Below are 114,939 nucleotides of genomic sequence, written 5' to 3'. Positions count from 1 at the left end.
CGTCGTTACAATGGAACACGGCCCACGGCTGCGGAGGGCAAAACCGCAGGCCGAGGCGTGATCCCCGAATGTGAGGCAGCAATGGCCGCCAGGCCGTTGCTCGTCGTGATCGACCGCTGCGAAAGGGCGTAAGTGGCAGCCGCAAGAACCGCAACCCGAGGCGGGACGAAGACAGCGACCGCAGCCGGCGAGCCGGCCGAAGAGGCAGCCACCGGGACGGCGAAGCCTGCGGCCCGCAAGACCACCACCGCCAAGAAGGCCCCGGCCAAAAAGGCCCCGGCGAAGAAGGCCGTGACCAAGGGCGCGAAGACCGAAGACGGCGACCCGGACGGTCCTGGCGAGATCGACGAAGCCGAACTCGACACGCCGGATCTGTCGGACCTGGAAGAGGTCGAGGTCGACGTCGTCGACGAGACCGTCAACGACGAACCGGACGCCGACACGGCGGACGACGATGACGACGACGACGAGGAGACCCCGGCGCAGCGCCGCCGTGGCGCCGCCGCCGACAAGGCCGCCGCCGCCAAGAGCTCCGACAACCCGGACTTCGTCTGGGACGAGGAGGAGTCGGAAGCCCTGCGCCAGGCGCGCAAGGACGCCGAGCTCACCGCGTCGGCCGACTCCGTGCGTGCCTACCTCAAGCAGATCGGCAAGGTCGCGCTGCTGAACGCGGAGGAGGAGGTGGAGCTGGCCAAGCGGATCGAGGCCGGGCTCTACGCCGCCGAGCGCGTGCGCACCGCCGAAGAGGAGGGCGAGAAGCTCGTCACCCAGATGCGCCGCGACCTCAAGTGGATCGTGCGCGACGGTGAGCGGGCGAAGAACCACCTGCTCGAGGCGAACCTCCGGCTCGTGGTCTCGCTGGCCAAGCGCTACACCGGCCGCGGCATGGCGTTCCTGGACCTGATCCAGGAGGGCAACCTCGGCCTGATCCGCGCGGTGGAGAAGTTCGACTACACCAAGGGCTACAAGTTCTCGACGTACGCCACGTGGTGGATCCGCCAGGCGATCACCCGCGCGATGGCCGACCAGGCCCGCACCATCCGCATCCCGGTGCACATGGTGGAGGTCATCAACAAGCTCGGCCGCATACAGCGCGAACTCCTGCAGGACCTCGGCCGCGAGCCGACGCCCGAGGAGCTCGCCAAGGAAATGGACATCTCCCCGGAGAAGGTCCTGGAGATCCAGCAGTACGCGCGTGAGCCGATCTCGCTCGACCAGACGATCGGCGACGAGGGCGACTCGCAGCTCGGTGACTTCATCGAGGACTCCGAAGCGGTCGTCGCGGTGGACGCGGTCTCGTTCACGCTGCTGCAGGACCAGCTCCAGTCGGTGCTGCAGACGCTGTCCGAGCGCGAGGCGGGCGTGGTCCGCCTGCGCTTCGGCCTCACGGACGGCCAGCCGCGCACGCTCGACGAGATCGGCCAGGTGTACGGGGTGACCCGCGAACGCATCCGGCAGATCGAGTCGAAGACGATGTCGAAGCTGCGCCACCCGTCGCGGTCCCAGGTGCTGCGCGACTACCTGGACTGAGTCGTACTCACGGAAGAACCCCGTCACTCCGGTGGCGGGGTTCTTCCGTTTTCAGGCCTGGTTCAGCCGGACTGCGCCACCTCGAGAGCTTGTCGCCGGAGTCCGACACCATCTCACCCCGGACCTCGACATGCCGCCAACCGTGTGCGACGCAGATCTGCAACCTCCAGGCCGAAATGTCGTGGCCACCGGTTCCGTCCTCGCGGTCCCGGACGATCTCCGGAGCCGTCAACACGGGACGGAAGCTGGACTCCCACCGCGACAGGTGCCGCCTGTCCACTGGATGGTCGTCGGTCCGATGCCCGCCGACGCACCAGTCCGGACAACGAGCCGCGGCAGCGTCTCTCAGCCACTTGGCTTTCTTCTCTCGCTTGTCTTTGGTCAGGTCGCACCTCGTTCACAGCCTTGGTCGAGCCCCGAGATCCATCGCGGCTCGCCCGGCGCTTGCGCGAACCGTCCACGGAACGTGGACCGTGACTCGCTCGCGCAGCTGCTCGTTCAGCAGCCACAGCTCCCCCGTCGCCGGCCAGTACGACAGGTTCTGGCTGTTCACCGGTGCCTGCCCCGCCAGCCTCGACGTCGACACCCCGCCGACGCCGCCGTGCAGGCACGAGGGGTGATCTCCTGCCACCCCCGCGTACTCCGGGCACACTCCCGTCAGCACGAAGTAGCCGCCTCGCGACACCGCGCCCTGCATGCCCCACACCGGCGACGAAAATCCCTCCGACGCGTGCACCAGACCATCGGCCGAAGGCACCAGCCGGCCGGTCGCCCGATCGAACGGCCACCGCAGGATGCGGCCGCCCGACTCGGGTGCGTGTTCCGCCGTCACGAACGTGGAATCCGTGTGGTCGAAGGAAAGCGTCGACAGGCACGGGCGCGCACCTGTCGCCGTCGTGCAGGCACCGCCGCCCGGGTACCAGTACGCGCCGACCTGTGGCATCGCGTAGTCGTAGTACGCCGCGTGGTACTTGCCGTCCGGGCCGCGGCCGACTGTGCCCGCGCTCGCGTCGACCTTCCAGAAGTGCGTCGTGTCGAAGACGCGGATCAGGCCGCCGGTGGTCGCCACGTAGAGGAGGTTCCCCGACCACGTAATGCCGTGGCCGTGGCCGGTCACGACCGCGAAGTCGGTGTCGGACGTCGGTTCCACCAGCAGGACGTGCCGGTAGCCGAGGCCGGTCGCGTCCACGAAGGACAGCCGGACCATCGTGTCGCCCGGGGTGTGCCACGACGTCGCCACGACGCGCTTGCCGCCGACCGTGCCGGTCGCCGGGTCGGCGTCGCCGGAGCCGGTGAGACCCTGCGGGATCCAGTCGTTGGTCTTGTCGTCGTTCGCGTCCTCCCAGCAGAACCCGGCGGGCTTCAGCGCCGCCGCGAGGTACGTGCCGTGGCAGAGCGGGCGGGCCTTGCGGTTGGTGTCCGCCAGCAACGCCGTGAGCCCGCGCGGCGGCAGCTGCCGGTCCAGCGCGGTGACGCGCGAGCCGTACGTGGCGAACGTGTCGCCGGCGGTCAGCCGGAAGCCGTCGACCGACGCCAGGCGAGGGAAGTTCGCGGCGGCCTGCGCCGGCGGCGCCAAGGCGAGCAGCAGCAGCGTCACGAAGCCGATCAGGAAGCGCATGCCGGCAGCGTGACCGAGGCGCGTACACGGGTCGTACAACTCAGGGCACGGCCAGCCCGCGCTCCCGCAGCGACTGCTCGACGCGCAGCCGTTCGATCTCGCGATCCATGCCCTCGGGCAGCTCGGCCAGCCGATGCGGGACGCCGACCTGGCGGCACGCCTGGGTCAGCAGCTCGTCGTACGCCTGGCGCGTGCCGAACCGCCGGGCGGCGGGCGTGCCGGACGGGTAGTCGACGAGCAGCCGGTGCACGCGCCGCAGGTCGGCGGCGACGCGCTCGATCGGGGGGCCGGCCGGCGCGGGCGCGACCCGCCGCGAGCGGATCCGGTGGATCAAGCGGGGAACGCGCAGCGCGCACCAGAAAAGCACCGTGGGGGCGATGCAGACCACGGCGAAGAGGATCAGGTTGACGACGACGCCGGAGTCGTCCATGCCCCCGATGGTAACGCCGGGACGGCACTTTCCCTATGAAAGTGCCGTCCCGACGGCGTTACGCGAGTTCGGGAGCCTGCTCTTCGAGCAGCCACAGGACGCCCGCCGGCGGGAGCTGGAGCACCGCCGAGGCCGGCTGCCCGTGCCACGGCTCGTCGGTCGCCTCCACGACCCCGAGGTTCCCGACCCCGGAGCCGCCGTACGCTTCCGCGTCGGTGTTGACGACCTCGCGCCAGCGCCCGGCGGCCGGGAGGCCGACCCGGTAGTCGTGGTGCGGGACGCCCGCGAAGTTCGCCACGCACGCCAGCCGCGAGCCGTCGGTGCCGATGCGCAGGAAGCTCAGCACGTTGCCGCTCGAGTCGTTCGCGTCGATCCAGCGGAAGCCGTCGGGGGAGGTGTCCTGGCTGAACAGCGCCGGGGTCGAGCGGTACACCGAGTTCAGCGACCGCAGCAGGTCCTGGACGCCGCGGTGCAGCGGCTCCTCCAGCAGGTGCCAGTCCAGCGACCGCTGCTCCGACCACTCCGAAGGCTGCCCGAACTCGCCACCCATGAACAGCAGCTGCTTGCCCGGGTGCGCCCACATGAACGCCAGCAGCGAGCGCAGCCCGGCCGCCTTGTTCCAGGCGTCGCCCGGCATCCGGCCCCACAGGGATCCCTTGCCGTGCACCACTTCGTCGTGCGACAGCGGGAGCACGAAGTTCTCGCTCCACGCGTACACGAGCGAGAACGTCATCTCGTTGTGGTGGTACGCCCGGTGGATCGGCTCGTGCGACAGGTACCGGAGCGTGTCGTGCATCCAGCCCATGTTCCACTTGAAGCCGAACCCCAGACCGCCCAGGTGCGTCGGGCGCGTGACGCCCGGCCACGCCGTCGACTCCTCGGCCACCATCACGATGCCCGGGTGTCGCTTGTAGACGGTCGCGTTCAGCTCCTGCAGGAACTTCACCGCGTCCAGGTTTTCCCGGCCGCCGTACTGGTTCGGCAGCCACTCCCCTTCGTTGCGGGAGTAGTCGAGGTAGAGCATCGACGCCACCGCGTCCACGCGCAGGCCGTCGAGGTGGAACTCCTCGATCCAGTACAGCGCGTTGGCGACGAGGAAGTTGCGGACCTCGTTGCGGCCGAAGTCGAACACGAGCGTGCCCCAGTCGGGCTGCTCGCCGCGGCGCGGGTCCGCGTGCTCGTACAGCGCGGTGCCGTCGAACTTCGCCAGCGCCCAGCTGTCCTTCGGGAAGTGCGCGGGCACCCAGTCCACCAGGACGCCGATCCCGCGCTGGTGCAGGCGGTCGACGAAGTAGCGGAAGTCGTCGGGCGAGCCGAAGCGGGACGTCGGCGCGTAGTACGACGTCACCTGGTAGCCCCACGAGCCGCCGAACGGGTGCTCCGACACCGGCAGCAGCTCCACGTGCGTGAAGCCGGTCTCGACGAGGTAGTCGCCGAGCTGGTCGGCCAGCTCCCGGTAGTCCAGGCCGGGCCGCCACGAGCCGAGGTGGACCTCGTAGACGCTCATCGGCGCCGCGGCCCACTCGGTCGCCTCGCGCTGGGCGACCCACTCGTCGTCGTCCCACAGGTGCCCCGACGCGGTGACGACCGAAGCCGTCGCGGGCGGCTGCTCGGTGGCGAACGCCATCGGGTCGGCCTTCTCCTGCCAGTTGCCGTCGGCGCCGAGGATCCGGAACTTGTAGCAGGTGCCCACGCCGACGCCGGGTACGAACAGCTCCCAGATGCCGGACGAGCCGAGCGAGCGCATCGGGTGCCCGCGCCCGTCCCAGCCGTTGAAGTCGCCGATCACGCGGATGCCGCGCGCGTTCGGCGCCCACACCGCGAACGAAGTGCCCTCGACGACGCCGTTCGGCGTCTCGTACGACCGGACGTGCGCGCCGAGCGCCTCCCACAGCCGTTCGTGCCGGCCTTCGCCGATCAGGTGGAGATCCAGCTCCCCCACCGTCGGCAGCCAGCGGTACGGGTCGTCGGCGGTCGTGGTGTGCCCGTCGTACTCGACTTCCAGCCGGTAGTCGCCGGGGTGCTCCGGGACGGCGACGGCGAAGAGCGCGTCGATCACCGGCTCCATCGGGTACCGGTGCCCGCCCGCGTGCAGCGTGACGGCCTTGGCGCCGGGCAGCAACGATCGCGCGACGAACCCTTTGCCCGCCGGGTGCACGCCGAGGACGGCGTGCGGGTCGTGGTGGGAACCGGCCAGCAGCCGGTCGATGTCGGCAGCCGGCGGGGCCGCGGCCGGGAGGCCTTCCGGAACGGCGTTCACGGTGTCATCCCCTCTCCGCTCGTGATCCGGGCGATCGAAGCGAGCGGCACGCCGAGCCAGTCGGGCCGGTTCGCGTGCTCGTAACCCACTTCGTAGACCGCCTTGTCCAATTCGAAGGCGCGCAGCAGCTCGCCCTGTTCACGCGGGTCCGGCGCGACCGCGGCGTAGCCCTCGCAGAACGCCGCCCGGTTGCGCTGCGACCACTCCAAGGCCCGCTCGACCAGCGCCGGCTCGTCGGGCTGCCCGACCAGCAGCTGCTGGGCCGCGTAGTCGAACGACCTCAGCATGCCCGCCACGTCGCGCAACGGCGAGCGCAGCGCGTGGCGTTCCTCCACCGGCGCCGCGGGCTCGCCCTCGAAGTCGATCAGCAGCCAGCCGCCGACGGTCCGCAGCACCTGGCCCAGGTGCAGGTCGCCGTGGATGTACTGCATGGTCACCGAGCCCGGGGGCAGCGCCTCCAGCTTTTCGAACGCCGCCCGCAGCGCCGGGGCGTGCGCGGCCAGCTCCGGGACCCGCCCGGCGATCGTGTCCAGCCGGGCGGCCATCGCCTTCGTCGTGCGTTCCAGCTCGCCGGCGTCGACGCTCTCCGTGCCGAGCGCTTCGGCCAGGTCGGCGTGCACCTCGGCGACCGCGCGCCCGAGCCGCTCGGCCTCGCCGGCGAAGTCACCGCCGACCTCCTCGGCGTGCAGCTCCGGCGCGGCCATCAGGTCGCGGACGCTGGTGGTGGCCATCGCCCAGCCGTCGACGGCGTCGGCGACGAAGTGCTGGAGCATGCCGACCGTGGTCGGCTCGCCGCCGAGGTCACCGGTGATCGAGCCGAGCACCGGCGCGATGTGCCTGCTGCCCACGCCCTGCAGCGCGCGGTGCAGCAGCAGGTCCTTGTTCTTGCCCGGGGTCAGCTTGCGGAACAGCTTGAGGATGTACTGCCCGCCGTAGACCAGGGAGGTGTTGCTCTGCTCCGAGGAGATCGGCCGCGCCCGCAGGCCGGTCTCCAGCTCCGCGTCCGGCTCGTGCTCGAAGACCAGCGACCCCACGGTGTCCTCGCGGGCCATCAGGTCCAGCAGCACGCCGGTGACGTCGAGGTCACCGGACGCCTCGTAGGCGTTCAGGTCGCCGACGGCCCCGATCCAGCTGCCCGACGAGATCTCCGGCGGGTGCGTCCGCCGGCCCACCAGCAGCTGGTAGGGCTCGCGCCGATCGTCCTGTTCGACCTCGACGACCACGTGCAGCAGCTGCGGGTCGCCTTCGACCAGCTCGGTCACGCCGAGCACCCGGACGCCGGTCACCGGCCGGTCCTTGCCGGCGAACCAGCGCTGCTCGGGCAGCCAGCGCTTCAGGTCGCCGGTCAGTTCGTCGACCAGCTCACGCGGGTCGGACAAGGGACTCACCTCGTTTCGCCTTCGTCTCCCGGGACCGTCAGCTGGAACCAGTAGAAGCCGTGCCCCGGCAGGGTCAGCAGGTACGACAGGTCCCCGATGCTGGGGAACCGCACGCCGCCGGTGAGCTCCACCGGCGTGCACCCGCGGTGCGCGGACAGGTCCAGCTCCACCGGCTGCGGGAACCGGGAGAGGTTGTTCACGCAGAGCACGACGTCTTCGCCGCCGTCCGGGCGCCGCCACTGGCGCTTGTAGGCCAGCACGCTCGGGTTGGACCCGCCGAGGTCGATGAACTCGCCTTCGGCGAACGCGTGGTGCTCCTTGCGCACCTCGATCATCCGCCGGGTCCAGTTGAGCAGCGAGGACGCGTTGTTCGACTGCGCCTCGACGTTCAGGCCCTGGTAGCCGTACACCGGGTCCATGATCACCGGCAGGTAGATGCGGCCCGGGTCGCAGGAGGAGAACCCGGCGTTGCGGTCCGGGGTCCACTGCATGGGGGTGCGCACCGCGTCGCGGTCGCCGAGCCAGATGTTGTCTCCCATGCCGATCTCGTCACCGTAGTACAGAACGGGCGAGCCCGGCAGGGACAGCAGCATCGCGGTGAAGAGCTCCTGCTGGTTGCGGTCGTTGTCCAGCAGCGGGGCCAGGCGACGGCGGATGCCGATGTTGGCCTTCATTCGCGGGTCCTTGGCGTACTCCGCGTACATGTAGTCGCGCTCTTCGTCGGTGACCATCTCGAGGGTCAACTCGTCGTGGTTGCGCAGGAAGATGCCCCACTGGGACCCGCTGGGGATGGTCGGGGTCTGGGTGAGGATCTCCGAGATCGGGAACCGCGACTCGCGCCGCACCGCCATGAAGATCCGCGGCATCAGCGGGAAGTGGAACGCCATGTGGCACTCGTCGCCGCCGACCGCCGGGTCGCCGAAGTACTCGACGACGTCCGAGGGCCACTGGTTGGCCTCCGCGAGGAGGATGCGCCCGGGGTACTCGTCGTCGACGACCTTGCGGCAGCGCTTGAGGAACTCGTGCGTGCGCGGCAGGTTCTCGCAGTTGGTGCCCTCCTGCTCGAACAGGTACGGCACGGCGTCGAGGCGGAACCCGTCGATGCCCAGGTCGAGCCAGAACCGCAGGGTGTCGATCATGGCGTTCTGGACGTCGGGGTTCTCGAAGTTGAGGTCCGGCTGGTGGGAGAAGAACCGGTGCCAGTAGAACTGGCCGCGCACCGGGTCGTAGGTCCAGTTCGACGTCTCGGTGTCGACGAAGATGATCCGCGCGTCGGCGTAGCGGGAGTCGTCGTCGCTCCACACGTAGTAGTCGCCGTACGGGCCGTCGGGTTCGTTGCGCGACTGCTGGAACCACGGGTGCGCGTCCGACGTGTGGTTGAGCACCAGGTCGGTGATCACCCGGATGCCGCGCCGGTGCGCCTCGTTCAGCAGGAAGACGAAGTCCTCGACGCTGCCGAACTCCGGCAGCACCGCCCGGAAGTCGCTGATGTCGTAGCCGCCGTCGCGCAACGGCGACGCGTAGAACGGCGGCAGCCACAGGCAGTCGATGCCGAGCCACGCCAGGTAGTCCAGGCGGCCGGCCAGGCCGCGCAGGTCGCCGGTGCCGTCGCCGTTGGAGTCGGCGAACGCGCGCACCAGCACTTCGTAGAAAACCGCGCCCTTGAACCACTCCGGGTTGCTCGGCGCCTGCTGCGCCGAGCGGAAGTCCCCGGCCTGGGGTTCGACCAGCATCCCGTCGGCGGTCATCGCCTCACCGGTGTGCGGCACACCGTCCAGCCCCAGTGCCGCGTCGGGGCGGGCCTCTTCCGCCATGGGTTCCACCTCAGTCCCTCGATCCGTTCCTTCCCTGCTAACCGGCCAGCCGCCGCCGGACCGAGACCACGTGGGCCACGGCCCGCCACGGTTCGAGCCGGACGAAGTTCGCCGGTCCCCAGTCCCAGGTGTCACCGGTGACCTCGTCGTGCGCGATCAGCCGCTCGTGCGCCTCGAACCCGAGCGCCCCGGTGTCGAGCCAGAGCGTGCCCTCCTGGGGCCCGTACGGGTCGAGCGTCACGACCGTGACGACGGTGTCGCCGGTGGCCGGGTCCTGTTTGGAGTAGGCCAGCAGCGCGTCGTTGTCGACGTGGTGGAAGTGCAGGGTGCGCATCTGCTGCAGCGCCGGGTGCGCGCGGCGGACGGCGTTCAGCTTCGCGATCCACGGCTCCAGCGAGCGCCCTTCGGCGAGCGCGCGCTCGAAGTCGCGCGGGCGCAGCTGGTACTTCTCGGAGTCGAGGTACTCCTCGCTCCCGTCGCGGACCGGGACGTGCTCGAACAGCTCGTAGCCGGAGTAGACGCCCCACGTCGGCGAGATCGTCGCGGCGAGCGCGGCCCGCAGCGCGAACATGCCGGGACCGCCGCGCTGCAGCGATTCGTGGAGGATGTCCGGGGTGTTGACGAACAGGTTCGGCCGGCCTTCGGTCCAGTGGTCGCGCAGGTCGACGGCGAAGTCGATCAGTTCCTGCTTGCCGGTCCGCCAGGTGAAGTACGTGTAGCTCTGGGTGAAGCCGAGCCGGGCCAGGCCCCACAGCCGCGCCGGGCGGGTGAACGCCTCGGCCAGGAACAGCACGTCCGGGTGGGCGTCCTTCACCGACTGGATCAGCCAGGCCCAGAAGTCCGGCGGCTTGGTGTGCGGGTTGTCGACCCGGAAGATCTTGACCCCGTGGTCGATCCAGACCGTGATCACCCGGAGCATCTCTTCGTAGACGGCCTTGGGGTCGTTGTCGAAGTTGATCGGGTAGATGTCCTGGTACTTCTTCGGCGGGTTCTCCGCGTAGGCGATCGAGCCGTCCGGGCGGGTGGTGAAGAACTCCGGGTTCTTCAGGACCCACGGGTGGTCGGGCGCGGCCTGCAGCGCGAAGTCGAGCGCGACCTCCATGCCCAGCTCCTCGGAGCGGGCGACGAAGGCGTCGAAGTCCTCGAAGGTGCCGAGGTCCGGGTGGATCGAGTCGTGCCCGCCCTCGTCGGCGCCGATGGCCCACGGCGAGCCGACGTCTTCGGGCTTGGCGTCGAGGGTGTTGTTGGGGCCCTTGCGGTTCACCCGGCCGATCGGGTGGATCGGCGGCAGGTAGACGACGTCGAAGCCCATCTTCGCGACGCGGTCGAGCGCGGCCGCGGCGGTGGTGAAGGTGCCGTGCACCGCCTTGCCCTCGGCGTCGACCCCGCCGGTGGAGCGTGGGAAGAGCTCGTACCAGGAGCCGTACGCGGCGCGGCGCCGGTCGACCCAGACCTTGAACGGCTTGCCCTTGGTGATCAGTTCGCGCACCGGGAACTCGCGCATGAGCTGGCGGATTTCGGGCGACAGCGCGGGCCCGACGCGCTCGGCGAGGGAGCGCTCTTCGTCGCGCAGCGCGGTCACCGCGCCGGTCAGCAGCCCCTTCTCCGCGCGGCGGTCGGGACGGCGGGAGACGCGCTCCAGCAGCCGGGCGCCGTTTTCGATGTCGTTGGCGAGGTCCTCGGGCCCCTGCCCGGCGGCGACCTTCACCTCGACGGCGTGCTCCCACGTCGCCCAGGGATCGCTCCAGGCGTCGATCCGGAAGGTCCACGCACCGGTGACGTCGGGGACGATCACGGCGGCGAACTCGTCGGGGTGGTCGGGTCCCCGCGGCACCATCCGCGTCTGGCGCGTCAGGCGGTCGCCGGGACCGCGCCACGCGACGGTGGCGGCGACGGCGTCGTGGCCTTCCCGCCAGACGGTCGCGGTGACCGGGATGTGTTCCCCCACAACGGCTTTGGCCGGATACCGGCCGCAGCTCACGCTGGGGGAGACGTCGTCGATGCCGAGCCGGCCGGTCATGGGCAACGCCCCTCGGTGTGTCGGTTGGAAGCGCAGGCGTCGTCAGTCTGCCTGACTCGATCAAGCACGATCGAGTCAGGGCTCCTTTCTTCTTTACCCACCTGGGCGCGACCGAAACGCTTTCGCCGCAACGAATTTCCGGCAGGTGTCCGTCAGGTTAAGCGCGCGCCGGACCCGGCCGGCGGCCCGCGCCGCCGGAGACCCGTACCCGAATGGACGACACCCCGCCCCGGTACCGGTCAGTAGGGCTCCGGCTGCGGGTCGGCCGCCAGCCGCGGGGCCCGCAGCAACAGCAGCGACCGCGACTGCAGGGGCACCCGGCTCTTGGCCTCCAGCACGCCCGGGTTGGCCGGGCTGCCGTCCGCGGTGCTCGTGTCGAGCGTCGGCTTGAACGTCTCGCCGTACTCGCGCCCCGGCAGCACCACCTCCGCCGGCGCGTCGCCCGCGTGCAGCCACAGCAGCCACGAGTGGTCGGGCACCAGCGCGCCGTCGCGGTTGCGGGCCTGGCTGTTCGAGCCGTCGATCCACATGCCGAGCGTGTGGCGCTCCTCGAACCAGTCGGTCTCGCCGAGCTCCTCGCCGTCCGGGCGGAACCAGACCAGGTCGGGCTTGCCGGTCGGGGTGGTCCGGCCTTCGAAGAACTCCGGCTGCCGCAGCGCCGGGCTGTTCGCGCGCAGCCGCACCACCCGGCGGGCGAACGCGAGCATGGCCTCGGCCTCGGGGTCCGCCGGCGTCCAGTCCAGCCAGGACGTTTCGCCGTCGAGGCAGTACGCGTTGTTGTTGCCGTGCTGGGTCCGCCAGAACTCGTCGCCCATGGTGAGCATCGGCGTACCGGTGGACAGCAGCAGCGTGGCGAACATGTTCCGGGCCTGCCGGGTGCGCAGCGCGCGGATCGCCGGGTCGGCGGTCTCCCCCTCGGCGCCGTGGTTCCACGAGCGGTTGTCGTTGGTGCCGTCGCGGTTGTCCTCGCCGTTGGCCTCGTTGTGCTTTTCGTTGTAGGACACCAGGTCCCGCAGCGTGAAGCCGTCGTGCGCGGTGACGAAGTTGATCGACTGCCACGGCCGGCGCAGGTTGTGGTCGTAGAGGTCCGACGAACCGGACAGCCGGTAGGCGAGGTCGCGCACGCCGGTCGCGCCGCGCCAGAAGTCGCGGACGGTGTCGCGGTAGCGGCCGTTCCACTCCGCCCACTGGGCGCCGAAGCCGCCGACGCGGTAGCCCTCGCCGGTGGCGTCCCATGGCTCGGCGATCAGCTTGCAGCGGGACAGCACCGGGTCGGTGGTGATCGCCGTGAGCAGCGTCGACGCCGGGTCGAACGCGCCGCCGCGGGGCCGCCCGAGCGTGCTGGCGAGGTCGAACCGGAAGCCGTCGACGCCCATCTCCTGCGTCCAGTACCGCAGCGAGTCGGTCACCAGCCGCACGACGGTCGGTGAGCCCGCCTCCAGGGTGTTGCCGCAGCCGGTGATGTCGGCCATGTGCCCGCGGTCGGTGTGCAGGTAGTAGACCGGCGCGTTCAGCCCGCGGAAGCTCAGCGTCGGCCCGTCCGGGCCGCCCTCGCAGGTGTGGTTGAACACGACGTCGAGGATCACTTCGATGCCCGCCGCGTGCAGGGCGGCCACCATCAGCCGGAACTCCTCGACCTCGTGGCCGGGCTCGCTGGCGTAGGCGGCGTGCGGCGCGAAGAAGCCGAGCGGCGAGTAGCCCCAGTAGTTGTGCCGCCCGGCGCGGACCAGCGACGGCTCGTCGAGGAACGAGTGCACCGGCAGCAGCTCCACCGACGTGACGCCGAGCCGGGTCAGGTACTCGATCGCGACCGGGTGGGCCAGGCCGAGGTAGGTGCCGCGCAGCGCCTCCGGGATGAACGGGTGCTGCTGGGTGAACCCCTTGACGTGCAGCTCGTAGACGACCGCCTCTTCGAACGGCACCTCCGGCTTGGTCCCGGTGTCCGGCCCGCCCGGTGAGGACACGACCGACAGCGGCACGCCGCCCAGGGAGTCCACAGTGGACATCGGGCCGCGCTCGGGGTCGCCGGTGAAGCCCTGGGCCGCGGCCAGGTCGGTCAGCCCGCCGGTGATCTGCCGGGCGTACGGGTCGACCAGCAGCTTGTGCGGGTTGCACCGCAGGCCGCGGGCGGGGTCGTACGGGCCGTGGATCCGGTAGCCGTAGCGCTGCCCCGGCGTCACCCCGGGCACCAGGCCGTGCCAGACGCCGAAGGTGCGTTCGGTGAGCGCGATCCGGCGTTCCGATCCGTCGGCGTCGATCAGGCACAGCTCGACGGCGTCCGCGACGGCGGACGTGATCGCGAACCGCACACCGCCGGCCTCGGGGTGGGCACCGAGCGGGAAGGGGCGGCCGGCGAGGACGTGGTCGGCGGAAGGTCGTGTGGCCATTCCTGAATCGTCCCAGATACCGGCCGCTTCGCGCGCGATGTGCGGTCCGGTTATCGGGTTTCGACCAGAACGAAACCGTCCGGTGGCAGCTGGGCGGCCCCGCCGCCGGCTTCGGCCCCGCCCCAGGCGAGCAGGGCCGACGTGGCCCCGAGCGGGAGCGTGACCTGGCCGGGACCGAAGTTGACCGCCAGCCGCAGCGTGCCGCGGTGCAGCACCAGCCAGGACCCGTCCGGGGCGCTGTCGATGCGCACGTCCGCGACGCCGGGGTCGGCCAGCGCGGGGTGCTCGCGGCGCAGCTTGATCAGCGAGCGGTACAGCTCCAGCACCTCGCGGTGCCCGGGACGCTCCACTTCGGCCCAGTCGAGCCGCGACCGGTCCACGGTGGCCGCGTCCATCGGGTCGGGCACGTCGGACTCGCCCCAGCCGTGCCGCGAGAACTCGCGACGGCGGCCCGTGCGGACGGCTTCGGCCAGCTCGGGGTCCGGGAAGGAGGCGAAGAACTGCCACGGCGTGCTCGCCGCCCACTCCTCCCCCATGAACACCATCGGCGTGAACGGCGAGCAGAACAGGAGCGCCGCGCCGCAGCCGAGCCGGCCCGGCGAGACCGTCGCCGAGAGCCGGTCACCGGTCGCGCGGTTGCCGATCTGGTCGTGGTTCTGCAGGTAGCCGAAGAAGCGGTGGCCGGGCACGGTCCGCGTGTCGACCGGTCGGCCGTGGGTCCGCTCCCGGAAGGACGACCAGGTGCCCGCGTGGAAGAACACCTCGCGCAGCACCCGCTCGAGCGCGTCCGGCGCGGCGAAGTCGGTGTAGTACCCGCTCGTCTCGCCGGTCAGCTTGACGTGCAGGGCGTGGTGGAAGTCGTCCGACCACTGGGCGTGCAGGCCGTACCCGCCGCGTTCGCGGGGCGTGACGAGCTTCGGGTCGTTGAGGTCGGACTCGGCGATCAGGGTCAGCGGCCGGTTCAGCGCCGCCGACAGCGCGTCGACCTCGGTGGCGAGCTGTTCGAGCAGGTGGACGGCCCGCCGGTCGAGCAGCGCGTGGACGGCGTCCAGGCGCAGCGCGTCGATGTGGAAGTCCCGGAACCAGCTCAGCGCGTTGTCGAGCACGTACCGCCGGACTTCGTCGGAGCCTGCGCCGTCGAGGTTGAGGCCGGGCCCCCACTCGTTCTGGCCGGCGAAGTACGGGCCGAACCGGTCGAGGTAGGCGCCGGACGGCCCGAGGTGGTTGTAGACGACGTCGAGCACGACCGCCAGGCCGCGCGCGTGGGCGGCGTCGACGAACCGCTTGAGCCCGTCCGGGCCGCCGTAGGGCTCGTGGACCGCGCCCCACAGGACGCCGTCGTAGCCCCAGCCCGCGGTGCCGTCGAAGGAGTTCACCGGCAGCAGCTCGACGTGCGTGATCCCGAGGTCGACGAGGTGGTCGAGCCGGTCGATCGCGGCGTCGAAGGTGCCGCCTTCGGTGAACGTGCCGAGGTGCAGTTCGTAGACGACGGCGCCCGGGAGCTGACGGCCGTGCCAGGCGTCGTCGGTCCAGTCGAACTCGCCGTGGTCGTAGACGCGCGACTCGTGGTGGACGCCGTGGGGCTGCCACCGCGACCGCGGATCCGGCAGCGGCTTCTCGTCGTCGTCGAGCAGGAAGGCGTAGTTGATCCCGTCGGCGTCGGCGTGCCACCAGCCGCCCTCGCCCGCGGTCATCTCGTGCACCTCGGCGTCGACGGACACCCGGGCCCGCTCGGCGGACGGGGCCCAGACACTGAACCTCATGCGTCTCCTCGCACCAGCAACGCGACGGGGTAGCGGTCGAACAGGGTGGCCACGTCCGGCGTGGCGTCGCGGCCGGTGAGGACGTCGGTCCAGACGCCGTCCGGCAGCGGGAGCACGGTGTCGCGCCAGCCACCGGCGGCTTCGAGGCCGACCGGCAGCCGGGTGACCGCGACGGCCAGGTCCGCGCTGCGGGTGTAGGCCAGGCAGTGCTCCGCCGCGACGCCCTCGGCGCGCAGCGGCCGGTAGCCGCGGAACAACGCGGGGTGCTCCTGGCGCAGCTTCAGCGCCTTGTGCACGACCAGCAGCTTCGCCGCGCCGGACGCGTCGATCTCCGGCAGCTCGCCGTCGGCGATCCGCGCGAGGAGCTCACGGCGGACCGCGTAGTCGACCGGACGGCGGTTGTCCGGGTCGACCAGCGAGAAGTCCCACAGCTCGGTGCCCTGGTAGACGTCCGGGACGCCGGGCGCGGTCAGCTGGACGAGCTTCTGGCCGAGCGAGTTGCTCCAGCCCGGCCGTTCGATCCGCGCGACGAACGCGGCCACGTCGGGGTCGTCGACGACGGCGTCGGGCCAGGCGGCGACGGCTTCTTCGAAGGCCTCGTCGTGGTCGGTCCAGCTGGTCCGGAGCTTGGCTTCCTTGGCCGCCTTGTCGAGGTAGTCCCGCAGCCGGGCGGGCTCGATCGGCCAGGTCGCGACGAGCGTCTGCCAGGCGAGCAGGTTGAGCGACGGCTCGTCGATCCCGTGGCTCGCGGTCCACCGCCGGACCGCGTCGGCGAACTCGCCCGGCACTTCGGCGAGCACCGCCATCCGGGCGCGGGTGTCCTCGGACCGCTTGGTGTCGTGCGTGGTCAGCGTCGTCATCGCGGCCGGGTACCCGGCTTCGCGCTCGGCGGCGAGCCGGTGGAACTCCTCGACGTCGAGCCCGAAGCGGTCCGGGTTGCCGCCGACCTCGTTGAGCGCGGCGAAGCGGGTGTAGCGGTAGAACGTCGTGTCCTCGGTGCCCTTGGCCACGACCATGCCGGACGTCTGCTGGATCCGGGTGGCCAGCTCGCCGTCCGGCTCGGCGCGGACCTGCGCGTCGAGGGCTTCGAGCGCGCCGGCGAGGTCGGGCCGGGCCTGGCGCGCCCCGGCGATCGCGGCCGCCCAGTGCGCCGCGCCTTCGGGCAGGTAGGAGCGGTAGACCGGGAAGGCGATCATGGTCTCGGCGACCGCCTGCCGGGCCTGCTCGGCGTCGACGTCGCGCAGCAGCGCCGCGATCCGCCGGACCTCGGCGACCAGGATGCGGTCGGTGACCAGGCGCCGGGCCTCGGCTTCGACGCGGTGGTAGCCGGTCTTCACGCCCAGTTCGTTCGCCAGCTCGGTGTAGGCGGGCTCGGCGGCCGGGCCGACGAAGACGCCGGCGATCTCGCGCAGGGCGTCGTAGCCGGTGGTGCCGTCGACCGGCCAGGTCTGCGGCAGCGGCTCGCCCGGGTGCAGGATCTTCTCCGCGACGATCCACGCGCCCGGGGCGTTCTCCCGCAGCCGCCGGAAGTAGCCGCCGGGGTCGGCGAGGCCGTCCGGGTGGTCGACGCGCAGGCCGGTGACGTCGCCGTCGGCGACCCAGCGCAGCACCTCGCCGTGCGTCTCGGCGAACACCGTCGGGTCCTCGACGCGGACCGCGGCCAGGTTCGTGATGTCGAAGAACCGGCGGTAGTTCAGCTCCGCGTTGCCACGGCGCCAGCCGATCAGGCGGTAGTGCTGGCGCTCGTGGACCTCTTGCGGCGTCCCGCTTTCCGTGCCGGGCGCGATCGGGAAGCGGTGGTCGTAGTAGGCGAGCTCGCCGTCCTCGACCGACAGCTCGGCGACGGCTCCATCCTCGCCCAGCACCGGCAGCAGGATCGGGCCGCGGTCCCAGTCGACGTCGAAGAAGGCGGCGTACCGCGAGTCGCGGCCGTGCCGCAGCACGTCCCACCAGAACCGGTTCGCCTTCGGGACCTCGACCGACATGTGGTTGGGCACGATGTCGACGACCAGGCCGAGCCCGGCTTCCTTCAGCTTCGCGCTCAGCTCGCGGCGGGCGTCCTCGCCGCCCAGCTCGGGCCGCGCGCGCGTCGGGTCGACGACGTCGTAGCCGTGCGTCGACCCGGGCGTCGCGTCCAGCACCGGCGACGCGTAGAGCGCGCCGATGCCGAGGTCGCGCAGGTAGCCGGCGAGGCCGGCCGCGTCCGCGAAGGTGAACTCCGGGCGCAGCTGCACCCGGTAGGTCGACTCCGGCACCGTCATTCGGGATCCGTCTCCGTCCGCTGCAGCACGATCAGGGACCGGGCCGGGAGGGTGAGCTGGCCGCCGCCTTCGATCGGCTCCGCGCCGGCGGGTTCCACCTCGCCGGTCGCGGTGTCGACGACGACGGTCCAGTGCTCGCCGTACCCGTTGCCCGGCAGCTTGGCGTCGATGTCTTCGTAGTGCGCGTTGAAGGCCAGCAGGAACGAGTCGTCTTCGACCTTCATGCCGCGCTGGTCGAGGTCCGGGATCGCCTTGCCGTTGAGGAAGACGACGACCGCCTTGCCGAAGCCGTCGTCCCAGTTCTGCTCGGTCATCTCCTCGCCGGCCGGGGTGAACCAGGCGATGTCGCCGAGCTTGTCGCCCTTGCCGACCGGGCCGCCCTGGAAGAACCGGCGGCGGCGGAACACCGGGTGCCGGTGCCGGAGCGCGCTCAGCCCGCCGGTGAACCTGACCAGGTCGGCGTTGTCCTTGGCCAGCTCCCAGTCCATCCAGGACAGTGCGGAGTCCTGGCAGTAGACGTTGTTGTTGCCCTGCTGGGTGCGGCCGAACTCGTCGCCGTGCAGGATCATCGGGACGCCCTGCGACAGCAGCATCGTGGCCAGCATGTTCCGCTGCTGCCGCTCGCGCAGCCCGAGCACCTCGGGGTCGTCGGTCTCGCCCTCGACGCCGCAGTTCCACGAGCGGTTGTCGTCGGCGCCGTCGCGGCCGTCCTCGCCGTTGGCCTCGTTGTGCTTCTCGTTGTAGGACACCAGGTCCCGCAGCGTGAAGCCGTCGTGCGCGGTGACGAAGTTGATCGACGCGAACGGGCGGCGGCCGTCGTCCTGGTAGAGGTCCGACGAGCCGGTGATGCGCGAGGCGAACTCCCCCAGCGTCGAGGGCTCGCCGCGCCAGAAGTCGCGGACGGTGTCGCGGAACTGCCCGTTCCACTCCGTCCACAACGGCGGGAAGTTGCCGACCTGGTAGCCACCGGGCCCGACGTCCCACGGCTCGGCGATCAGCTTCACCTGGCTGACGATCGGGTCCTGCTGCACCAGGTCGAAGAACGTGGACAGCCGGTCGACGTCGTAGAACTCGCGGGCCAGCGCCGAAGCGAGGTCGAACCGGAAGCCGTCGACGTGCATCTCGGTCACCCAGTAGCGCAGCGAATCCATGATCAGCTGCAGGGTGTGCGGGTTGCGGACGTTGAGGGAGTTCCCGGTGCCGGTGTAGTCCATGTAGTACTCGGGCTCCCCCTCCACCAGCCGGTAGTAGGCCTCGTTGTCGATGCCCCGCATCGACAGCGTCGGCCCGAGGTGGTTTCCCTCGGCCGTGTGGTTGTAAACCACGTCCAGGATGACTTCGATGCCGGCCTCGTGGAAGGCCTTCACCATGCCCTTGAACTCCTGGACCTGCCCGCCCTCGCCGGGCATCGCCGCGTACGAGCCGTGCGGCGCGAAGAACCCGATCGTGTTGTAGCCCCAGTAGTTCGTGAGGCCCTTCTCCTCCAGCCCGTGGTCGGAGACGAACTGGTGCACCGGCAGCAGTTCCACGGCGGTGACACCGAGCTTCTGCAGGTGCTCCACGACCGCGGGGTGCGCGAGACCCGCGTACGTGCCCCGCAGCGCCTCGGGCACGAACGGGTGATTCACGGTCATGCCCTTGACATGGGCTTCGTAGATGACGGTCTCGTTGTACGGCCGCTTCGGCTGGCGGTCGTTGCCCCAGTCGAAGAACGGGTTCGCGACCAGCGAGTACGGCACCCGCCCGGCGGAGTCGGCGTCGTTGCGCTCGTCCGGGTTGTCGAACTGGTAGCCGAACAGCGATTCGTCCCACTTCACGCCGTGCGAGACGGCCTTCGCGTAGGGGTCGATGAGCAGCTTGTTCGGGTTGCAGCGCAGGCCGCGCTTCGGGTCGTACGGGCCGTGCACCCGGAACCCGTACCGCTGCCCGGGCCCGACGTTGAGCAGGTAGCCGTGGTGGACGAAGCCGTCCACCTCTTCGAGCGCGTGCCGCGTCTCGTTGCCGTCGGCGTCGAACAGGCACAGTTCGACCCGCTCGGCCACCTCGGAGAACAGGGCGAAGTTCGTCCCGACTCCGTCGTAGGTGGCGCCGAGCGGGTAGGGCGTTCCTGGCCAGGGCCGCACTGGGGTCTCCTCGAGCTTGGTCGTGCTTGTGCCGTCCGTGGTGACGGACGTGAGTCGTGCGCCGCGCGGTACCCGTTACCCGGGCAAGGGGCGTGCCGCGGCCAGCGGCGCGACCGCGGCGCGGACCCCCTTCGCGGTGAAGAAGCCGTCGACGCTGACGGGAAGGCGAATCCGCCAGTTAGGGTACTGGTCGACGGTTCCGGGCAGATTCGGCTGCCGCACTTGGCCCGCGACGTCGGCCGGCGACGTCAGCACGAGCCGTGACGCGGCCTTCGCGAGCAGCGTGTGCAAGGCGACGACCGGGTCGTCCGCCGGAATCCCTTCGCGCGCAACAAGATCCATCAGCGCTTCGCGCTCGGCCGCGGCCGCTTCTTCCTCGGCGTCGGCACCGCGGTCCAGCAGCCCCAGCTCGGCGCGCACCCGGACGTGCTCGCTCTTCAGCCAGCCCGAGACGGTGGGCAGGTCGTGCGTGGAGATGCTGGCCATCGCGTCCGGGTCCCAGCTCTCCGGCCGCGTGAACGGCTTGCCCGGCGCGTCCCAGTCGCGTTCGAACCACAGGACGGCGGAGCTGAGCATGCCCCGCTCGTGCATGGTTTCGGTGACGACGTCCTCGACGGTCCCCAGGTCCTCCCCCACGACGACGGCGCCCGCACGGTGCGCCTCGAGCGCGAGCACGCCGACCATCGCCTCGGCGTCGTAGTGCACGTACGTGCCGCGGTGCGCGGGCTCGCCCGGCGGGATCCACCAGAGCCGCCAGAGCCCGGCGATGTGGTCGACGCGGATGCCGTCGGCGTACCGCAGGACGCCCCGGATGACGTCCCGGAACGGCGCGTACCCGGCCTCGGCCAGCTTGTCCGGCCGCCACGGCGGCAGGTTCCAGTCCTGCCCCTGCTGGTTGAACGCGTCCGGCGGCGCGCCCACCCGCACGTCGGCGGCGAAGACGTCCCGCACCGCCCAGGTGTCCGCTCCGCCGGGGTGCACCCCGACCGGCAGGTCGTGCACGATCCCGACGGTCATCCCGGCGTCCCGCGCGGCCTTTCGCGCGGCTTCCAGCTGGACCCGGCACAGGTGCTGCAGCCAGCCGTGGAAGGCCACACGGTCTTTCAGCTCTTCGCGAGCCTTTTCGACCTCGGCCCCGGCGGGGTCCCGGAGTCCTTCGGGCCAGTCCCGCCAGTCGGCGCCGTGCTGTTCGGCGAGCGCGCAGAAGAGCGCGAACTCCCGCAGGTCAGGGTCTTCGGGCACCTCCTCGGCCCGGTGCGGCCAGAGCAGTTCGAGCGCGGCCCGCTTCGCCGTCCAGACGGCGTCGTAGTCGATCAGGTCGCCTTCCCGGTCCGGCGCCAGCGACTCGACGGCCTCCCGCGTCGCCACGTCGGCCTTCGCGAACGTCTCGGTGGCGGTGACGCGCAGGTAGACGGGATTGGCGAACCGCCGGCTCGCGGGCGAGTAGGGCGACCGCTCGACGGGGTGCGCGGGACTGATCGCCTGCACGGGGTTGACGAGCAGCACCCCGGCATCCAGCTCGGCGGCCGACCGCGCGGCGAAGGTGGCGAGGTCGGCGTAGTCCCCGATGCCCCACGACCCGGGCGAGTGCAGGGAGTACAGCTGCAGCATCCAGCCCCACGCGGGCTTGACGACCGGCAGCTTCGCGGGCACGACGGCGAGCACGACGTCCTGTTCGGCGGTCACCACCCGGTGCCAGCCGAGCGGCAGATCACCGGGCAGTTCCCCGGGGGCCGGGCGCCGCGTCCCGTCCTCGAGAACGACCTCGGCGTCCCCGGGCAACGGCCGGGTGGCGCCCTCCTTGACGACGATCGTCGGCGGCAGCGCACCGGTCTCGGCCACGGCTTCGTCGCTGGTGGGATCGACCCCGAACTGCCGGAGAACGGCGGCGACGACCTCGTCGTCCACGTCGACCCAGACCTGATCGGCGTTCTCGTACCGGGTGGCAACGCCATACCGGTCGGCAAGCTCCTGCAGGACACGGCGGGCGGCAATCTCATCGGGCACGGCCCCAGCATTCCGGTACCGGGCCGTCCCCGCCATCCACACGGACGGACGTCACCCCGGCGGCCGGTCGGCGACCGGGGCCGAACCCGGTGTGCGCGCCCCGGCGCCGTGACGCGGCGGGCCGCGCCCCAGGTGTTCCGGCACCCTCGGCCGCGCCGTCCTCTGTGTCCACCGCACTCTCTCCTCTCACTCGGTTCCCGGCCGCGCTCACCTCCCTTCTCACCCGCTCCCCCTCTTCGCCCGGATCGCGAACAGCACCACCGCCCCGCCGAGGACCATCACCACGCTCGCCGCCACGTGCAGCGAGGGCGGTAGCACGTGCAGCTGGACGAACCAGCTCGGCGAGCCCGCCCCGAGCAGCCGGTTCAGCAAGCCACCCGCGCCCTGGACCACCAGCAGGATCCCGAGCAGCTCGATCACGACCGCACCTCCTCGCGCTTCCCGAAAAGCTCCTCCCAGACCGGGCCGGTGACCAGCCAGATCACCGTCACCGTGCCGAGCCGCGGGAACCACCCCCACAGCGGCGCGACCTGCTCCGGCGTGCCGATCGCCCAGATCGCCGCCAGCAGCGCCACCGCCGCGAGCCCGCAGGCCAGCAGGCACTTGAAGAACTCGCGCCACTCGTGCCGCGCCTTCTCCCGCCCTCGCCGTTCCGGTGGTGGTGGCGGCCCGCCGGCGAACCGGTGCGCGAACCGCTCGTCGGCCCAGCGGACCAGGCTCGGCCCGAACACGACGCTGAACCCCAGGTACACCGCCGCGAGGCCGTGGGTGAAGTTCGCCTTCGCCCCGCCCGCCAGGTCGGCGGCCGTCGCCACCAGCACTACGACGTCGATCAGCGGCACCGTCGCCAGCAGCACCGCCGACGCCCGGCGCGCCCGCAGCACGTACCGCACGGCCAGCCCGGCCGCGATGACCACCCAGAACCCGATCTCGCCCGCCGCGATCACGACCGCCATCGGGTTCTCCGAGAAGAACTCCCCAATTCCGTTCACCCCTCCACGCTCTCCCAGGCCGCGGCTCCGACGCGTCGTCGGAAGGGAGGACCGGGCGTCATCACTTCGTAGGACGCGGACCCGGCACCGGGTGTGCTGGGATGATCACATGCAGTTCCCTCGCCTTCGCTCGCTGCCGGTGTGGCAGCAGGACGCCCTGATCGCCCTCGCCACGGGGGCGATCGGCTTCGGCGTCTACGCGGCCGGCATCCACCGGGTGCTGGCGGGGTACGACCACGCCCCGCTGTGGGTGCGGCTGCTGGAGCTCACCGCGCTGTGCGGGCTGGAGCTGCTGCGGCGGTGGGTGCCGGGCGCGCTGCTGCTGGCGACGGCGGTGCTCGCAGCGGACATCTGGCTGGGCCCGTCGCTGCCGGTGCTGATCGTCTACACCGACTTCCTGTACGCGGCGACGCTGTACGGCTCCCGGCGCACCAGCCGGGTGATGATCGGCGTCGCCGCGGTGTCGGTGGTGGGCGTGCTCGCCGCGGTGCTGCTGCTGGCGCAGGAATGGCGCACGGCGGTGCTGGCCGCGGTGAGCGTGCTGCCGTTCGTCGTGACACCGGTGTGGTGGGCGGCGAACGTCCGGCAGCAGCGCGACATCGCCGACACCGAGCGGGCCAACGCGGTGCAGCTGGCGAAGATCGCGGAGCTGGATCGGCGGGCGGCGGTCGCGGCCGAGCGCGGGCGGATGGCGCGCGACCTGCACGACGTGATCGCCGGCCACCTTTCGGCCATCGCGATCCAATCGGAAGCGGCGCTGTCGCTACCGGACCCGAGGCTGGCGAGGACGGTGCTGGAGTCCGTACGGGAAAACAGCGTGAGCGCCCTGGAGGAAATGCGCACGATGATCGGGTTGCTCAAAACCGAGAGCGGGCGCGCGGCGACGACCGTGCCTTCCCGGCTGGCGGAACTGGCCGGGCTGGTCGAGTCGGCGCGGGCAAGCGGCCTGGACGTCAACCTCGGATCCACTGTGGACACCCAGGTACCCCTGCCGGCGGCGGTCGACCTGACCGCGTACCGGATCACGCAGGAGGCACTGACCAACGCGGTCAAGCACGCCCCGGGCGGGAAGGTCGACGTCGACGTCTGCTACCTCGACGGCGTCCTCGCGGTCGAGGTCCGCAACGACGTCCACCACCCGAAGGACGGCAGCGGCACCGGAACGGGCCTGCTGAACATGCGCGAACGGGCCGACGCCGTGGGCGGCAAGCTCACCGCCGGCCCGGAGGGCGAGGGCTGGCTGGTCCGCGCGGAATTGCCGGTGAGCGATCCCCGATGACCGTCACCGTCCTCATCGCCGACGACCACGACGCGGTCCGGTTCGGCCTCAGCACCATCCTCAACCACGCCGAGGGCATCGAAGTCGTCGGTGAAGCCGCCGACGGCGCGTCCGCCGTGCGGCAGGCCCGCGCCCTCCGCCCGGACGTCACGCTGATGGACGTCCAGATGCCGGGCACCGACGGGATCACCGCCACCCGGCAGCTGGTCGCCGAAGGGCTCACGCAGGTCCTCGTGCTCACCACGTTCGACCTCGAGGAGTACGTGGACGGCGCGCTGCGGGCGGGCGCCGCCGGATTCCTGCTCAAGTCGGTGGCGGCGCCGCGACTGATCGAGGCCGTGAAGCTCGTCGCGGCCGGGGAAGGCGTGCTCGCCCCGCAGATCACGAGGCGGCTGATCAGCGCCTTCGCCGCGGCCACCCGCGGCCCGGCCCCGGCACCCCAGGGCCTGTGCACCCTCACCGAGCGCGAACGCGAGGTGCTCGCCTGCCTCGGCGAGGGGCTGTCCAACTACCAGATCGGCACCCGGCTGTACATCGGCGAGACCACCGTCAAGACGCACGTCTCGCGCGTGCTGGGCAAGCTCGGCCTGCGCTCCCGGGTCCACGCGGCGATCCTCGCGCAGGAAAACGGGCTGGTCGTTGCCGATCTGCGAAAACCCCCGTGACCTTCTAACTTCTCCTCATGGGTGTGCGGAGAACGCTGAACGTGGACGAGGTCCTGGCCCGCCAGGACTCCGGTGAGCTCAAGCGGCGGCTGCGCGGACGCGACCTGGTCGGGTTCGGCGTCGGGATCATCATCGGCACCGGCATCTTCACCCTCGCGGGCGTCGAGGCGAAGACGCACGCCGGGCCGGCGGTGACGCTGTCGTTCGTGCTCGGCGCGGTCGTCGCCGGGCTCGCGGCGCTGTGCTACGCCGAGCTCGCTTCCAGCGTCCCGACGGCGGGAAGCGCTTACACCTACGCCTTCGCCACCCTCGGGGAGGTGTTCGCCTGGATCATCGGCTGGGACCTCCTGCTGGAGTTCGCGCTCGGCGCCGCCGTGGTGTCTCGGGGCTGGTCGGGGTACCTCGCGAACCTGCTCGGGCTGTCGCCGGAGTGGTTCGGCGAAGACGCGAAGGTCAACGTCGGCGCGGTGCTCATCATCGCCGTGCTGACCGTCGTCGCCGTGCTGGGGATCAAGGAGTCGGCCTGGCTGACCAACCTGCTGGTGTGCGTGAAGGTCGCCGTCTGCGTGCTGGTGCTCGCGGTCGGCCTGTTCTTCGTCAAGGGCGCCAACCTGACGCCGTTCATCCCGCCGGCCCAGGCTCCCGAGGCCGGGACGACGGTGCTCGAACAACCCATCGTCCAGGCCGCGCTGGGGCTCGAACAGTCGGTGTACGGCATCGCCGGCATGGTCACCGCCGCGGCGGTCGTGTTCTTCGCCTACACCGGTTTCGAAGCCCTCGCGAACCTCGGCGAGGAGACGCTGAACCCGCGCAAGGACCTCCGGGTCGGCATCCTGGGCGCGCTCGGCGTGTGCGCGCTGCTCTACATCGGCGTGTCGATCGTGCTGACCGGCATGATCCCGTTCACCGACATCGACACGGGCGCGCCGCTGGCGGACGCGTTCGACCGGGTCGGCCAGCACTGGGTGGGCGCGCTGATCTCGCTCGGCGCGGTGACCGGCCTGACGTCGGTGATGATGGTCGAGCTGGTGACGATCGGGCGGATCGGGTTCGCGATGGGCCGTGATGGCCTGCTGCCGAAGGCGCTCGGCCGGACGCACCCGCGCTGGGGCACCCCGCACCGGATGACGATCGGCGGCGCGGCGCTGATCGCCGTGCTGGCCGCGTTCATCCCGATCTCCGAGCTGGCCGACATGGTGAGCATCGGCGCGCTGTCGGCGATGATCATCGTGGCGGTGGCCGTCCCCGTGCTGCGGCGCCGCCGTCCCGACCTGGACCGGCCGTTCTCCGTGCCGTTCTCGCCGGTGATCCCGATCGTGGCCGCGCTGGCGTGCCTGTACCTGATGCTCAACCTCAACGTGCTGACGTGGATCCGGTTCGCCGCGTGGCTGGTGATCGGCCTGGTGATCTACTTCGCCTACGGCCGGCGGCACTCCCGCTTCGCCCCCGAGGCCGCGGCTAGTCCCAAGGAGACGGACTGAGCCCGGCGACGCCCGCCGCCTCGCGCACCACGCCGGCCTGCTCGGTGTCGACGACCACGAGGACGCCGAGCCCGGTCAGCGCCGCCGTCACCCATTCGACCGGCTGGTCGTGGATCCCGTTGTCCCCCAGCGACGCGTAAGTGTCCACAACGGACACCAGGGTGCCTTCGGCGCCGATCCGGATCCCGGCCAGGAGCACGAAGTGGCCGCCGGGCGGGCGCCAGCGGGACGTCCAGAGGGGCGGGACGCCGGTGTCGAGGTAGTCGAGCAGCGCGCGTTCCGGGGTGTCGTGGGCGCCGAGCTCGGCGCCGTCGATCCGGGCGATCACCGCGACGCGCGGGACGTCCCACAGCCCGACCAGCAGGTCGAAGAGCGCCTCGGTGGTCCACGCCCCCGTCACCGGCACGGCCGTGAGAGCGCCGCGCGACAGCGAGCCGACGGCCGAGGCCAGCCCGGAGACCCTCGTGCCGGCGGCGGCCGGGTCGTCGACGCCCGGCAGCGGCAACCGGAACCCGGCCCGGCCCGCCTCGCCCGGCGGGCGCACGACCGGTCCGCGGACGGTGCCCGCGGCCGCGGCGACGGCGTCTTGGTCGAGCACGTCGAGACCGGCCGCCCGCAGCGCCGCGAGGCTGCAGAACGCCGCGGCCAGGCCGTCCTTCTGGGGCAGCTCCGCCTGGGCCACCGCGGCCAGGCGGGCCCCGCCCGGCAGCCAGCGCACCCCGGACAGGTCGAGCTGCCCGCCGTCGATCCCCGAAGACATCGGTCCCCTCAGTGGCTTCCCGGATTCCGTGGGGTCATCATCCCAGCCTTCAATAACGCCACAGGTGTGCGGCGACGATCTCGTCGGCCGAGCGTTCGGCCGCCCACGCCGCGTCGGACGCCCGGACGGCGCGGAAGGCGCCCAGCAGGTCGTCGCCGAGCACGTCGGCGATCCGCGGCGTGGCGAGCAGCGCGGCGTCCTGTTCGGCGGTGTCGGCCGGCAGGCGGCGCACGCCGCGCGTCTCCCGCTCCCCCGCCGTCCAGCCGCCCGGGTCTTCGGCGATCGGCTCGGGCAGCGCCGGGGCGTCTTCGATGCCCGCCATCCCGGCGGCCAGCACCACCGCCAGCGCGAGGTACGGGTTGGCGGAGGCGTCGGACGTCTTGAGCTCGACGTTCGCGTGGCCGGCGCCGAGCAGCGGCGAGCCGGGGACGTACCGCAGCGGCGCTTCGCGGTTTTCGACGCCCCAGAACGCGTACGCGCCCGCGAAGTAGCCGGGCCGCAGCCGCAGGGTGGACGGAACGCTCGGCGCGGTGATCGCCGTCAGCGCCGGCAGGTCGCGCAGCAGCCCGGCGAGGTAGCCGGCCCCGTCGCCGGCGAGGTCGTCGAGGAGGTTCCGCCCCTTCCGCCGGACGGAGGTGTGCAGGTGCCAGCCGTTCCCGGCCGCACCGAGCCCGACGAGCGGCGCGAAGCTGACGACGAGCCCGTGCGCGTGCGCGGCGGCGTGAATGGTCTGCCGCGCGAGCAGCTGATCATCGGCGGCGGCCACCGGATCCGTGGCGGCGAGCGACAGCTCGACCTGCGCGACGCCGTACTCGGCGTGCAGCTGCCCGATCCGCAGCCCGTTGGCGGCGAAGTCGTGCAGCAGGGCGGCGACGAAGCCGTCGAGCCGCACGAGGGCGTGCGGGCTGTAGGCGGGCCCGGGGTGCCCGGGCGTCGTGACGACGTCGGCGCTGCCCGCGGGAGCGACGGCGAATTCGAGCTCGTACCCGGCCCGGAACTCGAGCCCCCGCCGAGCCCCCTCGGCAACCTGCGCTTCGAGCACGGCCCGCTGGCAGTAGGGCCAAGGCTCCCCGTCCCGGCCGAGCTGCCGCACGGGCGCCCAGGCGAGCGCGGGCTGCCCGGCGAGCCGCCGCAGCCGCTCGACGACGGGCACGAGCCGGATGTCCCCGGACGGCGTGGCGAGCCCGGCGTGCCCGTAGGTGATGGCGTCATGACTGTCGAAGACGGCGAAGAGCGAGGTGGCCCCGACACCACGGGTGGCAGCGTCGGCGAGCCCGGCGATGGGAACGATCCGCGAGCGCGGAATGCCGTTGTTGTCCGCCCAGGCGAGGTGAACACCCCCCACCCCGGCAGCAGCGAAGTCCTTCGCCGCCGCGGACGCCGCCTTGGTCATGGCCACCCGCTCCTTCCGGCCCCGAGTTCCGGCCCAGAGCAGACCCCACCCATCCCGGGGGACGAGCCCCGCTCCAGCGTATCGGGCGGCCCCGACGAAACGGCCCGGAAAGGGGTCTGCCGAGACCGATTGTCCACATCACGGCCGGGCTGTGGACAACTCGGCGGGCACGGTCGAATGTGTGCCTCTGACAGCGGCGCCGAGGCTGGGTGGGCCGGCTGCGGTCCGGCTGGCCTGCCGTGGGTCTCAGCCCAGCGGCTCGTCACGGCCGGTCCGCCGCAACCTCTGTCCGGCGGCTCGCCACGAGCAGCCCGCCGTTACCTCGATCCGAAAGCTCGCCGCGGCCGCCCGACACAACTTTGGCCCGGCGGCTCCCCATGAGCGACCCGCCGCGAACCGAGCCGGACGGCTCGCGAAGAGCGCCCCGCCGCGGACCCGAGTCGAACAGCTCGTCACGGGCGACCGCCACAAACCTGAACCGAACGGCTCGTCATGGCCGGCGCACCGCAGACTCAGCCCGACGGATGTGCCTTCCCTCCGGCCGAGGCAGCGCCCGACTGAGGTGGACCGGCCGGCGCCAAGCCACCACGACGGCGAGCCCGGCCGCTGAAGGGCTCAGCCCGGTGGCTCCACACTCGACCCGCCAGTGGCTTCACGCCGAACCCGATGGCCCCACACTCACCCCGGTGGCTCCACCGCCCGCCCAGTCCCCTCCCGGCCCCGCAGCGCCACCCCAGCCACCACCGCCAACGTCCCCGCCGCCTCCGGCACCGAAGGTACCTGCCCCAGCAGCAGGAACCCCATCACCCCCGCCGTCACCGGCAGCAACGCCAGCAGCACCGCGAACCGAGCCTGGCCCAAGCGTCGCAAAACCACCTGGTCCAGCGCGTAGGGCACCACCGTCGACAGCACCCCGACCCCCACCCCGAGCAGCACCATCCGCGGCGAAGACCACACCTCTCCCGTCCCCCACGCCAACGGCGACAGCACCACCGTCGCCACCGCGAAGCCGATCGCCAGGCTGTCGATCCCGTCGCCGTCCACCGCCACCCGCTTGCCCAGCAGGATGTAGCCCGCCCAAGCCGCCGCCGCGGCCAGGGCGAAGGCCACCCCTGCGAACGAGCCCGCGATCCGGACGTCCGCGATCGCCACCACGCCGCACACCACCAGCACCAGCACCAGCACGTCCCGGACCGTCCGCGAGCCGAGGGCGGCCACCAGGACCGGGCCCGCGAACTCCAGGGCCACCGCCGTGCCCAGGGGGAGCCTCGCGATCGCCTCGTAGAAGAGCACGTTCATGCCCGCCGTCACCAAGCCGAACACGATCGCCAGCGCCAGCCTGCGGCCTCGCCAGGCGGCCCGGGACGGGCGGCGCCAGGCCAGGAGGACCACCGCCGCTCCCAGGCAGCGGAGCCAGGCCACTCCCGCCGGGGTCGCGTGGCCGAAAAGGTCGACCGCGACCGCCGCTCCGGCGTACATCGAAATTCCGCTGAGAACGAACAAGAGCGGAGCGGGGACCGCGGAATGCCGTCGGGGGGTTGTCACCGTACTCACGACCCCATGGTGCCTGACCACGGAAAACGTAACTCTCCGGGTAATCGTCTCCTGCATTGCGGGATGCGGTTACGGCATCCGGGGTAAATCGGCGTGACTCAGGTCCCACCGGCGCGGGAACACTTGCGAGCCGCGAAACGTCTGGAAGAGTGGAAGCACGAACACCGCGGAGCCGGAGGCGATCGCCGCCGCCGGGTCAGTCCCGAAGTGGGCGTAGCTGGATCGATGGCACCGGGCAACCGGTGCCGGGACGGAGGGAGACCCCCATGACAACGCCGACGCTCACCCGCCCCGAACTGACCGCCGCCGACCGCTGTGACCGGTGCGGGGCCGCAGCTCAGGTACGCGCCGTCCTCAAGGGCGGCGAGCTTCTCTTCTGCGGGCACCACGCCCGCGAGCACGAGGCCAAGCTCAAGGAACTGTCCGCCGACATCCAGCGGTAACAACGTCAGAACACGCGAAGGCGGCCAGTGCGCACAGGCACTGGCCGCCTTCGCATTTTTGAAACCTGCCCCGTCTGCAACTTGCAAAGTGCGTGCCCTATGTCACGGTCCGGCCGCGGAATGCCGTGATTGTGGTCACGTAATCGGACAAGAAATCAGACAGAATCCAGCACGACTTCGAACGCCACTTCCGCGGCCCCCAGCAGCTTCACGTCGGCGCCCAGCGCCGAGCTGACGATCCGGGTGCCGCCGACCGCCCGGCTCACCAGGCTGCGCCGCCGCACCTCGGCACCGACGTGCCGCAGCACCGCCTCCGGCAGCACCGTCAGCAGGTCGCCGAGGATCACCAGCTGCGGCCCGAGCAGGTTGACGACGTTGATCAGCCCCAGCGTCAGCCACTCGGCGAACTCCGCGAGCCGCGTCAGCGCCGCCTCCGAGTCCCGGCCGAGCTCGCGCAGCTCGAACAGGATCGCACCACGCGGGGTGTCCTCCGGCAGCCCGAGGGCCCGGCACAGCGCCGCTTCGCCGACCTCGGTCTCCCAGCAGCCACTGCTGCCGCAGTAGCAGTCCCGGCCGTCCGGGCGGATCACCATGTGCCCGATTTCGCCGACGTAGCCCGAGCCGCCGCGCAGCGCCGAGCCCTCCGCGATGACGCCGCCGCCGACGCCGACGTCCGCCGAGATGTAGACCACGTCGGACGCCCCGCGGGCCGCGCCGCGCAGGTGCTCGGCGACCGCGCCGAACTCGGCGTCGTTGCCGACCAGGATCGGGATCTGCAGGACGCTGCCGAGCCGCTCGCCGAGCGCGACGTCGGTCCAGCGCAGGTTCGGGGCCTCGTGCACGTACCCGTCGGCGCGCCGGATGACGCCGGGCACCGACACCCCGACCGCCACCGGCGTCACGTCGAGGTCGCCGGCCAGCAGGGACGCCGACTCGATGACGTGCGTGATGACCTCGTCGGGCTGACCCATCCGGCCGCGCAGGTTCCAGCTGTTGCGGCCCAGGATCTGCCCGCCCAGCCCGACCAGCGCGAGCGCGACGTGCTCGACCTGCAGGTCGACCGCGAGCACGACCGCCGCGTGCGGCTGGGGCAGGACCAGGAGCGAGGGGCGGCCCGCCCCTCGTCCCGGCCTCGGCACCTTCTCCTCGACGACACCGGCTTCGGCGAGCCCGTCGACGAGGGTCTTGATCGTGCTCCGGTTGAGCCCCAGCTCGGAAGCCAGGGTCGCCCGGGTGCTCGGCCCGCCGACGTGCAGCAGGCGGAGCAGAGTAGTGCGGTTGTGCCGGCGCACCTCGTCCGGTCGAGCAACGGGTGAGCTGGACACGGGCTTTATCATTCCATGCTGGTTCAGCGCGCCGACGCAGCCGCGCGGCGCCGGGACAGCGCGTCGACCGTGGCGGCGAGCAGCAGGACCAGACCGGTGACGATGTTGACCACCGCGGCCGGCTGCTTGAGCAGGCCCAGGCCGTTGATGACCACGGCGATCACCAGGCCACCGACGACGGCGTCGGCCACCCGGCCCTTGCCGCCGAACAGCGACGTACCACCGATGACGGCCGCGCCGACCGAGTACAGCAGCGTGTTGAGGCCACCGGACTGCGGGCTGACCGAGCCGACCTTCGACGCGGCGACGATGCCGCCGATGGCCGCGACCGCCGAGCCGATGACGAACACGCTCGCGCGGATCTTCGGCACGTCGATACCGGCGCGGCGGGCGGCTTCCTTGTTGCCGCCGACCGCGTACACGTACCGGCCGTACTTGGTCCGGTTGAGCACGTAGGTCCCGGCCACCAGGAGCACCAGCATGATCGGGATGACGTACGGGATGCCCTGGATCGTGACGACCGCCTTGTTCGGCGAGCGGTTGACCGTCAGCAGCCAGGTTCCCAGCGCCGACAGCACGACGAGCGCGCCGACCTTGACCAGCACCAGCGTCGTCGGCTGGACGACCAGGCCGCGCTGGAGCCGCCGGAAGTGGCTGAGCAGCGTGATCACCGCGAACCCGCCGGCGGCCACGAGGAAGAAGATCCAGCTGCCGACGACGTTCAGGTTGCCGTTGGCGATCTTGTACAGGACGTCGGAGTTGGTGATGCCGATCGTGCCGCCTTCACCGATGAACTGCAGCAGGACGCCCTGCCACACGATGAACAGCGCCAGCGTCACGACGAAGGACGGCATGCCGATCTTCGACACCAGGAAGCCGGTGATGCAGCCGATCGCGGTGCCGACGCAGATGGCCAGCAGGATCTCCAGCCAGGCGTTGGCCGGGACGCCGATCGCGACGATCAGCAGGCCGACCAGCGACAGCGCGGCGCCGCCCCAGATCCGCTGGTAGGCCGAGAGCAGCATGGCCGCGGCGAGGACCGCGATGAACGTGACGAACACGCCGGAGCCCAAGGTGCCCAGCAGGTTCCCGGCGTGCACGTAGTGCAGGGCCATCACCGACGCGGCGGTGCCGGAGGCCACACCGGCGGCGAGGTCGATCTCGCCGAGCAGCAGCACGAAGACGATGCCCATCGCGATGATGATCACGCCCGCGCCCTGCGGGAACACGTTGGCGATGTTGGCCAGCGTGAAGAAGTTGTCCGACAGCGCGCTGAACAGGATCACCAGCACGAGCAGGCCGAACAACGACGGCAGGGAGCCGAGCTCACCGGCCCGGAGGCGGGCGAAGTAGTCACGCAGCGCTTCGCCGGTTGACATCGATGTCGTGTCGATGCCGAAGTCGGTGATCGCCGCGGTCGGGTTCTGGGTCTGCGCGAGCGCTTCCGCGGCCGGGGTGTCGACCTCGTGCTTCGCAGGGGATTCAGTCATTTCCGGTTCTTTCTTCCCGCTCACAGGACCACGGCTTCGGGCCGGGCCAGGCCGAGGTCACCGGAGCGACCCGCGGTGATCAGTTCCACGATCTGGCCGTGGCTGACGTCCTTCGTGTGCACCTCGGCGACGAGCCGGCCGAGGTAGAGGACGGAGATGCGGTCGGCGACCTCGAACACGTCGGCCATGTTGTGGCTGATCAGCACGACCCCGAGCCCCTGCTCGGCCAGGCGGCGGACGAGGTCCAGCACCTGCCGGGTCTGGGCGACGCCGAGGGCGGCGGTCGGCTCGTCCAGGACGACGACCTTGCTGTTCCACAGGACCGACTTGGCGATGGCCACCGTCTGGCGCTGGCCACCGGAGAGCGAGGAGACCGGCGTCCGGACCGACTTCACGGTCCGCACCGAAAGGGAGGCCAGCGTCTCGCGCGCGGCCTTCTCCATGCTGGCTTCGTCCAGCTTCCAGCTGCTCCCGCGCTCACGGCCGAGGAACATGTTCTGCACGATGTCGAGGTTGTCGGCGAGCGCGAGGTCCTGGTAGACGACCTCGATGCCGAGGTCGGCGGCGTCCTTCGGCCCCCGGATGTGGGCGTCCTGCCCGTTGAACCGCACGGCCCCCGAGTCGTACGGGTGGATGCCGGCGATGCACTTGACGAGGGTCGACTTGCCGGCGCCGTTGTCGCCGACCAGGGCGGTCACTTCGCCCGCACGCACGTCGAAGTCCACGTCGTGGAGGACGTGGACGGGGCCGAAGCTCTTGTTCAGGCCCTTGATCTCGAGGATGGGCTCACTCATGGCTGGCTTTACTCCTGGGTGGGGACCGGGCCGGGACGCGCCGTCGGGGTGCGCGTCCCGGCCCGGCTGTTCATGGGTAGAGCGGGCGGCTCAGGAGATGCCGAGCGAGGTGCACTTGGCGGCGAGGTCGCCACCGCAGATCTCGGCGGCCTTCACGTAGCCCTGGGTGACGACGGTCTTGACGTCCTTCTCCAGGATCGTCGTCGGGGTGAGCAGCACGGACTTGATGTCGCGGTTGTTCTTCGGGTCGTGCAGCTTCGCCGTCGCGATCGCGTCCGCACCGGCCGTGTCACCCTTGGCGAGGGCGGCGGCCAGCTTGGCGGTGGCCTCGGCCTCTTCCTTGATCGGCTTGAAGACCGTCATGTACTGGTCGCCGCGCATGACCGCCATCAGGCCGTCGGCGGTCGCGTCCTGGCCGGTGACCGGGACCTTCCCGTTGAGGCCGTTCTTCTTCAGGATGGTGATGACCGCGCCGGCCAGGCCGTCGTTCGCCGCGACGACGCCGTCGACCTTGCCGCCGTTGGCGGTGAAGATCTGCTCGAACGTCGTGCCGCCGAGCTGGTTGTCCCAGTCGTTGATCGGCTGCTTCTGGATCCGCTTGAGCGTGCCGGCCGTGTTCAGCGGGTCGAGGACGGAGTCCTGGCCCTTGGTGAACAGCGTGGCGTTGTTGTCGGTCGGGGCGCCCTCGATCTGGACGAAACCCGCACCCGGCTTGGCCTTCAGCGCGTCGGCCATGGCCTGGCCCTGCAGCTGGCCGACCTTCTCGTTGTCGAACGAGACGTAGTAGTCGGCGGAGCCGCCGAGGCTCGGGCGGTCGTAGTCGATGACCGGGATGCCCGCGGTCTTCGCCTTGGCCTCGACCGCGGCACCGACGGCCGGGTCACCGGGGGCGATGACCAGGACCTTGACGCCGGAGCTGATGAAGCCGTCGGCCAGGGTGGCGAACTTCTGGTTGTCGCCCTGGGCGTTCTGGACGTCGACCTCGAAGCCCTGCGCCGTCAGCGCGGCCGTCAGCATCGGCTTGTCGAAAGCCTCCCAGCGCGCCGAGGTGGCGGTCTCCGGGAGGATGACGCCGACCTTGCCGCTGGCGCCGCCGGCGGCGGCCGGCGCGGACGAGGAAGCGGAGTTGCTCCCCGTGCCCCCGCTGTCTGAACTGTTGGCACCGCAAGCGGTGAGCACCAGGCCGGTGCTCACCGTGGCGGCGAGGAGGGTAAGGGTTCTGCTGCGCATCCTCGTTCCTTCCGGATCCAAGCATTGGTGACGAGCGGCCGTCGACGGTTGCTGTCTCGGGCCTGCGGGGCGGTGATCCGGAGGGTCCCGGCGCACCGTCGCGCATATGTTGTGGGCGACAACATATGCCGCTGAGCGGCTGCGGGGAAGATAGCTGGATCGATTAAATGACACCAATTGGACACGGTTCGGCAACACGAGCTGAACCTCGCCCGGAAAGAGCAGATCCGCTGACGATGTGATCGCCGGCACTCACCCTCTGTTACATCCAGGTTTCTTGACGCCGTGAAGGTACTCCTTCGGAGTGCACTGTGGGCAACCCGTGGCGAACCCACGCGACCGGGCGGTGATTGGTCGCCGACTTGCGGACTTCCGCGTGGATCGTGCCCGGGGAACCGCCTGCCGGGGGACGCACGGGCAGGTGATGGGTAACCGGGGACGCACTGAGCGTCACAAACCGACTGGTACTGACCAGGAACGGACGGTGACCGCCGAGTTCAACCGCTCGGGCGACATCGGGGCCGCCCGGCGGCGCGGGTGAGGATCTCGTGGCGGGCCCGGCCCGGGCGCGGGAAAACCGCGGCCGGGGTCACCAGGACCGCAGGGTGACGATCCGCTCCTCGAGCTGTTCGACGGTCGCCATCGCGGTCACCGGGCCGCCGCAGACCCGGCGCAGCTCGTTGTGGATCGCGCCGTGCGGCTTCTTGGTCCGGTGGTGGTACATGCCCACCAGCGCGTTCAGCTCCTTGCGCAACGCGCCGAGCCGCTCGCTCACCGACTGCGGACGGGCCGCCGGCGGCGGGGCCTCTTCCTTGCCCGGCTTGCGGCGCTTCTCGTCGGCGATCTGCGCTTCCTGCCGCTTGCGCAGCAGGGCGCGGACCTGGTCGGGTTCCAGGAGCCCGGGCAGGCCCAGGTACTCCTGCTCCTCGTCCGAGCCGGAGAACACCGCCGTGCCGAACGAGTTGCCGTCGTAGATGACCTGGTCGAGCTCGGCGGAGGCGCCCAGCGAGGTGAACGCCTTCTCCTCCTCGCCCGGCTCGTCCTCGGTGCGGTTGGCCTGGGCGAGGAGCTCGTCCTCCCAGCCTTCCTTCTCCCGGTGCGGCTTGCCCAGCACGTGGTCGCGCTGCGCCTCCAGCTCGCTGGCCAGCTCCAGCAGCACCGGGACGGACGGCAGGAAGACGCTCGCCGTCTCGCCCTTCTTCCGGGCGCGCACGTACCGGCCGATCGCCTGGGCGAAGAACAGCGGGGTCGACGCGCTCGTGGCGTACACGCCCACGGCCAGGCGCGGGACGTCGACGCCTTCGGAGACCATCCGGACCGCGATGATCCAGCGCTCGTTGGTCTCCGAGAACTCCTTGATCCGGCCCGACGCCTTGGGGTCGTCCGAGAGCACCAGCGTCGGCGCCTCGCCGGAGATGCGTTCGAGGATCTTCGCGTACGCCCGCGCCGTCTCCTGGTCGGTGGCGATCACCAGGCCGCCCGCGTCCGGCACGCCCTGGCGGACCTGCGACAGCCGCGTGTCGGCGGCCTGCAGCACCGCCGGGATCCACTCGCCGGACGGGTCGAGCGCCGTGCGCCACGCCCGCGCGTTCTGCTCCGCCGTCAGCGGCTCGCCTAGGCGGGCGGTGAACTCCTCCCCCGCGCTCGTGCGCCAGGAGGCCTCGCCCGAGTAGGCCAGGAAGACGACCGGCCGGACCACGCCGTCGGCGAGCGCGTCCGCGTAGCCGTACGAGTGGTCGGCCTTGCTGCGCTGGAACCCGCCGGAGTCCGGCTCGTAGGAGACGAACGGGATGGCCGAGTCGTCGGACCGGAACGGCGTGCCGGTCAGCGAGAGGCGCCGGACGGCCGGGGTGAAGGCCTCGCGGATCGCGTCGCCCCAGGACTTCGCGTCGCCGCCGTGGTGGATCTCGTCGAGGATCACCAGGGTCTTGCGGTTCTCCGTGCGCACCCGGTGCAGCGTCGGGTGCGCCGCGACCTGCGCGTACGTCAGCGCGACGCCGTTGTAGTCCGACGAAGTGACGCCGGTGGTGTTGCGGAAGTTCGAGTCGATGGCGATGCCGGCCGCCGCGGCCGAGGCCGCCCACTGGTGCTTGAGGTGCTCGGTCGGGGTCACGATGGTGACCGCCTCGATCGTGCGGTCGCTCAGCAGCTCCGCGGCGATCCGCAGGCCGAACACGGTCTTGCCGGCGCCGGGCGTCGCCACCGCGAGGAAGTCCTTCGGCTTCCGCGTCAGGTACTTCGTGAGCGCCCGCCGCTGCCACGCCCGCAGCGGGCGCGCGGTCGAGTCCTTCTCCGCGGGAGGCGCCCCGAGCTGCGTCTCCGTCATGCCGGTCCCCCCTCGCTCAAGTGCTGTGACGTGCGAAAACCCTCACTGTGGTACCGGCTGCTGCCGCGTTGGGCGGCCGGCGACTTGCGGTGAGGGCACTGGAGCGAGTCTACCGGCCGGGTCCGACAGTTCCGGGCACCGGCACGGGTGATGTCCCCCGACACGCCCGGCCGCAGGGGGTGTGACGAGCCAAATCAGCACCGATGGACCATGCTGGACACGTCATGGGTGAGGTGCAGCCGTCCGCAGCGACGAAGGTGGCCCGCAAGGGGCCGTGGCGCCTCCTCACGCGCACGCTCGGGAAGGCCTGGGAGGGCAACATCTTCTCCGAGGCCGCCGAAGCGGCCTTCTGGCAGACGCTGTCGCTCCCGCCGCTGCTGCTCGGCCTGCTCGGCAGCCTGGGCTTCGTCGGCGAGTGGTTCGGCCAGGACGTCGTCGCGCAGGTCCACGACCGGATCATCGGCTTCTGCAAGACGATCTTCAGCGCCAACGCCGTCCACGACATCATCGAACCGACCGTGAACAGCATCCTCACCGTCGGCAAGGGCGAGATCGTCTCGGTGGGCTTCCTGATCTCGCTGTGGGCGGGGTCGTCGGCGATGTCGTCGTTCGTGGACGCGATCACCGTCGCGCACGACCAGTACGGCGTCCGCAACGACGTCTGGCAGCGGATCTTCGCGCTCCTGCTGTACCTGTGCGGCCTGGTGATCCTGGTGGTCGGGCTGCCGCTGCTGGCGATCGGCCCCGACCTGCTGCCGGAGTTCTTCCCCGGCGACTGGCGCCCGACCGTGACGTCGTGGGTGAGCGCGCTGTACTTCCCGACCCTCGGGGTGGTGATCACCCTGGCGCTGACCACGCTGTACAAGCTGGCGCTGCCGCGGAAGCTGCCGTGGCACCGCGGGCTGCCCGGCGCGGTGCTCGCCATGGTGGTGTTCCTGCTCTCCTCGGTCGGCCTGCGCGTCTACCTGAACTGGATCACCAAGACCGGCTACACCTACGGCGCGCTGGCCGCGCCGATCGCGTTCCTGCTGCTGATGTTCTTCATCGGGCTGGCCGTGGTCGGCGGGGCCTACTTCAACAGCGCGATCCAGGAGCTGTGGCCGGCGAAGGCGACCCGGCGGCAGCGGCGCAAGTGGCGGCGGCTGGAGATGGAACGCGCGTCCGAGCGGCTGCGCTCGGAAGACGGCCGCAAGCTGTGGGAGCGCACGACCACGCCGATGAAGCGCCCGCGCGCCGAAGACGTCTCCGGCAACGGCGACGCTCCGTCCGAAGAGGACACCTCGTCACCGAGCGCGCCGGAACCGGCACCCAGCGCTCCTCAGGGTCGGGTGTCCTCCCAAGGGACGACCCGGAATCCACCCTCAGACTGAGTCGCTCCTCAGGTCGGGCGTGGGACGCTCTCCGGGTCACTGACGCCGGCGTCGGTCGCCGCGTCGTTCCCGAGGGGGTTCCCAGAGTCATGTCCGTGCTGGCCAGATTGAGCCTGCGCAACCGAAGCCTGATCGGCCTGCTCGCGCTCGTCGTCGTCGGGTTCGGGGCGTTCGCGCTGCCGCAGATCAAGCAGCAGCTGTTCCCGTCCCTGCAGTTCCCGCAGGCCCAGATCATCACCGCGTACGCGGGCGCTTCGCCGGACGCGGTCGACCGGCAGGTCACCGAGCCGCTGGAAGGCGCGCTCCAGGGGCTGAAGGGGCTCGAGGAGGTCAACTCCACGTCCTCCGACGGCGTTTCGCGCGTGGTCGCCCAGTTCGAGTTCGGCACGGACGTCGACGGCGCCGTCCAGCAGATCCAGCAGGTGGTGAACCAGGTCCGGACGCGGCTGCCGCAGAACTCCGAACCCGCCGTGTCCGCCGGCAGCACCGACGACCTGCCAGTGGTGCTGGTCGCCGCGGGCACCGCCGGTGACCCGCAGGCGCTCGCGCCCGCGCTGACCGACCAGGTCGCCCCGGAGCTGCGGAAGATCGAGGGCGTCCGCACGGTGACCGTCACGGGCGTGCAGCAGCCGCGCGTCACGATCACCCTCGACTACGCGAAGCTGGCCGCCGCGGGCGTCGACCCGGCGTCGATCGCCACCTCGTTGCAGACGGCGGGGGCCGCGGTCCCGGCGGGCACGCTGACCGAAGGCGGCAAGACGCTGAGCGTCCAGGTCGGTGGCGGGCAGACCACTGTGGACTCGCTCCGCAACCTCTACCTCACGCCGAGTGCGGCCGCTTCGCCGTCGCGGCCGGGCACCCCGGCGCGCGGGCCGGTGAAGCTGGGTGACGTCGCCGACGTCCAGGCCGGCTTCGCGCCGCCGACGTCGATCACGCGCACCAACGGCAAGCCGAGCCTCGGCCTCTCGATCACCATGGTGGACAACGGGAACGCCGTCGCGATCTCCGACGCCGTGCGCGACAAGCTGCCGGAGCTGGCGAAGAAGACCGGCGCCGAGATGAACGTCGTGTTCGACCAGGGCACCCCGGTGAAGGACGCGATCAGCGGCCTGACCACCGAAGGCCTGCTGGGCCTGGCGTTCGCCGTCGTCGTCATCCTGCTGTTCCTGCTGTCGGTGCGCTCGACGCTGGTGACCGCGGTGTCGATCCCGCTGTCGGTGGTGGTCGCGCTGCTGGCGCTGTGGACCGGCGACCTGTCGCTCAACCTGCTCACCCTCGGCGCGCTGACCATCGCGATCGGCCGGGTGGTCGACGACTCGATCGTCGTGCTGGAGAACATCAAGCGACATCTGGCTTACGGCGAGGAAAAGCAGCGCGCGGTGCTCGACGGCGTCCGCGAGGTGGCCGGCGCGGTGACGTCGTCCACGCTGACGACCGTCGCGGTGTTCCTGCCGATCGCGTTCGTCGGCGGGTTCGTCGGCGAGCTGTTCTCGCCGTTCGCGATCACGGTGACGGTGGCGCTGCTGGCGTCGCTGCTCGTGTCGCTGACCGTGGTTCCGGTGCTGGCGTACTGGTTCCTGAAGCAGCCCGCGATCCCGGCGGACGCCATCGAGGCCGAGCGGGCGCGCGAAGCCGCCGTCGAGAAGGAGCGCCGCGGCCTGCTGCAGCGCGCCTACCTGCCGGTGATCCGGTTCGCCACCCAGCGGCGGCTGACCGTCGTGCTGCTGGCGCTGCTGATCTTCGCCGGCACGGTCGGGCTCGCGACGCGCCTGAACACGAACTTCCTCGACCAGTCCGGCGGCACCACGCTGAACATGACGCAGAAGCTGCCCGCGGGCACCAGCGTCGAGGCCAAGGAGAAGGCCGCCACCTCGGTCGAGCAGGCGCTGGCGGCGGAGTCCGCGGTGCGGACCTACCAGGTCAGCGTCGGCGGGGGCGGGGCGTTCGGCTTCGGCGGCGGGACGAACACGAGCATCTCGGTCACGGTCGCGAAGGACACCGACCTCGACGCGCTCTCGGACCGGCTGCGCGCGAAGCTGGCGTCCCGGCCGGAGCTGGGCGAGATCAAGATCGGCGCGGACGCGTCCGGCTTCAACTCCGACCAGGTGTCGGTGACGGTGACCGCGCCGTCGGAGGCCGCGCTCAAGCCGGCGTCCGACCAGGTCGTGCAGGCGCTGGGCGGGGTGTCCGGGCTGACCGAGGTGACCAGCGACCTGGCCGTCGGTTCGCCGCGGGTGCAGGTCGAGGTGGACGACGCCGCGGCCGCCGCGCGCGGGCTGTCGGCGAGCACCATCGGCCAGGTCGCCAACCAGGCGATCGCCGGCCGCACGGTGACGCAGCTGCCGGTCGGCGGGCAGCGCACGGACGTCGTGCTGCGCGCCGGCACCGCGCCGGTCACGGTCGACCAGGTGAAGGGCCTGCCGATCCCGGGTCCCACCGGCGTCGTCCGGCTCGACGAGGTCGCGAAGGTGTCCACTGTGGACGGCCCGGCGGCGGTGCACCGCACCGGCGGCGACCTTTCGACCACGGTGACGGCGAAGAACACCGGCGACAACCTGAGCAAGACCACGGCGGACATCAAGTCCAAGCTGGACGGGCTGACGTTCACCGGCGGCGCGTCGTACTCGCTCGGCGGGGTCAGCCAGGACCAGCAGGAGGCTTTCTCGAACCTGTTCCTGGCGCTGCTGGCGGCGATCGCGATCGTGTTCCTGATCATGGTGGCGACGTTCCGCAGCCTGATCCAGCCGCTGATCCTGCTGGTGTCGATCCCGTTCGCGGCGACCGGCGCGATCGGCCTGCTGCTGGCGACCGGCACCGCGCTCGGCCTCCCGGCGCTGATCGGCATGCTGATGCTGGTGGGCATCGTGGTGACCAACGCGATCGTCCTGATCGACCTGATCAACCAGTACCGGGCCGAGGGGATGAGCGTCGCGGACGCGGTCACCGAGGGCGGCCGGCGGCGGTTGCGGCCGATCCTGATGACGGCGGCGGCGACGATCTTCGCGCTGGTCCCGATGGCGCTGGGCATCACCGGCCAGGGCGGCTTCATCGGCCAGCCACTGGCGATCGTGGTGATCGGCGGCCTGGTCAGCTCTACGTTGCTGACCCTGGTGCTGGTTCCGACGCTGTACACGATGGTCGAGACCCGCAAGGAACGCCGCCACGCCCGCCGCGAGGCTCGCCGTCACCCGGCGAAGGCCCCGGAGTCGGAGTCCCTGGACCCGGCCCCGACAGCCTGACGGTCCCGACCGCAGGACGAAGGCCCGCACTTTCACGTGAAAGTGCGGGCCTTCGTCGTCGTCACTCGCCGGCGCACGCACCGCGGAGCATCCGGCGCCGCCATCCGACGACGCCGGCCTGAACCCACCCCGCGACGCGCTCGGGGCGTTCGGCGCGGCCCGACGGCGCGACCGGCGAGGGCCGCGTCGAGCACGCGCCCGGCGCGGAGCAGAACCGCGGAGCAGAACTCGGACAGCCGACCGGCACCGATCACGCGCCAAGCCGTCAGCGTGAAGTGCCGACGCCCGGACCTCCGCGCACGTCGCACGCCGGTCCGAACCCGCCCCGCCGTGCGGTCGCGGCATTCGGCTCGGCCGCGACCGATGAGGGCCGCGCGGGGTCAGGACTCGGACAGCCGCCCGGCACCGATCAGGTGCCGGGCGGCCACCGTCGTCACTGCTTGAAGCGGTACGTCATCGAATCGAACAGGATGCAGATGCTCGGCGACATCACGATCACCCGCAACGTGTTGTCCCGCTCGTCGAAGTCGATCCCCTCGACCTCGAAGTTGCCGCCGCAACCGCTCCGCAGCGGCAGCTGACCCAGCGACGTCACGTGCCCGACGACGTCCGAACCGGACAGTGCGCCGGCCAGATCGACCTGCAGCAGCGGCTTCGTCGTCCCGAAGAGGCTGCCGTCCGGGTCGTCGGATGCGCAGAGCAGGCGGGTGGCCGTCTGGAAGTCGCAGCCCTGGACGTCGCGGACCGGGTGGTCGAGGCGGATCGCCGAGGCGTACGGGAGGTTTTGTGCCGGGTTCGTGAACACCGTGCCCGGCATCGGGTGGACCAGGAGGCGGTCCATCGTCCCCCACTCCCCCGCCACCAGCCAGCGCGCGTCCGGGGACACCGCGGCGAACGAGTTGTTGTTCGCTTCCCACGACTCGAGGTTGTGCTTGTAGTTCGCCCACGAGCCGTCCGGGGCCTGGACGCGGAAGAGCTTCGCGCCGCGGTCGTCACGCTGGTAGGGCTCCACGTACCAGCCCTGGGCCGAGCCCGGGTCGCCGACGTGGCTCCAGCCCTGCGAGTTCAGGTCCGCCGGGATGGTGCCGATCCCGGTGTAGCGGATGGTGGTGCCCGACGGCCGCACGATCGTCGCGAGGCCCTGGCTCTCGTCGAGGGCTCTGGCCTGGTCGCGGCCGACCTCCGACCAGCCGGTGACGGCCTGGGCCAGCGCAGGCGAAACCACGGCCAGCAGGGCGGCGAGGGTGAGCACGATCCCGGTTCTGCGCATGTGCGACTCCGGTGGGTGAGGGGACCTGGCACGGGAGGATCTACCAGGACACCGGCACCCGGCACACCCGCCGAATGAAGGTTTTTCACGTTTGTTCGCCGATTCGTGCGCTTCCGGACAGCGATCCGACAGCGATCCGACAGCGATCCGGACAGCGAAAATCCCCGGCGGGTCGGCCCCGCCGGGGGATTCAGGCCGGGGTCACTCCCCCGGGCGCAGCCCGTCGAAGATCTCCTTGCACGCCGGGCAGACCGGCGAGCCGGGCTTCGGCGACTTCGTGACCGGGAAGACCTCGCCGCACAGCGCCACCACGAAGTTGCCCATGACCGCGCTCTCGGCGATCTTGTTCTTCTTCACGTAGTGGAACATCTTGGGCGTGTCGTCGTCGGTGGTGTCCGTGCCCTCGGGCGTGGTTTCCGGCTTCGTCAGCGTCTCGGTGCTCACCCGGCCATTGTGCCCGAGTCCCCGCGCGGGAGGTCCCCGGCCTGGCAGGATCCACGGCATGTTCCAGAAGGTGCTCGCGACGTTCGGCTCCGGCGGGGCGCGGATCGACGCCCGGCTGCTCGAGGCGGCCGCTGCCCCCGGCCGTCCGCTGCACGGCGAGGTCCTGCTGCTCGGCGGCGAAGTCGACCAGGAGATCAAGGGCCTCTCGGTGACGCTGCTGGCGCGCGTCCAGGTGCCCGGCGAGGACAAGACCGAAGACCTCCCGTTCGGCACGCAGCAGCTGGCCGGGCGCGAAACCATCCGCGCCGGCCAGCAGGTCCGGGTGCCGTTCGAGGTGCCGCTGCCCTGGGAGACGCCGGTGACCAGCGTCTACGCCAAGCCGCTGACCGGGATGGCGGTCGGCGTCCGGGCCGAGCTCGACCTGGCCGCCGCGGTGAGCGACCCCTTCGACGCCGACGCCGTCGCGATCGAGCCGCTCCCGGCCCAGAAGCGGGTGCTCGACGCGCTCAGCCGGACCGGCTTCACCTTCCGCGAAGCGATCCTCGAACAGGGCCGCGTCGACGGCGCCCAGCAGCAGCTGCCGTTCTTCCAGGAGATCCGCTTCGCGCCCTCGCCGCGCTTCGCGAGCATCTTCTCGCAGGTCGCGGTCACCTTCCTGACCTCGGCCGAGCGCACCGACGTCGTCCTGGAGGTCACCAAGCGGGTCCGCGTGAGCAAGAGCGGCGGCTTCGGCGGGCGCGGGCAGGACTTCCTCGGGAAGTTCACCATGAAGCCGGACGTGAACTGGGAGAAGCAGCTCGAGGACTGGTTCGACCAGCTGGCCCGTCCCCGCGGGATCTTCGACTGATGGAGTGGCCCGACGCCGTCGAGGCGCTGGGCGGCGAGGCCGGGTCCTGGCCGCGGCTCGAAGCGCGCTACGCCGAGCCCCACCGCCGCTACCACACGCTCGAGCACGCGGCGGCCGTCGTCCGCGATTCCGCCTGGCTCGCCGGCGACCTCGGCGAGACCGAACGCGCGGTGCTCGCCGTCGCCGCCTGGGTGCACGACGTCGTGTACGACGCGAAGCCCGGCGAAGACGAACGGGCCAGCGCGGCCTGGGCCCGAGAAGCCCTCGAGGGAGCCGCCGAAGCCCACGTCGAGCGGGTCGAAGGCCTGATCCTCGCCACGATCACGCACGACGCGCCGCCGTCCGACCACCTCGCGACCGCCCTGCTCGACGCCGACCTCGGCATCCTCGGCGCGGCGCCCGACCGGTACGCCGTCTACGAAGAACGTGCGCGAGGAGTACGCGAAGTACCCCGACGACGTCTGGCGCGAAGGCCGCATCGCCGTCCTCGAAGGCATGCTGAGCCGCGAGCTGTACCGCAGCGGAACCGCGCGGGCACGCTGGGCGAGCACCGCGGAAAAGAACCTCGCGGCCGAGCTGACCCACTGGCGCGGCGAGCGGACCGATCACCGATGATGGTCTCTCGTGACCACCCCACTCCACCTGCACGAAGAGATCGCCTCGGCGCTGCGTGACGGGCACCCCGTCGTCGCGCTGGAGAGCACCATCCTGTCCCACGGCCTCCCCGCCGGCCGCAACCTCGACGTCGCCCGCCGCCTCGAGCGCGTGGTCCGCGACGGCGGGGCCGTCCCGGCCACGATCGCGGTGCTCGACGGCCGGGTCGTCGTCGGCCTCTCCCCCGCCGAGCTGGAGCGGGTCTGCGCGCCGGACGCCGGGCTGGACAAGCTGTCGCTGCGCGACCTCGGCCCCGCCGTCGGGCTCGGCCGCTCGGGCGCGACGACCGTGGCGAGCACGTCGGCGCTGGCCGCCGCCGCGGGGATCGGGATGTTCGCCACCGGCGGGCTCGGCGGCGTGCACGTCGGCGCCGCGCAGTCGTGGGACGTCTCGGCGGACCTCGGCGTGCTGGCGAAGGTGCCGACCGTGGTCGTCTGCTCCGGCGTGAAGTCGGTGCTCGACATCCCGGCGACCCTCGAGGTGCTGGAGACGAACTCGGTGCCGGTGCTGGGGTACCGCACCGACGACTTCCCGGCGTTCTACCTGCGCTCGTCCGGGCACGCGGTCGGCTGGCGGGTCGACGACCCGAAGCAGGCCGCCGCCGTGGTCGCCGCGCACCGCGCGTACGCGGGTTCCGGCGTGCTGCTGGCGAACCCCATCCCCGAAGCGTCCGAAATGGACAAGGCGCTGCACGACCGGCTGCTCGCCGAGGGCCTCGCGCTGGTCGCGGAGCGCGGCGTGCACGGCGCCGACGTCACGCCGGTGCTGCTGGAGCACTTCCACACCGCCAGCGGCGGCGTGAGCATCGACGCGAACGAAGCGCTGGTGCTCAACAACGCGAAGCTGGCCACCGAGGTCGCGGTGGCGCTCGCATGAGTGAGCCTGCGAACGAATCATTCAATACAGCGCTCGCCGTTCAGGCCGCACCGAGCGTCAGCGAGGGCGGCGCATGAGCGGCATCGTGGTGGTCGGCGACGCGGCCCTGGACGTGATCGCCCGGCACGACAAGCCGTTGCCGCACGGCGGCGACGCGCGCGCGAAGATCCGGTTCACCGGCGGCGGCTCGGGCGCGAACACCGCGCTGTGGCTACGTTCCCTCGGCGCGGAGACGACGCTGGTCGCGCGGATCGGGAACGACCCGGGCGGCCGGCTGATCCGCGCGGAGCTGGAAGCGGCGGGCGTGCGGTGCGCGTTCGCCGTCGACGACGACGCGCCGACGTGCTGCGTCGTGGTGATGGTCGACGCCGCCGGGCAGCGCAGCATGCTGGCCGACCGCGGCGCGAACCAGCGCTTCGCCCCCGAGGACGTCACGCCCGAGGCCCTGGCCGGCGCGAGCCACCTGCACCTGTCCGGGTACGTGCTGCTCGACCCGCCGTCCCGGGCGGCCGGGCTGGCGGCGCTGGCCGCCGCTCGCGAAGCCGGGTTGACCACCTCGGTCGATCCCCAGGCGGCCGCGCACATCACCGACCCGGCGGCCTTCCTCGACGACGTCCGCGGCGTCGACCTGCTGATGCCGAACACCGAGGAGCTGGTCGCGCTGACCGGCTCGGCGGACCCGGCGGCGGCGAAGGAGCTGCTGGACGCGGTCGGCGCGGTGGTCGTGACGGCCGGGCTGGACGGCGCCAGCTGGGTCGACGGGGGCGGCGTGACGAGCGTGCCCGCGGTCGAGGCCGAGTGCCTCGACTCGACCGGCGCGGGTGACGCGTTCGACGCCGGCGTGCTCACCGGCTGGCTGGCCGGTGAGTCCACTGTGGACGTGCTGCGGCACGGGACGCGGCTGGGCGCGCTGGCCGTCGGCAAGGTGGGCCCCCAGCCGGCCTAAGCCGGAACTTTCCTGGGGAAAGTGCGGCCCCGACCCGCCGGACACGCATCTTTCCCTGGGAAAGTGCCGCTTCAGCCCGGCCGGAAGCGCATCTTTCCCTACGAAAGTGACGCTCTCAGCCGTCGATGACGCGGTGGCTCGTGCCTTCGATCGCCTTCGGCTCCCGCTCGTAGCGGTTGACGTCCTCGGCCTTGCGGGGCGGGCGGTCGTTGGCGATGAGCACCGCGATCCACGGCAGCGGCACCGAGATCGCGAGGAACCCCAGTGCCAGCCACCACACGTGGTAGGTGAGCCCGGCCGCGATCAGGCACGGGATCCGGCACGCCATCATGATCACGTACTTGCGCTTGCGCGACGCGAGCTGTTCTTCGTACGACCTGGCCGCCCCGGTGATCAGCACCGGGTCCGAGCCGCTGGCGGGCGTGGTCACTGCACCACCTCCACGATCCATCGTCCCACCTGCGGCGCTCATGCGACACCTGGGTGGGACAACCGGCTCAACGCGGCGGCGACGAGCGTCTCGATCCCGGTGCGCAGGGTCGGGTGCAGCACCGGGGCGAACCGCGGCGAGTGGTTGGACGGGACGTCGCGCTCGAAGCGGCCCTCGGTCATCGCGGTGATCACCGTCTCCGGGTCGAACCCGCCGACCAGCCAGAACACCGAGGGTGCGCCGGCCGCGCGGCCGAACTCGCTGAAGTCCTCGCTGCCGGTGACCAGCGGGGCCGGCAGCACCACGTCGGCACCGAAGCGGGCGCGGAAGACCTCGGTGAGGGCGTCGTTGGCGGCCTCGTCGTTCTCGGTGATCGGGTAGGCGCCGGACCGCTCGACGGTGGGCGGCTTCGGCGCCCCCGCCGTGGCCGCCTCGCCGTTGACGATCCGCTCGACCGCGGCCAGCACCCGCTCGCGGACGGCCTGGTCGAAGGACCGGACGTTGACCTCCAGGACGGCGTCGTCGGCGATCACGTTGCTCGCGGTGCCCACGTGCAGCGAGCCGACGGTGACCACGGCGGAGTCGGTGGCGGCGATCTCGCGCGAGACGATCGTCTGCAGCTTGAGCACCACCGACGCGGCCAGCACGGCCGGGTCGACGGTCGTTTCCGGGCGCGAGCCGTGCCCGCCGCGGCCGTGCAGGGTGATGCGCAGCGTGTCGGTCGCGGCCATGATCACGCCGGGCCGGGTGAGCACCCAGCCCGCCGGGCCGGGCACCAGGTGCTGGCCGAACACGACGTCGGGCTTGCCCGCGATGTCGAACAGGCCGTCGGCCACCATCGCCGACGCGCCGCCCGCGCTCTCCTCGCCGGGCTGGAACACCACCAGCAGCGTGCCCGACCACGTGTCCCGCCCCTTGGCCAGCAGCGCGGCGGCCCCGGAGAGCCAGGTCGCGTGCATGTCGTGGCCGCACGCGTGCATGACCGGGACGTCCTTGCCGTGCTCGTCGGTGCCGCGGGCGGTGCTGGCGTAGGACAGCCCGGTCTTCTCCTCGACCGGCAGCGCGTCGATGTCGGCCCGCAGCTGCACGGTGGGCCCCTCGCCGTTGCGCAGCACGCCCAAAACCCCGGTCCCGGCGATGCCGGTGTGCACCTCGTAGCCGTCGCGCTCCAGCCGCCGGGCGAGCTCGGCCGCCGTCCGGGTCTCGGCGAAGGAGAGCTCGGGGTGGCGGTGCAGGTCGATGTACAGCGCTTCGAGCTCGGGAAGCGCCGCGTCGAGCGGGGCGAGGACGTGTTCAAGGGTCACGGGAGCCATCGTGGCAGCATTACCCACCGTGAGCACGCGAAGCGTACTGCCCGACCTGAACGACGACGTCTGCGCGCGGCTGCGCGAAGCCTTCCGCCGCACCGGCTACGACGCCGACGGCGTGGTGGCCGCCCTCGGCGGGGCCGCGCACGCCGCGCTGGGCCGCGGGGAGCCGGTGCCCGCCGAGCGCGCCAGCCGCGACGCCGGCGAACTCGGCACGCTGATCCGGCTGTTCCTGCTCGGCGGCACCGAGCCGGAGACCGCGGTCAAGGCCGCGTTCGCACCGCTGGCCCCCGAAGACGCCGTCGCCGCGGGGCTGCTGACCGCGGTCGCCGACGGGTACCGCGCCGGGCTCGACGTCCGCCCGCACGGCGATGAAGAGGGCTCCTGGTGGGTGGTCTCCGACCTCGACGCCGACGTCCTCGGCAGCACCGTGCCCGAGGACCACGTGCTCGGCGTCGGCCACGCGTCGCTGTCGCTGATCCGCGCGACCAGCCGCAACCCCGTCGGCACCCTGCTCGACCTCGGCACCGGCAACGGCGTGCAGGCGCTGCACGCGGCCCGGCACGCCCGGCGCGTCACCGCGACGGACGTCTCCGAGCGGGCGCTGGCGCTCGCCGCGGCGACGTTCCGGCTGAACGAGCTGGACGTCGAGCTGCTGCGCGGCGAGTGGTTCGCGCCGGTCGCGCGGCGGAAGTTCGACCAGGTCGTCTGCAATCCGCCGTTCGTGGTCGGCCCGGCGCGGGTGGACTACACCTACCGCGACTCGGGGCTGGCCGGCGACGACGCGAGCGCGCTGGTCGTGCGGCAGCTGCCGGGCTTCCTGAACGACGGCGGCGTCGGCCACCTGCTGGCTTCGTGGCTGCACACCGGCAAAGAGGACTGGGCCGACCGGGTGAGCCGCTGGCTGCCCGCCGAGACCGACGCGTGGTTCGTGCAGCGCGACGTCGCCGACCCGGCGCTCTACGTCGGCACCTGGCTGCGGGACGCGGGCCTCGACCCGCGCTCGCCGGAGGGCCGGGCGAAGGCGGCGGCCTGGCTCGACTGGTTCGCGGCGAACGACGTCCGCGGCATCGGGTTCGGCTTCGTCACTCTGCGGCGGGCGGCCGGGGTGAGCTCCCCCACGGTGGTCTGCGAGGACCTGCGGCAGGCCTACGACGACCCGCTGGGGCCGGAGGCCGCGGGCTGGCTGGACCGGGTGGAATGGCTGCGCGAATCGGGTGATTCATTACTTGATGTCCGTTTTGTGGTGCCCGACACGGTTTTGCTGGAAAGCGTCGAGAAACCCGGCGACGAAGGCTGGGCGACGTCGATCCGGCGCCTCCACCGCACCGACGGACCGGGCTGGCAGCACGAAGTCGACGAACTGGCGACGCGGCTCTTGGCGGGGTGCCGCGGCATGCTGCCGCTGGAGGACCTGATCGAGCTCCTCGCGGCCGCGCAAGGGCTCGAAGCTTCGGAGCTCGCGGCGGCCGCGTTGCCCGTCGTCCGCGAGCTCGTCCGGCACGGGATGCTCGTCCCGGCGGGGAAGTGAGGGCCGTCGCGGCCCGCGTGACCCGGGCCGACGTCACCGTCGAGGGCGAGGTCGTCGGCGCGATCGACGAGCCGGGTTTGCTGGTGCTGCTGGGAATCCACGTCGACGACGACGCGGCGAAGGCCGTGACCATGGCGCGGAAATTGCACGAGCTGCGCGTACTCCGTGACGAGGAATCATGCGCCACCGCGAATGCGCCGCTGCTCGTGGTGAGCCAGTTCACGCTCTACGGCGACACGAAGAAAGGGCGGCGGCCGTCGTGGACGCGGGCCGCCCGCCCGGAGGTCGCCGAACCGTTGGTGGACGCCGTCGTGGCCGAGCTGCGCGGCCGCGGCGCCACGGTAGCCACCGGGCGGTTCGGGGCGATGATGGCGGTCTCGAGCGTCAATGACGGGCCGTACACGGTTCTCGTAGAGGTCTAGACCACGTCGGGATGGTTCAGATCCTGACGTGATTCACATGGGATTCTCAGGTTTCCCGGTCACGGAACGTTCTCAGCAAAAGCTCAGCAATGGTCGAGCAACCGGAGCGCGCCGGCAGCCGTCTCCTTTTCAGCGAGCCGGGAACGTTTTGGATACCCGGAGCGTTGTGCCAGATGTCCAGCCAAGCCGGCCGGACCGGCGTACCGGGATCCACAGGCCCCGGTCCGCGGGGCCGAACCGGCGGGACCACCGCAGCAGCACGTTCAGCCCGTGACCGGGGAGGCAGAATGTCAGTCCAGACTCTCGAACGCGAGTCGCGCGGGATTCGCGAGCGTATCCCGGCTCAGGTGTCCGAGGAGCCGGTGAGCGTGGGGGCGCTCGCCGACGGCGACCTCGACGCCCCGAGCCCCGCCGCCGACCTCGTCCGCGTCTACCTGAACGGCATCGGCAAGACAGCCCTGCTCAGCGCAGCCGACGAAGTCGAGCTGGCCAAGCGCATCGAAGCCGGCGTCTTCGCCCAGCACATGCTGGACACCGGGGAGAACCTCACCCCGAAGCGCCGCAAGGAGCTTTCCGCCCTGGTGCGCGACGGTCACGTGGCGAAGAACCACCTCCTGGAGGCCAACCTCCGCCTGGTGGTCTCGCTCGCCAAGCGCTACACCGGCCGGGGGATGCCGCTGCTCGACCTGATCCAGGAGGGGAACCTGGGTCTGATCCGCGCGGTGGAGAAGTTCGACTACTCCAAGGGGTTCAAGTTCTCGACCTACGCCACCTGGTGGATCCGCCAGGCCATCACCAGGGGGATGGCCGACCAGGGACGCACGATCCGGCTCCCGGTCCACCTGGTGGAACAGGTGAACAAGCTGGCCCGCATCAAGCGCGACCTGCACCAGCAGCTCGGGCGCGACGCGACCCACGAGGAGCTGGCCGCCGAGTCGGGCATCCCGGCGCACAAGATCTCGGACCTGCTCGACCACTCGCGTGACCCGGTAAGCCTGGACATGCCGGTCGGCACCGAGGAAGACGCTCCGCTGGGCGACTTCATCGAGGACTCCGAGGCGACCGACGCCGAGAGCGCCGTCATCTCCAGCCTCCTGCAGGACGACCTGCGCCGGGTGCTCTCGACGCTGGACGACCGCGAGCAGCAGGTCATCCGCCTCCGCTACGGCCTCGACGACGGCCAGCCCCGCACGCTCGACCAGATCGGCAAGCACTTCGGGCTCTCTCGCGAGCGCGTCCGCCAGATCGAGCGCGAGGTCATGTCGAAGCTCCGCCAGGGCGAGCGCGCGGACCGGCTCCGCGCCTACGCCAGCTGACCCGACCGTCTCCAGGGCGGGCGCACTCCGTGCGCCCGCCCTCTTTTTTTTGGCGTGGGCCCAAGCCGACGACCAGGCATTCCGCGCGGCGCGAAAATTTTCCACGAAAACCGCGTTTTGCCTCCGACGAGCCTGGGTAGCAACCTTCCGCCGGCACCCGTTCGGCCGCGTTGACTTATGACTTCGGTCACGCCACATTCGTGGAGCGGCTTCGAGCACTGGCATCGGCCTCGCGACCGGGTGTGCACGCATCCGGGAGCTTCCCCCGGGAGGTCGGGTCCGTCGGGGTGGACCCGGCCTCCCGACCAGCTCCCGCAAACACACGCCGACGAAGCTCTCGCGAACGCACCGGGGCGGCACACGCGCACCCCCTCCAGCCAGACCTCCCCGCAACCCCGATCCGAAGCCAGAACATGGCCGGCAGCGCCGGGTCAAGGCACACTTTCCCGCCTTGACGCGGCACTGCCGGCCGTAGTCACAATCGGGCTTCGGGGTTGTGGGGGGACACCGAGCCCAGGGTTGCGGCAACCAAGCCCGGGGTTGGGAGAACACCGAGCCCCCAGCCGAACGCAAACCGCGTGGGGTGGCCCACAGTGACCGCAGGCCTTTTCGGCGTGCCCTCCCCCGCCGCATAAGCTGACCGGATCCCGGAGCTGGCAAAGGAGCCTGGCAGTGCCGTCCACCACGTTTCAGCACACCGAAGTCCTCCCGCTGGGCAAGGACACCACCACCGAATACCGGCTGGTCACCGACCAGGGCGTCGAGACCGTCGAAGCCGCCGGGCGGACCTTCCTCAAGATCGAGCCGGAAGCGCTCACCACCCTCGCGCGCACCGCCATCACCGACATCCAGCACCTGTTGCGCACGTCACACCTGAAGCAGCTGCGCGCCATCGTCGATGACCCCGAAGCCTCCGGGAACGACCGGTTCGTCGCCATGGACCTGCTGCGCAACGCCGCCATCTCGGCCGGTGGGGTGCTGCCCATGTGCCAGGACACCGGGACCGCCATCGTCGTCGGCAAGCGCGGTGAGGGCGTCCTGACCGGCGGGGACGACGAGCGCGCGCTCTCGCAGGGCATCTTCGACGCCTACCAGCAGCTCAACCTGCGCTACTCGCAGATGGCGCCGGTCACCTTCTGGGACGAGCGCAACACGGGCACCAACCTCCCCGCCCAGATCGAGCTCTACCACAAGGAGGGCGACGCCTCCTACGAGTTCCTCTTCATGGCCAAGGGCGGCGGCAGCGCCAACAAGACGTTCCTGTACCAGGAAACCAAGGCCGTCCTGAACCCGAAGCGGCTCGCCCGGTTCCTCGACGAGAAGCTGCGCAGCCTCGGCACCGCGGCCTGCCCGCCGTACCACCTCGCGATCGTCGTGGGCGGGATGTCGGCCGAGTTCAACCTCAAGGTCGCGAAGCTCGCCTCCGCGCGCTACCTCGACAACCTGCCGACCGAGGGCTCGGAGCTGGGGCACGCCTTCCGCGACCCGAGCCTGGAGCAGCAGGTCCTGGAGATGACCCGGCAGTTCGGCATCGGCGCGCAGTTCGGCGGCAAGTACTTCTGCCACGACGTCCGCGTCGTCCGGCTCCCCCGCCACGGCGCGTCCTGCCCCGTCGGCATCGCCGTCTCCTGCTCCGCCGACCGGCAGGCCAAGGCCAAGATCACCGCCGACGGCGTGTTCATCGAACAGCTCGAGCGCGACCCGGCGCAGTTCCTCCCCGAGGTCACCGAAGAGGACCTCTCCGACGACGTCGTGAGCGTCGACCTCAACCGGCCGATGGCCGAGATCCGCGCGCAGCTCTCGCAGCTGCCGGTCAAGACGCGGCTTTCGCTCACCGGGCCGCTGGTCGTCGCGCGCGACATCGCGCACGCCAAGATCGCCGAGCGCCTCGACGCCGGTGAGGGGATGCCGGACTACCTGAAGAACCACCCGGTCTACTACGCCGGCCCGGCGAAGACGCCCGAGGGCTACGCGTCCGGCTCGTTCGGGCCGACCACGGCCGGGCGGATGGACTCCTACGTCGAGCAGTTCCAGGCCGCCGGCGGCTCGCTCGTCATGCTGGCCAAGGGAAACCGCTCGAAGCAGGTGACGGCCGCGTGCCAGGCGCACGGCGGCTTCTACCTCGGCTCGATCGGCGGCCCGGCGGCGCGGCTCGCGCAGGACTGCATCAAGAAGGTCGACGTCCTCGAGTACGCCGAGCTCGGCATGGAAGCCGTGTGGAAGATCGAGGTCGAGGACTTCCCGGCGTTCATCGTCATCGACGACAAGGGCAACGACTTCTTCGCCAGCACCGGCGACCCGGTGCTGCAGATCAGCTTCCGTTAGCACGCAGGGGAAGGGGACACCGGCCCGCCGCCGGTGCCCCCTTTCTTCCCTGCTCCCTCAGCCGACGCGCTCGATCCGCGCGCGCCGGATGAGGAACTTTCCGGGCTCCCGAACCTGTTCGAAGGCCGCGTTGTTGAGCAGCGTGCAGCTGCCCGACACCGACGTGACTTCCACCGTGGTGGACTTCGAGTTGTCCAGGTTCGTCACCTTCAGCCGGGTCCCCGCCGGGAACTGGTTGCTCGACGCGGCCGGTGAGCCGCCTTCGCCCGAGAGCGTCACGGTCGACCCCGCGCACACGACGTCGCCGACGGCGCCGGTGTCCACTCCGGACTGGACCGGCGGCTGGTTCTGTTGCTGCGGCTCGCCTTGCTGCGCCGGGGCCTGCTGGGCCGGTGCTTGGGCAGCCGGGGCCTGCGCGCTTTGGCCGTTGCCCGCCACGACGTTCGCCGTGCACTCCGCGACCTGACGCCGCTGCTGGATCAGGTCGACCACCGCCTGCCGGTTGGCGATGCGCGCCGTCGACTGCGCGTCCGGGTTCGCCTGCTGGCCCGCGATGAAGTTCAGGTTGTTCTGCAGTGCGGTGTCGAGTCCTGCGCAGTTCTCCTTGGGAGCTTCGGCCGCGTTGCTCGCCGGGCTGCTCAGCGCGATCGCGGTCGCGGTGATGCCGGAAACGCCCAGCAACGCGGCCAGCCCGATGGTCGCCTGCTTGCGGTGCCGACCACTACTCAACCGGGGCATGCGCCCCTCCTCTCTGATCACCACCTCACTCTGGGACACGGCCCGACAACGAAGGCGGTTCACCGGATCCGCGAAATTTTCGACGGCTTCGACGGCGGAGTTCAGCCGACCGGTACGCCGTGGTCCGAACCATTGACGCGCGCGGCCGTGGCCAGCGCCCAGCGTCCGGTGGTGAGCAGGCCCAGCGCGAACACCAGCGCCCCGCAGACCGCGACGATCACCCAGGCCACCCGGTCCGCCGCGGGCGTCGCCGCCGCGACGACCGCGCCGATCACCGCCACGCCCAGGGAAGCCCCGACCTGGCGGCTCGTCGACGCCACCGCCGCCGCGAGACCCGCGCGCTCCCGCGGCATCCCCGACACCGCGGCGTTGGTGATCGGCGCGTTGAGCATGCCGAACCCGGCGCCGAAGCACACGTAACCCAGCACCAGCACCGGAATCGGCGTCGCCGGGCCGATCCCGGCGAGCACGAAACCGGACACGGCGATGCCGGCGCCGGCGACCAGCAGCGGCAGCCGCGGCCCGCGGGCGGCGACCACCCGGCCCGAGAGCGGCGCGCACACCGCCGTCACCGCGGCCATCGGCAACGTCAGCAAACCCGCGTGCAGCGCGGAAAACCCGCGGGTGTCCTGCAGGTACAGCGAGTTGAGGAAGAGGAACCCGGACAGCGCCGCGAAGCCGGTGACGGCGGTGAGCGTCGCGCCGGAGAACGGGACGCTGCGGAAGAACCTCAGTTCCAGCAACGGATCCGTGCGCCGCCGCTCGTACGGGAGCAGGACGGCCAGCGCGATCGCGGCCACGGCGAAGCACCCGATGATCTCCGGCGACGTCCAGCCCGCGCCGCGGCCTTCGATGATCGCGTAGGTGAGCGTGGCCAGCAGCACGATGACCAGCAGCTGCCCGACCGGGTCGAGCCGGCGCGGGTGCGGCGAACGGGATTCGGGCACGAAGAACGCCGTCAGCACGATCGCGGCGACGCCGACCGGGACGTTGATCCAGAAGATCGAGCGCCAGCCCGCCCAGCCGACGAGCGCGCCGCTGACCACCGGCCCGACCGCCATGCTCAGCCCGACCACCCCGGCCCACACGCCGATCGCGCGGGCGCGCTCGCGGGGTTCGGTGAAGACGTTGGTGACGATGGACAGCGCGACCGGGTTCAGCATCGACCCGCCGATGGCCTGCAGCGCGCGGAACGCGATCAGCGTCCCGACGTTGGGGGCGACGCCGCACAGCAGCGACCCGAGGCTGAACAGCGCGAGCCCGGTCTGGAACGTCCGGCGCCGCCCGATCCGGTCGGCGGTCGAGCCGGACAGCATGAGCAGGCTCGCCAGCACGAGCGTGTAGGCGTCGATCGTCCACTGCAGACTCGAGACGGACGCGCCCAGGTCTTCGCGGATCGCCGGCAGGGCGAGGTTCACGATCGTGTTGTCGAGCCCGACGATGAACAAGCTCAGGCAGCAGACGGCCAGGACGACCCGGGGCCGGACGGGCTGGGGCACCGCACCCTCGCAAGTAGTTGCACGGACAATATTAAGCACTGTACAACTAATTGGGTGCGGTCCTCGTCAGGCCGGGAACAGCTCCGTGAGCCGGGCGAGGGTCTTCTCGATGCCCTCGGCGTTCTTGCGCGGGAACGGGCTGAGCGTGATGGCCAGCGGGAACTTCGCCGTCGACCAGTCGAAGGTCTCGGTGACCTCGGTGCGGCCGCCGTCGAGGGGTTCGAGGCGCCAGCGCCAGCGGTGGCCGTTGAAGTGCCGCCACGCGATCAGGCGGCCCTCTTCGAACTCGACCACGGTGTTGAGGATCTTGTAGGACGGGCCCAGCTTCATGTCCATGCCGAACGTGGCGCCGAGCGAGAGCCGGTCCGGACCGCCCGGCTGGGCGGCCCGGACCGTGCCGGATCCGTCGATGAGCGGGTGCTGGGCCGGATCGGCCAGGAGCCCGAAGATCTTCTCCGGGGTCGTGGCGACGATCGCGGTGCGTGAGACCTGGCGGCTTCCCATCACCCGAGCCTAGGCCAGGGTGATCACTTCGGCGGCGTGGTCTTCAGCACCACGGTGCGCTGGTCCAGCGGCGCGGCCAGCGCGACCGAGATCACCGGGTACCGGATGTCCATCGTGCACATCTGGCCGGTCTGGGCCTTGGTCTCGCTGAGGTTGACGACGACGTGGTCGCCCCCCTGCTCGGTCGCCTCGCCGAGGGCGTGCCCGCACCCGCCCTCCTGGGCGCGGATGTTGAGCACGGTGCCCCCGTTGGCCGTCCACACCTCGTGCGGGAAGCCACTGGGCAAGGCGGTCGCATCGACCTTGGCCGGCGGCACCGGCGTACTGCCTTCGGGCACGGTGAGCCGCGGCTTGCCCGGCGGATTGGCCGACGGCGTCCCGGGCAGCACCGACTCACTGGGCGACGTCGAAACGCTCCCGGTCGGCGCGGCGGAATCACCCCCGGCAGCGGGCTGGCTGGTGGGCATGTCCTGGCCGGCGCAGGCCGTCGCCATCAGCAGGAACGCGCCTGTCCCGACCACCTTCGCTAAGTACCTCATGCCCCCGAAGACGGAATGGGTGAGGTGCGGGGTTGCACGGAAGATCGATCCGCTTGGGTTCCGCGGCGAGCGTCCCGATGTGGCGTTCGGTGCATCCAGCGCACCCGATGTGGCGTTCGGTGCGCTGGACGCAACCAACGCCACATCGGGACGCTTGGGCGGAGCCGGGCGCGGGCCGGGGCGGCGGGGTCGGAGCGGCGGGCACTGCACGGCCGGGCCTCAGGCTGGGGCGAAGGTGGGATCGGCTTTGGCGGGACCAGGCGGCGCCAACCTGGCGAGCCCGGCGCAGCCGGGTCGGGGCCTCGGGCGGGGCGGGATCCGGGACCGCCCCGCCGGGTGGGCTCGCCCGGCGAGGCGGAGCGGGATCGGGTCGGACCTGGCAGGACGGGCGAGTCCGGCCTGCCAGAGGCGGGTCCGGGGCGAGCTGGGCCGGTCGGGCTTGGGGCGGGGCGAGGCGCGATCGGTCGGGCGTGGCCGGCCGGGTGAGCTCGACGCGACCAGCGAGCGGGTCGGGGGCGGGCCGAGCTGGAGTCTGGAGGCGGCCGAGCTGCGGGTCCGGGGGCGGCCGAGCTGGGGTGGGGGCGGGCTTGGCGCGGGGCGGGGCGGGGCAGGGCGGGCTTGGCGCGGGGCGGGGCGGGGGCGGGCCGAGCTGGGGTCGAGGCGGCCTTGGCGCGGGTGAGGTGGGGCGGGCTTGGCGCGGGCGAGGCGAGCCAGGGCGGGGCGGGGCGGGGCGGGCGGAGCTTTCACGTGAAAGTGCGCCGTCGGAGCTCCCGCGCGTGGTCTGGGAGGGCAGGCCCCGGGCCTCCTGGGGGGGCGCCCTCCCAGCGTTCGGGGCGGGGAGAGGCGGCACTTTCACGTGAAAGTGCGCCCGTCGGAGCTTCCGGGCGTGGTCTGGGAGGGCAGGCCCCGGGCTTCCCGAGGGGCGCCCTCCCAGCGTCCTGCGCGGGGTCAGCCCTGGTGGAGCACCACCGTCCGGGTGCCGAGCGGCTCGGTCAGTGCCAGCGGGACCGTGATCTCGCGGATGTAGTCCGGGCACATCTGGCCCTTCTTCGCCGCGCTGACCGCGATCAGCACCACCACCTGCTGCGCGGTCTGGTCACCGACGCGCGCCGAGATGTGGCGGCAGCCGCCCTCCTCTGCCTGCAGGATCAGCGTCTTGCCGTCGAGGCTGCGGGTCAGGCTGCGGGGGTAGCCTTCCGGCAGGGAACGGGCGTCGACCTGGGACTCCGCTATCACGTCGTCGCCCGGGGCGATGCCCTGTGTCGGGCGGCCGACTGTCTGGGACGGAGGCGGCGGAGCCGGCACAGAAGACGACGAAGGCGAAGACGACGTCGCGCCGGAGTCCGAACGGGCTCCGCACGCGGTCAGCGTCAGGAGCAGCAGGACCGTACCCAGCAGTGTGCGCATACCTGCCAGACGGACCGGACCCCGAAACGGTTGCATCCACCGGTGCGCCGATCGCCGCCTTCACAGCCGGCCGGCCGCCACGAAGACGCAGAGCGCGAGGATCAGGGTGTTGACGCCGACGTTCCGCCATTCCGCCGGCCGGTGCCCCGCGATCGCCAGGCGACCGTGCATCGCCATGGCGCCCACCATGACCACGGCCAGCCCGACGGCCGCCCAGCCGGTCAGCGCCGGCGCGATGCCCAGCAGCACCGGCAGGATCAGGCCCGCCACCGCGAACAGCTCGCAGATCGCGGTGAACCGGACCACGGGCAGCGGGTAGGCGGCCGCGCCGGTCTGGCCGGTTTCCAGCATCCGCTCCCGTGACATGGTCGACTTGAGCGCGCCCGAGACGGCGAAGATCGCGGCCAGCAGTACCTGGCCGGTCCACAGTGCGACGGTCATCGTGTCCTCCCCGTGGGTGTCACCGAAGGGACGGGGCGGCCGGGCGGAACGTGACAGTCAGTCCGTGCGGCCCAGGCGGGTCGAGAAGCTCAGCCGGTCACCGCGGTACAGCGAGCGCACGCGCTCGAACGGCACCCCGTCCGGCCCCCACGAAACGCGGTGCAGCAGCAGCATCGGCAGGGCCGGGTTGGTCCCGATCAGCAGCGCTTCCCGCGGGGTCGCCAGCACGGTCTCGACCCGCTCCTCGGCGCCGTCGAACACGACCCCGAGCCGCTCGCTCAGGCACGCGTACAGCGACTGCTCCGGGTCGAAGACGTCCAGCAGGTCCGGGAACCGCTCGACGAGGAGATATGTCGACTCCAGCCCGACGCGTTCCTCGTCGGCCAGCAGCACCCGCTCGAGGTGGAACACTTCGGCGTCCGACGTCACCTGCAGGTCGGCGGCGAGCGCGCTGCCGGCCAGGCGCCTCTCCAGCGTGATGACGTTGCGGCCCGGCCGGATGCCCTGGCGCCGCAGCCCTTCGGTGTAGCTGACCAGGGCCAGCGGCTGGACGAGCTTCGGGCCGGCGACGTACGTGCCGCTCCCCTGGCGGCGGCTGAGCTTGCCTTCGAGGACCAGTTCGCTCACCGCCTGGCGCACGGTCGCCCGGGACACCTCGAACCGTTCGCACAATTCCCGTTCGGTGGGCAGCACCGCGCCTTCGCCGAGTTCCGCGATCACCGCCAGCAGTTCGACTTTCACCGCGTAGTAGCGCGGGACGCGGCCGTGCGCGGGAATCCCGTCGAGCACGGGACCGTCGGCGGACAGGCGGGAATGGCGCGAAGGGGCGGGCACGGAATCGACCCTATTCGGTTCCCCGCGCCCGGTGGTTCGCTGTGGCACGCAACACGGCCGTTACCCGGAGGATCACCCGGATGCGTTCGGCGCGATTTCCGCCGGTCCGGCGTTCACGGACGGGAAACAGCCGGTGAATTCCGGGGGCGCCGCGCCCGGAACCGGACGCCGGGTACGCCGCCGGTGAGAAATCACCCAACCGCCCGAAAGATCCGAAGAAAGTCGGTTGTCCCGGTCTGTGACCACCTGGTGTAGTCATGGGGCCGCTCTCGAGCTCGGCTTCCACAGTGGACACTGGAAGGACTGATCCCCTTGGCTCCCAAGCGCTGGTTCACCCTGCTCAGAAACGTCACCACCGCGGTGGCCGCGGTCGCCGCGGCGGCTTCGTTCGCCACCCCGGCGATCGCCGCCCAGCCGCCGTCCACCGACGTCGTCGGCGGGACACGGGCCGCACAGGGCGAGTTCCCGTTCATGGTCCGGCTTTCCATGGGCTGCGGCGGGGCGCTGTACACCAACCAGATCGTGCTGACCGCCGCCCACTGCGTCAGCCGGACGGGGTCGAACACCTCGATCACGGCGACCGTCGGCGTCGTCGACCTGCAGAGCACGAGCGCCAAGAAGATCAAGTCGACCTACGTCTACCAGTCGCCCACCTACGGCACCTCGACCGGTGGCGACTGGGCGCTGATCAAGCTCGCGAGCCCGGTCACCGGCCTCTCGACGCTGCCGATCGCGACGACGTCGACCTACAACACCGGCACGTTCACCGTGGCCGGCTGGGGCGCGGCGACCGAGGGCGGCTCGCAGCAGCGGTACCTGCTGAAGGCGACCGTCCCGTTCGTTTCCGACTCCACCTGCCAGGCCCAGGGCGGCAGCTACCCCGACCTGATCCCGAGCGCGGAGATCTGCGCCGGCAACCTGACCGCGGGCGGGGTCGACACCTGCCAGGGCGACTCGGGCGGCCCGATGTTCCGCCGGGACAACAACAACGCCTGGATCCAGGTCGGCATCGTGTCCTGGGGTGACGGCTGCGCCCGGCCGCACGCCCCCGGCGTCTACACCGAGGTGAGCACGTTCGCGTCGAAGATCGCCGCGGCCGCCGCTTCGCTGTAACCGCTTCCGCGCGACGAGGGGGCCCGCCGCGGCGGGCCCCCTTCAGCGCGTCTTGTCCAACCGGGACAGTGCTTCTTCGTAGCCGTTCACCAGGTCGGCGACGACGTCGGCGACCGGGCGGACCGCGTTCATCCGGCCCACGATCTGCCCGACCGGCATCGAAACCACGCTCGGGTCGTTCGCCGCGTGGATCCGGTTGTGGGCGTGGGAAACCAGCAGGTTCTGCAGCGGCATCGGCAACGGCTCGGGCGCGTCCGCCGCGGCCCACGCCTCGGTCCAGCGGGTCTTGAGCAGCCGCGCGGGCTTGCCGGTGTAGATCCGCGTCCGCACGGTGTCCGCCGAGGACGCCGCGACGAGCGCCTGCTGCATCGCCACCGACTCGCCCATCGTCTGCAGGTACTCCTCGGTGGCGAGCCACATCGAGCCCATCCAGACGCCGGACGCGCCGAGCGCGAGCGCCGCGGCCACCTGCCGCCCGGAACCGATTCCGCCGGCGGCGAGCACCGGCACGTCGACGGCGTCGACGATTTCCGGCACCAGCACCATGGACGCGATTTCCCCGGTGTGCCCGCCGGCTTCGTAGCCCTGGGCCACCACGAAGTCGACGCCGTTTTCGACGTGCCGCACCGCGTGCTCGGCCTTGCCGGCCAGCGCCGCCACCGGCACCCCGCGGTCGTGGCACTGGGCGATGACGTCGGCGGGCGGCGAGCCGAGCGCGTTGGCGATCAGCTTGATCGGGTGGTTGAGCGCGACCTCGACGTGCGAGCGGGCGACCGAGTGCAGCCAGCCGAGCACGCCCGCGCGTTCGTCGGTGTCGTCCGGCAGCGGCGGCACCGACAGGTCGCGCAGCACCTTGTCGACGAACGCGCGGTGGCCGTCCGGGATGTGCTTCGAGAGGTCGACCTGGGTGCCCTCGGCGGGGATCTTCGCCGGCATCACGATGTCGACGCCGTAGGGCTTGCCGCCGGTGTTCTCGTCCATCCAGGTCAGCACCCGGTCGAGCTCGGCCGCGTCGTTGAACCGGACGCAGCCGAGCACGCCGAGCCCGCCGGCGCGGCTGAGCGCCGCGGCGACGTGCTCCGAGGGCGTGAACCCGATGATCGGCAGGTCGATGCCGAGCCGGTCGCACAGGGGTGTCCGCACTTCTGGTGTCCTCCTCAGACGGGCTGGGCCGTCGCCGGTTCGTGCTCGGCGGCGTAGCGCTGGGCCCACGGGTAGTCCGGCTTGCCGCTGGGCGAGCGGCCGATCTCGGCGGCCAGCCAGACCGTGCGCGGCACCTTGTACCCGGCGATCTCGCCCCGCACGTGCTCCTCGAGCGCGGGCAGGTCCGGCTCGGCGCCTTCGCGGAGCTGGACGACGGCGGCGACGCGCTGGCCGAGCCGTTCGTCCGGGATGCCGATGACCAGGGCGTCGAAGACGTCGGGGTGCGACTTGAGCGCCCCTTCGACCTCCTCCGGGTAGACCTTCTCGCCGCCGGTGTTGACGCACTGGGAGCCGCGGCCGAGCAGCGTGACCGTGCCGTCCTCCTCGTAGCGGGCGTAGTCGCCCGGCACGACGTACCGGACGCCCCCGACCTCGACGAAGATCTTCTTGCTCTTTTCGGGATCCCCGTAGTAGCCGAGCGGGACGTGCCCGCGGCGGGCGATCAGGCCGACCGCGCCGGGCGCCGGCTCGACGAGCTCGCCGTCGTCGTCGACCAGGATCGCGTCCTTGCCGAAGCTGACGCGGGGGCCGGCGCTGTGGTCGGAGCCCTTGCCGACCATGCCGATCCCGGTGAAGCCGCTTTCCGACGAGCCGATGGCGTCGGTGATCACGGCGTTCGGGACCAGTTCGACGAATTCCTGCTTCACCGACTGCGAGAACAGCGCGGCGTGGCTCGACACGGCGACGAGCGACGAAGCGTCGTAATCACCCTCGCGGTAGGCCTCGATCAGCGGCCGCGCCATCGCGTCGCCGACGATCGTGAGGACCTGGACCTTGTTGTCCTGCACGGCTTTCCAGACCTCGTGCGCGTCGAAACGCGGCACGAAGACCACCGGGCTGCCGGTGAACAGCGCGCCGAACGCGGCCCACTGCGCGGCGCCGTGGATCAGCGGCGCGGCGGGCAGCCGGGTCAGGCTCCCGGCCTTGCCCTGCTCGGCGAGCGTCCACTCGTCCGGGACGTATTCGCCGGTGACGAAGTTGATGCCGCCGCCGAGCGCGCGCCAGACGTCCTCCTGCCGCCAGAGCACGCCCTTCGGGTAGCCGGTGGTGCCGCCGGTGTAGAGGATGTAGAGGTCGTCGTTGCTGCGTTCGCCGAAGTCGCGTTCGGGGCTCTGCGCCTCGAGCGCGGTTTCGTAGTCGACGCCGCCGTAGCTCCCGTAATCGCCGCCACTGCCGTCGTCGATCACGACAACGTGTTTCAGTTTCGGCGTTTCGGGCAGGACGGCGGCGACCTTGTCGGCGTAGCTGCGTTCGTGCACGAGTGCGACGAGCTCGGCGTCGGTGAAGAGGTAGACGAGCTCGCCGTGCACGTAGCGGTAGTTGACGTTGACGGCGATCGCGCGCAGCTTGTACGCCGCGATCATCGCCTCCAAGGCCTCGATCGAGTTGCGGGAATAGACCCCGATGTGGGACCCGCGTCCCACGCCGTGCGCGGCGAGGTGGTGGGCGAGCCGGTTGGCCCGCGCCTCCAATTCGGCGAAGGTGACCCGCCGGTCGCCGCACACGACCGCGACGCGCTCCGGCACGGCGTCGACGGCGTGCTCCAGAAGATCCGCGATGTTGAGTGCCACGCCCTCAAAGTAGAACATGTTATCGTTCTGGGCAATGGCACTGCTCCTTCAGGAGGTCTTCCGTGGGTGAACCGCACGCGCTGGTTTCGCAGGAGGGGCAGACCCTCGTCGTCACGATGAACCGGCCCGAGGCGCGCAACGCGATCACCGGCGAGATGATGGCGATCATGGTCGAGGCCTGGGACCGGGTCGATTCGGACGACTCGATCCGCAGCTGCGTCCTGACCGGCGCGGGCGGCGCGTTCTGCGCGGGCGCGGACCTGAAGTCGATGTCCCGCAACTCCCCTTCGGAGTCGTTCGCCTCGGGCAAGTTCAACCCCGCGCACATCCCGGGCCTCCTGAAGGGCCGCCGCCTGACGAAGCCGCTGATCGCGGCGGTCGAAGGCCCGGCGATCGCGGGCGGGACGGAGATCCTCCAGGGAACGGACATCCGGGTGGCGGGCGAGTCCGCCCGGTTCGGGGTGTCGGAGGCCCGGTGGGGCCTGTTCCCGATGGGCGGGTCGGCGGTGCGGCTGCCGCGCCAGATCCCGTACACGGTGGCCGCGGACATCCTGCTGACCGGCCGCCACCTGACCGCCGCCGAGGCGTTGGCGATCGGCCTGATCGGGCACGTGGTGCCGGACGGGACCGCACTCGCGAAGGCCCTGGAGCTGGCTTCTTCGGTGAACGCGAACGGACCGGTCGCCGTGCGGGCGATCCTGCGGACGATCCGGGACGTCGAAGGCCTGCACGAGGAGGAGGCCTTCAAGCTCGACTCGCAGTACGGGATCGAGGTCTTCGCGTCGGAGGACGCGAAGGAAGGACCACGGGCGTTCAGCGAGAAGCGCAAGCCCGAGTTCCGCGGCCGCTGACGGAGACCAAGTTTCGCGAAATCCAGCGGGCAATCGCAGAGCGACGCGACCGAGCGATGCCCACGCGAAGCATCCAGCCGGCCGAATGGATGAGGTAAGGTCCGGTCGTGGGATAGGGGTGAGCACCCAAGATGGACGCCCCCCCTGCCTAGCGACCCAAGAGCCTCGAAACTTCGTGGATCGTGGCAGCCAGCACCATAAGGAGCTGGATCACCATCATGAGGATGTGACGCCGGTCGGGTTCTTTCTTCCGACCGGAGTCACCCTCCGTCGACTCGCGCCTCGACAGGCCATCGACACCATCACTCATTTGCTTGTCACCCAATCGCACTCCTTCCACTAACGGCTGCCGAATGAAAGCCGGTCAAGCGTATCGCCCTCAGGACCGACCGAAATATCCGGGGGGGGGGAAGCAGACGAACACCACCAGCGAGACGCCGCCTCCGGCCGACAACCAGGGGTTCCGTCCCCGGAACGGAACTTCTGAACCTTTTCTTCAGCAGGTAAAGATATGCATGAAGTTAAATCGCCACAAGTGTGGCGGATTAAATCCAGCAGGTGGACCGCAGGTTTTGACACGCGACCGACCCTTGGGCAATATTTCAGGTTGATAATCGGATACAATTAGACTCACCGCGAACAAAATCATCCACGAAATGCCGAGCGCAAGCACGCCGGCCTCCAGCCCCACGGGCACTCCCGCACGCCTTGCTCCCACACACCCGGCCGCGCCGGTCGCCCCATCCTCACGACCACCACTTAGAACGCGTTTCACGCAGCTCGCATGCTAACTGTGATGTATATCTTGCCGCCAGAACAAGAACGTGTTTCACTCAAGGGCGTGACCGAGACACCACTGGCGGCACCCCTCAACGTCGGCTTCGACTACACGCGCTCGACCGGGCCCGTACTGGGCCGGTTCGTCAACGGCCTTCGCGAGCACCGGATCGAAGGCATCCGCGGGAGCGACGGGCGCGTGCACGTGCCGCCGGTCGAATACGATCCCGTGACCGCCGAACAGCTCGGCGAGTTCGTCCCGGTGAGCGAAGAGGGCACCGTCGTCTCGTGGTCGTGGTGCGCCGAACCCCTGGACGGGCAGCCGTTGCGCCGGCCGTTCGCCTGGGCGCTGGTCAAACTGGACGGCGCCGACACCGCCATGCTGCACGCCGTGGACGCCGGCTCGCCGTCGAAGATCCACAGTGGACAGCGGGTGCGCGTGCGGTGGGCCGAGGAGGCCGTCGGGCACATCCGGGACATCGCCTACTTCCTGCCCGTGGACGCCGCGGACACCACGCCGACCGAGCCCGCTCCCCCGGTCGCCGCCCGGGAAGAGGGTGCGCCGGTCAGCGTCGTCATCACGCCCGTGCACCTGAAGTACATGCACTCCGCATCACCCGAGGAAAGCCGTTACCTGCGCGGGCTCGCCGAGGGCAAGCTGATCGGGCAGCGCTGCCCCGCGTGCGAAAAGGTCTACATCCCGCCGCGCGGGGCCTGCCCGACCGACGGCGTGCCGACCACCGAAGAGGTCGAACTCCCCGACACCGGCATCGTGACGACGTTCTGCATCGTCAACGTCCCGTTCCTCGGCCAGCGGCTCAAGCCGCCGTACGTGGCCGCGTACATCCTGCTCGACGGCGCCGACATCGCGTTCCTGCACCTCGTGCTGGGGTGCGACGCCCAGGACGTCAAGATGGGCATGCGCGTGCGGGCAGCGTGGAAACCCCGCGAAGAGTGGTGGACGTCGCTGGAGAACATCAGCCACTTCGAGCCGACCGGCGAGCCGGACGCGGCCTACGAAACCTTCGCCCACCACCTGTGAGGTCCTGATGCCAGACGTCGCCATCGCGGGCTTCGCCAAGGCCCCCAACGTCCGGGAGACCGAGGGGACCACCAACGGCGTCGAAATGCTCGTCCCGATCTTCGCCGAGGTCTTCGAAAAGACCGGCCTGTCCAAAGAGGACATCGGCTTCTGGTGTTCCGGCTCGTCGGACTACCTGGCCGGGCGCGCGTTCTCGTTCATCGCCGCGGTCGACGCGATCGGCGCGTTCCCGCCGATCCACGAGTCCCACGTCGAAATGGACGCCGCCTGGGCGCTCTACGAGGCCTGGCTGAAGATCAGGATGGGCGAAGTCGAGACCGCGCTCGTCTACGGCTTCGGCAAGTCCAGCGCCGGGCAGTTGCGCCGGGTGCTCGCCCTGCAGCTCGACCCCTACGTCGTCACTCCGTTGTGGCCGGACTCGGTTTCGATCGCCGGGATCCAGGCGCGGCTGGGCCTGGAGGCCGGGCTGTGGTCCGAAAAGGACCTGGCCGAAGTCGCCGCCCGAGGCACCGCGAAGGACGTCAGCGAACTGCTCGACACGCCGTACGTCGCGGATCCCTTGCGCAAGCACGACATCGCGCCGGTCACCGACGGCGCCGCCGTGATCGTCCTGTCCACTGTGGAACGGGCACGGGACATCGTCGAGCGGCCCGCGGTGCTCGCCGGGATCGAGCACCGCGTCGACTCCCCCGTGCTCGGCGCCCGCGACCTGACGCGCTCGCCGTCCACCGAAGCGGCGTCGAAGGCCCTCGACCTGGACGGCGTCGACCTCGCCGAGCTGCACGCGCCGTTCACGCACCAGGAGCTGATCCTGCGGACCGCGCTCGGGCTCGGCGACGGCGTCGACGTCAACCCTTCCGGGGGCGCGCTGGCCGCGAACCCGATGTTCTCCGCCGGGCTCGCCCGGATCGGCGAGGCCGCGGCCCGGATCCACCGCGGCGAATCCCGCAAGGCCGTGGCGCACGCGACGAGCGGCCCCGCCCTGCAACAGAACCTGGTGACCGTGCTGGAGGCCCGATGACCAAGCAGCTCACCGCCGTGCTCGGCACCGGCCAGACGCACCACCGCGCCAAGCGCGCGGACGTCTCGATGCCGGGCCTGCTGCGCGAGGCGATCGACCGCGCGATGACCGACGCCCAGGTGGGGTGGGCCGACATCGACGCCGTCGTGCTCGGCAAGGCCCCGGACCTGTTCGAGGGCGTGATGATGCCCGAGCTGTTCCTCGCCGACGCGCTGGGCGCGACCGGGAAACCGTTGCTGCGCGTGCACACCGCCGGTTCGGTCGGCGGGTCGACGGCGCTGGTCGCGGCCTCGCTCGTCCAGTCCGGCGTGCACCGCCGCGTGCTCACCGTGGCGTACGAGAAGCAGTCCGAGTCGAACGCGATGTGGGGCCTGTCGATCCTGCCGCCGTTCCAGATGCCGGTCGGCGCGGGCGCGGGCGGCTACTTCGCGCCGCACGTGCGCTCCTACATCCGGCGCTCCGGCGCGCCCGACCACGTCGGGGCGATCGTCGCGGCGAAGGACCGCCGCAACGGGGCGCTGAACCCGTTCGCGCACCTGCGGCAGCCCGACATCACGGTCGAGTCGGTGCGGGCGTCGCAGATGCTGTGGGACCCGATCCGCTACGACGAAACGTGCCCGTCGTCCGACGGCGCCTGCGCGATGGTGCTCGGCGACGAGGCCGCCGGGGACGCCGTCGAGGGCGGGGCGGCCTGGATCCACGCGACGGCGATGCGCACCGAGCCGACCACGTTCGCCGGCCGCGACCAGGTGAACCCCCAGGCCGGGCGGGACGCGGCGGCCGCGCTGTGGGCCGAGGCCGGCATCACCGACCCGATGTCCGAAGTGGACGTCGCCGAGATCTACGTGCCGTTCTCGTGGTTCGAGCCGATGTGGCTGGAGAACCTGGGGTTCGCGCCCGAGGGCGAGGGCTGGAAGGTGACCGAGAAGGGCGAGACGGCGCTGGGCGGCCGGCTGCCGGTCAACCCGTCCGGCGGGGTGCTCTCGTCCAACCCGATCGGCGCGTCGGGCATGCTCCGGTTCTCCGAAGCGGCCAAGCAGGTCATGAGCCGCGCCGGCGACTACCAGGTGGACGGCGCGCGCCGCGCACTCGGCCACGCCTACGGCGGCGGCTCCCAGTACTTCTCGATGTGGCTGGTCGGCTCCGAGAAGCCCGGTTCCTGAACCGCACTTTCACGTGAAAGTGCGGCTTTGCAATGCAAAGTGGAGCTTTCCCTACGAAAGTGCGGCTTTGCGGTGCAAAGCGGAGCTTTCCCTAGGAAAGTGCGGGGTCAGCGGCGGGAGCGGCGCCAGCGCAGGGCCAGGAGGGTGCCGACCACGCCGGTGAGCACGCCGACCGTGGCCGGCACCGCGATCGGCGGGTCGACCACGACCACCGGGTTCAGCTCCACCGGCGCGGGCGGCTGGACCGGCGTCGGCGGCGCGTCGGAGCCGGTCGCGGTCCACGCCGTGACGTAGACGAGCAGCCGCGCCACCAGCGAGATGAAGAAGATGAGGCCGATCACCGAGCCGAACGCGATGCCGGTCGGCGAGTCGCCGATCAGCCGGAGGTAGAACCCGCCGGCCAGCTTGAGCGCCTCGAACCCGAGGGCCAGCGCGATCGCGCCGCGGACCGCGCTGCGCACGCCGACCTTCTGCCGCGGCAGCCGGGTCAGCACCCACAGGAACACCAGCCAGTCGGCGGCCAGCGACAGCGGCACCGAGGACGCCGAGACGAGCTGGTGCCCCCAGCTCGTGTCGTCGAAGCCGGCCAGCCGCAGCAGGTAGCCGCCGAGCGCGGTGCCGGAGATGGTGAGCGTGAACGACACCAGCAGCGCCGCGCTCAAGCCCACCAGCGCGAGCAGGTCGACGGCGATGAGCCGCAGGAGCGGCTGGTCGGAGCGGTTCTGCCCCCACAACGCGGTCAGCGAGTCCCGCAGCGCGTTCATCCAGTTCCAGCCCGAGTAGGCGCCGATCACCAGACCGAAGGCCCCGACGCTCGTCCGCTGTTCGACGAACCCGGTGAGCAGGTCGGTGGCCTTGTCGCCGAGCCCGCCGGGCAGCGTCGAGACGATCGCGTGGACCAGCGTGTCGAGCAGGTGCGGCTGGCTGGCCAGCACGAACCCGGCGACCGACGAGGCGACCATCAGCAGCGGCACCAGCGACAGCAGGCTGAAGTAGGTGATCGAGGCGACGTAGTGGTACCCGCCGCACTCGATGTAGCGGTTGGTCGCGCGGGCGATGTGGTCCAGCCACCGGTACCGGGCACGTGCCCGGGCCCAGGGGCTCGGCGCCTTGGGGGAACTCTTCACCAGGACTGTCTACCCAGCCGGAGCCCTCCTTGCGCAGGCAACACGCGGGTTCGGCCCGGGAAGTGGCTCAGCCGAGCGCCACCAGCTCCGCCCAGTGGTCCTCGGGCAGCGCCGCGTCCGTCGTCGCGAACACCGTGCTGCCCAGGAAGTCGAGCTCGCAGCCGAGGGTGGCGAGGAACGACGTGTCCGCGGCGTCGCGGCCGGTGGAGATGCGGAGCATGGTCTGGCGCGGCGCCAGGTGGGTGGCGTCGAAGACGTACCAGCGCCCGGCGATGCCGGCCTCGAAGACCGCGTGGAAGTCCATCGGCGACAGGCCGGGCGCGTAGACGCCGACGTAGCGCGCGGGGATGTCGAGGACCCGGCACAGCGCGATGCAGACGTGCGCGAAGTCGCGGCAGACGCCGGCGCCGGCCAGCAGGGTGTCGATCGCGTCGTCGGTCACCCGGCCCGAGCCGACCACATAGGACAGTCTCTCGTGGACGTACCGGACGATCGCGTCGACCTGTTTCTTCGTGCTGTTCAAGGCGAACAGCTCGGGTGGCACCAGCCCGGCGATCCGGTCGGACGGGCAGTACCGGCTCGGCCGGGTGAACACGGCGGCGTCGGCGAGCGTGACCGGCTCGGGTTCGGGCTCGCCCAAGACGCGCTCGGCGTGGTAGGCGACGCGGTGCTCCCCGACGGGCAGCTCGAAGACTTCGGCACGGGTCCCGTGCTCGAACTCGACGGACTCGCTCTCCCCGTGCCAGGACACGGTCAGCTCGTCGGTGTCGGCGCGCGCCGCGGCGACCGAGATCGCCGCCGGCCCGGGTTCGGTGACGCGGAAGGAGAACTCGACGTCGACCGTCGCTCGAGGGGCCATCGCCCCATGATGTCACCCTCGGGCACGATTGCCGGATGAGCGACGTCGTGGTTTTCCACTCGGTGCTGGGGCTGCGGCCCGTCGAACTCGGCTTCGCCGACCGGCTGCGGGCGGCCGGGCACGCCGTCACGACCCCGGACCTCTACGACGGCCGCACCGCGCCCGACATCGAAGCCGGATTCGCGCTGAAGGACGCCGTCGGCTGGGAGACCATCACCCGGCGAGCCCGAGACGCGGTGTACGGCCTGCCCCCGGCGACGGTGCTGGTGGGCGTGTCGATGGGCGCGGGCGTCGTCGAGACGGTGCTGCCGCACCGGCCGGCCACCGCCGGGGTCCTGCTGCTGCACGCGCTGGGGAACCTGCCTGCCGCGGCCCGCCCCGGCCTGCCGGTCGAGGTGCACGTGGCCGATCCCGACCCGATCGCACCCCCGGCCCAGGTCGCGGCCTGGCGTGCGGCCACGGCCCGGGTGGGCGCCGACGCCCGGGTGCACACGTACCCGGGCATCGGCCACTTCTACACCGACCCGGACGGCCCCGACCACGACGAAGCCGCGGCGGAGCGCACCTGGGCGCGGGTCCTGGAATTCCTCAGGCGTACCGAACCGGGTAGTGCTTGATCCCGTTGAGCCAGCTGGAGCGCAGCCGCACCGGCGGTGCCGCCTCCGTGATGCCCGGCATGACGTCGGCGATCGCGTTGAAGATCAGGTCGATCTCCAGGCGGGCCAGGTTCGCGCCGATGCAGTAGTGCGAGCCCGTGCCGCCGAAGCCGACGTGCGGGTTGTCCTCGCGGAGGATGTCGAACTTCTCCGGGTCGCCGAAGACCTCGTGGTCGAAGTTGGCCGAGCTGTAGAACATGCCGACGCGGTCGCCCTTGCGGATCTGCGCGCCGCCGAGCTCGGTGTCGCGGGTGGCGGTGCGCTGGAAGGCGACCACCGGGGTGGCCCAGCGGACGATCTCGTCCGGCGCCGTCTTCGGCCGCTGCTCCTTGAACAGCTCCCACTGGTCCGGGTGGTCCAGGAGCGCCTTCATGCCGTGGGTGATGGCGTTGCGCGTCGTCTCGTTGCCGGCCACGGCGAGCAGGATGACGAAGAAGCCGAACTCGTCCGAGCCGAGCGCTTCGCCGTCGACGTCGGCCTGGATCAGCTTCGTGACGATGTCGTCCATCGGGCACTTGCGGCGGTCCTCGGCCATGTTCCACGCGTAGCCGATGAGCTGCGCGGACGCCTCCAGCGGGGCGACCTCGTACTCCGGATCGTCGTAGGCGACCATCTGGTTGGACCAGTCGAAGATCTTGAGCCGGTCCTCCTGCGGGATGCCGATCAGCTCGGCGATCGCCTGCAGCGGCAGCTCGCACGCGACGTCGGTGACGAAGTCGCCGGTCCCCTTCTTGCGGGCCTCGTGGGCGATCCGTTCCGCGCGGTCGCGCAGGGTGTCCTCGAGCTTCGAGATCGACCGCGGGGTGAAGCCCTTCGACACGATCCGCCGCAGCTTGGTGTGCTGCGGGGCGTCCATGTTGAGCAGCACCAGACGGTTCGCGTCGAGGTTGTCCTCGGTCATGTTCTCGTCGAAGCGGATGATGGCGGTCTTTTCCCGCGACGAGTACAGCGTGCTGTCGCGGGAGACCTCCTTGACGTCCGCGTGGCGCGAGACGACCCAGTAGCCGTCGTCGCGGAAACCCGCGGTGTTGTGCTTCTGGGGGTTCCACCACACCGGTGCCGTCCGCCGCAGCTCGGCGAACTCGTCCACCGGGAGTCGTTGCGCCAGGAGATCGGGATCGGTGAAGTCGAACCCTGCCGGGATGAGCGGAGCGGCCACGTTGCCTCCCACGGTTCGGCTTGGAACACGTTCTAGGTTGGATTGAAGCATACGGTGTTAACCAACGGAAGACCGTTAGTGAAACCCGTTAACTTGACCGATGAGGGCAGGTGAGCATGCGCTCACCCGCGAAAGATCAACATAGGGCCGCGCCTGGGGTGGGTTGCACTAAACAATAACTTGTTCTAGTTTTTGGATCAGTGAACAGTGTTTCCCGACGAAAGGGACGACATGGGCGTGCCGGTCATCGCCGAAGCCGTGCGGACCCCCATCGGCAAGCGGGGCGGGCTGCTGGCCGGCCTGCACGCGGCCGAGCTGCTCGGCGCCGCGCAGCTCGCGCTGACCGAGCGCGCCGGGATCGACCCGGCGCTGGTCGAGCAGCTGATCGGCGGCTGCGTCACGCAGGCGGGCGAGCAATCGAACAACGTCACGCGCACGGCGTGGCTGCACGCGGGCCTGCCCGAGACGGCGGGCGCGACGACGATCGACGCCCAGTGCGGCTCGGCGCAGCAGGCCACCCACCTGGTCGCCGGCCTGATCGCGGCGGGCGCCATCGAGGTCGGCGTCGCGTGCGGGGTCGAGGCGATGAGCCGCGTCCCGCTGGGCACCAACCGCGCCGGCGCGTCCCCGCGGCCGTCGTCGTGGACGATCGACCTGCCGAACCAGTACGGCGCGGCCGAGCGCATCGCCGTCCGGCGCGGGCTGACGCGCGAAGACGTCGACGCGTTCGGCACGGCGTCACAGGCCAAGGCGGCGGCCGCGTGGGCGGCCGGGCACTTCGACCGCGAAGTCGTACCGGTGAAGGCACCGGTCCTGTCCCCCGAGGGGTCCCCCACCGGCGAAACCCGGCTGGTCGCCCGCGACCAGGGTCTGCGCGAGACGACGGTCGAGGGCCTGGCACGGCTGAAGCCGGTGGTCGAGGACGGCATCCACACGGCGGGCACGTCCTCCCAGATCTCCGACGGCGCGGCGGCACTGCTCCTGGTGGATTCCGACCGGGCTTCGGCGCTGGGCCTGCGTCCCCGGGCGCGGATCTTGGCGCAGGCGCTGGTCGGCGCCGAGCCGTACTACCACCTGGATGGCCCCATCCGCGCGACCGAACGGGTGTTGTCCCGCACCGGGATGACGGTGGGTGACGTGGACCTGTTCGAGGTGAACGAGGCGTTCGCGTCGGTCGCACTGTCCTGGCAGCAGGTCGTGGGCCCCGATCCGGCGCGGGTCAACGTGAACGGCGGCGCGATCGCCCTCGGCCACCCGGTGGGCAGCACGGGCGCGCGATTGCTGACGACGGCGTTGCACGAGCTGGAGCGCCGCGACGCGTCGACGGCACTGGTGACGATGTGCGCCGGCGGCGCTCTGGCGACCGCGACCGTCATCGAACGGCTCTAGCGCGGCAGGTGGGCGTCCACCTCGATCTCGATCTTCATGCGCGGGTCCGCCAGGCCGCACTCCAGCATCGTGGCGGCCGGGCGGACTTCCGCGAACGCCTTGCGCAGCACCGGCCAGCAGGGCTCGAAGTCCGCGCGGGAAGGCAGCAGGTAGCGGACCCGGACGACGTCGGACAGTGTGCAGCCCGCCTCCGTCAGTGCCGCTTCGATGTTGCGGACGCATTGAGCCGCCTGCTCGACGACGTCGTCGGAGATCGTCATCGCCGTGTAGTCGAAGCCCGTCGTGCCCGAGACGTACACGCGGTCGCCGTGGACGACCGCGCGGGCGTAGCCGATCTGTTCCTCGAAGGTGGAGCCGCTCAGGATCGCTCGACGTTCGGTCATGCCGCGCACATTAGCTTGTGGCCCTTGTGCTTCACTTCGATGCATGATCTCGGAGAGCCGCTGCCCGGTTCCGGACGGGGAGCTCCTCGTCCGCCGCGGTGGCGAGGGCCCGGCGCTGCTGCTGATCCCGGGCGGCACCGGGGCGGGTGACTCCTACCGCGCGCTGGCGAAGCAGCTCTACGCGGACTACACCGTGATCACCTACGACCGCCGCGGCCACTTCGGCAGCACGGACACCACCACCGGCCCGGTCCCGGTGTCGCTGCAGGCCGACGACGCGCTCGCGGTGCTGGACCACGCGACCGACGGCCCGGCACTGGCGTTCGGCACGAGCGCGGGCGCGCTGATCGGCCTCGACCTGGTCGCCCGCCACCCGGACCGCGTCACGACCCTGGTCGCCCACGAACCCCCGGCGGTGCACCTGATGCCGGACGCGGGCAGCTGGCTCGAAGCGGCGGCGGAGCAGGTCCGCCTGGCCCGCGCGGGCCAGCTGATGACCGCGGTGACGCGCTTCGCGGACGCGATCGCGGGAGCGGCCCTGCCCGACCTGCCCAACCTGCGGCTGCCGCACGAGGCCGACTGGATCCGCCTGTTCGACCGCGAGCTGACGGAGTTCTTCGACTACCTCCCGGACCTGCGCGCCCTCCGCCGCGCGAGCACGGAGATCTTCCCGGTGGCGGGCGAGGGCAGCCGGGGGCGCTACCACTACCAGCCGGCGAAGATCCTGGCCCTGGAACTGGGTTTGCCGTTCTCGGAGGTCCCGGGGGCGCACCTGGCGCCGCAGCGGAACCCGGCGAAGTTCGCGGCCGCGGTGAAGGATCTGCTCAGCCCGGAGGCGTGACTCGGCACCAGACCCGGGGCTACGGTGGGAAGTTCAGCCCGCGAGCACCCGGGACCAGGGAGTCGCATGGCGCAGGCCGTCCAGCTGCACCTCAACCAGGCGCTCATGCGGATCCCGCGCCGGGCGGAGAGCGCCGACCGCTCGACGCTGGCCGCCACCTACGTCGCCGCGGGGTCCTTCTCCGCGCTGATCAACTCGGCGGACCACCAGATCCTCTTCGGGCGCCGCGGCACCGGCAAAACCCACGGCCTGCTGCACCTGCAGGACCTCGTCGAGCGGACCGGGGACGTCGCGCTCTACCTCGACCTGCGCACGATCGGGTCGACCGGGGGCCTGTACGCCAACGAAGCGCTCGCCCCCGCCCAGCGCGGCACGCAGCTGCTGGTGGACACCCTCGAAGCGGTCCACGACCAGCTGCTCACCCTGGCCGTCGACGGGCAGGTGCCCGACCCGGACGGGTTCCTGCGCGGCCTCGACGCGCTCGTCGCCGCCGCGACCGAGGTCGAGGTCGTCGGCGAGACGGAGCAGGAGCAGACCCGCGGTGCGGCCGACGAGCGCCGGAGCGGGCTGGAGGCGTCGCTGGGCCGCGCGGCCGGTGTCCGGGGTTCCCTGCGGCACAACGCTTCCACGACCGCGTCCAGCCGGCGCAAGCGCACCGGGGTCGAGCAGCACCGCGTCCTGTTCGGGCCGCTGAGCCGGGCGCTCCAGGCCGTCGCGGACGGGATCCGGCCGGCCCGGCTGTGGCTGCTGCTCGACGAATGGAGCAGCGTCCCGCTCGACCTGCAGCCGTTCCTCGCGGATCTGGTGCGGCGCGGCGTCCTGCCGATCCGCGGCATCACGGTGAAGATCGCCGCCATCGAGCACCGCGCCCGCTTCTTCGTCCCCGTGCACGGCGACTACCTGGGGATCGAGGTGGGCTCGGACGCCGCTTCCACGGTGAGCCTCGACGACGCGCTGGTGTTCGACGAGTCGCGGGAGCGCGCGCAGGCCTTCTTCCGCGAACTGTTCTCCCGGCACGTCCGGCCGGTCCTGGAAGCGATGGTGCGCCCGGCACCCGATGCCGCGGAAGCGTTCCGGGACGGCGCGTTCGCCGAGCTCGTCCGGGCCGCGGAGGGGGTCCCGCGCGACGCGATCAACATCGCCGCGCTCGCCGCGCAGCACGCGCACGCGGACAAGATCGCCGTCGCCCACGTGCGCCGGGCCGCGCGGGACTGGTACCTGCGCGACAAGCGGGTCGCGCTCAGCAGGCACGAGGACGCCGACCGGCTGCTGGCCCGCCTGGTCGACGAGGTCGTCGGCCGGCGCAGGTCCCGGACGTTCCTCCTGCCCACCGCGGACCGCCCGCCCGCGATCGACGCGCTGTGCGACGCGCGCATGCTGCACGTCCTGCGCCGGGGCGTCGTCGACCCACGCCGTCCCGGCCGGTCCTACGACGGCTTCGCCATCGACTACGGCTGCTACGTCGCGCTGCTCACCGACGACACCAAAAACGTCCCGAACGACGTCTTCGCCTTCGACAAGGCCGTCGTCGACCTCACCCGGCTGGGCGGCTAGGTGTGGTGTCCGGGGAGGTTGTCCCGGGTTGAGGCGGTGATGGCCTGTCGCACCGACAGGTGAAGGCCTCCAGAGGTGAAGTGGAGCTGTTGGGGAACCGCTCCACCCACCGGAGGCCTTCGTGTCCCCCCTGACCCCACGCACCCGGCTACGACTGGGCCGCCCGGTCGTCGAGCAGGGGCCGACCGCTACCGCAAAGAACCGGTCGGTGTCCTTCACCGCGCGCTCACCTGGTCGCCGACCACGGCGTCACCGTCGAACGCGTGTCATCGGACAACGGCGCCTGCTACCGCTCCCCGGCCTGGCGCGAGGCCGGCACCGAGCTGGGCATCACCCCGAAACGGACCCGGCCCTGCCGGCCACAGGCCAACGGCAAATCGAGCGCTTCCACCGCACCCAGGCCGAAGTCTGGGCCTACGCCCGCTTCTACCCCTCCGAGGAGCACCGCCGCTCAGCCCTGCCCGGATGGCTGCACTCCTACCATCACCACCGACCCCACCCCTCCACCGGAGGCAAGCCACCCCTCACCCGGCTGACCAACCTCCCCGGACTTCACAGCTAGACCACCCGGACGCCGTCCTTCCAGACCTCGCGGATGTTCGAGGCCAGCGCCGGGAAGTCGTACGGGTCGCCCGCCACCACCACGACGTCCGCGCGCAGGCCCGGCTCCAGGCGGCCCAGCTCGCCGTCCAGGCCCATCAAGCGGGCCGCCGACGACGTCGTCGCCTCCAGGACGTCCGCCGGGGGCATGCCGCACGCGGCCATCAGGGCCAGTTCCTCGAGGTTCGTCCCGTGCGGGCCCACGCCGCTGTCCGTGCCCATCGCGATGCGGACGCCCGCCGCGTACGCGCGGCGGACCGAATCGCGGTGGACCTCCACCACTTCGCGGGCCTTCGCCACCACCGCCGACGGGAGGTCGACGCCCGCGTCGGCCGCGCGGACCACGTTGACCGGGGCGATCAGGGTCGGGACCAGCCAGGTGCCGTGGCCGAGCATCAGCTCGATCGCCTCGTCGTCGAGGTAGATGCCGTGCTCGATGGAGCGGACGCCCGCGCGGACCGCGTTCTTGATGCCCGCCGCGCCCTGGGCGTGCGCCATCACCGGACGGCCCTGCATCGACGCCTCTGCGACCAGTACCTCCAGCTCCGCCGGGGTGAACTGCGAGTGCCGCGGGTCGTCACGCGGGGAAAGCACGCCGCCGGTCGTGCAGACCTTGAGGACGTCGGCGCCCGCGCGCAGCAGCGTCCTGGCCACCCGGCGCATCTCGTCGGGGCCGTCGACCGTCGCGTCCGGGCGGCCCGGGTGCGGCACCAGCAGCGGCACGCACAGCCCGGACGGGTTCCAGCTGTCGCCGTGGCCGCCGGTCTGGCTGATCAGCCCGATCGAGATCTGCAGCCGCGGCCCGGGGATCAGCCCGTCGTCGACCGCCTGCTTGATGCCGAGGTCCGCGCCCGAGGCGTCGCGGACCGTCGTGATGCCCAGCCCGAGCGTCGCCCACAGGTTCCGCGCGGCTTCGTAGAACTGGTAGGAGAACGGCTTCTGCACGCGCGCCAGCAGCCCGATGTCCGACACCGTGACGTGCACGTGGCAGTCGAACAGCCCGGGCAGCAGCACCGCGCCCGAGCAGTCGACGCTTTCGTCGCCGTCCAGGTCCGTGCCCACGTCGACGATCCGGCCGTGCTCGACGACGACGTCCGCCGCCGCCGGCTCGGCGCCGGTGCCGTCGAAGACCGAACCGCCGGTGAAAACCGTCCGCGTCACGCCGCCTCCACGGGAGAAGTCTGCCGCCGCGCGACGAGCGCGGCGAGGGTCAGCACGACGACGTTGACGCCGAGCCCGATCAGGCCCACGTTGACGGTGCCGACGAGGTGGGTGTCCACAAAGGTCAGCCAGACGACGACGAGCTCGCCGGCGATCAGCCCGGCGAACACCGGGCCCTTGCCGACGGGGACCCGCCGCAGGAACCCCAGCAGGTTCGCCGGGGCCAGCTGGACCGACCCCGAATAGGTCAGCAGCAGCAGGTTGGCCAGCAGGTCCGGCCGGAAGATGCCGAGCACGAGGGCAAGGGTACTCGCGAGCACAACCGTGCCGTGGTTGATCCAGAACTGCTTGCGGCCACTGCGGACGCGGACTATGTTGCGCGCCACCAGCGACGAGATGCCGATCAGGATCCCGGCGGCCGGGACCATCGCGGTGGCCGTCGCGGCGACCACGATGATGCCGGTCACCCAGCCGGGCAACGCGTCCTTCGACAGCGTCAGCAGTACGCCGTTCGGGTCACTCCCCTTCGGCACCACGAGGATCGCGGCGAACCCCACGACCATCGGCAGCAGCAGGCACAGCTCGTACACCGGCATCCAGGCGTAGTTGCGCCGCAGCACCTTCGGGTCGCGCGCGGACATCAGCGCCGGCCACGAGTGCGGCAGCGTCATCAGCCCGACGCCGATCGCGCTGACCAGCATGCTCGTCACGAACCAGACGTGGTCGTTCGCTCCACTGTGGACGATCAGCTTCTCCGGGTGCAGCTGCTCGATCTTGTGGAACACGCCCGCGATGCCGCCCGCGAAGTGCGTCGGCACCGCGATGATCAGCACGACCAGGGCGACCAGCATGATCCCGTCCTTGAAGTAGGACGTCGCCGCGACGCCGCGCAGGCCGGCCCACAGCACGAACGCGACGACCAGCACGCTGCCGGCGACCATGCTCAGCGTCCCGGAGGCGCTGTCGCCGGTGACCAGCCGGACGATCAGGCCCAGCCCGGTGATCTGCAGCTGCAGGTACGGCAGCACGAACACCACGCCGAGGACCGCCGACAGCGTCCCGAGCGCCCGGCTGGAGTAACGGTCCTCGAGGAAGTCGCCCTGGGTGAGGTAGCCGCGCTCCTTCCCCAGCGTCCACAGGCGTTTCGCGAGGAAGAACAGCACGACGTAGGCGATCGGCACGTACGGCAGCGCGTACATCGCGGCGACGCCGCCGGAGAAGGCCAGGCCCGCCATGCCGAGGAAGGTGAAGGTGGTGAACACCTCCCCCGCCTGGAGGAACCACATCGTCACGGCGCCGAAGCGGCGGCCGCCGACGGTCCATTCGGCCAGGTCCGCGGCCGGGCGGCGGCGGCCGACGAAGCCGAGCACACCGATCAGCAGGATGCCGGCGAGGGTGAAGGCCAGGATCATCCTTCGTCCTCCGTCCCGCGCATCAGGCGTTCGGAGAGCAGCAGCGCCGGGGTGAACATCAGGCACCAGAACGCGCCCCACACGACCATCCGCGGCAGTCCGAGCCACAGCCCGGTGGTGTTCACGAACGGCAGGAACGGCATCAGGACCAGTGCGACGACCGGGAGCAGCGGGGGCCAGTGGTAGCTGCGCACGCCGGTCACCCCGCCAGGAGCCCGAGCCGGCGGACGGCGAGCTCGGCCAGCAGCGCGGCGCCGTCGCCCAGGACACCGTCGTCGAAGCGGGCGCGCGGGGAATGGTTGTCCGGCGAGGATTCCGGGTCGCCCGGACAGGCGCCGAGGAAGAGGTACGCGCCGGGAACCCGTTCCAGCACGCGGGAGAAGTCCTCCGAACCGGTGATCGGATCGGCCATCTCGGTGAACCGCTCCTCGCCGAAGACGTCGCGGATCGTGTCGGCGACGAAGTCGTACGCGGCGGCGTCGTTGACCGTCGCCGGGTATTCCGGTTCGTAGGTGACTTCGACGTCGAGGCCGTGCGCCTGCGCGATGCCGCGGCACACCTGGACCGCGCGCTCCCCCACCCGGGCCGCGACCTCCGGCGAGAACGACCGCAGCGTCGCCTCGAACGCCGCGTCGTCCGGGATGATGTTGCGCCGGGTGCCGGCGTGGAACGTGCCGACCGTGACGACCACCGGGTCGAAGACGTCGAAGGTGCGCGTGACCATCGTCTGCAGCGCGGTCACCATCTCGCAGGCGGCCGGGATCGGGTCGAGGGCGTCGTGCGGGGACGAGCCGTGGCCGCCGGAGCCGAGCACGCGGACGGCGAGGGCGCCGGACGCGGCCATCAGCGTCCCGGGCCGGGCGACGAAGTGGCCCTTCGCGTAGCTCGAGGCCGAGACGTGCAGGCCGTACGCGGCGTCGACGTGCTTGCCGGAGGCGGTCAGCACGCCTTCCTCGATCATGTGGCCGGCGCCGTCCCAGCCCTCTTCGCCGGGCTGGAACATGAAGACGACGTCGCCGGGCAGGTCGTCCTTGCGGGCGGCGAGCAGCCGGGCCGCGCCGACCAGGCCCGCGGTGTGCAGGTCGTGGCCGCAGGCGTGCATCGCACCGTCGTGGGCCGAGCTGAACTCCTCGCCGCTGGCCTCGGTGACCGGGAGCGCGTCCATGTCGCCCCGCAGCAGCACGGTGCCGCCGGGCTTGCCGCCGCGCAGGACGGCGGTGATCGAGGACAGGTTCTTGCCGAGGCTCACTTCGAGGGGCAGGCCGTCCAGCGCCGCGAGCACCCGTTCCTGGGTGCGGGGCAGGTGGAGGCCGATCTCGGGGATGCGGTGCAGGTCGCGGCGGAGGGCGACCAGATCGTCGAGCAGGGCGGCGGCGTCCGAGCGCAGGGTCATCCGCAGATCATGCAAGTGTCGAGCACAATGGCCGGGGAAAAACACCGGAACCACCGATGCGGGGCCCGATGAGCGAAGAATCCGCCATGTTGGCCGAGCAGGACCTCAAACTGGTCGACGCGCTCCAAGCCGCGCCGCGGGCGTCGTGGTCGACGCTCGGCCAGGCGCTGGGCCTGGGCGCGGTGACGGCGGCACGGCGCTGGGACGCGCTGGTCGAGCGCGGGGACGCGTGGCTCACCGCGTACGTCGGCGGTGAGCTGACCGCGCAGCTGGCGCTGGCCTTCGTCGAGATCGACTGCGAACCGGGCACCGCGCTCCGGGTGGCGTCCGCGCTGGCCGAGGACCCGCACGTGGTCACCGTCGAGTACCTGGCCGGGCCGTGCGACCTGCTCGTCCACGTCGTCGCGCCGACCCTGCGCGAACTCGGCGCGCACGTGCCCGCGGTGCCCGGCGTGGTGCGGGCGCGGACGGTGCTGTCGCCGCGGATGTTCACCGAGGGCAGCCGGTGGCGAGTCCGGGCGATCTCGCCGGGCCAGCGCGAGGCCCTTTCGGCGAAGCCGGCGAGGAACCGCGCGCCCCTGCGCTTCGGCGACGCGGACCGGGCGCTGATCTTGGCTCTGGGCGCGGACGCCCGCGCGTCGGCGGCGGCGCTGGCGGCTTCGCTGGGCGTCGGGGCGACCACGGTCCGGCGCCGCCTGGACGCCCTGCTCGGCCGCGGCGCGATCCGCATCCGGTGCGAGATCGCCCGCTCGGCCTCGCCGGCGCCGGTCACGGTGACGCTGTGGCTGCGGGTCCCGCCGGACAAGCTGGAGACGACCGCGCGATCGCTGGCGATGCTGCCGGAGGTCCGCATGTGCGCGGCACTGACGGGGGCGGCGAACCTGATGCTGGTGCTGTGGCTGCCGTCCCAGCACGACACGGTGGCGGTGGAGGCGCTGCTCGCGGCGAAGCTCCCGTGGCTGGAGATCACCGCCCGGGCGGTGACGCTGCGGAGCGTGAAGCTGATGGGCCGCCTGCTCGACGCGTCCGGACGCGGAGTGGGGCGGGTGCCGCTGGACTTCTGGGCCGCGGTCCCCGTGCCGGAGCACGGGGACCGCAGCGGGGACCGGTCCGGGGGATGAGGGGGGTGAGGTGGAGGGAAGCATCCACCGGACCGGGACTGGGGGAACCGGGAGCCGCTCCGGGCCGAGGGGCGGCGGTCGACCGGTGCTGCGGAGTTCGGGCGGCTCTCGCCGGCTGGGGTTCGCTGGCCGAGGGGCGGAGTTCACTTGGCCGGGGGGGGGGAGGATCTCGCGGGGCGGAGGCGGAGTTCACGTTGCGGGACGGGGATCTCGCTCGCCAGGGCGGGGCTCACGGGACTGAGGGGCGGATTCACGTTGCCGGGGGGGGATCTCGCGGGGCGGAGGCGGAGTTCACGTTGCGGGGCGGAGATCTCGCTCGCCGGGGCGGGTTCGCGGGACTGAGGAGCGGATTCGCGTTGCGGGGCCGGAATCTTGCTTGCCGGGGCCTGAGGCTCACGTCGCTCACACCGCCGGCGGCGAAGCTCGCTTGCGGAGAAAGGGATTCGCGAGCCGGGCCGGAGTTCTTGTTGATGGAGTCGGATTTCGCCTGCCGGAGAAGAAGCTCGCCGACCGGGGCGGGGCTCGCGAGCCGAGGTGCGGAGTTCGTGAGCCGGATGGTGGAGCGGTGCTCGCGTCCACAGTGGTCGTTACTACTGCGGAAGGTTGAGTCCCGGCGCCGGTGGACGTGGGGGTGAGGTGGAGGGAAGACGTCCACCGGGCCGGAACTCGCGGGGCGGGAAGTGGCTCCCGCCGGTTCCTCCTTCGCTGACCCGGCTGGCGCCCGGTCGGGGTGGGGGTGGGGAATCCCGGCCCGGTGGACTGGGGGGGGTGAGGTGGAGGGAAAGCGTCCACCGGACCGGGGCTCGGGGCGGCGGAACCAAGCGGTTCCGCGGTTTTTCGAGGGGTGGTGCCACCGCCCCGGCGGACCGAAAGGGGGGTGAGGTGGAGGAAGGGTCCGCCGGGCCGGGGTTCGTGGGGCGGGTCGGTGCCCGCCGGGTGGAAAGACTGTCGCGAGTGGACTGGACCGCACTCACCGGGGATGCCCGGTGAGTGCGGGACGTCCTACTCGGCGCAGGCCTTGCCGGAGTTGACGCAGTTGACCAGGCGGCCCATGATCTGCTTGCTCATCACGTTCGCGAAGTCGTCGTGGTCGGAGCGCGGGTTGTGCTTCTCCTGGGCGAACGCGTCCACTTTGTACTGACCGTTCTGCTGGACGTCCTGCGGGACGTCGTAGACCAGCGTCACCTGCAGCTGCGGCACGTTCTTGAAGCCCCTGGGGCACTTGCCCTGCTGGTCGGCGAACACGATGTGCGTGCGGTGGTTGGCGCTGTCGGTGTTCTTGCCGTCCCAGCAGTTCGGGAAGTTGTGGATGCGCTCGACCTTGCTGCCCTGCGGGCAGATCGGGTACAGGTCGGTCAGCCGGTCCTCGAACCCGGTGCACGTCCAGCTGGGCCGGGCGTTCGCCGGGCCGTTGGTGCTCTGCTTGGCGTCGCCGTAGAGGACGCGCAGGCCGAGCGGCATCGCGACGACGTTCTGGGCGCCGCCGCCGATGAACTTCAGGGTCGCGGACTCCGGCTCGATGATCTCGCCGTCGTTGTCGCCGACCTCTTCGTTCTCGCCCTGCGGACCACCCAGCTCCTCGGCCGGCGGTGCCGCGGCAGTGCTGCTCTGGTTGCCGTTCTGGCCGCCGTTCTGCTGGCCGTTCTGGCCGTTCTGGTTGTTCTGGTCCTGGTTGCGCTGACGGCGCTGGCGATCCTGCTGCCCGTCGCGGTTCTGGTCCTGGCCGTCCTGCTGCTGGGCGTTCTGGCCGTCGTTGCGCCCGGCGCTCGTGCGGCCACCGCCGCGGCCGTCGCGCTGACGCTGGTCCTGCTCCTGCGCGGCCTGGGCGTCCTGGCCGCTCTGGTCTTGCTGGACGTCACCGGTCTTGCCCTGCTGCTTCTGCTGGGCCTGCTGGTTTTCGCTCGCGTTGGCCGCGTCGTCTTCGCGGTCGACGCGGATGACCGGCCAGAAGTAGGCGGACTGGTCACCGTTCTTGCAGGTGGTGTCGCCGGCGAGCAGGCTCTTCAGGCTCGAATCGGCGTCGGTGGTCACGTTCCCGACGTAGTCGTGCAGGTGCTGGGCACCGTTCTTGATCCCGGGCTGCGCGATGAAGTTGTCCGGGTTGTGGTGCGCGCCGTCCGCGTTCGTTCCACAGTCGACGGTGAAGGAGCCCTGGGCGCCCTTCTTCTTCAAGGCCGCGTTCACGTTGTTGCCGGCGGGAACCTTGTTGATGTCGATGAAGAACGACGGGTCCGCCGGGTCCGCGCTGGCCTCGCCCGTGCGGCCCGCGCTGACCGCGACCGCGAGTGCGCCGACGGCGATCGCCAGGCCGATCGCACCCATCGCGATCTTGGTTCGGCGGGCAACGCGGTGCTTGCCCGTCACGGGGGACCGAGAATTCCGGGCCATAGACTAGTTCACCTCGTTCGTTATTCCGGGCGCGCGCCGGTGGCGCGGCGGCCCGGGCAAGAACTACCGTTTGTTTGACGTCGAAATCGCGCGGAACCGGGGGGTCGGGTGGTGCGGTTCCGCCGCGTCGATCTGCATCGGGGGATGCATTGGGGGATACGGGCCCCAGCGCCATGAGGTTCAAAAGCGACCGGTCCGTTATCTGTTCGTTATCTACCGGAACGCAACCGGGCAGCATTCATCCAGGTCATCGCGTTTTCGGGAAGAAAAGATTCAGCGCTGCACGGAAACGAGGACCGAGCCGTCGTCACCGCGAACTTCGAAGCGGCCGATCTGGTCCATCGCGAGGGAGATGGTTCCCTGCAGCCGCAACGGTTCGGGCGAACCCGGGATGCCGAACCCCTTGGGCGGCACCGCCCAGCTGGAGACCACGCGCTCGTCGCCCGCCGTCGAGATGGCGACCAGCTGGCACTTGACCGGGCCGACGATGCCGCGCAGCTCGAGGTCGACGCGGCTGCCCCACTCCACGGGTGAGACCGTCACGAGGGCGTTGACCGCGGACCCGCCGCTGCCGCGCCCGTAGGTCTGACCGCCGCCGGGCTGGACCGCACCGGAGGCGGGTGGCGGCACGCTCGTCGCCAGGACGCTCGTAGCCGGCGGCGCCTGCTTGGTACTCGGGGCGGACAGCGACGCGGGCGGGACGGCGTCGGCGGGCCGGACCGCCAGCGTCACGAGCGGGCCGGCCACGACGAGGGCGGCGGCCGCGGCGCCGGCCAGGAGACCGAGGCGCTTGCGGCGGCGGCGCTTCACCGTGGCCTCTTCCATCAGGCCGCGCAGGACGCGCGGCCCGGGCGCGAGGGTGCGCGGGCTCGGCGCGGGCATCGGGGGTTCCGGCCAGCTGCGCTTGACGAGGTCGAGGACGTCCGGCAGCTGGTAGAGCTCGATCAGGTCGAGCTGGCAGTGCGGGCAGTTCATCAGGTGGGCTTCGAACTGGGAGTTCTCGGCCTCGCTGAGGACGCCGAGCACGTACGCGGCGACATCGGTGTGTGCGGACGCGGCCACCCTCAGCTCACCCCCGCTCACGCAGGGCCCGGCGCAGGGCGCGGACGGCGTGGTGGATGCGGGACTTGACGGTGCCGGGCGGTACGCCGAGGGTCGCCGCGACCTCGTTCACGGTCCGGTCGCGCAGGTAGGTCTGCTGGATGGCCTCCCGCTGCTCGGGCGATAGGCCCTGCAGCGCCTCGTAAACGATCATCGCGGCGAGCGTCCGGTCCGATTCGTCGGACACCGTGATCGCGTCGGATTCGATCTCCTCGAGCTCCTGGGGCCGGACACTGCGGCTGCGCCAGCCGTCGATGACGATCCGCCGGGCCACCGTGAACAACCAGGCACGCAGCATCTCCGGCCGGCGGTCGAGCTTGTCCGCGTTCCGCCACGCCTTGATCAGCGTCTCCTGCACGACGTCTTCGGCCCACTGCCGGTCGTGACCGGTCAGCCGCAGCGCGAACGCCATCAGCGACCCGCCGAACTCCTGGTAGAGCGCCTTCGCCAGATCATCGGAGGCGTCGTTGAGCTCGGCAACGACTTCCTGATCTTGAGCGGGTCTCAGCGCTCGGGTGTGCCGTCCCACGCGGGACATCCTGGTGCTCCGGACGGCCCAAGTCCAGTACCAAACGGTCCCGAAACTTTTTTGAACCGTTTCCGTACCGTGTCCGTATCCCCTACCGAAGACCCCCGACAACGCGTTGTCCCCCGCAACGCTCCGCATCCACCCCGGACCAAATGTCCACTGTGGATCCTTCGCGCGCTTTTCCGTTGCACCTCACGGTACAGCGCGTAGTCATGCCCTCCGGAGGAGCAGTGATCCGCATTCCCCGAACGGCGGTCCCCGCCGCCGTGTGCCTCACCGCACTCGCCCTGCTCACCGCCTGTACCGCCGGCGCCGCCACCACCTCGGCCGGCGGGTACGCCGGCGGCGGCGCCGGGATGCAGATGCCCGGTATGCAGCAGGCCCCGATGACCATCGCGATGCCGCAGCCCATCACCGCCACGCCGAACGACCCGGCGAAGAGCCAGCTCAGGGCCGCGAAGACGTTCGACCTCGGTCCCATGCTCGTCGACGGGACCGGGTTCGCCATCTACCGCTACGACAAGGACACGACCGACCCTTCGCGCTCGAACTGCACCGGTGCGTGCGCGGCGAAGTGGATCCCGGTCAAGGCCGGCGGCACCCTGCCCCCGATCGACGTCGACCAGGCACTGATCGGCCAGATCACCCGCGACGACGGCACCCAGCAGCTCACCCTGGCCGGCTGGCCGCTGTACCACTTCGCCGGCGACAGCGAACCGGCCGACACGTCCGGCCAGGGCGCGGACCAGGCCTGGTGGCCGATGGCCCCGGACGGCTCCAAGATCACGCTGACCCAGGACCAGTGGAGGCAAAATGCTTTCGGCGTCTGAGTTCGCCGGGCCGGACTTCGCGCTCCGGCCCGACGGCGACCGCTCCCGGCCCCTGGTCCGGGTCATGTTCGTGCTGGTCGCGGTGCTGACCCTGCTCGCGTCGGTGGCCGTGACCTCGACCGCCCAGACCGGCACGGTGTCCGACACCGACGCGGTGCTGCTGACCAAGGTCCGCCAGGCCGGTCTCTGGGAGATGCCCTCGGGCATGATGGCGATGGAGAAGGGCAGCCCGCTCGTCCAGTCCGTCGGCTTCGCGATCATGATGGACCACGGCCGCCTCGACGTGGCCACGCGCGCGCTGTCGGCGAAGCTGAACTCGCCGGTCCCCGACCAGCCCTCCGCCGAACAGCTCGGCTGGCTCGCCGAAGAGATGAACGCGTCGCCGGGGCCGGAGTTCGACCGCATCTTCGCCAACCGGCTGCGTGCGGCGCACGGCCAGGTGTTCGCGGTCCTCGCGCAGCTGCGCGCCGGCACCCGCAACGACGACGTCCGGGCGTTCGCGACCGTCGGCAACCAGGCCGTCATGCGGCACATGACGATGCTCGAAAGCACCGGGATGGTCGACTACACGGCGCTGCCCACGCCGGCCGTTTCCACCACCGCGGCGCCGGTCGGGCAGCCGCTCGGCCTCGACACGTCCCAGATCGCCGTGGTGGGAGCGCTGTTCCTGCTCGTCGGCGGCGGCCTGTTCTACGTGCTGCGCCAGATCAAGGGCAACCGCGGCCGGGCCCGGGCGTCGCGCCGGCCGGCCGCCGTGAGAACCGGGGGCAGCCATGGTTGAGACCTGGCACGAAGCGACGATCTTCGTCACGCAGCAGTTCCAGCCGAAGACGGACCCGGCAGCCCGCGGGCTCGCCGCGTTCGCCGCCCGTGCGTCCTACGCCGCCATGATGCTGACCCTCACCTGGGGGGTGCTCACCGCCACCGGCTGGGTGCGCACGGTCACCGGCCGCAAGGCGCTGCGCAGCTCGCACATGGTCCTGGCGACCGGGACGCTGATCTTCGGCGGCATCCACGCGCTCGGCTTCTTCTACCTGACCATCCAGCCCTACAGCCTGCAGTACCTCTTCCTCCCGTTCCTCGGCGGCCAGGAAGGCAGGCACATCGCCGGCATCGTCGGCTTCGAGGTCATGCTCGCCATCGCGCTCACCGCGGGCCTGCAGCGGTTCACCTCCTACCGCCGCTGGCTGTGGCTGCACCGCTGCGCGTACCCGGCGGTGGCGCTGACCGCGCTGCACGCCTGGTTCGGCTCGATCGCCAACGGCCACCTCGCCGTCGTCTGGCTGGGCGGCATCACGCTGCTCGTCCCGGCGGTCACGGTGTCGCTGCTGCGGTTCATGCCCGCGCGCACCCTCGAACGCATCGGACTAGTGGAAGAGCAGGTGGCGTGATGCCCTTCCGTCTGCCCGGCAGCGGGCCCCGGATCAGCGTCGACAACGACCGGTGCGAGCTCTACGGCATCTGCGCCATGGAGGCACCGGACGTGTTCGACCTCGGCCAGGACGGCCGCCTGCGCTTCCACACGCGGCTGCTGGACGAAACCACCATGGAACAGGCGAAGATGGCCGCTCGCTGCTGCCCGATGCAGGCGGTCGTGATGAGAGGGGACCTCGATGGCTGACGGCGACCGGATCGTCATCGTCGGCGCGGGCGTCGCCGGGCTGCGTGCCGCGGAACGCCTGCGGGAACAGAACTTCGACGGCGAGATCGTGCTCATCGGCGACGAAGCGCGCCGCCCGTACCACCGGCCGATGGTGTCGAAGGCGCTGGTGATGGGGACCGAACGGCCCAGCGACGTGGGCCTTTCGCACTACCTGCCCGACCTCGACGTGCACTGGCGCCTCGGCGCGCGCGTGACGCACCTGGACACCACCGAGCGGGTCGTGCACCTGCCCGGCGGCGAATCCCTCTGGTACGACGGCCTGATCGCCGCCACCGGCGTCTACCCGCGGCACCTGCCCGGGTCACCGCGGCACGACCCGCGCGTGCGGATCCTGCGCACGGTCGAGGACTCGATGGCCGTGCGGCGCTGCCTCAACGCCAGCAAGAAGCCGGCCGTCGTGATCGGCGCCGGCCTGATCGGCAACGAGTTCGCCGCGAGCATGCGGCACATCGGCCGGGACGTCACCCTGGTCGGGCACGCGAAGGCGCCGCTGCACCGCTTCGGCGACCGCGTCTCCAGCGGCGTCGTCGAGGCGCACCACGAGCACCGCGCGAACCTGGCGATGAAGAGCGAAGTCCGGCACTGGATCAGCACGAAGGACACCGTCGGGCTGCACCTGACGAACAACCAGCTGCTGGTCGCCAGCGTCGTCGTGCTCGCCATCGGCAGCGTCCCGTCGGTCGACTGGATGCGCGGCTCCGGCCTCGACATCAGCGACGGCGTGCTCTGCGACTCGAAGCTGTTCGCCGAGGGGGCTTCCGACGTCGTCATCGCCGGCGACATCGCGCGCTGGCCGAACCTGCGCTTCGACGAGACCCCGCGGCGGGTCGAGCACTGGATCAACGCCGTCGAGTCGGCCCGGCACGCGGCGGACAACCTGCTGCTGGGCCAGTCGAGCGCGAAGCCGTTCACCCCGCTCCCCCGCGCCTGGTCGACGTTGTACGACACCCGGCTGCAGATGTGCGGGATGCCGTCGCTGGCCGAGGACACCGTGACGCTCGCGGACGGCATCACCGGCTTCATCCGCGACGGCAGGCTCGTCGGCATCTCCGCGTGGGACAAGCCGAGGGCGATGCTCGACTGGATGGCCGAGCTCGACCGCCGGCTGCCCGCACCCGACTACGTGCCCGAGCCGGAACCCGCGCCCGTCGCGGAGGTCCCGGTCGTCGAGCCGTCGGTCGCCGCGCTGGCGGCCGAGGTGCCGCCGGAGTTCGACAGCGGCTTCGACCACCAGGCCTTCGAGCGCGAGTTCGAAAGCGAGTTCGCCAACGACATCCCCACGACGGCGTTCCCCGCGCAGGCCCTGCCGACCCCGCCGACCACGGCGTTCGCCGCGCAGCCCGGAGCGGCGCTGCCGACGATGGCCATCCCGATGGGGAGGTAGTGAGAGCCGGGGCGGGGCTGCGCGCGGCGGCCCTGTCCCTTGCCGGTCACCACGCCCCCTCCGCGGCTGGGCGGTGTGGTGACCGGCCCCAACGTCCCCCTGCCCGCCTCGCGTCGACAGAACCGCGAACGTCCGGCGGGCCGGAGAGGACCATCCCGAGGGAACCCGACGCCCCCGGGGTGGTCTTCTTCCGGCGCACCGGGCGGGGGCCCGGGGTCGATCGCCGTGACGGGGTTTCCCGGCGCGGCAACGGAACCGTGGGGGTCTTCGCGGTGGAAGGGTATGCCGCCGCGAAGGCCGTCACGGCTCCGGTCGGGGTTGCACCGGTGCACGGCCGTCCCGGGGGAACGGGAACCCCCGGGACGGTCTCCGCCACCAGGCTCCCCCGGCGACCAGCGCGCCGAGGACCAGCACGGCGACCCCGGCCACGCGCAGCCCGGCGTCCGTGCCGGCGACGAACGCCGTGACGACGTCCTGGGCGTGCCCGGTCCTGGCCAGCGCTTCGGCCACGGTGTGGGAACCGCGGGCGTCCGGCGGAAGTGCGGCGGCGAACCGGGCGGTCATGACCGTGCCGATCACGGCGACGCCGAGCGCGCTGCCGAATTCGCGGGTGGTGGCCTGCAGCCCGGTGCCGACGCCGGCCTGGGCGGGCGGCAGCGAGCCGGCGATCACGCCGGACAGCGTCGGCAGCGCCAGCGTCACGCCGATCCCGGTCAGCACCAGCCAAGCCGCGTACTCCGCGTACGGCGTCCGCGCGTCGCTCGTGGACAGCCCGAGCAGGCCGCCGCCGACGAACGCGAAGGCGAGCGCCACCGTGGCGTCGAGGCCGGCGCGCCGGGCCAGGCGCCCCACGTGCCGGCCGCCGAGGATGATCGAGATCGTCAGCGGGACGATCCCCAGCCCGGTCCCCAGCACGCCGAACCCCTTGGCGTACTGGAGGAACGACGCGTTGACGTAGAACAACGCGAACATGCCGAAGAAGACCGTGGTCATGCCGAGGCAGGCGCTGCGCAGGCCCGCGATCCGGAACAGCCGGGGGTCCAGCAGCGGGTGCCCGGCCCTGAGCTCCCGCAGCGTCCAAGCGGTGAACAGCACCGCGGCACCGGCGAAGCCGAACACGACGACCGGGCTTCCCCACCCCGCTTCCGGGCCTTGGACGATCCCGACGAGCAGCGCGACCGACGCGCCGACGAGCAGCAGCGCGGCCAGCGGGTCGAGCGGGCGGTCGTGGCGCGAGGACACCGGCGCGCTCCGGGCCACCAGCGCGGCCGCGGTGAGGGCGACCGGGACGGCGGCGGCGAACAGCCACCGCCACGAACCGGCGGTCAGCACCAGCCCGCCACCGACGTTGCCGGCGACGCCGCCGATGCCGGTCATCGACGCCCAGGTGGCGATGGTGGCGGCCCGTCGCTCCGCGGGCACGGCGTGCAGCAGGACGGCGAGCGAGTTGGGCAGGACCGCGGCCGCGCCGACGCCGGTGAGCGCCCGGCCGGCGAGCAGCACCACGACGTCCGGGGCGAGCGCCGACACCAGCGCGCCCGCCGCGAAGAGGACGAGGCCGGCCAGCAGGACGCCCTTGCGGCCGAACCGGTCGCCCGCGGCGCCGCCGGGGATGACCAGGCAGGCGAACACGACGACGTAGGTGTCGACGATCCAGACGAGCGCCGACGCGGACGGGTGCAGCGCGCTCGCGGCGAGCATCGGGACGGCGAGGTTGACGGCCGCGACCATCCCGACGACGAGCACGACGCACGCGCACATCAGGGTGACCAGGTGCTTGAACTCCATGGGCCCGACGCTAAGGACGTCGTGGGGTGTCGTGCCACGCAACTTCGTCAAGGCAGGTTTGCGTACAGTGCAACCGTGGATCTGAACCTCCTGCGCGTGTTCGACGCGCTGCTGCGGGACGGGAGCGTCACGGCGGCGGCCGAGCGCCTGAACCTGTCGATCCCGGCGACGAGCCGCGCGCTGGGCCGCCTGCGGCGGGCGATGAACGACCCGATCCTGGTGCGCGCCGGTCGCGGGATGGCCCCGACGCCGTTCGCGCTGCGCACCGCCCCGCGCGTGCGCTCGCTGCTGGAGGAGGCATCGGCGCTGATCAGCACCGAGGTGGCGATCGCCGACCTCGAGCGCACGTTCACGATCCGCATCAACGACGGCGTGGCGGCCACCCTGGCCACCGCGGCGGCCGAAGCGACGGCGGCGGCCGCGCCGGGGGTCACGCTGCGGTTCGTGGCGGAGGGGACGGAAAGCGCGGAGGCGCTGCGCGACGGCTCGATCGACCTGGACATCGGCGTGGGCGAGCACGCGGCCCCGGACATCCACAGCACGGTGCTCTACCGCGAACGCCTGGTCGCGGCGGTGCGCGCGGACAGCCCGCTGGGCAGGCACCGCCGCCCGACGCTGGCGCAGCTGTGCCGCTACCCGCACGTGTCGGCGTCCCGGCGGGGACGGGCGCGCGGCCCGTTGGACGAGGTCCTGGCGGCGGCGGGGTTGCAGCGCCGGGTGGCGGCGGTGGTGCCGACGTCGGCGGTGGCGGCGCTGGTGGTGTCGTCGAGCGAGTACGTGGGGCTGCTGCCGCAGCGGCTGGCCGAGCAGCACGGCCCGGCGCTGGGCCTGCGGTGGTTCCCGGTGCCGGCGGAGCTGCCGGAGGTGGAGGTGCGGCTGTCCTGGCACGCACGGCTGGACGCGGACCCGCCGCAACGCTGGCTGCGGGAGACGATCGCCGAAGCACTCCGCTGACCCGGGCGCGTGTGGGCCGTGGCCCGGATGGCATGAACGACCCTTTCACGACGTCCGGCGCCGTGAAAGGGTCATTCATGGCATCCCGGACCGGCACGGACGGGGCGGGCTCGGGCCGACGCGGGCGGGCTCCGACGTCAGGGGCCCCGGCAAAGTCGGATCGGAGCGGTCGGCCCGGCGGCCCGTACCGTCATGAAAGACCCTTTCACCTCACCAGACGCGGTCAAAGGGTCTTTCATGACGTACCGTCCCGGGAATCATGGCCGGGTGCCCGGCCTGTCCGGCGACTTTGCCGGAGCCCTGGGCTCCGACGTCATGAACGAGTCGTTCACGACGTCCGGCGCCTGTGAAAGGGTCGTTCATGGCGTCGCGACCGGGCCGCGCCGGGTCCGATCCGCTCCGCTCGCGCCGTCCGGTGTGGCACGATTCCCTCGTGACCAGCACCGCCGCCTCGGCGCAGTACCTGCGCGACCTCGCGCTGCTTCGCCGTGTCCGGGACCGGATCGATCGCGAGTACGCGCAGCCGCTCGACGTCGAAGCGCTCGCGAGCGGGGTGAACATGTCGGCCGGGCACCTCAGCCGGCAGTTCCGGAAAGCCTACGGAGAGTCACCGTACTCGTACCTCATGACGCGGCGGATCGAACGGGCGATGGCGTTGCTGCGGACCGGGGAGCTGAGCGTCACCGAGGTCTGCTTCACCGTCGGCTTCTCCTCGCTCGGCACCTTCAGCACCCGGTTCGCCGAGCTGGTGGGCGTGCCGCCGAGCGTCTACCGCGAGCAGCAGGCCGAGGCGACCGTCGGGATGCCGCCGTGCGTGGCCAAACAGGTCACCAGACCGATCAGGAATCGAGAAGCGCGACCGCAGGCGCACACATAGTGTGACGGCCATGGACGTCACCATTCACGCGAGCTTCCTGCCGCACACCGACCCGGAAGCGTCGCTCGCCTTCTACCGCGACCTGCTCGGCTTCGAGGTCCGCCAGAACGTCAAGTACGGCGCCATGCAGTGGATCACCGTCGGCCCGCCGAACCAGCCGGACACCGCGATCGTGCTGTCGCCGGTGTCCGCGACGCCGGGGCTGACCGACGACGAACGCCGCATGATCGCCGAGATGATGGCCAAGGGCACCTACGCCTCGGTCAACCTGGCCACCAAGGACCTCGACGCCCTCTTCGCGAAGCTCGAGGCGGGCAACGCCGAGGTCGTCCAGGAGCCGGTCGAGCAGCCCTACGGCATCCGTGACTGCTCCTTCCGCGACCCCGCCGGCAACCTGCTGCGCGTCCAGGAGCTGCGCTGACCACGGCCGCGGCGCCGCCCGGCTACCGCGAAGTGCCGGGCGACCGGCGGATCGCCGGCCTGCTCCTGGGGGACGCGCCGGCCGGCGTCGGCACAGGCATGCCGCTGGTCGCCCCGCTGAGTCCTCGGCCGCACACCGGAAAGGAACCGACATGTGCCTGAGCCTCGCCGTCGCCGCGCGGAAGCACCTGGCCGAATTGACGCTGCTGCGCCGCGTCCGCGACCGCATCGACCGCGAATGCGATCGGCCGCTCGACGTCGAAACGCTGGCGCTCGGCGTCGGCCTGCCGGTCACGCAATTCGTGCACCGGTTCCAGGAGGCTTTCGGCCTTTCCCCGCACGATTACCGGCGAGCCGCCGAAACCGTCAGGAATCGAGAAGCACGGGCCGCGCGGGCGAAAGCAGCGTGACCTCCGTGAACCCACCGAACGCTGGAGAACCCCGATGACCAAGCCCACGCGGAAGAGCGCGTCGCACACCGCCGACAGCCACGACCTGATCCGCGTCCACGGCGCTCGCGTGAACAACCTCAAGGACGTCAGCGTCGAACTGCCGAAGCGGCGCCTGACGGTGTTCACCGGGGTCTCCGGCTCCGGCAAGAGCTCCCTGGTGTTCAGCACGATCGCGGCCGAGTCGCAGCGGCTGATCAACGAGACCTACAGCACCTTCGTGCAGGGGTTCATGCCGACGCTCGCGCGGCCCGACGTCGACGTGCTCGACGGGATCACCACCGCGATCATCGTCGACCAGGAGCGGTTGGGCGCGAACTCGCACTCCACCGTCGGCACCGCGACCGACGCGAACGCGATGCTGCGCATCCTGTTCAGCCGGCTGGGCACGCCGCACATCGGTTCGCCGCAAGCGTTTTCGTTCAACGTCGCCTCGATCAGCGGTGCCGGCGCGGTGACCATCGAGAAGGCCGGGCGGCAGATCAAGGAGCGCCGCAGCTTCAGCATCACCGGCGGCATGTGCCCGCGCTGCGAGGGCCGCGGCAAGGTCAACGACATCGACCTCACCGCGCTCTTCGACGAGACCAAGTCGCTCAACGAAGGCGCGATCACGATCCCGGGCTACAGCATGGAAGGCTGGTACGGCCGCATCTTCCGCGGCTCCGGCTTCTTCGACCCGGACAAGCCGATCAAGAAGTTCACCAAGAAGCAGTTCGACGACCTGGTGTACAAGGAACCGACCAAGATCAAGGTCGAAGGCATCAACCTCACCTACTCGGGACTGGTGCCGGCGATCCAGAAGTCCATGCTGTCCAAGGACGTCGACTCGATGCAGCCGCACATCCGCGCGTTCGTCGAGCGGGCGGTGACGTTCCAGACCTGCCCGGAGTGCGACGGCACGCGGCTTTCGGCGGAGGCCCGGTCGTCGAAGATCGACGGGATCAGCATCGCCGACGCGTGCGCGATGCAGATCAGCGACCTCGCCGGCTGGGTCGGGAAGCTCGCCGAGCCGTCGGTCGCGCCGCTGCTGGACGCGCTGAAGCACACGCTGGACTCGTTCGTCGAGATCGGCCTCGGCTACCTCTCGCTCGACCGTCCATCCGGGACGCTGTCCGGCGGGGAAGCCCAGCGCACCAAGATGATCCGCCACCTCGGGTCGTCGCTGACCGACGTGACGTACGTCTTCGACGAGCCGACGATCGGGCTGCACCCGCACGACATCCAGCGGATGAACGAACTGCTGCTGCAGTTGCGGGACAAGGGGAACACGGTGCTCGTCGTCGAGCACAAGCCGGAGGCGATCGCGATCGCCGACCACGTCGTCGACCTCGGGCCGCACGCCGGTTCCGCGGGCGGCGAGGTTGTCTTCGAGGGCACTGTGGACGGTCTGCGCAAGAGCAAGACCCTGACCGGGCGCCACCTGGACGACCGCGCGTCGCTGAAGTCCTCGGTGCGCTCGCCGTCGGGGTTCCTGGAGGTGCGCGGCGCTTCGACGCACAACCTGCAGGACGTCGACGTCGACATCCCGCTCGGCGTGCTGGTGGTCGTGACCGGGGTGGCGGGTTCGGGCAAGAGCTCCCTGATCCACGGCTCGGTGTCCGGCGGCGAGGGCGTGGTGACGGTGGACCAGACCGGCATCCGCGGTTCCCGCCGCAGCAACCCGGCGACCTACACCGGCCTGCTGGAGCCGATCCGCAAGGCGTTCGCCAAGGCCAACGGCGTCAAGCCGGCGCTGTTCAGCGCCAACTCCGAGGGCGCCTGCCCCAACTGCAACGGCGCCGGCGTCGTCTACACCGACCTCGGCATCATGGCGGGCACGTCGACCCCGTGCGAAGTGTGCGAGGGCAAGCGCTTCTCGGCGGAGGTGCTGGAATACACCTTCGGCGGCCGCGACATCAGCGAGGTCCTCGGCATGTCGGTCGCCGAGGCCCAGGAGTTCTTCGCCGACGGCGACGCGAAGACCCCGGCGGCGCACAAGATCCTGACGCACCTGTCCGACGTCGGCCTCGGCTACCTCACGCTCGGCCAGCCCCTGACCACCCTGTCCGGCGGCGAGCGCCAGCGCATCAAGCTGGCGACGCACATGGCGGAGCAGGGCGGGGTGTACGTCCTGGACGAGCCGACGGCGGGCCTGCACCTGGCCGACGTCGAGCAGCTGCTCGGCCTGCTGGACCGCCTGGTGGACTCCGGCAAGTCGGTGATCGTGATCGAGCACCACCAGGCGGTGATGGCCCACGCGGACTGGATCGTCGACCTCGGCCCCGGCGCGGGCCACGACGGCGGGAAGATCGTGTTCGAGGGCACGCCGGCGCAGCTGGTGAAGGCGCGGAAGAAGACCCTGACGGGCCGTCACCTGGCCGAGTACGTGGGCTGACCGAAGCACCCCGATGTGGCGTTCGGTGCGTCGGACGCAACCAACGCCACTCGGGGCGCTCGCATACCAGCGCCGCCGGTAGGGCTGGCCCCCCGAAGGTGCCGGGAGCCCACCGCATTCCGCTGGAGCCCGCCGTCGTGAAGACTCGGGTGGGTGACCGCAGACAACCTCGTGCGCACCGGGAGCGACTTCGCCCGGCTGAGCCACCGCATCTCCGCCGCCGGCCTGATGGCGCGCCGTCCCGGCTACTACGCCCTCCGGATCTCCGTCGTCGCCGGGCTCTTCGCCGGCGGGTGGGTGGCGTTCGCCTTCCTCGGGAACTCGTGGTGGCAGCTCGCCGTCGCGGCGTTCACGGCCGTCATGTTCGGGCAGATCGCGCTGCTCTCCCACGATCTCGCGCACAAGCAGGTGTTCCGGCGCCGCCGGCCGACCGAGGTCGCCGGGATGGTGGCGGGCAACCTCGGGGTCGGGATGAGCTACGGCTGGTGGATGGACAAGCACACCCGCCACCACGCCAACCCGAACCACGAGGAGCTCGACCCCGACGTCGACCCGGACATCCTGGTGTGGTCGAAGGACCAGGCGCGCGCCAGCCGCGGGGTGGCCCGGTTCATCGGGCGCTACCAGGCGTTCCTGTTCTTCCCGCTGCTCACCCTCGAAGGGCTGAACCTGCACTGGTCGGGGATCCGCGCGGTGCGCAAGCCGGGGCTGCGCCACCGCAAGACCGAGGCCGCGTTGCTCGTCGCGCACCACGTCCTGTACTTCGGCGCGCTGTTCACCGTCCTCTCCCCCGGCATGGCATTGCTGTTCTTCGCCGTCCACCAAGGACTGTGGGGTGTCTACATGGGGTCGATCTTCGCGCCGAACCACAAGGGCATGCCGACGCTGACCGGGCCCGCCGAGCTGGACTTCCTGCGCAAGCAGGTGCTGACGTCCCGCAACGTCCGCGGCGGCCTCGTCACCGACGTCGCGCTCGGCGGCCTCAACTACCAGATCGAGCACCACCTGTTCCCCAGCATGCCGTCGCCGCACCTGCGGCGGGCGCAGCCGATCGTCCAGGCCTACTGCGCCGAGCTCGGTGTCCCCTACCTGCAGACGAGCCTGGTCGAGTCCTACCGGCAGGCCCTCACCCACCTGCATGAAGCTGGGGCCCCTCTCAGGAACCGTTCGTAGACTCGGGTCATGAGGAAGACGATCGCGGCCCTGCGTGACCTGCCGGCGGCGTTCGGCGCGAAGGCGTCCGGGGCGCGAGCCGAGCGGATGCGTTCTTCGCCGCAGTTCGACGGCAAGGTGTTCCGCAACGTCGCCCCGCGCCACCCGATGACGGCGGCGTCGATGCGGACCATCTTCCGCGAGATGTTCTTCGGCGAGCACCGCGAACTGCGCAAACCGGGCGGCGCGGTCCCGCTGGTCGCGGCGGCCCCGGTCGACTCGGCCGAGGGCGTGCACCTGACCTGGTACGGCCACGCGTCCACGCTGGTCGAACTCGACGGCGCCCGCGTGCTGCTGGACCCGGTGTGGAGCGAGCGCGTGTCCCCCGCGGCGTTCGCCGGCCCGCGCCGCCTGCACGAACCGCCGGTGCCGCTGTCGGGCGTCGGCCGGGTCGACGCGGTCGTCATCTCCCACGACCACTACGACCACCTGGACCTGGCCACCATCCGCGAGCTGGTGACGTCGACGACGGCGCCGTTCCTGGTCCCGCTCGGGGTCGGCGCGCACCTGGAACGCTGGCGCGTGCCGGCCGCCCGGATCATCGAACTCGACTGGCACGAAGAGGCCGAGGTGGCGGGCGTCCGCTTCGTGGCGACGCCGGCCCAGCACTTCTCCGGCCGCGGCATCTCCAACGACGGCACGCTGTGGACGTCGTGGGCGCTGCTGGGCCCGTCCCACCGGGTGTTCTACAGCGGTGACACCGGCTACTTCGACGGCTTCGCGAAGACCGGCACCGAACTCGGCCCGTTCGACGCGGCGCTGATCCAGATCGGCGCGTACGCCCCGCTGTGGCCGGACATCCACATGACACCGGAGGAAGGCGTCGCGGCGGGCCTCGACGTCCGGGCGAAGCTGCTGGTCCCGGTGCACTGGGCGACGTTCCAGCTGGCGATGCACCCGTGGGGCGAGCCGGCGGACCGCGTGTGGCGCGAAGCGAAGGCGGCCGACCTGACCCTGGCGATCCCCCGCCCGGGCGAGCGCATCGACGTCACGGCACCCCCACCGGTGGACGGCTGGTGGCAGGCACTGTGACCGGCAAGCCGGCGCCGGTCACCGCCCCGGCCGGGTGCTGGCGGAGGCCTCGCCCGGCCGGCCGCGTTTGTGCCGGACCGCCGCTTCTCCACGCGACGGCCGCGCGGATGGACGTTGCCGCGCGCGGGCACCACGGGTGAGGATGGGCGGGAGACCGACCTGACGAGCGCGCCCGAGGGGCCGCGGGCGTCGGCCGAGCACGGGAGCGCGTGTGAAGCTCAAGCTGGACCTGCACGACATCTACAACCGCGGCGGCGAGATCGACCGGGCCCTGCGCGCGGTCATCGACGAGGCCGTCGCCAAGAAGGCGCCGCTCGTCGAGATCATCCCCGGCAAGGGGTCGGGTCAGCTGAAGAAGCACGTGCTGCGGTTCCTCGAGCGCAAGGACGTCAAGGCGCTCTACCACCGGGTCGAGAAGGACAAGGACAACTTTGGCCGGGTGTTCGTGCACTTCCGCTGGAAGTGATCAGAACCGGGTGTCGTGCCGGGTTTCGGCCCACGCGCGGTCCCACGCCGCCGAGTGGAGGCGGCCCAGGACGAACCGGCCGACGCCGTACAAACCGGCCAAGGAGCCCGTGATCGCGACCCACAGCAGGATCGCCGCGAAGACGCCGTCGGCCGCCGACGTCGACGGGGACAGCGGCTCCGCAGTCAGTTCGCCGCGCTGGTCGAGCCAGACGGACACGCGGGTGCCGGCCGGGCTGCCCGCGTCGGCGAGGACGTCACCGGTGTGGCGGGCGCCGCGGGTGTCGAACCAGGCGGCCTGGACCGTCGTCTGGTCGGCCGGGGCGCCGGCGCCGTCGGTGCTGTAGGTCTGGCTGGGCGCCGCGGCTAGCGAGACCGCCGTCGCCGGGTGGCGGGTCGTGCGCTCCTGCTCGGCGCGGGTGGTCTGCGCGGCGTAGGTCTCGGAGCCGAACGCCGCCGCGAACGGCACGGCCAGCAGCGCGCCGGCGATCACCAGGAGGAGCAGGAGGGACTCGAACCGGTCGCCCGTGCGCGCCAGCGGGTTGCGCCCGGGGTGCAACCGGCGCCGGAACCGGGCGATCCGTCCGCTGGGCCTGCGCATGCGCGACTCACTCCTCCCAGAAGACGTCATCTCGATAACAGTGTGCGCGCAGGGGCTCGACTTTTTCTCGCGAATGGGATGCGGCCCACCTGTGAACCGGTGCACAACCACCCGGTCGTGCTACCTCGCCGCGATCGCCGAGCACAGCGCGTGAGCGATTTCCCGTCCGGTGACGTCGGTGTGGCCCCGCACGAAGCGCTCCGCGCGGAGGTTGTGCGGCACGCCCGGTCGCCAGCGGTAGGTCCCGGTCACCGGGGCCAGCTCCGCGGCGACGGCTTCGGCGGTCCGCTGCGCGCCGTCGTGGCCCATGGCGCCGTACGGCGCGCCCCCGATCCGGGCCGCGATCGCGTACGGGACGCCGACGACGAAATCGGCGGCGGAGTGCGTGACCAGGATCGGCCCGCGCACGACCCGCTCGTCCAGCACGCGGCGGAACACGCCCGCCCGGCCGCCGCCCCAGTCCGCGGCGAAGCCGAAGTGCGAGAACGCGGCCTGCAGCAGGGTGAGCGTCGCCAGCGAGCCGGCCGGGAGCGCGCCGGCGGCCGCCGTCACCAGCCGCGCGCCGAAGCTGTGGCCGACGAGGTGGATCTTCGGCCCGCCGGGCGACGTCGCCAGCAGCGGCGCGAGCCCGCGGACGCCCACCTCGTTCGCGCGGGCTTTGAGCTCGTAGCAGGCGAGGAAGTCGAGCAGGTGCGTCGCCGCGGCCTTCCCGAGCCGGTCCATGACGGTGCCGCCGGGGAGGGTGAACAGCTGCGTCGAGGCGTCTTCGTGGTCGTCCGCGCCGCGGGTGGCGACCGACAGCAGCGCGGCGGCGAACGCGGTGCGCGCGGTGGCGCGGACCGGCAGCGCCGGGACCAGGTCGGCGGCGGCGTCGATGGTGAGCCGCTGGCCGGGCACGAGGTCCCGCAGCAGGTCGAGCCGCTCCGGCAGCCCGGCGTCCGGCCCGGCGGTTTTCCGCGACGGCCACAGCACGCAGACGAGGGCGATCCCCCGCCCGGCCCCGCCGACCGACCGCATCGACCCGGCGAGGGCCGAACAGAGCAGGCGCGCGACCAGGTGACCGTCGTTCCAGCCGTGGCAGAGGACGACGAGATCGGTGACGCCCGGGGTGCCGGCCAGCTCCCGAACGGCCGCACCCCGGTCCCCGACGAGCTCACCGGCCGGGCCGAATTCGACCTCGGCGGCCGGGAAACCGCACCACTGCACGGGCTCCTCCTCGGGCGACGACTCCGGGAAAGTCGCGCGCACCTCGGCGCCCGTTACGGGAAATGGGCCGCGGGGTGCAGCCCGCCTCGAACCGGAACCCCGGCCGCGGCCCGCGCACCCGGGCGGCAACCGTGGCCGCCGGTCAGAGCCAGTCGTCCGGGCGGGGCCACGGCATCAGCGCCGCCAAGGCGTCCCGAGCCGGTTCGGTCACCGCGTAACGGCCCCGGTGGAACAGCAGCGGCCGCGCCTCCGAAGGCGCACCCAACGCCGTGACCCGGCCGATCACGACGTAGTGGTCCCCCGCCTCGTGCACCGCCTCGAGAGAACAGTCGATCCACGTCAGCGCGCCGTCGAGCAGCGGCGCCCCGGACGGGGCCGGCGTCCAGGCGACCCGGGCGAACTTGTCCGCACCCCGGGCACCGAACACCGCGCTGATCTCCTGCTGGTCCTCCGCCAGCACGTTGACGGCGAACCGCCCCGCCGCGGCGAGAACCGGCCAGGTCCGCGAAGTCCGGGCCGGGCAGAACAGCACCAGCGGCGGATCCAGCGACAACGCGGCGAACGACTGGCAGGCGAACCCGGCGAGAGTGTCGCCGTCCCGGCCGGTGACCACCGTGACTCCCGTGCAGAAGTGCCCGAGCACGCTGCGGAAGCCGGCCTGGTCGACCGCCATCGCGGTCATGACCCGGGCGGCCGCGCACCGACCGAGAAGTCGTGTCCCCACAACGAAACCGCGGTGCTTTCGCGGGCGATCCAGTTGTCGTCGTCGACTTGGCGGCCTTCGCACCCGAACTCGACGTCGAAGCCACCCGGGGTCTTCATGTAGAAGGAGAGCATCAGGTCGTTGACGTGCCGGCCGAGGGTGGCCGACATCGGGACCTTGCGGCGGATCGCGCGGTCGAGGCACAGGCCGACGTCGTCGGTGTTCTCCACCTCCACCATCAGGTGCACGATCCCGCTCGGGGTGGGCATCGGCAGGAACGCCAGGCTGTGGTGGCGCGGGTTGCAGCCGAAGAAGCGCAGCCACGCGGGGGCGCCGTCGGCGGGACGGCCGACCAGCTGCGGTGGCAGGCGCATCGAGTCGCGCAGCCGGAAGCCGAGGACGTCCCGGTAGAACCGCAGCGACGCCTCGTCGTCCTTGGTGGACAAAACGACGTGACCCAGCCCCTGCTCGCCGGTCACGAACTTGTGGCCGTACGGGCTCACCACGCGCCGGTGCTGCAGCGCGACGCCGTGGAACACCTCCTGGGTGTTGCCGGACGGGTCGTCGAAGCTGATCAGCTCGTCGACGCGCCGGTCGGCGAGTTCGTCGGGTGTGCCTTCCTTGTACGGCACGGACGCACTGTCCAACCGGGACCGGATCTCGGCCAGTTCGCCGGCGTTCGCGGCTTCCCACCCGGTGACCGCCAGCCGGTCGGCGGAGCCGGGTGAGACGACCAGCCGTGCCGGGAAGTCGTCCATGCGCAGGTAAAGCGCGTCCGGGTCGGTGCCGCTGCCTTCGACCATGCCGAGCACCTTGAGCCCGTACTCGCGCCACGCGGCCATGTCGGTGGCTTCGACGCGCAGGTAGCCCAGTGACCGGATGCCCATCAGGAACTCCCGAGGAAGTCGAGGGCCAGCCGGTTGAACTCGTCGAACTTCTCCAGCTGGGCCCAGTGCCCGCAGCCGCCGAACACGTGCAGCTGCGCGCGCGGAATCGTCTTGCACGCCACCAGCGCGCCGTCCAAGGGATTGACGCGGTCCTCGCGGCCCCAGATCAGCAGCACGCGCTGGCGCAGCCGGTGGGCTTCGCGCCAGAGCATGCCTTCTTCGTAGGTTCCGGGCTGGGCGAACGACATCCCCATCGCGCGCATCGCGGCCAGGGACTCCGGGGTGTTCGCCGCGGCGAAGCGGTCGTCGATCAGCTCGTCGGTGATCAGCTTCTGGTCGTGGACCATGATGCGCAGGAACGCTTCCATGCGCTCACGGCTGGGGTGGGCCGCGAAGCGGCCGAGGTTCTTGACGCCTTCGGTGGGGTCCGGCGCGAACAGGTTGACGCTCAGCCCGCCCGGCCCCATCAGCACCAGCCGCCCGGCGCGCTCGCCGTGGTTCAGCGCCAGCCGGACCGCCGCGCCGCCACCGAGGGAATTGCCGACGAAGTGGGCGCGCTCGATCCCCAGGGCGTCCATCAGCCCGGCGACGGCGTCCGCGCTGTGCCGGAAGTACTGCGGGTGCTCGGTCGGCTTGTCGGAGCGGCCGAACCCGGGCTGGTCGACGGCGATCGTCCGGTAGTGCTTGGCGAACTCCGGCAGGTTGCGCCCGAAGTTGCTCCACGCCGAGGCGCCGGGCCCGCCGCCGTGCAGCAGGATGACCGTCTCGGCGTGCTCGGCGCCCGCTTCGTGGTAGTGCAGGTTCAGCGAACCCGCCCGGACGTACTTGCCTTCCGGAGCGGCCATCAGTACATCGCGTTCTCGACGGGGAGCCCGAAGGCGCCGGTGCCGAACATGACGTAGGCACGCTCGGCGTCGTTCGCCGCGTGCACCCGGCCCGCGTGCGCGTCGCGCCAGAAGCGCTGGATCGGCGTACCGCGCTGGATCGCGCGGCCGCCGGAGTTCTCGAAGAGCCGGTCGATCGCGGCGATCGCGCGTTCGGTGCCGCGCACCTGGTCGCGCCGGACGCGCAGCCGGAGATCGGTGGGCAGCCGCTCCTCGCGCTCGGCCAGTTCGTACAGCTCCTCGATGTTGCGGGTCAGCTGCAGCCACGCCGCGTCGATTTCGCTGGCCGCCTCGGCGATCCGCACCTTGGCGAACGGGTCCTCTTTGGACTGTTCACCGGCGTACGCGGCGCGCACGCGCTTGCGCTGGTGCTCGACGTGCGCGTCGTAGGCACCTTGGGCCATGCCGATGATCGGCGCGGTGATCGTGGACGGGTGCACGGAACCGTACGGCAGCCGGTACAGCGGTCCGGGGTTGATCGCCTGGCCCGGCACCTTGCACTTCGACGTCGCGATGAAGCTGAGCGCCCGGTGCTGCGGGATGAAGACGTCTTCGACGACGATGTCGTTCGACCCGGTGCCGCGCAGGCCCACGGTGTCCCAGACGTCCACGATCGCGTAGTCCGCGATGGGCAGCAGGTAGGTGCAGAAGTCGACCGGCTTGCCGCCGGAGAACGCGGGTCCCCCGAGCAGCACCCACGTGCAGTGGCCGGAGCCGGAGGAGAAGCTCCAGCGGCCGGAGAGCCGGTAGCCGCCTTCGACGACCTCGGCCTTGCCCATCGGCGCGTACGACGACGAGATCCGTACGTCCTGGTCCGCGCCCCAGACCTCTTGCTGGGCCTGCTGGTCGAACAGCGCCACGTGCCACGGGTGGACGCCGAGGATGGAGGCGACCCAGCCGGTGGACCCGCACGCGCTCGCGATCAGCTTGACCGCGGTGTAGAAGCTCACCGGGTCGGTTTCGAGGCCCCCGAAGGACTTCGGCTGCAGCATCTTGAAGAACCCGGTCTCCTGCAGGGCCTTCACGGACTCCTCGGGGACGTTCCGCGCGTCCTCGGTGTCCTGGGCCCGTTCCCGCAGGACCGGCAGGAGGTCCCGGACCCCGGCGATCACCTGCTCGTTCATGCGCAGTCCTCTCTCGCGTTCACTGCGCCAAGACTAGAACACGTTCTCGTTTTTGTCGAGAACACCCTGCGCCAGTGCGCTGTTGATCCCCGCCCTGCGGCCGGAAAACACGCAGTCGGCCAGGGACAGACCGCTCACGTAGGACCTGGAACAGATTCCCACGGCGGTGCGCCCGGCGGCGTAGAGGCCCGGGATCGGCGCCCCCGCCGCGTTCCGCACCGCGCCGGTGTCCTCGTCCACGACCAGGCCGCCGAGGGTCAGCATCGGCGTCGGGTAGCCGAGGTTCGGCCGCACCGAGATGTCGATGAGCGAGTACGGCGGGTGCGCCAGGCGCCGCGCGAACTCGGCGGGCTTGCCCACCGGGTCGCGATCGCCGTGGTAAGCCTCGACGCTGGCGCGCAGCCCCTGTGGGTCGACGCCGGCCTTGCGCGCCGCCTCTTCGACCGACGCGCCGGTCACGCGGCCGCGGCGCAGCAGGTACCGCAGCTGGAGGCCCTGGAACCACTGGCTTTGCGCCTTCGTGTCCCGGCGGGCGTCAGCCACGACCGGCGCGTCGACGAGCAGCCAGCCCCGGCCCCCGTGCTCCTCGATGAGCTTCTCCCCGACCGCGGCGCCGTACCGGGATTCGTCGATGACCCGGCGGCCCGCGGCGTCCACGATGATCCCGCCGAGGAACGCGCTGGGCGGGGTGATGAACCGCCACGCGGAGATCCGGCCGAGCTCGCCGGTCGCGCCGCCGGCCTCGACCCCGAGGCGGATGCCCGATCCGTCGTCCGCGGACGTGCCGAGCGGGAGGCCGCCGCGGTACGCCGGCGCGTGCTCGCGCACCAGCTCGCGGTTCGCGATGAACCCGCCCGCGGCGAGCACGACCCCGCGCCGGGCGGAAATCCGCAGCTCACGGCCGTGCTGCCGTTCGAGGCGCGCGACCCGCCGGTGCAGCGACCTGCGCAGCGACGGCACGTAGATCCCGGGCTTCGCGGCGTACTGCGCGAGCCGCCGGTGCCGGGCCCGCACCCCGGCGGGCGCGTCGCGCAGCGTGTCGGCGACGACCCCGGTGACGCGACCGTCCTCCTGGGCCAGCGAGCGCACGCGCGTCTGCGGCAGGACCCGGATCCCGCGCTTCGCCACGGCTTCCTTGAGCCGGGTCATCAGCAACTTTCCCGAGGTCCCGGGCCCCTTGACGCGGTGACCACGCTGGGCGGGCTTTGCCGCGTCGCGGAAGCCGCCGGCGGCCTCGCTGCCGGAGTAGTACAGGTAGTGGGCATCGCTCGGGTACGACGTCTTGTACGGGCACAGGCTGCCTTCGAACGGCACGCCGTTGCCTTCCAGCCAGGTGATCATCTCGCGGCTGCCCTCGCAGAACCGCCGCAACGTCCCTTCGGCGACGACGTCGCCGGTCTCGAGCCGCAGGTAGGCGTACATGGCGTCGACCGAGTCGTCGACGCCGGCATCGAGCTGCTGGGCGGTCCCGCCGCCCGCGTAGACCACGCCCCCGCTGACCGCGCTGGCGCCACCGCCGTCGAACCGCTCGACGATGACGACGTCGGCGCCCGCGTCGGCCGCTTCGAGGGCGGCGCAGGCGCCGGCCGCTCCGAACCCCACGATGACCACGTCCGCGACGAGTTCGTCCATGGTCGGTACCCTAGAACTGAAACACGTTCTCGTCTATGGTGGCCGAAGCGGCTCCCAACTGGATACTCGTTTCGTGGAACACGTTACCGATACGGCCGAAAAGCAGGCGGATGCGGGCCGGCGGTGGCCCACGCACCGGCAGCTGTTCCGCCGTGGCTGTCAGCCGGATCGGTAACCATCGACACAGCAGGTGAGGTGGCATGACGGAGCAGTTCGACGTTGTCGTCGTCGGCAGTGGCGCTGCCGGGATGACCGCCGCGCTGGCTGCGGCTCACCGCGGCCTGAGCGTCGTGGTCCTCGAAAAGGCGGCCTGCTTCGGTGGCTCGACCGCCCGCTCCGGCGGCGGGGTCTGGCTCCCGGGCAACCACGCGCTGCGCGCCGCCGGGATCGACGAACCGCCCGAGCGGGCTCGTGAGTACCTGGCCTCGATCGTCGGCGACGTCGTGCCGGCCGTCCGGCGGGACACGTTCCTCGGCCACGGCCCCGAGGTGCTGAAGTTCGTCTGCGACCACACGCCGCTGAAGTTCCGGTGGGTGCGCGACTACAGCGACTACCACCCCGAAGCGCCCGGCGGGCGGCCCGGCGGCCGGTCGGTCGAGCCGATGGCCTTCGACGGCAAGCTGCTCGGCGCCGAATTGACCCACCTCGAACCGCCGTACAGCGCTCCCCCGCTCGGCGTGCCGATCACCCAGGCCGACTACCGCTGGCTGAGCCTCCTGGCCCGGCACCCGCGCGGCAGCGCCCGGCTGCTGTCGCTGGGCGTCCAGTGGATCGCCGGGAAGCTCCGCGGGCAGCGGCTGCTCAGCATGGGGCAAGCGCTTGCGGCCGGCCTGCGGGTGGGCCTGACCAGAGCGGGCGTCGACGTCCGGCTGAACACGCCGCTGGTCGACCTGCGGGTCGAGGGCGAGCGCGTCACCGGGGTCGTCACCCCGGACGGCGTCGTCGGGGCCCGGCGCGGCGTGATCCTCGCCAGCGGCGGCTTCGAGCAGAACCTGGAGATGCGCGAGAAGTACCAGCGCGCGCCGATCGGCGTCGACTGGACCGTCGGCGCCGCCGCCAACACCGGCGACGGCATCACCGCCGGCATCCAGCTCGGCGCGGCGCTCGACCTGATGGACGACGCCTGGTGGGGGCCGACGCTGCCGCTCACCGGCGGCCCCTGGTTCGCGCTGGCCGAGCGGTCGCGCCCGCGCAGCATCATGGTCGACGCGCGCGGCGAGCGGTTCGTCAACGAGTCCGCGCCGTACGTCGAGGCCGTGCACGCGATGTACGGCGACGGCGATGGGCCCGGCGAGCACATCCCGACCTGGCTGCTGTTCGACCAGCGCTACAAGGACCGCTACATGTTCACCGGCATCGGGCCGCGCCAGCCGCTGCCCGGCCGCTGGTTCAAGGCCGGGATCGCGGCGAAGTCGTCGACGCTGTCCGGGCTGGCGGCGAAGATCGAGGTGCCGGCCGACGCGCTCGAAGCCACGGTGACCCGGTTCAACGGCTTTGCCCGCACCGGCGTAGACGAAGACTTCCGGCGCGGAGTCAGCAAGTACGACCACTACTACGGCGACCCGCGCAACAAACCCAACCCCAGCCTCGGCCCGCTCGACAAGGCGCCGTACTACGCGGTGAAGATCGTGCCCGGCGACCTGGGCACCAAGGGCGGGCTGCGCACCGACGAACAGGCACGCGTGCTGCGCGAGGACGGCTCGGTGGTGCCCGGGCTGTCCGCCGCGGGCAACGTCAGCGCGGCCGTGATGGGCCGGACCTACGCCGGCCCGGGCGCGACCATCGGCCCGGCCATGGTGTTCGGCTACCTTGCGGCGACGCGGCTGGCGAACGAAGATCAAGGCACCACGGGAGGCGAGCGATGACGCAGGAGTCCGTACGCACGATCTACGCCGGTGAGCCGCCGGCCCGGTTCGCCCGCGGCTGGCACTGCCTCGGCCTGGCCGAGCGGTTCCGCGACGGGAAACCCCACGCCGTCACGGCGTTCGGCACGAAACTCGTGGTCTTCGCCGACTCGAAGGGCGGCCTCAACGTCCTCGACGGCTACTGCCGGCACATGGGCGGGGACCTCACCCAGGGCAGCGTCAAGGGCGACGAGGTCGCGTGCCCGTTCCACGACTGGCGCTGGAACGGCAAGGGCAAGTGCGTCTCGATCCCCTACGCCAAGCGGGTTCCGCTGCGCGCGCGGACGCGGTCGTGGACGGCGCTGGAGCGGAACGGCCAGCTCATGGTGTGGCACGACCCGGAGGGCAACCCGCCGCCGGACGAGCTCGCCATCCCGGAGATCGAAGCGGCCGACAGTCCCGAGTGGAGCAACTGGACCTGGGACTCGATCTTCATCGACGGGTCCAACTGCCGCGAGATCATCGACAACGTCGTCGACATGGCGCATTTTTTCTACATTCACTACGCCTACCCCACGTACTTCAAGAACGTCTTCGAAGGCCACATCGCCACGCAGTACCTCAACACCAAGGGCCGCCCGGACATGGGCATGGCGTCGAACTACGGCGGCGAGGACAACCTGCTGCGCTCGGAGGCGTCGTACTTCGGGCCGTCCTACATGATCAACAAGCTGGTGAACTCGTTCCAGGGCTACGAAATCGAGAGCGTGCTCATCAACTGCCACTACCCCGTGACGCCGACTTCGTTCGTGCTGCAGTACGGGATGAAGGTCAAGAAGCAGCACGGGCTCACCGACGAGCACGCGGACAAGATCGCGGCGAAGCTGGCCAAGGGCATCGGCGCGGGCTTCCTGCAGGACGTCGAGATCTGGAAGCACAAGACGCAGATCGACAACCCGCTGCTGTGCGAAGAGGACGGTCCGGTCTACCAGCTTCGCCGCTGGTACCAGCAGTTCTACGTCGACGCGGCCGACGTCACCGAGGACATGACCCGGCGCTTCGAGTTCGAAGTGGACACTTCGAAGGCGAACGAGGCGTGGGCGGCCGAGGTGGCGGAGAACCTGGCCCGCCAGAAGACCGAGGCGGAAGTGTGACCACCGCCGAGCAGACCGAGTTCCTCGCGGGCGGGCTGCGACCGCACGAATGCCGCAGCTGCGGGACGTGCGTGCTGGTGAAGAAGAACAGCATCCAGCACACGAGCATCCAGTGGACGTCCCGGCCCGCCGAGACGTGCCCGGTGTTCGCCGACGCGGACGGTCCTTCGGCGCTGCTCGACACGTGCCCGAAACTGGCCGACAGCATCGGCGACGCCGTGCGCGACGGCACGCTGGCGGTGGCCGATGGCTGAGCGGGTCTACACGCTGACGGTCGCCGACGTCGTCGTCGAGACGCCGGACGCACGGTCGGTGGTCTTCGAGATCCCGCCGGAACACGCTGCGGCCTTTTCCTACACGGCCGGGCAGTTCCTGACGCTGCGGATCCCCAGTGACCGGACGGGTTCGGTGGCGCGCTGCTATTCGCTGTCGAGCGCGCCGCACGAGAACCGCGTGCAGGTGACGGTCAAGCGCACCGACGGCGGGTTCGGGTCGAGCTGGGTCTGTTCCTCGCTGCGGCCCGGGATGCAGGTCGACGTGCTGGCGCCGGCGGGCGTGTTCTGCCCGGCGTCGGTGGACGAAGACTTCCTGCTGTTCGCCGGGGGCAGCGGCATCACGCCGGTGATGGCCATCCTCAAAACGGCGCTGGAGACCGGGTCCGGGCGGGTCGTGCTGGTCTACGCGAACCGCGACGAGAACTCGGTCATCTTCGCGGGCGAGCTGGCGTCGCTGGCCAAGCGCCACGGCGACCGGCTGGTCGTCGTGCACTGGCTGGAAAGCGTCCAGGGCCTGCCGGACGTCTCGCAGCTGCGCGGGCTGGCGTCGGCGTACACGTCGCACGAGGCGTTCCTCTGCGGCCCGGCGCCGTTCATGGCCGCCGTGCGGGAGGCGCTCGGGCAGCTCGGCGTGCCCCGGGACCGGGTGCACGTCGAGAAGTTCACGTCGCTGACCGGAAACCCGTTCGAGGACGTCGTCGCCGAGGAAGAGCCGGAGTCCGGCGAAGCACCGGCGTCGCTGACCGTTTCGCTGGACGGTGACACGCGGTCGATGGCGTGGCCGCGGCAGCGCAAGCTCCTCGACCACCTGCTGGCCGCGGGCATGGACGCGCCGTACTCCTGCCGTGAGGGACAATGCAGCGCGTGCGCGTGCCGGGTGGTCTCGGGCGAGGTGAAGATGCTGCACAACGAGGTCCTCGACGCCGAGGACATGGCGGACGGCATCGTGCTGGCCTGCCAGTCGCTCCCGGTCACCGACGACGTCTCGATCAGCTACGAGTAGGAGCCCGCGTGCCCATCAACCCCGACGTCGCGATCGGCGCCGAGATCGGCGAGGTGAGCTTCGCCTGGACGTCGTCGGACGTGCTGCTCTACCACCTGGCGCTGGGCGCGGGGCCCGGTGAGCTGCGCTACACCTACGAGCGGGACCTGGTGGTGCTGCCGACGTTCGCGACGGTCGCGGCCAACCTGCGCGTGTTCGAGCCGCCGGCGGTGTCGTTCCCCGGTGTGGAGATCGACCTGGCGAAGGTGCTGCACGGCAAGCAGGAGATCACCCTGCACCGGCCGATCCCGGTGTCCGGCAAAGCCGTGGCCCGCTCGCGGGTCGCGGACGTGTACGACAAGGGCAAGGCCGCGGTGGTCGTCCAGGAGGTCGCGGTGACCTCGTCCGACGGGAGTCCGTTGTGGACGGCCCGGTCGAGCATCTTCGCCCGCGGCGAAGGCGGGTTCGGCGGCTCGCGGGGTCCGTCGGACCGCATCGAGTGGCCTTCGCGCGAGCCCGACGTCGTGCTCGAGACGCCGACGCTGCCGCAACAGGCGCTGCTGTACCGGCTGTGCGGCGACCGCAACCCGCTGCACGCCGACCCCGAGTTCGCCAAGGCGGCGGGCTTCGACCGGCCGATCCTGCACGGGCTGTGCACGTACGGGATCGTCGCGCGGGTGCTGGTCGACGAGTTCCTCGACGGCGACCCGGCCCGCGTGGCGTCGTTCGCGACGAAGTTCGCCGGCGTGGTCTTCCCGGGCGAGACGCTGCGGATCCGCGTGTGGCGCGAGGACGGCAGGCTGCTGGTCACGACGTCGGCGGCCGAGCGCGACGACGCCCCCGTGCTGGCGGACACGGTGCTGTCCACGCTCTGAAACCCCGCCCGCGCGCCCGCTACCGTGGAGGGGAGCGACTCGGGAGGACGGAACGCGATGCCGGAATACTTCGTGGTGCGGGGAACGGTCGAATCGGGCGACAAGCGCGGCCGTGAGCTGGGCTTTCCCACGGCCAACATCGCCCTGCGCGACCAGGACGGCTCCGTGGGCGACGGCGTGTGGGCGGGCTGGGTCCGCCGAGCCGACGGAACGCACGTCCCGGCCGCGATCTCGGTCGGTCGCCGCCCGACGTACTACGGCGCGGACGGCTACCGCCTGCTGGAGGCCCACCTTCTCGACTTCACCGGCGACCTCTACGACGAGACGCTCGTCGTGTGGCTCGGCTCGCACCTGCGCGACCAGGAGAAGTACTCCTCGGCCGAGGACCTGATCACGGCGCTGAAGAACGACATCGCGACGGCGACCCAGTGGACGCTCGCCCACCCGGCCACCGCCCTGCCGGCCGCCGAGGACAGCCCCCTGGGCGAGGTCCGCCGCCTCACCACCTGATCCGCGCGGGTCGTGAGTGGGAAACAGGGTTGGAACACTGTTTCCCACTCACGAGCCCGCGGGCGTCAGAGTGCCGAGGCGAGAAGCAGGTAGCCCATGCCGGCGCCCATTGCCACCCGGCAGATCGCGCGCGAAGCGTGCCCGGAGCCGGCGGCGGTCGCCGTGCCGCCGATCGAGTGCAGGGCATGCCCGGTCGCATGCGGTGCCTGCCCGGTCGCGCCGCCGATCGCCCGCAGGGCTCGCCCGGCTGTGCCGCCGATCGCCCGCGGGGCCTGCCCGGCCGTGCCGCCCATCGCATGCGGGGCCTGCCCGGCCGTGCCGCCGATCGCATGCGGGGCCTGCCCGGCCGTGCCGCCCATCGCATGCGGGGCCTGCCCGGCTGTGTCGCCGGTCGCCCGCAGGGCTCGCCCGGCTGTGCCGCCGATCGCCCGCGGGGCCTGCGCGGCCGTGCCGCCCATCGCATGCGGGGCCTGCCTGGCCGTGCGGCCGATCGCATGCGGGGCCTGCCCGGCTGTGTCGCCGGTCGCGTGCAGTGCCTGCCCGGCCGTGCCGCCCATCGCATGCGGGGCCTGCCCGGCCGTGCCGCCGATCACATGCGGGGCCTGCCCCGTCGCGCCGCCGATCGCATGCAGGGCCTGCCCCGTCGCGCCGCCGATCGGGCGCGAGGCGTGCCCGGAGTCGGCCACCGTCGCCGCGACGCCGATTGCGGGTGAAGCGTGTCTGGCCGTCGTCGCCGTGCCGCGGAGGGCGATCACTCCCGTGCGGACCGCGTCGGCCACGAAATACCCCGCCGCCGCCACCGCCAGCAAGGGCAGCGCCAACCGGGTATCCATTGTGGACATCGTCAGCCACGGGCCGTGCGTGCCCGGGTGGGGCATCGCCGTCACCATGTAGAACATCGCCGCCGCCGACAGGGCGTGGTGGGCGCAGGAGCGCCCCCGCCACCAGGCCGCCGTGAACCAGCCCGTCGTCAGCACCAGCACCGCCTGCCAGCCCGCCGCCGGGATCGGGCCGCCGACCGGGGAGACCATCGCCACCATCGCGACCACCAGCAGCAGCTCGGCCAGGTCGCCGTGGCGGAGGCCGTGGCCCAGCCGCGCGTAGTCGAGGCGGACCAGCCGCAGCACGCACGGCAGCGCCAGGGCCGCGAACACCGCCGTGAGCGCCCAGTCGACGACCATCGCGCGCTGTCCTCACTCTCCGTCGTGGGTGGTGTCTCCACCGTGACATCCACGACGGCCGCGCACCAGCCGTCAATGAGGTGACGCCTCAGTCACCCGTCAGGATGAGTCCGCTGGTCGGCACGCCCGTGCCCGCCGTGACCAGCACCCGGGACGCGCCGGTGACCTGGTTGACCGCCGTGCCGCGGACCTGCCGGACGCCTTCGGCGATGCCGTTCATGCCGTGGATGTAGGCCTCACCGAGCTGGCCGCCGTGCGGGTTGAGCGGCAGCGCGCCGTCGAGTTCCAGCGCGCCGCCGGCGATGAAGTCCTTCGCCTCGCCGCGGCCGCAGAAGCCCAGCTCCTCCAGCTGCATCAGGACGTACGGCGTGAAGTGGTCGTACAGCACCGCGACGTCCACATCGGACGGTCCGAGCCCGGACTGGCCCCACAGCTGCCGCCCGACGACGCCCATCTCGGGCAGCGCGGCCAGGTCGTCGCGGTAGTAGCTGGTCATCACGTACTGGTCCGGCCCGCTCCCCTGGGCCGCCGCGGCGATCACCGCCGGCGGCCGCGCGAGGTCGCGGGCGCGCGCCACGCTGGTGACGACCAGCGCGACGCCGCCGTCGCTCTCCTGGCAGCAGTCGAGCAGGTGCAGCGGCTCGGCCACCCAGCGCGACGCCTGGTGCTGCTCCAGGGTGATCGGCCGCTCGCGGAACCACGCGTTCGGGTTGGTCGCGGCGTGCTTGCGGTCGATCACCGCCACGCGGCCGAAGTCCTCGCTGGTCGCGCCGTAGTCGTGGAGGTAGCGCTGCGCGACCATCGCCACGGTGGCCGCCGGGGTCGCGATGCCCATCGGGTAGTGGAAAGCGTTGTCCACCCCCGACGAGTTCACCTGGCCGGCCGCGGCCGGGGACACCTGGCCGAACCGCATCCCCGAGCGCTCGTTGAACGCCCGGTACGCGACGACGACGTCC

At 71.4% G+C, this 114,939-nt stretch carries 97 protein-coding genes and 3 pseudogenes (1 of these 100 only partly in view); 45 read left to right on the top strand and 55 right to left on the bottom strand.

Going from position 1 to position 114,939, the window contains the following annotated elements:
- The first annotated feature begins 132 nt into the window (after positions 1-132).
- Positions 133-1,530, top strand: coding sequence for an RNA polymerase sigma factor (locus ACLJQM_RS22885; RefSeq protein ID WP_410632710.1), 1,398 nt, complete (start codon positions 133-135; stop codon positions 1,528-1,530).
- Positions 1,531-1,927: 397 nt separating this feature from the next.
- Here the strand turns inward: ACLJQM_RS22885 and ACLJQM_RS22880 are convergent, their stop codons facing one another.
- The 13 genes from ACLJQM_RS22880 to ACLJQM_RS22820 form a co-directional block, all read right to left on the bottom strand.
- Positions 1,928-3,148 (bottom strand): hypothetical protein, encoded by a 1,221-nt coding sequence (locus tag ACLJQM_RS22880; protein WP_410632709.1) that lies wholly within the window; start codon positions 3,146-3,148, stop codon positions 1,928-1,930.
- 40 nt (positions 3,149-3,188) lie between these two features.
- Positions 3,189-3,578 carry a hypothetical protein gene (locus ACLJQM_RS22875; protein WP_360767130.1) on the bottom strand — a complete coding sequence of 130 codons (390 nt, stop codon included), beginning with the start codon at positions 3,576-3,578 and terminating at the stop codon, positions 3,189-3,191.
- 58 nt (positions 3,579-3,636) lie between these two features.
- Positions 3,637-5,838, bottom strand: a complete 2,202-nt coding sequence (gene glgB, locus ACLJQM_RS22870) for a 1,4-alpha-glucan branching protein GlgB (protein ID WP_410632708.1) — start codon at positions 5,836-5,838, stop codon at positions 3,637-3,639.
- Positions 5,835-7,217 carry a maltokinase N-terminal cap-like domain-containing protein gene (locus ACLJQM_RS22865; RefSeq protein ID WP_410632707.1) on the bottom strand — a complete coding sequence of 461 codons (1,383 nt, stop codon included), beginning with the start codon at positions 7,215-7,217 and terminating at the stop codon, positions 5,835-5,837. The genes glgB and ACLJQM_RS22865 overlap by 4 nt, the downstream gene beginning before the upstream one ends.
- Before the next feature lie 5 nt (positions 7,218-7,222).
- Complete coding sequence (gene treS / locus ACLJQM_RS22860) at positions 7,223-9,031, bottom strand: maltose alpha-D-glucosyltransferase (RefSeq protein WP_360767121.1); 1,809 nt, start codon at positions 9,029-9,031, stop codon at positions 7,223-7,225.
- Positions 9,032-9,068: 37 nt separating this feature from the next.
- A complete protein-coding gene (locus ACLJQM_RS22855; protein ID WP_247011825.1) occupies positions 9,069-11,051 on the bottom strand; it encodes a maltotransferase domain-containing protein in 1,983 nt (660 codons plus the stop codon).
- Positions 11,052-11,290: 239 nt separating this feature from the next.
- Positions 11,291-13,438 (bottom strand): glycogen debranching protein GlgX, encoded by a 2,148-nt coding sequence (gene glgX / locus ACLJQM_RS22850; RefSeq protein ID WP_360767119.1) that lies wholly within the window; start codon positions 13,436-13,438, stop codon positions 11,291-11,293.
- 50 nt (positions 13,439-13,488) lie between these two features.
- Positions 13,489-15,201: a malto-oligosyltrehalose trehalohydrolase gene (gene treZ, locus ACLJQM_RS22845; RefSeq protein WP_410632706.1), complete on the bottom strand. Its 1,713-nt coding sequence runs from the start codon at positions 15,199-15,201 to the stop codon at positions 13,489-13,491.
- Positions 15,198-17,462 carry a malto-oligosyltrehalose synthase gene (gene treY, locus ACLJQM_RS22840; RefSeq protein WP_360767113.1) on the bottom strand — a complete coding sequence of 755 codons (2,265 nt, stop codon included), beginning with the start codon at positions 17,460-17,462 and terminating at the stop codon, positions 15,198-15,200. Before treY ends, treZ begins: the two co-directional genes overlap by 4 nt.
- Positions 17,459-19,585 carry a glycogen debranching protein GlgX gene (gene glgX / locus ACLJQM_RS22835; protein ID WP_410632705.1) on the bottom strand — a complete coding sequence of 709 codons (2,127 nt, stop codon included), beginning with the start codon at positions 19,583-19,585 and terminating at the stop codon, positions 17,459-17,461. Before glgX (ACLJQM_RS22835) ends, treY begins: the two co-directional genes overlap by 4 nt.
- Before the next feature lie 75 nt (positions 19,586-19,660).
- Positions 19,661-21,592 carry a 4-alpha-glucanotransferase gene (gene malQ / locus ACLJQM_RS22830; RefSeq protein ID WP_410632704.1) on the bottom strand — a complete coding sequence of 644 codons (1,932 nt, stop codon included), beginning with the start codon at positions 21,590-21,592 and terminating at the stop codon, positions 19,661-19,663.
- A 219-nt stretch (positions 21,593-21,811) separates the two neighbouring features.
- On the bottom strand, positions 21,812-22,012 hold the full coding sequence (locus tag ACLJQM_RS22825; protein WP_410632703.1) for a hypothetical protein: 201 nt from the start codon (positions 22,010-22,012) through the stop codon (positions 21,812-21,814).
- Entirely contained in the window at positions 22,009-22,584 is a 576-nt protein-coding gene (locus ACLJQM_RS22820) for a hypothetical protein (protein WP_410632701.1), read from the bottom strand. Before ACLJQM_RS22820 ends, ACLJQM_RS22825 begins: the two co-directional genes overlap by 4 nt.
- Before the next feature lie 109 nt (positions 22,585-22,693).
- On the opposite strand from ACLJQM_RS22820, the gene ACLJQM_RS22815 reads away from it, so the two are divergent.
- Genes ACLJQM_RS22815 through ACLJQM_RS22805 form a run of 3 tightly spaced genes read left to right on the top strand, consistent with a single transcriptional unit; the run spans position 22,694 to position 26,009 of the window.
- Positions 22,694-23,863 (top strand): sensor histidine kinase, encoded by a 1,170-nt coding sequence (locus tag ACLJQM_RS22815; protein WP_410632700.1) that lies wholly within the window; start codon positions 22,694-22,696, stop codon positions 23,861-23,863.
- Positions 23,860-24,528, top strand: coding sequence for a response regulator (locus ACLJQM_RS22810; protein WP_247011840.1), 669 nt, complete (start codon positions 23,860-23,862; stop codon positions 24,526-24,528). Before ACLJQM_RS22815 ends, ACLJQM_RS22810 begins: the two co-directional genes overlap by 4 nt.
- 17 nt (positions 24,529-24,545) lie before the next feature.
- Positions 24,546-26,009 carry an amino acid permease gene (locus tag ACLJQM_RS22805; RefSeq protein WP_360767097.1) on the top strand — a complete coding sequence of 488 codons (1,464 nt, stop codon included), beginning with the start codon at positions 24,546-24,548 and terminating at the stop codon, positions 26,007-26,009.
- Here ACLJQM_RS22805 and ACLJQM_RS22800 read toward each other — a convergent pair.
- From ACLJQM_RS22800 to ACLJQM_RS22790, 3 genes are all read right to left on the bottom strand, one after another.
- The gene (locus ACLJQM_RS22800; RefSeq protein ID WP_410632699.1) at positions 25,987-26,769 is read right to left on the bottom strand and encodes a DUF6885 family protein; all 783 of its coding nucleotides are present in this window, start codon (positions 26,767-26,769) and stop codon (positions 25,987-25,989) included. The two genes, ACLJQM_RS22805 and ACLJQM_RS22800, sit on opposite strands and share 23 nt — an antisense overlap.
- 49 nt (positions 26,770-26,818) lie before the next feature.
- Entirely contained in the window at positions 26,819-28,162 is a 1,344-nt protein-coding gene (locus ACLJQM_RS22795) for a glutamine synthetase (RefSeq protein WP_410632698.1), read from the bottom strand.
- 678 nt (positions 28,163-28,840) lie between these two features.
- Positions 28,841-29,641: an EamA family transporter gene (locus ACLJQM_RS22790; protein WP_410632697.1), complete on the bottom strand. Its 801-nt coding sequence runs from the start codon at positions 29,639-29,641 to the stop codon at positions 28,841-28,843.
- Positions 29,642-29,982: 341 nt separating this feature from the next.
- Between ACLJQM_RS22790 and ACLJQM_RS22785 the strand changes: the two genes are divergently transcribed.
- Positions 29,983-30,159 carry a hypothetical protein gene (locus ACLJQM_RS22785; protein WP_247011850.1) on the top strand — a complete coding sequence of 59 codons (177 nt, stop codon included), beginning with the start codon at positions 29,983-29,985 and terminating at the stop codon, positions 30,157-30,159.
- A 155-nt stretch (positions 30,160-30,314) separates the two neighbouring features.
- Here the strand turns inward: ACLJQM_RS22785 and ACLJQM_RS22780 are convergent, their stop codons facing one another.
- The 5 genes from ACLJQM_RS22780 to ACLJQM_RS22760 form a co-directional block, all read right to left on the bottom strand.
- Positions 30,315-31,496 (bottom strand): ROK family transcriptional regulator, encoded by a 1,182-nt coding sequence (locus tag ACLJQM_RS22780; RefSeq protein ID WP_247011852.1) that lies wholly within the window; start codon positions 31,494-31,496, stop codon positions 30,315-30,317.
- Positions 31,497-31,507: 11 nt separating this feature from the next.
- On the bottom strand, positions 31,508-32,974 hold the full coding sequence (locus ACLJQM_RS22775) for a sugar ABC transporter permease (RefSeq protein WP_410632696.1): 1,467 nt from the start codon (positions 32,972-32,974) through the stop codon (positions 31,508-31,510).
- Between the two features lie 20 nt (positions 32,975-32,994).
- Positions 32,995-33,768, bottom strand: coding sequence for an ATP-binding cassette domain-containing protein (locus ACLJQM_RS22770; protein WP_086862680.1), 774 nt, complete (start codon positions 33,766-33,768; stop codon positions 32,995-32,997).
- A gap of 90 nt (positions 33,769-33,858) precedes the next feature.
- Positions 33,859-34,998, bottom strand: a complete 1,140-nt coding sequence (locus ACLJQM_RS22765) for a sugar ABC transporter substrate-binding protein (RefSeq protein WP_247011857.1) — start codon at positions 34,996-34,998, stop codon at positions 33,859-33,861.
- 589 nt (positions 34,999-35,587) lie between these two features.
- The gene (locus tag ACLJQM_RS22760; protein ID WP_247011859.1) at positions 35,588-37,324 is read right to left on the bottom strand and encodes a DEAD/DEAH box helicase; all 1,737 of its coding nucleotides are present in this window, start codon (positions 37,322-37,324) and stop codon (positions 35,588-35,590) included.
- A 224-nt stretch (positions 37,325-37,548) separates the two neighbouring features.
- Between ACLJQM_RS22760 and ACLJQM_RS22755 the strand changes: the two genes are divergently transcribed.
- Both ACLJQM_RS22755 and ACLJQM_RS22750 read left to right on the top strand, forming a co-directional pair.
- A complete protein-coding gene (locus ACLJQM_RS22755) occupies positions 37,549-38,694 on the top strand; it encodes a YihY/virulence factor BrkB family protein (RefSeq protein ID WP_360767081.1) in 1,146 nt (381 codons plus the stop codon).
- A gap of 89 nt (positions 38,695-38,783) precedes the next feature.
- A complete protein-coding gene (locus tag ACLJQM_RS22750; protein WP_410632694.1) occupies positions 38,784-41,933 on the top strand; it encodes an efflux RND transporter permease subunit in 3,150 nt (1,049 codons plus the stop codon).
- Between the two features lie 433 nt (positions 41,934-42,366).
- Here the strand turns inward: ACLJQM_RS22750 and ACLJQM_RS22745 are convergent, their stop codons facing one another.
- Both ACLJQM_RS22745 and ACLJQM_RS22740 read right to left on the bottom strand, forming a co-directional pair.
- A complete protein-coding gene (locus tag ACLJQM_RS22745; protein ID WP_410632693.1) occupies positions 42,367-43,203 on the bottom strand; it encodes a hypothetical protein in 837 nt (278 codons plus the stop codon).
- A gap of 201 nt (positions 43,204-43,404) precedes the next feature.
- Positions 43,405-43,647 (bottom strand): DUF3039 domain-containing protein, encoded by a 243-nt coding sequence (locus ACLJQM_RS22740; RefSeq protein ID WP_360767072.1) that lies wholly within the window; start codon positions 43,645-43,647, stop codon positions 43,405-43,407.
- A 58-nt stretch (positions 43,648-43,705) separates the two neighbouring features.
- On the opposite strand from ACLJQM_RS22740, the gene ACLJQM_RS22735 reads away from it, so the two are divergent.
- The 4 genes and pseudogenes from ACLJQM_RS22735 (at position 43,706) to ACLJQM_RS22720 (ending at position 46,970) form a co-directional block, all read left to right on the top strand.
- Entirely contained in the window at positions 43,706-44,494 is a 789-nt protein-coding gene (locus ACLJQM_RS22735; protein WP_360767069.1) for a sporulation protein, read from the top strand.
- Positions 44,494-45,109: pseudogene (locus ACLJQM_RS22730) on the top strand (hypothetical protein). The gene ACLJQM_RS22735 and the pseudogene ACLJQM_RS22730 overlap by 1 nt, the downstream one beginning before the upstream one ends.
- 9 nt (positions 45,110-45,118) lie before the next feature.
- Positions 45,119-46,024, top strand: a complete 906-nt coding sequence (locus ACLJQM_RS22725; RefSeq protein WP_247011871.1) for a pseudouridine-5'-phosphate glycosidase — start codon at positions 45,119-45,121, stop codon at positions 46,022-46,024.
- A 73-nt stretch (positions 46,025-46,097) separates the two neighbouring features.
- Positions 46,098-46,970 (top strand): carbohydrate kinase family protein, encoded by an 873-nt coding sequence (locus ACLJQM_RS22720; protein WP_360767060.1) that lies wholly within the window; start codon positions 46,098-46,100, stop codon positions 46,968-46,970.
- 115 nt (positions 46,971-47,085) lie between these two features.
- On the opposite strand, the gene ACLJQM_RS22715 is transcribed toward ACLJQM_RS22720, so the two are convergent.
- Positions 47,086-47,400 carry a DUF3099 domain-containing protein gene (locus ACLJQM_RS22715; protein ID WP_396126587.1) on the bottom strand — a complete coding sequence of 105 codons (315 nt, stop codon included), beginning with the start codon at positions 47,398-47,400 and terminating at the stop codon, positions 47,086-47,088.
- A gap of 38 nt (positions 47,401-47,438) precedes the next feature.
- Positions 47,439-48,704, bottom strand: coding sequence for an amidohydrolase (locus ACLJQM_RS22710; RefSeq protein WP_360767057.1), 1,266 nt, complete (start codon positions 48,702-48,704; stop codon positions 47,439-47,441).
- Positions 48,705-48,732: 28 nt separating this feature from the next.
- Between ACLJQM_RS22710 and ACLJQM_RS22705 the strand changes: the two genes are divergently transcribed.
- The 4 genes from ACLJQM_RS22705 to ACLJQM_RS22690 all read left to right on the top strand — a co-directional run bounded on the left by ACLJQM_RS22705 (position 48,733) and on the right by ACLJQM_RS22690 (position 54,301).
- On the top strand, positions 48,733-50,238 hold the full coding sequence (locus ACLJQM_RS22705) for a methyltransferase (RefSeq protein ID WP_410632692.1): 1,506 nt from the start codon (positions 48,733-48,735) through the stop codon (positions 50,236-50,238).
- The gene (dtd, locus tag ACLJQM_RS22700) at positions 50,235-50,660 is read left to right on the top strand and encodes a D-aminoacyl-tRNA deacylase (protein ID WP_247011881.1); all 426 of its coding nucleotides are present in this window, start codon (positions 50,235-50,237) and stop codon (positions 50,658-50,660) included. The genes ACLJQM_RS22705 and dtd overlap by 4 nt, the downstream gene beginning before the upstream one ends.
- Before the next feature lie 287 nt (positions 50,661-50,947).
- Positions 50,948-51,976: a sigma-70 family RNA polymerase sigma factor gene (locus tag ACLJQM_RS22695; RefSeq protein WP_155542247.1), complete on the top strand. Its 1,029-nt coding sequence runs from the start codon at positions 50,948-50,950 to the stop codon at positions 51,974-51,976.
- A 672-nt stretch (positions 51,977-52,648) separates the two neighbouring features.
- Positions 52,649-54,301 (top strand): fumarate hydratase, encoded by a 1,653-nt coding sequence (locus ACLJQM_RS22690; RefSeq protein ID WP_410632691.1) that lies wholly within the window; start codon positions 52,649-52,651, stop codon positions 54,299-54,301.
- 57 nt (positions 54,302-54,358) lie between these two features.
- Here ACLJQM_RS22690 and ACLJQM_RS22685 read toward each other — a convergent pair whose 3' ends face one another.
- From ACLJQM_RS22685 to ACLJQM_RS22655, 7 genes are all read right to left on the bottom strand, one after another.
- Positions 54,359-55,039, bottom strand: coding sequence for a hypothetical protein (locus tag ACLJQM_RS22685; RefSeq protein ID WP_410632690.1), 681 nt, complete (start codon positions 55,037-55,039; stop codon positions 54,359-54,361).
- A 101-nt stretch (positions 55,040-55,140) separates the two neighbouring features.
- A complete protein-coding gene (locus tag ACLJQM_RS22680) occupies positions 55,141-56,538 on the bottom strand; it encodes an MFS transporter (RefSeq protein WP_410632689.1) in 1,398 nt (465 codons plus the stop codon).
- Positions 56,539-56,604: 66 nt separating this feature from the next.
- Positions 56,605-57,042, bottom strand: a complete 438-nt coding sequence (locus ACLJQM_RS22675; RefSeq protein WP_360767040.1) for an SRPBCC family protein — start codon at positions 57,040-57,042, stop codon at positions 56,605-56,607.
- A 23-nt stretch (positions 57,043-57,065) separates the two neighbouring features.
- On the bottom strand, positions 57,066-57,563 hold the full coding sequence (locus ACLJQM_RS22670) for a hypothetical protein (protein ID WP_315863292.1): 498 nt from the start codon (positions 57,561-57,563) through the stop codon (positions 57,066-57,068).
- Positions 57,564-58,529: 966 nt separating this feature from the next.
- Positions 58,530-58,988 (bottom strand): hypothetical protein, encoded by a 459-nt coding sequence (locus ACLJQM_RS22665; RefSeq protein ID WP_410632688.1) that lies wholly within the window; start codon positions 58,986-58,988, stop codon positions 58,530-58,532.
- Positions 58,989-59,048: 60 nt separating this feature from the next.
- Positions 59,049-59,429 carry a DoxX family protein gene (locus tag ACLJQM_RS22660; protein WP_410632687.1) on the bottom strand — a complete coding sequence of 127 codons (381 nt, stop codon included), beginning with the start codon at positions 59,427-59,429 and terminating at the stop codon, positions 59,049-59,051.
- A gap of 57 nt (positions 59,430-59,486) precedes the next feature.
- Positions 59,487-60,263, bottom strand: coding sequence for a GntR family transcriptional regulator (locus ACLJQM_RS22655; RefSeq protein WP_247011896.1), 777 nt, complete (start codon positions 60,261-60,263; stop codon positions 59,487-59,489).
- A gap of 312 nt (positions 60,264-60,575) precedes the next feature.
- On the opposite strand from ACLJQM_RS22655, the gene ACLJQM_RS22650 reads away from it, so the two are divergent.
- Positions 60,576-61,376 (top strand): S1 family peptidase, encoded by an 801-nt coding sequence (locus tag ACLJQM_RS22650; protein ID WP_360767018.1) that lies wholly within the window; start codon positions 60,576-60,578, stop codon positions 61,374-61,376.
- A gap of 42 nt (positions 61,377-61,418) precedes the next feature.
- On the opposite strand, the gene ACLJQM_RS22645 is transcribed toward ACLJQM_RS22650, so the two are convergent.
- Together ACLJQM_RS22645 and ACLJQM_RS22640 are read right to left on the bottom strand one after the other, a co-directional pair.
- The gene (locus ACLJQM_RS22645) at positions 61,419-62,519 is read right to left on the bottom strand and encodes an NAD(P)H-dependent flavin oxidoreductase (RefSeq protein ID WP_360767015.1); all 1,101 of its coding nucleotides are present in this window, start codon (positions 62,517-62,519) and stop codon (positions 61,419-61,421) included.
- Positions 62,520-62,533: 14 nt separating this feature from the next.
- Complete coding sequence (locus tag ACLJQM_RS22640; RefSeq protein ID WP_360767012.1) at positions 62,534-64,150, bottom strand: acyl-CoA synthetase; 1,617 nt, start codon at positions 64,148-64,150, stop codon at positions 62,534-62,536.
- 62 nt (positions 64,151-64,212) lie between these two features.
- Here ACLJQM_RS22640 and ACLJQM_RS22635 point away from each other — a divergent pair, with 62 nt between their 5' ends.
- The 4 genes from ACLJQM_RS22635 (at position 64,213) to ACLJQM_RS22620 (ending at position 69,004) form a co-directional block, all read left to right on the top strand.
- Positions 64,213-65,001, top strand: coding sequence for a crotonase/enoyl-CoA hydratase family protein (locus ACLJQM_RS22635; RefSeq protein WP_410632686.1), 789 nt, complete (start codon positions 64,213-64,215; stop codon positions 64,999-65,001).
- Positions 65,002-65,842: 841 nt separating this feature from the next.
- A complete protein-coding gene (locus ACLJQM_RS22630) occupies positions 65,843-66,820 on the top strand; it encodes a Zn-ribbon domain-containing OB-fold protein (RefSeq protein WP_360767006.1) in 978 nt (325 codons plus the stop codon).
- A gap of 7 nt (positions 66,821-66,827) precedes the next feature.
- A complete protein-coding gene (locus ACLJQM_RS22625) occupies positions 66,828-67,841 on the top strand; it encodes a thiolase domain-containing protein (RefSeq protein WP_410632685.1) in 1,014 nt (337 codons plus the stop codon).
- Entirely contained in the window at positions 67,838-69,004 is a 1,167-nt protein-coding gene (locus ACLJQM_RS22620) for a thiolase domain-containing protein (protein ID WP_410632684.1), read from the top strand. The genes ACLJQM_RS22625 and ACLJQM_RS22620 overlap by 4 nt, the downstream gene beginning before the upstream one ends.
- 107 nt (positions 69,005-69,111) lie before the next feature.
- Here the strand turns inward: ACLJQM_RS22620 and ACLJQM_RS22615 are convergent, their stop codons facing one another.
- Together ACLJQM_RS22615 and ACLJQM_RS22610 are read right to left on the bottom strand one after the other, a co-directional pair.
- Positions 69,112-70,134, bottom strand: a complete 1,023-nt coding sequence (locus ACLJQM_RS22615; protein ID WP_360767450.1) for a YhjD/YihY/BrkB family envelope integrity protein — start codon at positions 70,132-70,134, stop codon at positions 69,112-69,114.
- A 64-nt stretch (positions 70,135-70,198) separates the two neighbouring features.
- Positions 70,199-70,990, bottom strand: coding sequence for a transglutaminase-like domain-containing protein (locus tag ACLJQM_RS22610; protein WP_410632683.1), 792 nt, complete (start codon positions 70,988-70,990; stop codon positions 70,199-70,201).
- 35 nt (positions 70,991-71,025) lie between these two features.
- On the opposite strand from ACLJQM_RS22610, the gene ACLJQM_RS22605 reads away from it, so the two are divergent.
- On the top strand, positions 71,026-71,607 hold the full coding sequence (locus ACLJQM_RS22605) for a dienelactone hydrolase family protein (protein WP_410632682.1): 582 nt from the start codon (positions 71,026-71,028) through the stop codon (positions 71,605-71,607).
- Here ACLJQM_RS22605 and ACLJQM_RS22600 read toward each other — a convergent pair.
- Complete coding sequence (locus ACLJQM_RS22600) at positions 71,579-72,805, bottom strand: cytochrome P450 (RefSeq protein ID WP_247011916.1); 1,227 nt, start codon at positions 72,803-72,805, stop codon at positions 71,579-71,581. The genes ACLJQM_RS22605 and ACLJQM_RS22600 overlap by 29 nt on opposite strands.
- A 231-nt stretch (positions 72,806-73,036) precedes the next feature.
- Between ACLJQM_RS22600 and ACLJQM_RS22595 the strand changes: the two genes are divergently transcribed.
- Complete coding sequence (locus ACLJQM_RS22595) at positions 73,037-74,194, top strand: steroid 3-ketoacyl-CoA thiolase (RefSeq protein WP_410632680.1); 1,158 nt, start codon at positions 73,037-73,039, stop codon at positions 74,192-74,194.
- On the opposite strand, the gene ACLJQM_RS22590 is transcribed toward ACLJQM_RS22595, so the two are convergent.
- Complete coding sequence (locus ACLJQM_RS22590; protein WP_410632679.1) at positions 74,191-74,577, bottom strand: RidA family protein; 387 nt, start codon at positions 74,575-74,577, stop codon at positions 74,191-74,193. The two genes, ACLJQM_RS22595 and ACLJQM_RS22590, sit on opposite strands and share 4 nt — an antisense overlap.
- 43 nt (positions 74,578-74,620) lie before the next feature.
- Here ACLJQM_RS22590 and ACLJQM_RS22585 point away from each other — a divergent pair, with 43 nt between their 5' ends.
- The 3 genes and pseudogenes from ACLJQM_RS22585 to ACLJQM_RS22575 all read left to right on the top strand — a co-directional run.
- A complete protein-coding gene (locus ACLJQM_RS22585) occupies positions 74,621-75,418 on the top strand; it encodes an alpha/beta fold hydrolase (RefSeq protein ID WP_410632677.1) in 798 nt (265 codons plus the stop codon).
- A 66-nt stretch (positions 75,419-75,484) separates the two neighbouring features.
- Positions 75,485-76,972 carry a hypothetical protein gene (locus ACLJQM_RS22580; RefSeq protein ID WP_410632676.1) on the top strand — a complete coding sequence of 496 codons (1,488 nt, stop codon included), beginning with the start codon at positions 75,485-75,487 and terminating at the stop codon, positions 76,970-76,972.
- A gap of 204 nt (positions 76,973-77,176) precedes the next feature.
- A pseudogene (locus ACLJQM_RS22575) lies at positions 77,177-77,534 on the top strand (integrase core domain-containing protein); the annotation flags it as partial.
- Here ACLJQM_RS22575 and ACLJQM_RS22570 read toward each other — a convergent pair.
- From ACLJQM_RS22570 to ACLJQM_RS22555, 4 genes are read right to left on the bottom strand one after another with little or no spacing between them, the layout of a single operon-like run.
- The gene (locus ACLJQM_RS22570) at positions 77,531-78,733 is read right to left on the bottom strand and encodes an amidohydrolase family protein (protein WP_410632675.1); all 1,203 of its coding nucleotides are present in this window, start codon (positions 78,731-78,733) and stop codon (positions 77,531-77,533) included. The pseudogene ACLJQM_RS22575 and the gene ACLJQM_RS22570 sit on opposite strands and share 4 nt — an antisense overlap.
- Entirely contained in the window at positions 78,730-80,145 is a 1,416-nt protein-coding gene (locus ACLJQM_RS22565; protein WP_410632674.1) for a sodium:solute symporter family protein, read from the bottom strand. The genes ACLJQM_RS22570 and ACLJQM_RS22565 overlap by 4 nt, the downstream gene beginning before the upstream one ends.
- The gene (locus ACLJQM_RS22560; RefSeq protein ID WP_247011933.1) at positions 80,142-80,339 is read right to left on the bottom strand and encodes a hypothetical protein; all 198 of its coding nucleotides are present in this window, start codon (positions 80,337-80,339) and stop codon (positions 80,142-80,144) included. The genes ACLJQM_RS22565 and ACLJQM_RS22560 overlap by 4 nt, the downstream gene beginning before the upstream one ends.
- A 5-nt stretch (positions 80,340-80,344) precedes the next feature.
- Entirely contained in the window at positions 80,345-81,538 is a 1,194-nt protein-coding gene (locus ACLJQM_RS22555; protein ID WP_410632673.1) for a M20 metallopeptidase family protein, read from the bottom strand.
- Positions 81,539-81,606: 68 nt separating this feature from the next.
- On the opposite strand from ACLJQM_RS22555, the gene ACLJQM_RS22550 reads away from it, so the two are divergent.
- Positions 81,607-82,659 carry an Lrp/AsnC family transcriptional regulator gene (locus ACLJQM_RS22550; protein ID WP_360766973.1) on the top strand — a complete coding sequence of 351 codons (1,053 nt, stop codon included), beginning with the start codon at positions 81,607-81,609 and terminating at the stop codon, positions 82,657-82,659.
- A 1,002-nt stretch (positions 82,660-83,661) separates the two neighbouring features.
- On the opposite strand, the gene ACLJQM_RS22545 is transcribed toward ACLJQM_RS22550, so the two are convergent.
- The 3 genes from ACLJQM_RS22545 to ACLJQM_RS22535 all read right to left on the bottom strand — a co-directional run bounded on the left by ACLJQM_RS22545 (position 83,662) and on the right by ACLJQM_RS22535 (position 86,677).
- Positions 83,662-85,047, bottom strand: coding sequence for a DUF1996 domain-containing protein (locus tag ACLJQM_RS22545; protein WP_410632671.1), 1,386 nt, complete (start codon positions 85,045-85,047; stop codon positions 83,662-83,664).
- A gap of 273 nt (positions 85,048-85,320) precedes the next feature.
- Positions 85,321-86,109 (bottom strand): zf-HC2 domain-containing protein, encoded by a 789-nt coding sequence (locus tag ACLJQM_RS22540; protein WP_360766967.1) that lies wholly within the window; start codon positions 86,107-86,109, stop codon positions 85,321-85,323.
- A gap of 7 nt (positions 86,110-86,116) precedes the next feature.
- A complete protein-coding gene (locus ACLJQM_RS22535) occupies positions 86,117-86,677 on the bottom strand; it encodes a sigma-70 family RNA polymerase sigma factor (protein ID WP_360766964.1) in 561 nt (186 codons plus the stop codon).
- A gap of 230 nt (positions 86,678-86,907) precedes the next feature.
- On the opposite strand from ACLJQM_RS22535, the gene ACLJQM_RS22530 reads away from it, so the two are divergent.
- From ACLJQM_RS22530 to ACLJQM_RS22510, 5 genes are read left to right on the top strand one after another with little or no spacing between them, the layout of a single operon-like run.
- The gene (locus ACLJQM_RS22530; protein ID WP_360766962.1) at positions 86,908-87,507 is read left to right on the top strand and encodes a hypothetical protein; all 600 of its coding nucleotides are present in this window, start codon (positions 86,908-86,910) and stop codon (positions 87,505-87,507) included.
- Entirely contained in the window at positions 87,491-88,288 is a 798-nt protein-coding gene (locus tag ACLJQM_RS22525) for a DUF4142 domain-containing protein (RefSeq protein ID WP_360766960.1), read from the top strand. The genes ACLJQM_RS22530 and ACLJQM_RS22525 overlap by 17 nt, the downstream gene beginning before the upstream one ends.
- Positions 88,281-88,898, top strand: coding sequence for a ferric reductase-like transmembrane domain-containing protein (locus ACLJQM_RS22520; protein WP_247011950.1), 618 nt, complete (start codon positions 88,281-88,283; stop codon positions 88,896-88,898). Before ACLJQM_RS22525 ends, ACLJQM_RS22520 begins: the two co-directional genes overlap by 8 nt.
- The gene (locus tag ACLJQM_RS22515; protein WP_086865695.1) at positions 88,898-89,128 is read left to right on the top strand and encodes a ferredoxin; all 231 of its coding nucleotides are present in this window, start codon (positions 88,898-88,900) and stop codon (positions 89,126-89,128) included. Before ACLJQM_RS22520 ends, ACLJQM_RS22515 begins: the two co-directional genes overlap by 1 nt.
- Positions 89,121-90,554 carry an FAD/NAD(P)-binding oxidoreductase gene (locus ACLJQM_RS22510; RefSeq protein ID WP_247011952.1) on the top strand — a complete coding sequence of 478 codons (1,434 nt, stop codon included), beginning with the start codon at positions 89,121-89,123 and terminating at the stop codon, positions 90,552-90,554. The genes ACLJQM_RS22515 and ACLJQM_RS22510 overlap by 8 nt, the downstream gene beginning before the upstream one ends.
- Before the next feature lie 300 nt (positions 90,555-90,854).
- On the opposite strand, the gene ACLJQM_RS22505 is transcribed toward ACLJQM_RS22510, so the two are convergent.
- A complete protein-coding gene (locus ACLJQM_RS22505; RefSeq protein WP_410632670.1) occupies positions 90,855-92,342 on the bottom strand; it encodes an MFS transporter in 1,488 nt (495 codons plus the stop codon).
- A gap of 75 nt (positions 92,343-92,417) precedes the next feature.
- On the opposite strand from ACLJQM_RS22505, the gene ACLJQM_RS22500 reads away from it, so the two are divergent.
- The 8 genes from ACLJQM_RS22500 to ACLJQM_RS22465 all read left to right on the top strand — a co-directional run bounded on the left by ACLJQM_RS22500 (position 92,418) and on the right by ACLJQM_RS22465 (position 100,126).
- The gene (locus tag ACLJQM_RS22500; protein ID WP_360766955.1) at positions 92,418-93,296 is read left to right on the top strand and encodes a LysR family transcriptional regulator; all 879 of its coding nucleotides are present in this window, start codon (positions 92,418-92,420) and stop codon (positions 93,294-93,296) included.
- Positions 93,297-93,729: 433 nt separating this feature from the next.
- Complete coding sequence (locus tag ACLJQM_RS22495) at positions 93,730-94,173, top strand: helix-turn-helix transcriptional regulator (protein ID WP_247011959.1); 444 nt, start codon at positions 93,730-93,732, stop codon at positions 94,171-94,173.
- A gap of 10 nt (positions 94,174-94,183) precedes the next feature.
- A complete protein-coding gene (locus tag ACLJQM_RS22490) occupies positions 94,184-94,594 on the top strand; it encodes a VOC family protein (RefSeq protein WP_410632669.1) in 411 nt (136 codons plus the stop codon).
- Positions 94,595-94,745: 151 nt separating this feature from the next.
- Positions 94,746-95,003 carry a helix-turn-helix transcriptional regulator gene (locus ACLJQM_RS22485; protein WP_360766951.1) on the top strand — a complete coding sequence of 86 codons (258 nt, stop codon included), beginning with the start codon at positions 94,746-94,748 and terminating at the stop codon, positions 95,001-95,003.
- Positions 95,004-95,037: 34 nt separating this feature from the next.
- Positions 95,038-97,416, top strand: a complete 2,379-nt coding sequence (locus tag ACLJQM_RS22480; RefSeq protein ID WP_410632668.1) for an ATP-binding cassette domain-containing protein — start codon at positions 95,038-95,040, stop codon at positions 97,414-97,416.
- 153 nt (positions 97,417-97,569) lie between these two features.
- A complete protein-coding gene (locus tag ACLJQM_RS22475) occupies positions 97,570-98,589 on the top strand; it encodes a fatty acid desaturase family protein (protein WP_360766945.1) in 1,020 nt (339 codons plus the stop codon).
- A 9-nt stretch (positions 98,590-98,598) separates the two neighbouring features.
- Positions 98,599-99,660 carry an MBL fold metallo-hydrolase gene (locus tag ACLJQM_RS22470; protein WP_360766942.1) on the top strand — a complete coding sequence of 354 codons (1,062 nt, stop codon included), beginning with the start codon at positions 98,599-98,601 and terminating at the stop codon, positions 99,658-99,660.
- A gap of 211 nt (positions 99,661-99,871) precedes the next feature.
- Entirely contained in the window at positions 99,872-100,126 is a 255-nt protein-coding gene (locus tag ACLJQM_RS22465) for a Smr/MutS family protein (RefSeq protein ID WP_009075408.1), read from the top strand.
- On the opposite strand, the gene ACLJQM_RS22460 is transcribed toward ACLJQM_RS22465, so the two are convergent.
- From ACLJQM_RS22460 to ACLJQM_RS22430, 7 genes are all read right to left on the bottom strand, one after another.
- Complete coding sequence (locus ACLJQM_RS22460; RefSeq protein WP_410632667.1) at positions 100,127-100,726, bottom strand: hypothetical protein; 600 nt, start codon at positions 100,724-100,726, stop codon at positions 100,127-100,129.
- 120 nt (positions 100,727-100,846) lie between these two features.
- On the bottom strand, positions 100,847-101,974 hold the full coding sequence (locus ACLJQM_RS22455) for an alpha/beta fold hydrolase (protein ID WP_410632666.1): 1,128 nt from the start codon (positions 101,972-101,974) through the stop codon (positions 100,847-100,849).
- Between the two features lie 100 nt (positions 101,975-102,074).
- Positions 102,075-102,614 (bottom strand): 3-hydroxy-9,10-secoandrosta-1,3,5(10)-triene-9,17-dione monooxygenase reductase subunit, encoded by a 540-nt coding sequence (gene hsaB / locus ACLJQM_RS22450; protein ID WP_247011974.1) that lies wholly within the window; start codon positions 102,612-102,614, stop codon positions 102,075-102,077.
- Positions 102,611-103,522 (bottom strand): iron-dependent extradiol dioxygenase HsaC, encoded by a 912-nt coding sequence (hsaC, locus tag ACLJQM_RS22445; protein WP_247011976.1) that lies wholly within the window; start codon positions 103,520-103,522, stop codon positions 102,611-102,613. Before hsaC ends, hsaB begins: the two co-directional genes overlap by 4 nt.
- Complete coding sequence (gene hsaD, locus ACLJQM_RS22440) at positions 103,522-104,367, bottom strand: 4,5:9,10-diseco-3-hydroxy-5,9,17-trioxoandrosta-1(10),2-diene-4-oate hydrolase (protein ID WP_360766927.1); 846 nt, start codon at positions 104,365-104,367, stop codon at positions 103,522-103,524. Before hsaD ends, hsaC begins: the two co-directional genes overlap by 1 nt.
- Positions 104,367-105,530 (bottom strand): 3-hydroxy-9,10-secoandrosta-1,3,5(10)-triene-9,17-dione monooxygenase oxygenase subunit, encoded by a 1,164-nt coding sequence (hsaA, locus tag ACLJQM_RS22435; RefSeq protein ID WP_360766923.1) that lies wholly within the window; start codon positions 105,528-105,530, stop codon positions 104,367-104,369. Before hsaA ends, hsaD begins: the two co-directional genes overlap by 1 nt.
- Positions 105,531-105,563: 33 nt before the next feature.
- The gene (locus ACLJQM_RS22430) at positions 105,564-107,162 is read right to left on the bottom strand and encodes an FAD-binding protein (RefSeq protein WP_410632664.1); all 1,599 of its coding nucleotides are present in this window, start codon (positions 107,160-107,162) and stop codon (positions 105,564-105,566) included.
- A 200-nt stretch (positions 107,163-107,362) separates the two neighbouring features.
- Between ACLJQM_RS22430 and kstD the strand changes: the two genes are divergently transcribed.
- Genes kstD through ACLJQM_RS22400 form a run of 6 tightly spaced genes read left to right on the top strand, consistent with a single transcriptional unit; the run spans position 107,363 to position 112,802 of the window.
- Positions 107,363-109,027 carry a 3-oxosteroid 1-dehydrogenase gene (kstD, locus tag ACLJQM_RS22425; RefSeq protein ID WP_410632663.1) on the top strand — a complete coding sequence of 555 codons (1,665 nt, stop codon included), beginning with the start codon at positions 107,363-107,365 and terminating at the stop codon, positions 109,025-109,027.
- Positions 109,024-110,160 (top strand): Rieske 2Fe-2S domain-containing protein, encoded by a 1,137-nt coding sequence (locus ACLJQM_RS22420; protein WP_410632662.1) that lies wholly within the window; start codon positions 109,024-109,026, stop codon positions 110,158-110,160. The genes kstD and ACLJQM_RS22420 overlap by 4 nt, the downstream gene beginning before the upstream one ends.
- Complete coding sequence (locus ACLJQM_RS22415) at positions 110,157-110,414, top strand: hypothetical protein (protein WP_247011988.1); 258 nt, start codon at positions 110,157-110,159, stop codon at positions 110,412-110,414. Before ACLJQM_RS22420 ends, ACLJQM_RS22415 begins: the two co-directional genes overlap by 4 nt.
- Positions 110,407-111,438, top strand: a complete 1,032-nt coding sequence (locus ACLJQM_RS22410) for a 2Fe-2S iron-sulfur cluster-binding protein (protein ID WP_410632661.1) — start codon at positions 110,407-110,409, stop codon at positions 111,436-111,438. The genes ACLJQM_RS22415 and ACLJQM_RS22410 overlap by 8 nt, the downstream gene beginning before the upstream one ends.
- Positions 111,439-111,446: 8 nt before the next feature.
- Positions 111,447-112,292, top strand: coding sequence for a MaoC/PaaZ C-terminal domain-containing protein (locus ACLJQM_RS22405; RefSeq protein ID WP_247011992.1), 846 nt, complete (start codon positions 111,447-111,449; stop codon positions 112,290-112,292).
- 57 nt (positions 112,293-112,349) lie between these two features.
- Positions 112,350-112,802 (top strand): riboflavin kinase, encoded by a 453-nt coding sequence (locus ACLJQM_RS22400; RefSeq protein ID WP_410632660.1) that lies wholly within the window; start codon positions 112,350-112,352, stop codon positions 112,800-112,802.
- Positions 112,803-113,455: 653 nt separating this feature from the next.
- Here the strand turns inward: ACLJQM_RS22400 and ACLJQM_RS22395 are convergent.
- A pseudogene (locus tag ACLJQM_RS22395) lies at positions 113,456-113,983 on the bottom strand (DUF5134 domain-containing protein); the annotation flags it as partial.
- Positions 113,984-114,071: 88 nt separating this feature from the next.
- On the bottom strand, positions 114,072-114,939 hold the 3' portion of the coding sequence (locus ACLJQM_RS22390; protein WP_410632659.1) for a lipid-transfer protein. The gene runs 302 nt beyond the window's last position; 868 of the gene's 1,170 nt are visible here — the last part of the coding sequence; the start codon falls outside the window, past its right edge; its stop codon occupies positions 114,072-114,074.

The organism is Amycolatopsis sp. cmx-4-83 (assembly GCF_046548815.1).
GTDB lineage: Bacteria > Actinomycetota > Actinomycetes > Mycobacteriales > Pseudonocardiaceae > Amycolatopsis > Amycolatopsis pretoriensis_A.
The sequence above is the reverse complement of the archived record's forward strand: the minus strand, read 5'-3'. Positions and strand labels throughout refer to the sequence as shown.

Excerpts from the sequence above, each read along its gene's own strand:
- ACLJQM_RS22880 (WP_410632709.1), bottom strand. The coding sequence starts at position 3,148 with ATGCGCTTCCTGATCGGCTTCGTGACGCTGCTGCTGCTCGCCTTGGCG.
- ACLJQM_RS22875 (WP_360767130.1), bottom strand. The coding sequence starts at position 3,578 with ATGGACGACTCCGGCGTCGTCGTCAACCTGATCCTCTTCGCCGTGGTC.
- treS (WP_360767121.1), bottom strand. The coding sequence starts at position 9,031 with ATGGCGGAAGAGGCCCGCCCCGACGCGGCACTGGGGCTGGACGGTGTG.
- ACLJQM_RS22855 (WP_247011825.1), bottom strand. The coding sequence starts at position 11,051 with ATGACCGGCCGGCTCGGCATCGACGACGTCTCCCCCAGCGTGAGCTGC.
- glgX (WP_360767119.1), bottom strand. The coding sequence starts at position 13,438 with ATGGCCACACGACCTTCCGCCGACCACGTCCTCGCCGGCCGCCCCTTC.
- treZ (WP_410632706.1), bottom strand. The coding sequence starts at position 15,201 with ATGAGGTTCAGTGTCTGGGCCCCGTCCGCCGAGCGGGCCCGGGTGTCC.
- treY (WP_360767113.1), bottom strand. The coding sequence starts at position 17,462 with ATGACGGTGCCGGAGTCGACCTACCGGGTGCAGCTGCGCCCGGAGTTC.
- ACLJQM_RS22815 (WP_410632700.1), top strand. The coding sequence starts at position 22,694 with ATGCAGTTCCCTCGCCTTCGCTCGCTGCCGGTGTGGCAGCAGGACGCC.
- ACLJQM_RS22810 (WP_247011840.1), top strand. The coding sequence starts at position 23,860 with ATGACCGTCACCGTCCTCATCGCCGACGACCACGACGCGGTCCGGTTC.
- ACLJQM_RS22805 (WP_360767097.1), top strand. The coding sequence starts at position 24,546 with ATGGGTGTGCGGAGAACGCTGAACGTGGACGAGGTCCTGGCCCGCCAG.
- ACLJQM_RS22800 (WP_410632699.1), bottom strand. The coding sequence starts at position 26,769 with ATGTCTTCGGGGATCGACGGCGGGCAGCTCGACCTGTCCGGGGTGCGC.
- ACLJQM_RS22795 (WP_410632698.1), bottom strand. The coding sequence starts at position 28,162 with ATGACCAAGGCGGCGTCCGCGGCGGCGAAGGACTTCGCTGCTGCCGGG.
- ACLJQM_RS22790 (WP_410632697.1), bottom strand. The coding sequence starts at position 29,641 with ATGTACGCCGGAGCGGCGGTCGCGGTCGACCTTTTCGGCCACGCGACC.
- ACLJQM_RS22785 (WP_247011850.1), top strand. The coding sequence starts at position 29,983 with ATGACAACGCCGACGCTCACCCGCCCCGAACTGACCGCCGCCGACCGC.
- ACLJQM_RS22780 (WP_247011852.1), bottom strand. The coding sequence starts at position 31,496 with ATGATAAAGCCCGTGTCCAGCTCACCCGTTGCTCGACCGGACGAGGTG.
- ACLJQM_RS22775 (WP_410632696.1), bottom strand. The coding sequence starts at position 32,974 with ATGACTGAATCCCCTGCGAAGCACGAGGTCGACACCCCGGCCGCGGAA.
- ACLJQM_RS22770 (WP_086862680.1), bottom strand. The coding sequence starts at position 33,768 with ATGAGTGAGCCCATCCTCGAGATCAAGGGCCTGAACAAGAGCTTCGGC.
- ACLJQM_RS22765 (WP_247011857.1), bottom strand. The coding sequence starts at position 34,998 with ATGCGCAGCAGAACCCTTACCCTCCTCGCCGCCACGGTGAGCACCGGC.
- ACLJQM_RS22760 (WP_247011859.1), bottom strand. The coding sequence starts at position 37,324 with ATGACGGAGACGCAGCTCGGGGCGCCTCCCGCGGAGAAGGACTCGACC.
- ACLJQM_RS22755 (WP_360767081.1), top strand. The coding sequence starts at position 37,549 with ATGGGTGAGGTGCAGCCGTCCGCAGCGACGAAGGTGGCCCGCAAGGGG.
- ACLJQM_RS22750 (WP_410632694.1), top strand. The coding sequence starts at position 38,784 with ATGTCCGTGCTGGCCAGATTGAGCCTGCGCAACCGAAGCCTGATCGGC.
- ACLJQM_RS22745 (WP_410632693.1), bottom strand. The coding sequence starts at position 43,203 with ATGCGCAGAACCGGGATCGTGCTCACCCTCGCCGCCCTGCTGGCCGTG.
- ACLJQM_RS22735 (WP_360767069.1), top strand. The coding sequence starts at position 43,706 with ATGTTCCAGAAGGTGCTCGCGACGTTCGGCTCCGGCGGGGCGCGGATC.
- ACLJQM_RS22720 (WP_360767060.1), top strand. The coding sequence starts at position 46,098 with ATGAGCGGCATCGTGGTGGTCGGCGACGCGGCCCTGGACGTGATCGCC.
- ACLJQM_RS22695 (WP_155542247.1), top strand. The coding sequence starts at position 50,948 with ATGTCAGTCCAGACTCTCGAACGCGAGTCGCGCGGGATTCGCGAGCGT.
- ACLJQM_RS22685 (WP_410632690.1), bottom strand. The coding sequence starts at position 55,039 with ATGCCCCGGTTGAGTAGTGGTCGGCACCGCAAGCAGGCGACCATCGGG.
- ACLJQM_RS22675 (WP_360767040.1), bottom strand. The coding sequence starts at position 57,042 with ATGGGAAGCCGCCAGGTCTCACGCACCGCGATCGTCGCCACGACCCCG.
- ACLJQM_RS22665 (WP_410632688.1), bottom strand. The coding sequence starts at position 58,988 with ATGCGCACACTGCTGGGTACGGTCCTGCTGCTCCTGACGCTGACCGCG.
- ACLJQM_RS22660 (WP_410632687.1), bottom strand. The coding sequence starts at position 59,429 with ATGACCGTCGCACTGTGGACCGGCCAGGTACTGCTGGCCGCGATCTTC.
- ACLJQM_RS22625 (WP_410632685.1), top strand. The coding sequence starts at position 66,828 with ATGCCAGACGTCGCCATCGCGGGCTTCGCCAAGGCCCCCAACGTCCGG.
- ACLJQM_RS22620 (WP_410632684.1), top strand. The coding sequence starts at position 67,838 with ATGACCAAGCAGCTCACCGCCGTGCTCGGCACCGGCCAGACGCACCAC.
- ACLJQM_RS22610 (WP_410632683.1), bottom strand. The coding sequence starts at position 70,990 with ATGGCCCCTCGAGCGACGGTCGACGTCGAGTTCTCCTTCCGCGTCACC.
- ACLJQM_RS22605 (WP_410632682.1), top strand. The coding sequence starts at position 71,026 with ATGAGCGACGTCGTGGTTTTCCACTCGGTGCTGGGGCTGCGGCCCGTC.
- ACLJQM_RS22595 (WP_410632680.1), top strand. The coding sequence starts at position 73,037 with ATGGGCGTGCCGGTCATCGCCGAAGCCGTGCGGACCCCCATCGGCAAG.
- ACLJQM_RS22590 (WP_410632679.1), bottom strand. The coding sequence starts at position 74,577 with ATGACCGAACGTCGAGCGATCCTGAGCGGCTCCACCTTCGAGGAACAG.
- ACLJQM_RS22585 (WP_410632677.1), top strand. The coding sequence starts at position 74,621 with ATGATCTCGGAGAGCCGCTGCCCGGTTCCGGACGGGGAGCTCCTCGTC.
- ACLJQM_RS22580 (WP_410632676.1), top strand. The coding sequence starts at position 75,485 with ATGGCGCAGGCCGTCCAGCTGCACCTCAACCAGGCGCTCATGCGGATC.
- ACLJQM_RS22565 (WP_410632674.1), bottom strand. The coding sequence starts at position 80,145 with ATGATCCTGGCCTTCACCCTCGCCGGCATCCTGCTGATCGGTGTGCTC.
- ACLJQM_RS22555 (WP_410632673.1), bottom strand. The coding sequence starts at position 81,538 with ATGACCCTGCGCTCGGACGCCGCCGCCCTGCTCGACGATCTGGTCGCC.
- ACLJQM_RS22550 (WP_360766973.1), top strand. The coding sequence starts at position 81,607 with ATGAGCGAAGAATCCGCCATGTTGGCCGAGCAGGACCTCAAACTGGTC.
- ACLJQM_RS22545 (WP_410632671.1), bottom strand. The coding sequence starts at position 85,047 with ATGGCCCGGAATTCTCGGTCCCCCGTGACGGGCAAGCACCGCGTTGCC.
- ACLJQM_RS22525 (WP_360766960.1), top strand. The coding sequence starts at position 87,491 with ATGCTTTCGGCGTCTGAGTTCGCCGGGCCGGACTTCGCGCTCCGGCCC.
- ACLJQM_RS22520 (WP_247011950.1), top strand. The coding sequence starts at position 88,281 with ATGGTTGAGACCTGGCACGAAGCGACGATCTTCGTCACGCAGCAGTTC.
- ACLJQM_RS22515 (WP_086865695.1), top strand. The coding sequence starts at position 88,898 with ATGCCCTTCCGTCTGCCCGGCAGCGGGCCCCGGATCAGCGTCGACAAC.
- ACLJQM_RS22510 (WP_247011952.1), top strand. The coding sequence starts at position 89,121 with ATGGCTGACGGCGACCGGATCGTCATCGTCGGCGCGGGCGTCGCCGGG.
- ACLJQM_RS22505 (WP_410632670.1), bottom strand. The coding sequence starts at position 92,342 with ATGGAGTTCAAGCACCTGGTCACCCTGATGTGCGCGTGCGTCGTGCTC.
- ACLJQM_RS22490 (WP_410632669.1), top strand. The coding sequence starts at position 94,184 with ATGGACGTCACCATTCACGCGAGCTTCCTGCCGCACACCGACCCGGAA.
- ACLJQM_RS22485 (WP_360766951.1), top strand. The coding sequence starts at position 94,746 with ATGTGCCTGAGCCTCGCCGTCGCCGCGCGGAAGCACCTGGCCGAATTG.
- ACLJQM_RS22480 (WP_410632668.1), top strand. The coding sequence starts at position 95,038 with ATGACCAAGCCCACGCGGAAGAGCGCGTCGCACACCGCCGACAGCCAC.
- ACLJQM_RS22470 (WP_360766942.1), top strand. The coding sequence starts at position 98,599 with ATGAGGAAGACGATCGCGGCCCTGCGTGACCTGCCGGCGGCGTTCGGC.
- ACLJQM_RS22460 (WP_410632667.1), bottom strand. The coding sequence starts at position 100,726 with ATGCGCAGGCCCAGCGGACGGATCGCCCGGTTCCGGCGCCGGTTGCAC.
- hsaB (WP_247011974.1), bottom strand. The coding sequence starts at position 102,614 with ATGACCGCGATGGCGGTCGACCAGGCCGGCTTCCGCAGCGTGCTCGGG.
- hsaC (WP_247011976.1), bottom strand. The coding sequence starts at position 103,522 with ATGGGCATCCGGTCACTGGGCTACCTGCGCGTCGAAGCCACCGACATG.
- hsaD (WP_360766927.1), bottom strand. The coding sequence starts at position 104,367 with ATGGCCGCTCCGGAAGGCAAGTACGTCCGGGCGGGTTCGCTGAACCTG.
- hsaA (WP_360766923.1), bottom strand. The coding sequence starts at position 105,530 with ATGAACGAGCAGGTGATCGCCGGGGTCCGGGACCTCCTGCCGGTCCTG.
- ACLJQM_RS22430 (WP_410632664.1), bottom strand. The coding sequence starts at position 107,162 with ATGGACGAACTCGTCGCGGACGTGGTCATCGTGGGGTTCGGAGCGGCC.
- kstD (WP_410632663.1), top strand. The coding sequence starts at position 107,363 with ATGACGGAGCAGTTCGACGTTGTCGTCGTCGGCAGTGGCGCTGCCGGG.
- ACLJQM_RS22420 (WP_410632662.1), top strand. The coding sequence starts at position 109,024 with ATGACGCAGGAGTCCGTACGCACGATCTACGCCGGTGAGCCGCCGGCC.
- ACLJQM_RS22410 (WP_410632661.1), top strand. The coding sequence starts at position 110,407 with ATGGCTGAGCGGGTCTACACGCTGACGGTCGCCGACGTCGTCGTCGAG.
- ACLJQM_RS22400 (WP_410632660.1), top strand. The coding sequence starts at position 112,350 with ATGCCGGAATACTTCGTGGTGCGGGGAACGGTCGAATCGGGCGACAAG.